This is a genomic window from Xanthomonas sp. NCPPB 2922, from assembly GCF_041520885.1.
GTDB lineage: Bacteria > Pseudomonadota > Gammaproteobacteria > Xanthomonadales > Xanthomonadaceae > Xanthomonas > Xanthomonas campestris.
Genome location: NZ_JBGOFY010000002.1, coordinates 228119 through 343194, shown reverse-complemented (window position 1 = coordinate 343194; position 115076 = coordinate 228119). Strand labels below are relative to the sequence as shown.

Annotated in this window: 104 protein-coding genes and 3 other RNA genes (1 of these 107 cut by a window edge); 48 read left to right on the top strand and 59 right to left on the bottom strand. The window is 63.5% G+C overall.

The window, feature by feature from the left end:
- The 5 genes from ACD584_RS04100 to ACD584_RS04080 form a co-directional block, all read left to right on the top strand.
- Positions 1–59, top strand: partial view of a leucyl aminopeptidase gene (locus ACD584_RS04100; RefSeq protein ID WP_076036439.1) — the end only. It extends 1423 nt beyond the left edge of the window; only the last 59 of its 1482 coding nucleotides appear in the window; its start codon lies beyond the left edge, outside the window; the stop codon is at positions 57–59.
- A gap of 114 nt (positions 60–173) precedes the next feature.
- Positions 174–599 carry a DNA polymerase III subunit chi gene (locus ACD584_RS04095; protein ID WP_005995970.1) on the top strand — a complete coding sequence of 142 codons (426 nt, stop codon included), beginning with the start codon at positions 174–176 and terminating at the stop codon, positions 597–599.
- 9 nt (positions 600–608) lie between these two features.
- Positions 609–1841 carry an AAA family ATPase gene (locus ACD584_RS04090; protein WP_014506588.1) on the top strand — a complete coding sequence of 411 codons (1233 nt, stop codon included), beginning with the start codon at positions 609–611 and terminating at the stop codon, positions 1839–1841.
- Positions 1842–1843: 2 nt separating this feature from the next.
- Positions 1844–2509 carry a hypothetical protein gene (locus ACD584_RS04085; protein WP_043921595.1) on the top strand — a complete coding sequence of 222 codons (666 nt, stop codon included), beginning with the start codon at positions 1844–1846 and terminating at the stop codon, positions 2507–2509.
- A gap of 114 nt (positions 2510–2623) precedes the next feature.
- Positions 2624–5557, top strand: a complete 2934-nt coding sequence (locus ACD584_RS04080; protein ID WP_076036440.1) for a valine--tRNA ligase — start codon at positions 2624–2626, stop codon at positions 5555–5557.
- Positions 5558–5698: 141 nt separating this feature from the next.
- Here ACD584_RS04080 and ACD584_RS04075 read toward each other — a convergent pair whose 3' ends face one another.
- From ACD584_RS04075 to pssA, 5 genes are all read right to left on the bottom strand, one after another.
- Entirely contained in the window at positions 5699–5938 is a 240-nt protein-coding gene (locus ACD584_RS04075; protein ID WP_228437964.1) for a hypothetical protein, read from the bottom strand.
- Positions 5939–6134: 196 nt separating this feature from the next.
- Positions 6135–7268, bottom strand: coding sequence for a polysaccharide lyase family 1 protein (locus ACD584_RS04070; protein ID WP_076036441.1), 1134 nt, complete (start codon positions 7266–7268; stop codon positions 6135–6137).
- 701 nt (positions 7269–7969) lie between these two features.
- Positions 7970–8452 (bottom strand): ribosomal protein S18-alanine N-acetyltransferase, encoded by a 483-nt coding sequence (gene rimI, locus ACD584_RS04065; RefSeq protein ID WP_042596436.1) that lies wholly within the window; start codon positions 8450–8452, stop codon positions 7970–7972.
- Entirely contained in the window at positions 8449–8916 is a 468-nt protein-coding gene (locus ACD584_RS04060; RefSeq protein ID WP_076036442.1) for an alanine acetyltransferase, read from the bottom strand. The genes rimI and ACD584_RS04060 overlap by 4 nt, the downstream gene beginning before the upstream one ends.
- On the bottom strand, positions 8913–9686 hold the full coding sequence (gene pssA, locus ACD584_RS04055; RefSeq protein ID WP_042596438.1) for a CDP-diacylglycerol--serine O-phosphatidyltransferase: 774 nt from the start codon (positions 9684–9686) through the stop codon (positions 8913–8915). The genes ACD584_RS04060 and pssA overlap by 4 nt, the downstream gene beginning before the upstream one ends.
- A 135-nt stretch (positions 9687–9821) precedes the next feature.
- Here pssA and ACD584_RS04050 point away from each other — a divergent pair, with 135 nt between their 5' ends.
- The 3 genes from ACD584_RS04050 to ACD584_RS04040 all read left to right on the top strand — a co-directional run bounded on the left by ACD584_RS04050 (position 9822) and on the right by ACD584_RS04040 (position 12774).
- Positions 9822–10220 (top strand): DUF4124 domain-containing protein, encoded by a 399-nt coding sequence (locus ACD584_RS04050; RefSeq protein ID WP_040941817.1) that lies wholly within the window; start codon positions 9822–9824, stop codon positions 10218–10220.
- A gap of 113 nt (positions 10221–10333) precedes the next feature.
- Positions 10334–12028: a proline--tRNA ligase gene (locus tag ACD584_RS04045; RefSeq protein ID WP_076036443.1), complete on the top strand. Its 1695-nt coding sequence runs from the start codon at positions 10334–10336 to the stop codon at positions 12026–12028.
- Between the two features lie 278 nt (positions 12029–12306).
- A complete protein-coding gene (locus tag ACD584_RS04040; protein WP_011035880.1) occupies positions 12307–12774 on the top strand; it encodes an H-NS family nucleoid-associated regulatory protein in 468 nt (155 codons plus the stop codon).
- A gap of 62 nt (positions 12775–12836) precedes the next feature.
- Here the strand turns inward: ACD584_RS04040 and ACD584_RS04035 are convergent, their stop codons facing one another.
- Complete coding sequence (locus tag ACD584_RS04035; protein WP_016945119.1) at positions 12837–14096, bottom strand: threonine/serine exporter ThrE family protein; 1260 nt, start codon at positions 14094–14096, stop codon at positions 12837–12839.
- A gap of 165 nt (positions 14097–14261) precedes the next feature.
- Here ACD584_RS04035 and ACD584_RS04030 point away from each other — a divergent pair, with 165 nt between their 5' ends.
- The 4 genes from ACD584_RS04030 to ACD584_RS04015 all read left to right on the top strand — a co-directional run bounded on the left by ACD584_RS04030 (position 14262) and on the right by ACD584_RS04015 (position 17863).
- Positions 14262–15374 carry an ABC transporter permease gene (locus ACD584_RS04030; protein WP_012439264.1) on the top strand — a complete coding sequence of 371 codons (1113 nt, stop codon included), beginning with the start codon at positions 14262–14264 and terminating at the stop codon, positions 15372–15374.
- Positions 15375–15456: 82 nt separating this feature from the next.
- Positions 15457–16293: an ABC transporter ATP-binding protein gene (locus ACD584_RS04025; protein ID WP_076036444.1), complete on the top strand. Its 837-nt coding sequence runs from the start codon at positions 15457–15459 to the stop codon at positions 16291–16293.
- Between the two features lie 2 nt (positions 16294–16295).
- The gene (locus ACD584_RS04020) at positions 16296–17222 is read left to right on the top strand and encodes an MlaD family protein (RefSeq protein ID WP_011035876.1); all 927 of its coding nucleotides are present in this window, start codon (positions 16296–16298) and stop codon (positions 17220–17222) included.
- Positions 17219–17863, top strand: a complete 645-nt coding sequence (locus tag ACD584_RS04015; RefSeq protein WP_076036445.1) for an ABC-type transport auxiliary lipoprotein family protein — start codon at positions 17219–17221, stop codon at positions 17861–17863. Before ACD584_RS04020 ends, ACD584_RS04015 begins: the two co-directional genes overlap by 4 nt.
- Before the next feature lie 12 nt (positions 17864–17875).
- Here ACD584_RS04015 and ACD584_RS04010 read toward each other — a convergent pair.
- Together ACD584_RS04010 and ACD584_RS04005 are read right to left on the bottom strand one after the other, a co-directional pair.
- Positions 17876–17951, bottom strand: a non-coding RNA gene (locus ACD584_RS04010) — sX9 sRNA.
- Between the two features lie 455 nt (positions 17952–18406).
- The gene (locus ACD584_RS04005) at positions 18407–19006 is read right to left on the bottom strand and encodes an alpha-ketoglutarate-dependent dioxygenase AlkB (RefSeq protein ID WP_175611580.1); all 600 of its coding nucleotides are present in this window, start codon (positions 19004–19006) and stop codon (positions 18407–18409) included.
- A 125-nt stretch (positions 19007–19131) separates the two neighbouring features.
- On the opposite strand from ACD584_RS04005, the gene ACD584_RS04000 reads away from it, so the two are divergent.
- Both ACD584_RS04000 and ACD584_RS03995 read left to right on the top strand, forming a co-directional pair.
- Entirely contained in the window at positions 19132–20781 is a 1650-nt protein-coding gene (locus ACD584_RS04000) for an electron transfer flavoprotein-ubiquinone oxidoreductase (RefSeq protein WP_076036447.1), read from the top strand.
- A complete protein-coding gene (locus tag ACD584_RS03995) occupies positions 20778–22865 on the top strand; it encodes a glycoside hydrolase family 99-like domain-containing protein (RefSeq protein ID WP_076036448.1) in 2088 nt (695 codons plus the stop codon). Before ACD584_RS04000 ends, ACD584_RS03995 begins: the two co-directional genes overlap by 4 nt.
- Before the next feature lie 29 nt (positions 22866–22894).
- Here ACD584_RS03995 and ACD584_RS03990 read toward each other — a convergent pair whose 3' ends face one another.
- Together ACD584_RS03990 and ACD584_RS03985 are read right to left on the bottom strand one after the other, a co-directional pair.
- Complete coding sequence (locus ACD584_RS03990; protein ID WP_012439272.1) at positions 22895–23536, bottom strand: succinyl-CoA--3-ketoacid CoA transferase subunit B; 642 nt, start codon at positions 23534–23536, stop codon at positions 22895–22897.
- Positions 23536–24264, bottom strand: coding sequence for a succinyl-CoA--3-ketoacid CoA transferase subunit A (locus ACD584_RS03985; RefSeq protein ID WP_012439273.1), 729 nt, complete (start codon positions 24262–24264; stop codon positions 23536–23538). The genes ACD584_RS03990 and ACD584_RS03985 overlap by 1 nt, the downstream gene beginning before the upstream one ends.
- A gap of 134 nt (positions 24265–24398) precedes the next feature.
- On the opposite strand from ACD584_RS03985, the gene ACD584_RS03980 reads away from it, so the two are divergent.
- Positions 24399–25745, top strand: a complete 1347-nt coding sequence (locus ACD584_RS03980) for a phosphohexose mutase (RefSeq protein WP_014506571.1) — start codon at positions 24399–24401, stop codon at positions 25743–25745.
- A 45-nt stretch (positions 25746–25790) separates the two neighbouring features.
- On the top strand, positions 25791–27194 hold the full coding sequence (locus ACD584_RS03975) for a mannose-1-phosphate guanylyltransferase/mannose-6-phosphate isomerase (protein ID WP_012439275.1): 1404 nt from the start codon (positions 25791–25793) through the stop codon (positions 27192–27194).
- Positions 27195–27315: 121 nt separating this feature from the next.
- Here ACD584_RS03975 and rfbD read toward each other — a convergent pair whose 3' ends face one another.
- The 4 genes from rfbD to rfbB all read right to left on the bottom strand — a co-directional run bounded on the left by rfbD (position 27316) and on the right by rfbB (position 30781).
- The gene (gene rfbD / locus ACD584_RS03970) at positions 27316–28224 is read right to left on the bottom strand and encodes a dTDP-4-dehydrorhamnose reductase (protein ID WP_076036449.1); all 909 of its coding nucleotides are present in this window, start codon (positions 28222–28224) and stop codon (positions 27316–27318) included.
- The gene (gene rfbC, locus ACD584_RS03965) at positions 28221–28778 is read right to left on the bottom strand and encodes a dTDP-4-dehydrorhamnose 3,5-epimerase (RefSeq protein WP_011035866.1); all 558 of its coding nucleotides are present in this window, start codon (positions 28776–28778) and stop codon (positions 28221–28223) included. The genes rfbD and rfbC overlap by 4 nt, the downstream gene beginning before the upstream one ends.
- A complete protein-coding gene (gene rfbA, locus ACD584_RS03960) occupies positions 28775–29662 on the bottom strand; it encodes a glucose-1-phosphate thymidylyltransferase RfbA (protein ID WP_012439277.1) in 888 nt (295 codons plus the stop codon). The genes rfbC and rfbA overlap by 4 nt, the downstream gene beginning before the upstream one ends.
- Before the next feature lie 63 nt (positions 29663–29725).
- The gene (rfbB, locus tag ACD584_RS03955) at positions 29726–30781 is read right to left on the bottom strand and encodes a dTDP-glucose 4,6-dehydratase (protein WP_012439278.1); all 1056 of its coding nucleotides are present in this window, start codon (positions 30779–30781) and stop codon (positions 29726–29728) included.
- Between the two features lie 228 nt (positions 30782–31009).
- On the opposite strand from rfbB, the gene ACD584_RS03950 reads away from it, so the two are divergent.
- The 8 genes from ACD584_RS03950 to ACD584_RS03915 all read left to right on the top strand — a co-directional run bounded on the left by ACD584_RS03950 (position 31010) and on the right by ACD584_RS03915 (position 38912).
- Complete coding sequence (locus ACD584_RS03950; RefSeq protein ID WP_070691773.1) at positions 31010–31756, top strand: electron transfer flavoprotein subunit beta/FixA family protein; 747 nt, start codon at positions 31010–31012, stop codon at positions 31754–31756.
- A complete protein-coding gene (locus ACD584_RS03945; protein ID WP_076036450.1) occupies positions 31756–32700 on the top strand; it encodes an electron transfer flavoprotein subunit alpha/FixB family protein in 945 nt (314 codons plus the stop codon). Before ACD584_RS03950 ends, ACD584_RS03945 begins: the two co-directional genes overlap by 1 nt.
- Before the next feature lie 59 nt (positions 32701–32759).
- Complete coding sequence (locus ACD584_RS03940; protein WP_076036451.1) at positions 32760–33107, top strand: hypothetical protein; 348 nt, start codon at positions 32760–32762, stop codon at positions 33105–33107.
- A 48-nt stretch (positions 33108–33155) separates the two neighbouring features.
- Positions 33156–34259, top strand: a complete 1104-nt coding sequence (locus ACD584_RS03935; protein ID WP_011035860.1) for a DegT/DnrJ/EryC1/StrS aminotransferase family protein — start codon at positions 33156–33158, stop codon at positions 34257–34259.
- Positions 34244–35215, top strand: coding sequence for a glycosyltransferase family 2 protein (locus ACD584_RS03930; RefSeq protein WP_070691767.1), 972 nt, complete (start codon positions 34244–34246; stop codon positions 35213–35215). The genes ACD584_RS03935 and ACD584_RS03930 overlap by 16 nt, the downstream gene beginning before the upstream one ends.
- On the top strand, positions 35212–36141 hold the full coding sequence (locus ACD584_RS03925) for a WxcM-like domain-containing protein (protein ID WP_019237976.1): 930 nt from the start codon (positions 35212–35214) through the stop codon (positions 36139–36141). The genes ACD584_RS03930 and ACD584_RS03925 overlap by 4 nt, the downstream gene beginning before the upstream one ends.
- Positions 36128–36565, top strand: a complete 438-nt coding sequence (locus ACD584_RS03920) for a GtrA family protein (RefSeq protein ID WP_076036452.1) — start codon at positions 36128–36130, stop codon at positions 36563–36565. The genes ACD584_RS03925 and ACD584_RS03920 overlap by 14 nt, the downstream gene beginning before the upstream one ends.
- 94 nt (positions 36566–36659) lie before the next feature.
- On the top strand, positions 36660–38912 hold the full coding sequence (locus ACD584_RS03915) for a sugar translocase (protein ID WP_076036453.1): 2253 nt from the start codon (positions 36660–36662) through the stop codon (positions 38910–38912).
- A 184-nt stretch (positions 38913–39096) separates the two neighbouring features.
- Here the strand turns inward: ACD584_RS03915 and ACD584_RS03910 are convergent, their stop codons facing one another.
- From ACD584_RS03910 to ACD584_RS03845, 14 genes are all read right to left on the bottom strand, one after another.
- Positions 39097–40035 (bottom strand): NAD-dependent epimerase/dehydratase family protein, encoded by a 939-nt coding sequence (locus tag ACD584_RS03910; RefSeq protein WP_076036454.1) that lies wholly within the window; start codon positions 40033–40035, stop codon positions 39097–39099.
- On the bottom strand, positions 40019–41053 hold the full coding sequence (gene gmd, locus ACD584_RS03905) for a GDP-mannose 4,6-dehydratase (RefSeq protein WP_011270014.1): 1035 nt from the start codon (positions 41051–41053) through the stop codon (positions 40019–40021). The genes ACD584_RS03910 and gmd overlap by 17 nt, the downstream gene beginning before the upstream one ends.
- An 81-nt stretch (positions 41054–41134) precedes the next feature.
- Positions 41135–41734 (bottom strand): hypothetical protein, encoded by a 600-nt coding sequence (locus tag ACD584_RS03900; protein ID WP_019237979.1) that lies wholly within the window; start codon positions 41732–41734, stop codon positions 41135–41137.
- Between the two features lie 35 nt (positions 41735–41769).
- Positions 41770–43512, bottom strand: coding sequence for a glycosyltransferase (locus ACD584_RS03895; RefSeq protein ID WP_076036455.1), 1743 nt, complete (start codon positions 43510–43512; stop codon positions 41770–41772).
- 20 nt (positions 43513–43532) lie between these two features.
- Positions 43533–44612 carry a glycosyltransferase family 4 protein gene (locus ACD584_RS03890; protein ID WP_011035847.1) on the bottom strand — a complete coding sequence of 360 codons (1080 nt, stop codon included), beginning with the start codon at positions 44610–44612 and terminating at the stop codon, positions 43533–43535.
- Positions 44613–44646: 34 nt separating this feature from the next.
- Entirely contained in the window at positions 44647–47151 is a 2505-nt protein-coding gene (locus tag ACD584_RS03885) for a methyltransferase domain-containing protein (RefSeq protein ID WP_076036456.1), read from the bottom strand.
- A gap of 40 nt (positions 47152–47191) precedes the next feature.
- Positions 47192–48478 (bottom strand): ABC transporter ATP-binding protein, encoded by a 1287-nt coding sequence (locus tag ACD584_RS03880; RefSeq protein WP_011035845.1) that lies wholly within the window; start codon positions 48476–48478, stop codon positions 47192–47194.
- A complete protein-coding gene (locus ACD584_RS03875) occupies positions 48475–49260 on the bottom strand; it encodes an ABC transporter permease (protein WP_043877938.1) in 786 nt (261 codons plus the stop codon). Before ACD584_RS03875 ends, ACD584_RS03880 begins: the two co-directional genes overlap by 4 nt.
- Positions 49261–49343: 83 nt before the next feature.
- Positions 49344–50729, bottom strand: a complete 1386-nt coding sequence (locus ACD584_RS03870) for a glycosyltransferase family 4 protein (protein ID WP_014506552.1) — start codon at positions 50727–50729, stop codon at positions 49344–49346.
- Entirely contained in the window at positions 50726–51925 is a 1200-nt protein-coding gene (locus ACD584_RS03865) for a cystathionine gamma-synthase (protein WP_076036457.1), read from the bottom strand. The genes ACD584_RS03870 and ACD584_RS03865 overlap by 4 nt, the downstream gene beginning before the upstream one ends.
- Before the next feature lie 93 nt (positions 51926–52018).
- A complete protein-coding gene (locus tag ACD584_RS03860; RefSeq protein ID WP_011035841.1) occupies positions 52019–53389 on the bottom strand; it encodes a pyridoxal-phosphate dependent enzyme in 1371 nt (456 codons plus the stop codon).
- Positions 53390–53620: 231 nt separating this feature from the next.
- A complete protein-coding gene (locus tag ACD584_RS03855) occupies positions 53621–53839 on the bottom strand; it encodes a YdcH family protein (protein ID WP_019237985.1) in 219 nt (72 codons plus the stop codon).
- Between the two features lie 341 nt (positions 53840–54180).
- Positions 54181–55071: a hypothetical protein gene (locus ACD584_RS03850; RefSeq protein WP_076036459.1), complete on the bottom strand. Its 891-nt coding sequence runs from the start codon at positions 55069–55071 to the stop codon at positions 54181–54183.
- Positions 55068–55451 (bottom strand): DUF4398 domain-containing protein, encoded by a 384-nt coding sequence (locus ACD584_RS03845; protein ID WP_011035838.1) that lies wholly within the window; start codon positions 55449–55451, stop codon positions 55068–55070. The genes ACD584_RS03850 and ACD584_RS03845 overlap by 4 nt, the downstream gene beginning before the upstream one ends.
- Before the next feature lie 98 nt (positions 55452–55549).
- Here ACD584_RS03845 and ACD584_RS03840 point away from each other — a divergent pair, with 98 nt between their 5' ends.
- Entirely contained in the window at positions 55550–56683 is a 1134-nt protein-coding gene (locus ACD584_RS03840) for a PilT/PilU family type 4a pilus ATPase (RefSeq protein ID WP_012439300.1), read from the top strand.
- A 517-nt stretch (positions 56684–57200) separates the two neighbouring features.
- On the opposite strand, the gene maiA is transcribed toward ACD584_RS03840, so the two are convergent.
- Positions 57201–57863: a maleylacetoacetate isomerase gene (gene maiA / locus ACD584_RS03835; protein WP_076036460.1), complete on the bottom strand. Its 663-nt coding sequence runs from the start codon at positions 57861–57863 to the stop codon at positions 57201–57203.
- 43 nt (positions 57864–57906) lie between these two features.
- Complete coding sequence (locus ACD584_RS03830) at positions 57907–58896, bottom strand: fumarylacetoacetate hydrolase family protein (protein ID WP_076036461.1); 990 nt, start codon at positions 58894–58896, stop codon at positions 57907–57909.
- 379 nt (positions 58897–59275) lie between these two features.
- Between ACD584_RS03830 and ACD584_RS03825 the strand changes: the two genes are divergently transcribed.
- The 3 genes from ACD584_RS03825 to ACD584_RS03815 all read left to right on the top strand — a co-directional run bounded on the left by ACD584_RS03825 (position 59276) and on the right by ACD584_RS03815 (position 61659).
- Entirely contained in the window at positions 59276–60664 is a 1389-nt protein-coding gene (locus tag ACD584_RS03825; protein WP_011035834.1) for a DEAD/DEAH box helicase, read from the top strand.
- 116 nt (positions 60665–60780) lie between these two features.
- A complete protein-coding gene (queD, locus tag ACD584_RS03820; protein ID WP_008576903.1) occupies positions 60781–61134 on the top strand; it encodes a 6-carboxytetrahydropterin synthase QueD in 354 nt (117 codons plus the stop codon).
- A 189-nt stretch (positions 61135–61323) separates the two neighbouring features.
- Positions 61324–61659, top strand: coding sequence for a phasin family protein (locus ACD584_RS03815; protein ID WP_076036462.1), 336 nt, complete (start codon positions 61324–61326; stop codon positions 61657–61659).
- A 152-nt stretch (positions 61660–61811) separates the two neighbouring features.
- On the opposite strand, the gene bioD is transcribed toward ACD584_RS03815, so the two are convergent.
- Positions 61812–62486 (bottom strand): dethiobiotin synthase, encoded by a 675-nt coding sequence (bioD, locus tag ACD584_RS03810; protein WP_070691739.1) that lies wholly within the window; start codon positions 62484–62486, stop codon positions 61812–61814.
- 271 nt (positions 62487–62757) lie between these two features.
- Between bioD and ACD584_RS03805 the strand changes: the two genes are divergently transcribed.
- Positions 62758–63240 (top strand): GAF domain-containing protein, encoded by a 483-nt coding sequence (locus ACD584_RS03805; protein ID WP_019237988.1) that lies wholly within the window; start codon positions 62758–62760, stop codon positions 63238–63240.
- On the top strand, positions 63237–63629 hold the full coding sequence (locus ACD584_RS03800) for a TfoX/Sxy family protein (protein WP_011035830.1): 393 nt from the start codon (positions 63237–63239) through the stop codon (positions 63627–63629). The genes ACD584_RS03805 and ACD584_RS03800 overlap by 4 nt, the downstream gene beginning before the upstream one ends.
- A gap of 347 nt (positions 63630–63976) precedes the next feature.
- On the opposite strand, the gene ACD584_RS03795 is transcribed toward ACD584_RS03800, so the two are convergent.
- Both ACD584_RS03795 and dinB read right to left on the bottom strand, forming a co-directional pair.
- Positions 63977–64627 carry a phosphoglycolate phosphatase gene (locus tag ACD584_RS03795; RefSeq protein WP_076036463.1) on the bottom strand — a complete coding sequence of 217 codons (651 nt, stop codon included), beginning with the start codon at positions 64625–64627 and terminating at the stop codon, positions 63977–63979.
- A gap of 136 nt (positions 64628–64763) precedes the next feature.
- The gene (dinB, locus tag ACD584_RS03790) at positions 64764–65843 is read right to left on the bottom strand and encodes a DNA polymerase IV (RefSeq protein ID WP_042596505.1); all 1080 of its coding nucleotides are present in this window, start codon (positions 65841–65843) and stop codon (positions 64764–64766) included.
- Positions 65844–66049: 206 nt separating this feature from the next.
- Here dinB and fabA point away from each other — a divergent pair, with 206 nt between their 5' ends.
- Both fabA and fabB read left to right on the top strand, forming a co-directional pair.
- Positions 66050–66565 (top strand): 3-hydroxyacyl-[acyl-carrier-protein] dehydratase FabA, encoded by a 516-nt coding sequence (fabA, locus tag ACD584_RS03785; protein WP_076036464.1) that lies wholly within the window; start codon positions 66050–66052, stop codon positions 66563–66565.
- The gene (fabB, locus tag ACD584_RS03780; RefSeq protein ID WP_070691733.1) at positions 66565–67773 is read left to right on the top strand and encodes a beta-ketoacyl-ACP synthase I; all 1209 of its coding nucleotides are present in this window, start codon (positions 66565–66567) and stop codon (positions 67771–67773) included. The genes fabA and fabB overlap by 1 nt, the downstream gene beginning before the upstream one ends.
- 623 nt (positions 67774–68396) lie before the next feature.
- On the opposite strand, the gene ACD584_RS03775 is transcribed toward fabB, so the two are convergent.
- The gene (locus ACD584_RS03775; protein WP_076036465.1) at positions 68397–70421 is read right to left on the bottom strand and encodes a M3 family metallopeptidase; all 2025 of its coding nucleotides are present in this window, start codon (positions 70419–70421) and stop codon (positions 68397–68399) included.
- 182 nt (positions 70422–70603) lie between these two features.
- Positions 70604–71707 carry a PLP-dependent cysteine synthase family protein gene (locus ACD584_RS03770; RefSeq protein WP_011035824.1) on the bottom strand — a complete coding sequence of 368 codons (1104 nt, stop codon included), beginning with the start codon at positions 71705–71707 and terminating at the stop codon, positions 70604–70606.
- Positions 71708–71836: 129 nt separating this feature from the next.
- Here ACD584_RS03770 and ACD584_RS03765 point away from each other — a divergent pair, with 129 nt between their 5' ends.
- The 6 genes from ACD584_RS03765 (at position 71837) to ACD584_RS03740 (ending at position 79720) form a co-directional block, all read left to right on the top strand.
- Positions 71837–72259 (top strand): CopL family metal-binding regulatory protein, encoded by a 423-nt coding sequence (locus tag ACD584_RS03765; RefSeq protein WP_076036466.1) that lies wholly within the window; start codon positions 71837–71839, stop codon positions 72257–72259.
- A 97-nt stretch (positions 72260–72356) separates the two neighbouring features.
- A complete protein-coding gene (locus ACD584_RS03760) occupies positions 72357–74165 on the top strand; it encodes a copper resistance system multicopper oxidase (RefSeq protein ID WP_076036467.1) in 1809 nt (602 codons plus the stop codon).
- 329 nt (positions 74166–74494) lie between these two features.
- The gene (locus tag ACD584_RS03755) at positions 74495–75616 is read left to right on the top strand and encodes a copper resistance protein B (RefSeq protein ID WP_309545413.1); all 1122 of its coding nucleotides are present in this window, start codon (positions 74495–74497) and stop codon (positions 75614–75616) included.
- 500 nt (positions 75617–76116) lie between these two features.
- Positions 76117–76641, top strand: coding sequence for a lactoylglutathione lyase (gene gloA, locus ACD584_RS03750; RefSeq protein WP_076036469.1), 525 nt, complete (start codon positions 76117–76119; stop codon positions 76639–76641).
- Between the two features lie 342 nt (positions 76642–76983).
- Entirely contained in the window at positions 76984–77742 is a 759-nt protein-coding gene (locus ACD584_RS03745) for a hypothetical protein (protein ID WP_076036470.1), read from the top strand.
- A 106-nt stretch (positions 77743–77848) separates the two neighbouring features.
- Positions 77849–79720: an XVIPCD domain-containing protein gene (locus ACD584_RS03740; protein ID WP_116923709.1), complete on the top strand. Its 1872-nt coding sequence runs from the start codon at positions 77849–77851 to the stop codon at positions 79718–79720.
- Between the two features lie 72 nt (positions 79721–79792).
- Here the strand turns inward: ACD584_RS03740 and ACD584_RS03735 are convergent.
- From ACD584_RS03735 to glmS, 4 genes are all read right to left on the bottom strand, one after another.
- Positions 79793–79867: non-coding RNA, sX9 sRNA (locus ACD584_RS03735), on the bottom strand.
- A gap of 212 nt (positions 79868–80079) precedes the next feature.
- Positions 80080–81234 carry a hypothetical protein gene (locus tag ACD584_RS03730; protein WP_076036471.1) on the bottom strand — a complete coding sequence of 385 codons (1155 nt, stop codon included), beginning with the start codon at positions 81232–81234 and terminating at the stop codon, positions 80080–80082.
- Positions 81235–81465: 231 nt separating this feature from the next.
- On the bottom strand, positions 81466–81939 hold the full coding sequence (locus ACD584_RS03725) for a hypothetical protein (RefSeq protein ID WP_162275446.1): 474 nt from the start codon (positions 81937–81939) through the stop codon (positions 81466–81468).
- Positions 81940–82273: 334 nt separating this feature from the next.
- The gene (gene glmS, locus ACD584_RS03720; RefSeq protein WP_076036473.1) at positions 82274–84103 is read right to left on the bottom strand and encodes a glutamine--fructose-6-phosphate transaminase (isomerizing); all 1830 of its coding nucleotides are present in this window, start codon (positions 84101–84103) and stop codon (positions 82274–82276) included.
- A 203-nt stretch (positions 84104–84306) separates the two neighbouring features.
- On the opposite strand from glmS, the gene ACD584_RS03715 reads away from it, so the two are divergent.
- From ACD584_RS03715 to ACD584_RS03685, 7 genes are all read left to right on the top strand, one after another.
- Positions 84307–85578: an efflux RND transporter periplasmic adaptor subunit gene (locus tag ACD584_RS03715; protein ID WP_076036474.1), complete on the top strand. Its 1272-nt coding sequence runs from the start codon at positions 84307–84309 to the stop codon at positions 85576–85578.
- Positions 85579–85618: 40 nt separating this feature from the next.
- Entirely contained in the window at positions 85619–86338 is a 720-nt protein-coding gene (locus ACD584_RS03710) for an ABC transporter ATP-binding protein (protein ID WP_076036475.1), read from the top strand.
- A gap of 10 nt (positions 86339–86348) precedes the next feature.
- Positions 86349–87641, top strand: a complete 1293-nt coding sequence (locus ACD584_RS03705) for an ABC transporter permease (RefSeq protein ID WP_076036476.1) — start codon at positions 86349–86351, stop codon at positions 87639–87641.
- Positions 87642–87704: 63 nt separating this feature from the next.
- Complete coding sequence (locus ACD584_RS03700; protein ID WP_076036477.1) at positions 87705–88913, top strand: ABC transporter permease; 1209 nt, start codon at positions 87705–87707, stop codon at positions 88911–88913.
- 119 nt (positions 88914–89032) lie between these two features.
- Positions 89033–89503 (top strand): PDZ domain-containing protein, encoded by a 471-nt coding sequence (locus ACD584_RS03695; protein ID WP_228437966.1) that lies wholly within the window; start codon positions 89033–89035, stop codon positions 89501–89503.
- A gap of 171 nt (positions 89504–89674) precedes the next feature.
- Positions 89675–91018: a sigma-54 dependent transcriptional regulator gene (locus ACD584_RS03690; RefSeq protein WP_014506516.1), complete on the top strand. Its 1344-nt coding sequence runs from the start codon at positions 89675–89677 to the stop codon at positions 91016–91018.
- Positions 91019–91022: 4 nt separating this feature from the next.
- Positions 91023–92375, top strand: a complete 1353-nt coding sequence (locus ACD584_RS03685; protein WP_076036478.1) for a PAS domain-containing sensor histidine kinase — start codon at positions 91023–91025, stop codon at positions 92373–92375.
- A 4-nt stretch (positions 92376–92379) separates the two neighbouring features.
- Here the strand turns inward: ACD584_RS03685 and ACD584_RS03680 are convergent.
- The 3 genes from ACD584_RS03680 to glmU form a co-directional block, all read right to left on the bottom strand.
- Positions 92380–92454, bottom strand: a non-coding RNA gene (locus ACD584_RS03680) — sX9 sRNA.
- Between the two features lie 175 nt (positions 92455–92629).
- The gene (locus ACD584_RS03675) at positions 92630–93601 is read right to left on the bottom strand and encodes a right-handed parallel beta-helix repeat-containing protein (protein WP_175611581.1); all 972 of its coding nucleotides are present in this window, start codon (positions 93599–93601) and stop codon (positions 92630–92632) included.
- Positions 93602–93697: 96 nt separating this feature from the next.
- The gene (gene glmU, locus ACD584_RS03670; RefSeq protein ID WP_068573765.1) at positions 93698–95062 is read right to left on the bottom strand and encodes a bifunctional UDP-N-acetylglucosamine diphosphorylase/glucosamine-1-phosphate N-acetyltransferase GlmU; all 1365 of its coding nucleotides are present in this window, start codon (positions 95060–95062) and stop codon (positions 93698–93700) included.
- Between the two features lie 148 nt (positions 95063–95210).
- On the opposite strand from glmU, the gene ACD584_RS03665 reads away from it, so the two are divergent.
- Positions 95211–95594 carry a GtrA family protein gene (locus tag ACD584_RS03665; RefSeq protein WP_012439314.1) on the top strand — a complete coding sequence of 128 codons (384 nt, stop codon included), beginning with the start codon at positions 95211–95213 and terminating at the stop codon, positions 95592–95594.
- Between the two features lie 489 nt (positions 95595–96083).
- On the opposite strand, the gene ACD584_RS03660 is transcribed toward ACD584_RS03665, so the two are convergent.
- The 10 genes from ACD584_RS03660 to ACD584_RS03615 form a co-directional block, all read right to left on the bottom strand.
- Entirely contained in the window at positions 96084–96653 is a 570-nt protein-coding gene (locus ACD584_RS03660; protein WP_068573813.1) for a chorismate mutase, read from the bottom strand.
- Between the two features lie 183 nt (positions 96654–96836).
- A complete protein-coding gene (locus ACD584_RS03655) occupies positions 96837–97259 on the bottom strand; it encodes a F0F1 ATP synthase subunit epsilon (RefSeq protein ID WP_011035802.1) in 423 nt (140 codons plus the stop codon).
- Positions 97260–97425: 166 nt separating this feature from the next.
- The gene (gene atpD / locus ACD584_RS03650; RefSeq protein WP_011035801.1) at positions 97426–98832 is read right to left on the bottom strand and encodes a F0F1 ATP synthase subunit beta; all 1407 of its coding nucleotides are present in this window, start codon (positions 98830–98832) and stop codon (positions 97426–97428) included.
- 122 nt (positions 98833–98954) lie between these two features.
- Positions 98955–99818, bottom strand: a complete 864-nt coding sequence (gene atpG, locus ACD584_RS03645; RefSeq protein WP_011035800.1) for a F0F1 ATP synthase subunit gamma — start codon at positions 99816–99818, stop codon at positions 98955–98957.
- A 112-nt stretch (positions 99819–99930) separates the two neighbouring features.
- Positions 99931–101478 carry a F0F1 ATP synthase subunit alpha gene (gene atpA / locus ACD584_RS03640; protein ID WP_011035799.1) on the bottom strand — a complete coding sequence of 516 codons (1548 nt, stop codon included), beginning with the start codon at positions 101476–101478 and terminating at the stop codon, positions 99931–99933.
- 47 nt (positions 101479–101525) lie between these two features.
- Complete coding sequence (locus tag ACD584_RS03635; RefSeq protein ID WP_076036480.1) at positions 101526–102053, bottom strand: F0F1 ATP synthase subunit delta; 528 nt, start codon at positions 102051–102053, stop codon at positions 101526–101528.
- 3 nt (positions 102054–102056) lie between these two features.
- On the bottom strand, positions 102057–102527 hold the full coding sequence (locus tag ACD584_RS03630) for a F0F1 ATP synthase subunit B (RefSeq protein ID WP_011035797.1): 471 nt from the start codon (positions 102525–102527) through the stop codon (positions 102057–102059).
- Positions 102528–102639: 112 nt separating this feature from the next.
- The gene (atpE, locus tag ACD584_RS03625) at positions 102640–102942 is read right to left on the bottom strand and encodes a F0F1 ATP synthase subunit C (protein ID WP_002814105.1); all 303 of its coding nucleotides are present in this window, start codon (positions 102940–102942) and stop codon (positions 102640–102642) included.
- Between the two features lie 73 nt (positions 102943–103015).
- Positions 103016–103816 (bottom strand): F0F1 ATP synthase subunit A, encoded by an 801-nt coding sequence (atpB, locus tag ACD584_RS03620; RefSeq protein WP_011035796.1) that lies wholly within the window; start codon positions 103814–103816, stop codon positions 103016–103018.
- Between the two features lie 25 nt (positions 103817–103841).
- Positions 103842–104207 carry a hypothetical protein gene (locus ACD584_RS03615; protein ID WP_011035795.1) on the bottom strand — a complete coding sequence of 122 codons (366 nt, stop codon included), beginning with the start codon at positions 104205–104207 and terminating at the stop codon, positions 103842–103844.
- Between the two features lie 516 nt (positions 104208–104723).
- Between ACD584_RS03615 and ACD584_RS03610 the strand changes: the two genes are divergently transcribed.
- Positions 104724–105536 (top strand): hypothetical protein, encoded by an 813-nt coding sequence (locus ACD584_RS03610; protein ID WP_012439318.1) that lies wholly within the window; start codon positions 104724–104726, stop codon positions 105534–105536.
- A 391-nt stretch (positions 105537–105927) separates the two neighbouring features.
- Here the strand turns inward: ACD584_RS03610 and ACD584_RS03605 are convergent, their stop codons facing one another.
- The 6 genes from ACD584_RS03605 to ACD584_RS03580 all read right to left on the bottom strand — a co-directional run bounded on the left by ACD584_RS03605 (position 105928) and on the right by ACD584_RS03580 (position 113399).
- Positions 105928–107190, bottom strand: a complete 1263-nt coding sequence (locus ACD584_RS03605) for an amidohydrolase family protein (protein WP_076036481.1) — start codon at positions 107188–107190, stop codon at positions 105928–105930.
- 386 nt (positions 107191–107576) lie between these two features.
- Positions 107577–109412 (bottom strand): dihydrolipoyl dehydrogenase, encoded by a 1836-nt coding sequence (lpdA, locus tag ACD584_RS03600; RefSeq protein WP_076036482.1) that lies wholly within the window; start codon positions 109410–109412, stop codon positions 107577–107579.
- Positions 109413–109428: 16 nt separating this feature from the next.
- A complete protein-coding gene (locus ACD584_RS03595) occupies positions 109429–110076 on the bottom strand; it encodes a hypothetical protein (RefSeq protein ID WP_076036483.1) in 648 nt (215 codons plus the stop codon).
- Entirely contained in the window at positions 110073–111839 is a 1767-nt protein-coding gene (gene aceF, locus ACD584_RS03590; protein ID WP_076036484.1) for a dihydrolipoyllysine-residue acetyltransferase, read from the bottom strand. Before aceF ends, ACD584_RS03595 begins: the two co-directional genes overlap by 4 nt.
- Positions 111840–111965: 126 nt before the next feature.
- Entirely contained in the window at positions 111966–112724 is a 759-nt protein-coding gene (locus tag ACD584_RS03585) for a YggN family protein (protein WP_070691697.1), read from the bottom strand.
- Between the two features lie 156 nt (positions 112725–112880).
- Positions 112881–113399 carry a DNA-deoxyinosine glycosylase gene (locus ACD584_RS03580; RefSeq protein ID WP_044474938.1) on the bottom strand — a complete coding sequence of 173 codons (519 nt, stop codon included), beginning with the start codon at positions 113397–113399 and terminating at the stop codon, positions 112881–112883.
- A gap of 185 nt (positions 113400–113584) precedes the next feature.
- Here ACD584_RS03580 and ACD584_RS03575 point away from each other — a divergent pair, with 185 nt between their 5' ends.
- A complete protein-coding gene (locus ACD584_RS03575) occupies positions 113585–114262 on the top strand; it encodes an OmpW family protein (protein ID WP_076036485.1) in 678 nt (225 codons plus the stop codon).
- A 95-nt stretch (positions 114263–114357) separates the two neighbouring features.
- On the opposite strand, the gene ACD584_RS03570 is transcribed toward ACD584_RS03575, so the two are convergent.
- The gene (locus ACD584_RS03570; protein WP_076036486.1) at positions 114358–114915 is read right to left on the bottom strand and encodes a DUF1453 family protein; all 558 of its coding nucleotides are present in this window, start codon (positions 114913–114915) and stop codon (positions 114358–114360) included.
- Between the last annotated feature and the right edge of the window lie 161 nt (positions 114916–115076).

Below are 115076 nucleotides of genomic sequence, written 5' to 3'. Positions count from 1 at the left end.
GCCGCCCGGTCGGCCTGCTGACCCAGTGGTTGCTGGACCGCGCCGAAGGTGGGAATTGAAAATCGGGAATAGGGAATCGTGAAAGCCCTTTCCTTTCAGGCACCGCCGCGACCTTCGAGGTCGCGGCGGTGCCGTGACCATTCCCAATTCTCCTCTCCCGATTCCCTGCCCTGATGCCCCGTGCCGACTTTTACCTGATCGCCAAACCGCGCTTCCTCGACGAACCGCTGCGGCTGGTCTGCGAGCTGGCGCGCAAGGCCAACGATGCCAACCTGTCCACGCTGATCCTGGCGCGCGATGCCGCACAGGCCGAGGCGCTGGATGACCTGTTGTGGGCGTTCGACGACGAAGCCTATGTGCCGCACCAGATCGCCGGCACCGATGAGGAAGACGAACTGGCGCCGGTGCTGATCGCAACGCCCGAGTTCGCCGCGCCCTCGCGCCCGCTGGTGATCAACCTGCGCGACGACCCGTACCTGGGCGCCTGCGACCGCGTGCTGGAAGTGGTGCCCGCCGACCCCGCCGCCCGCGAACCGCTGCGCGAACGCTGGAAGCAGTACAAGGCCCTGGGCCTGGAACTCACGAAATACGACATGTAGGGGAAGGATATGGCATTAATCGAAGGCTTTCGTGTCCGCAACTATCGCGCGCTGCGCGATATCACGCTTGGACGCCTATCTGCTGAACAGCAGGGTGATCCGCTGACTCCTTTCACCGTTGTCATCGGCAAGAACGGTGTCGGAAAAAGCACGCTATTCGATGCCTTCGGCTTTGTCGCCGACTGCTTATCGAAGGACGTGGAATCGGCCTGCGACGATAAACAACGCGGAGGCTTTGAGCGCATGCGCTCCTTGGGAACTGAGGAATCCATACGGTTCGATATCTATTACCGAGAAGCCAAGGGCGAACGCCCCATCACCTACGAGCTGGCCATCAATCTGGACAGCAGCGGGCGACCATTCGTCGAGTCAGAGGTTCTCAAGCAACGTCGCAAAGGACAGAAACACGGCCGCCCCTACCCATTCTTACGCCTGCATCACGGCGTTGGAAAGGTATGGGCTGGCGAAGAAGCGGTGGAAACATCCAGCGGCGAAGAAGATCGCGCTCAAGAGGATGTGGAGCTCACTGATTTGCGCCAGTTGGGAATTGCAACTCTTGGCACATTGAAAGAGCATCCGCGCATCAAGCGTTTCCGCGACTTCCTGAAAGGCTGGTATCTCTCCTATTTCCACCCGGACTCTGCACGCTCCATACCTTCGGCCGGGGCTCAGCGACATCTCGATGTGCATGGCGAAAACATCGGAAACGTCGTTCAATATATGGAACGCGAACATAAAGAACGTTTCAAAACAATCCTTGACCGTATCGCGGCAAAAATTCCTGGCGTGCACAGCATCAGAACAACTGTGACGCAAGACAAACGCGTGCTTCTTCAATTCAACGATGGTGCCTTCAACGATCCCTTCTATGCTGGCCAGATGTCGGATGGAACGCTGAAAATATTTGCATACCTGCTCTTGATGGAAGATCCTGAACCACCACCATTTATCTGCATCGAGGAGCCCGAGAACGGTCTTTACCATCGATTACTCGATTCACTTGCGAGTGAACTGCGAAGCCATGCCACGGGAAAGAAGAACGCCCCACAGATCTTCGTCACCACCCACCAGCCCTATTTCGTAGATGCACTTTCAACCAAGGAAGTCTGGATACTCGAGAAAGGAAAAAATGGATTTTCCACCATTTGCCGGGCGTCCGATATCGATTTGGTGCGTAATCTCGTAGAAGAAGGATTGCCCCTCGGTGGACTTTGGTATGGCGACTACTTGGATACAAAATAAGTATGCATATTGAAGTCCTTGTGGAAGACAGTTCTGGCGCCAAGGTGGTGAGCATGCTGCTGCCAGCCGTCATCGGGCTCCATGGAGAACCGCATACGTGGCGCATCCACCCCTACAAAGGAATCGGACGACTACCAGCCGGCCTTTCGACTACTGCAGACCCTGCGAAGCGCGCATTATTGAACCAGCTTCCCAGACTCCTCAGCGGGTACGGCAGGACGCAAGGCGTAGACGCAGTAGTTGTTGTCTTAGATAGTGATCGACGCGACTGCGCTACTTTCCTGGCCGATTTGAAAGCCGTGCTGCAGCGGTGCAATCCGGCGCCGAAGACTCTTTTTCGCCTCGCGATCGAGGAAATGGAATCCTGGTTCCTGGGTGACAAGCCAGCTGTGCTCGCTGCCTATCCAAAAGCAAGAAAAGAAATACTTTCGGGCTACCAGCAGGACAGCATCTGTGGAACCTGGGAGCTATTGGCGGACGCAGTTCACCCTGGCGGATCTGCAGCCATCATGAAAGCTGGCTGGCCGCTACCTGGCGAGGTCAAGCATGCATGGGCCGACCATATCTGCCCCAAGATGGATGTAGAGCTCAATCAGTCTCCAAGCTTCTGTAAGTTTCGCGATGGACTGCGTAAGCTGACACAAGCTTATGGCGCAATGAATCACTGACAGATTTTCCAATTACGTTACTTCCCATCTCTGAAAAAACGAAAAAAACTGCATTCTGGTGCTAACTAGCGCCGCTTCGATCATTCAAATTTCCAGTCTCCTTTTGATTCCACCATGACACAACTCGCCTCCAGCTACGACCCCTCTTCCTTCGAATCGCGCTTGTACGCTCAGTGGGAGGCTGCCGGTTATTTCGTGCCGTCCGGCGATGGTGAGCCTTACACCGTGTTGCTGCCGCCGCCGAACGTGACCGGCACGCTGCACATGGGGCATGCGTTCCAGCAGACCTTGATGGATGCGCTGGTGCGTTACCACCGCATGCGCGGCTACGACACCTTGTGGCAGGTGGGCACCGACCATGCCGGCATCGCCACGGAAATGGTGGTCTCGCGCAACCTCGCACTGGAAGGCAAGGGCGAAACGCGCGACACGCTGGGGCGTGAGGGCTTCATCGCCAAGGTGTGGGAATGGAAGGCGCAATCCGGCGACACCATCGAGCGCCAGATGCGCCGGCTGGGCACCTCCAGCGATTGGTCGCGCAGCACCTTCACCATGGACCCACAGCCCTCGGCCGCGGTCACCGAGGCGTTCGTGCGCTGGTACGAACAGGGCCTGATCTACCGCGGCCAACGCCTGGTCAACTGGGACCCGGTGCTGAAGACCGCCATCTCCGATCTGGAAGTGGAAAACGTCGAAGAAGACGGCTTTTTGTGGTCGATCCGCTACCCGCTCGCCGACGGTGTGACCTACGAACACGTCGAGCACGATGCCGATGGCGTCGAGACCCTGCGCGAAACCCGCGATTACCTGGTGGTCGCCACCACGCGCCCGGAAACCATGCTCGGCGATACCGCGGTGATGGTGCATCCGGACGATGCGCGCTACGCCACGCTGCATGCCGCACAGATCGTGCTGCCGCTGACCGGCCGTCTGGTGCCGGTGATCACCGACGATTACGTGGACCGCGCGTTCGGCACCGGGGTGGTCAAGGTCACGCCGGCGCATGACTTCAACGATTACCAGGTGGGTGTGCGGCATGACTTGCCGCTGATCAACCTGTTCACCGTCACCGCCGCCATCAACGACAACGCACCGGAGCGCTACCGCGGTCTGGATCGTTACGATGCGCGCAAGCTGGTGCTGTCCGAGCTGGAAGACCTCGGGCTGTTGGTGGAAACCAAACCCCACAAGCTGCAGGTGCCGCGCGGCGACCGTACCGGCCAGGTGATCGAGCCGTATCTCACCGACCAGTGGTTCGTGAAGATGGATGCGCTGGCCAAGCGCGGCCTGAAGCTGGTGGAAAGCGGCCAGGTCAAGTTCGTGCCGCCGAACTGGATCAACACCTATCGCCACTGGATGGAAAACATCCAGGATTGGTGCATCAGCCGTCAGCTGTGGTGGGGCCATCGCATTCCGGCGTGGTTCGACGAGGCGGGCAAGTGCTATGTCGGCCACGATGAACGTTCGGCATACAAGAAGTATCTTGAATCCAACGACTCTCTTCCCAAAGAAGTGCAGTCTGCGCTGCTTACATGCATCAGCATTATCCGCACCGCTGACTTCCACTCGGCGATTCAGGAACAAATCCCGGCTCAATTCCGCCTCACCCAGGACAGCGACGTGCTGGAAACCTGGTTCTCCTCGCAGCTGTGGCCGTTCTCCACATTGGGCTGGCCGGATGCGCAGGCGATGGATGAGCGCGGTTTCGCGCGCTACCTGCCGTCGTCGGTGCTGGTCACCGGGTTCGACATCATCTTCTTCTGGGTGGCGCGCATGATCATGGCCACCGACAGCTTCACCGGCCAGGTGCCGTTCCGCGATGTCTACATCACCGGCCTGATCCGCGACGCGCAGGGCCAGAAGATGTCCAAGTCCAAGGGCAACGTGCTCGACCCGCTGGACATCATCGACGGCATCAGCATTGAAGATTTGGTGGCCAAGCGCACCAGCGGCCTGATGCAGCCACGCATGGCCGAAAAAATCGAAAAGGCCACACGCAAGGAATTCCCGGACGGCATCATCGCCCACGGCGCCGACGCGCTGCGCTTCACCATTGCCGCACTCGCCACGCATGGCCGCGACATCAAGTTCGATCTGGGCCGCGCCGAGGGTTACAAGAATTTCTGCAACAAGCTGTGGAATGCCACACGCTTCGTACTGATGAACACCGAGGGCGCGCAGTTCAGCGGCGTACCGCAGCCGCAGACCGAAACCGAACGGTGGATCCTGGCGCGCCTGGACGCGGTGGCCGCCGAAGCGCAGGTGCATTACGCCAACTACCGATTCGACCTGCTCGCGCAAACGCTGTACGAATTCGCCTGGAATGCGTTCTGCGATTGGTTTGTCGAACTCGCCAAGCCTGCGCTCAACGGCGCGGTGCAGGACGCCGCCGACAGCACCCGCCACACGCTGCTCTATGTGCTGGAAGCGCTACTGCGGCTGCTGCATCCGCTCACCCCGTTCGTGACCGAAGAACTGTGGCAGCAGGTGGCGCCGCGCCTGGGCATCACCGGCGACACGATCTCGCTGCAAGCCTTTCCGCAGCGTGGCGATGTCGACACCAGCGGTTACGCCGGTGCAGAAGCCGATATCGAATGGCTCAAGGCGATGGTCTCGGCACTGCGCCGCGTGCGCAGCGAATTGAACGTGCCGCCATCCAAACAGGTGCGCCTGTGGCTGCAGGCCGGCAGCAGCGACGACCGTGCGCGCGTGGCACGTTTCGCCTCGCAGCTGGCGTTCCTGCTGAAGCTGGAAGCCATCGACTGGCTGGCCGCCGGCCAGGAGGCTCCGCCGGCCGCCGCTGCTATCGTGGGCGAGCTCACCTTGCTGGTGCCGCTGGAAGGCCTGGTCGACATGGATGCCGAACGCACCCGCCTGGACAAGGAGATCAAGCGCGTGGAGAGCGAGATCGGCAAGTGCAACGGCAAGCTCGGCAACGCCACCTTCGTGCAGAACGCACCAGCGGCGGTGGTCGAGCAGGAACGCGCACGCTTGAACGACTGGACCACCCAGCTGACCGGTCTGCGCGAGCAGCGCGCCAAGCTCTGAAGCACGACGCCTGCGCCACATGGCGCAGGCGTTTGATGCATGCACTGTCCGCAGCCATTCGGCTGCGGCACTTACCGGCTAAGAGCAGCAATCAAAACGACTGCGCAGGCGCCAGGCGGACGCGACGTTTTGTTAGCCGCTCTAAGGTCCTCCGGCGCCCCTATACGCCAGCACCGCCGCAGCCACGGCCGTGCTCGGCAACCGACTGTACGCATCACGCTGCTTCCAACCGATCGCGGTAGTGAGCATGCACACCATCGGCGCGCCGTTGATCTGCTCCACGCGATCGAGATGGGTGCGGCCGCCGATGCCCTGCACTCCATCCTTGCAATCACGGGTCCCGCCGATCCGGAACACGTGGCGCTCCGACAACAGCGCCAACTGAATCGCCAGGCCGTGCGCGTCGTTAAACGAGAATCCAGATCCGCCTTGTCACCCACGCTGCGCGGCCTGCCACGCAAACCATCAGCACAGCAAACACGCCATTGCACACAACGCACAACGCCTGCATCGCTGCAGGCGTTGTGTGCTGCGTTCGCACCGCTGCATGACGCAGCGGTGCAGGATGCGCTCGGCGTTACAGCTTGCCGGCGCCAGCCTTGGCCTTGACGTCCGCTGCCACCTTGTTGGCCGGCAGGATGTTGTAGGTATACGGCGGCTTCCAGCCAATGTTGCTGTTCCAGCTGCAGGTCAGTGCCTTGCCGTTGATCAACGAGCCCTGATCGCGGTACACGCTGCCCTTGTAGTCGCCGGCAATCTTGGTGCAGCTGCTCACGCCGCTGATGTCGAAGGCATTGTTCTCGGAGAATATCTTCGATTCCTTGCCCACGCCATGCGCATGCGAGAACGGGTACACCTTATTGCTGGTGCTGCCGAGGTGGTAGTTGTTGTACAGATGCACCTGGCCGAAGCGTACACGCGGCGCACGTGCGGCAATGTCCTGGAACAAGGTGTTGTGGATGGTGACCTTGAGCTTGCCGGAGTCGGTGCTCGATGCACTGTCGCTGGAGCCGATCAGGCTGTTCTTCTCGTGCAGCTTGAACACCGAATACGAAATGGTCACGTAGTTGGCGCCCTTCTTGACGTCCATCGCACCATCGTGATGCTGCTTGGGGCGGCCGTTGGCGGTGCCGTTCTGATCGTCGGTACGGCGGCCATCGGTGAAGGTCACATGGTCCACCCAGACGTTGCTGGCGCCTTCCACGGTCAACCCGTCGTACTCGGAGTTCCAGTTGCCCGCGCTGCCATCGTCCGGATCCCAGACCGGCTGCGGATCCCACGGATTTTCGATGGTGATGTTGCGGATGATGACGTCATTTGCCTTGACGTACATGTAGCCTTCGCGGATTTCCGCGTTGCTGGTGATGCCGATCAAGGTGGTCTTGGTGGGAATGTCCAGACGCGCGCGGCTCTTCATGTCGGCCGTGGTGCTATAGGCCTTGCCTTCGCTGACGTCGATCACGCCGCTGATCTTGATGATGCGTCCGTTGCTGCCAACACTGGCTTTCAACGCAGCTTTCAGCTCGGCAGCGTTCTTGACCGTGTAGATATTGGCGGCCGCGGCTTTGGAGCCGCCCTTGGTGCCACCGTTCTGCGTAGCCCAGCCTGTCGTGGCAACTTCCAGTGCAGGATCGGCGCTGGCAACGCCAATCACCAGCAACGACCCGACAAACAGCGACGCGGCGGCCGCCGTTGAGAATTTCGGCTTCATCTTGATGTCTCCCTCGGATAAGTTCGACGCACCGCGCAGCGGCACATCGCTCGACTAGAGCGCTCGGAACATACTTTTCATCTGTGTACTTTTCAGTTTCCGCGACACGGATACTAGGAGCATCGCAATCGGTTGTATCTAGGCGATGTGTCGATGTGCACGCGCAGTCACGCAAACGCTTGCGGGACATTCAAGAGAAGACAAAACGCGATGACGCAGACATGCAGAGACAGCAGCGAGGACACTGCAATGCAACATGACGTGCAGCGCGTGGTGGCGTGCAGCAGCGCAAGCACGATGTGTGATCGCGCATGTGAGATGGCACATCAAGCAGAGCGATCAGGGCACATCACTGAGCGCTGGAGACCGGTACAAACACAGCAACACGCGTTGCCGATGACGTGCACTTCCGTGCGATGTGCAGCGCAGCGAATGATCATGCGCACACATGTCCAATCCCGCGGCGTATCAATCAGCGCGTGCGTCGCCATGATGAGCTGACCTACCGCGTGCACGTTGCGACCGCAACGTCAGCTGTGACGCATGCACACACGCATGCCGTGCAAGCGCGTACACCTGCATGCACGTTCGATGACGGTGCCGAGCGTCAACGCACACGTGCCCGCCACGTAACCACGCGGCCAACTTTCAATCAGTCAGTCATACCAGGGCGTCGCAAAGCCTGCGCGCCACACGATCGGTCAGGAGATGCCTTCGAAGAACAACTCGATCGCCATCACCAGGGCATCTTCGCGCCCAGTGTGTGCGGGGTAGTAGCGCGGACGTCGCCCGATCTCGTTGAACCCTTCGGAGTGGTACAAGGCAATCGCCGACGGATTGGACGGGCGCACTTCCAGAAACGCGCGCCGCGCGCCGCGGTCGCAGGCCGCCTTGATCAGCGCGCGCAGCAACACACGGCCGTGTCCTTGCGACTGTGCTTCCGGTGCAATGCAGACGTTGAGCACATGCGCCTCGTCGGCAGCAATGCTGATCACGCCGTAGCCAATGATCTGCCCGGCCTGCTCCATCACCCAGCCCGGATACCCCGCCTGCAGGCAATCGCGAAAAATGCTGCGCGTCCACGGAAACGGATACGCGCGGCGCTCTATGTCCATGACCGCGTCCAGGTCGCTCTCACGCATGGCGCGCAGGGCAGTGGGCATCGGCGCGTTCATGGCGCTCACGCCGGGCCCTGGCGCCGGCGCAGGGCGCGCAGCTGCGGCCACAGCGCGCGCTTGGCGGCCGGGTTGCCGCGCAATTCGGCCAGCGGCCACGAGGCCATCAAGGCCTGGGTCTGGGGGTCACCGGGATTGCAGCCGGATGCACGCAACAAGGCAATCTGCAATCTGTCGGGCATGCCCACACGGCCACGCCGCGGTGCGGCAGGCGCGGACGGACGAACGCTGACATCGACAGGTGGTTCGGACGGCGCAGCCGGTGCGCTGCGGCGTGGGGCAGGTGCTGCGCTGGGCGCAGGCGCGGCGTGTTGCGGGCGCGCCGGTTCACGCGCCGGAGCCGGCGCCTCGGCCACGGCAGGCGCCGGCTCGGCCTCCACCGTGTCACGGTCCAGATAGACGGTGTGCCCCATCGCCTGCAGGCAACTCACCTGCAGGTCCGACCACACCGGCGCGACGGCCATCTCGCTCATGGCAGCTCGGGCGTCCTGCGTCCGCGCCGCCACAGCCACATCACCGGGCCGGACAAGGCGTACAGCACACCGATCACCAGCAGCGAACGTGCCGGGTCGATGACCAGCAGCGCGATGACCACCGCCGCGATCGCCAGCGCCAGGAACGGCACCCGATCCGCACGCGGGCCGCGTTCGCCGCCCTTGAAGCTCCAGAACCGGATCCGGCTGACCATCAGCAACGCCGACACCACCGTGACACCCAGCGCCACATAGCGCAGCTGCTCGCCATCCAGGCCCAGGCTGTCGTCGGCGAAGGCCCACACGAAGGACATCATCAAGCCGGCCGCGGCCGGGCTGGCCAGGCCGATGAACCAGCGCTTGTCGACCACACCGACCTGGGTATTGAAGCGCGCCAGCCGCAGGGCGGCGCAGGCCGCATACAGAAACGCCGCCGACCAGCCGACCCGGCCCATCACGCTGCTGTCGAACTTCAGCGCCGACAGCGACCAGTGATACATCACCAGCGCCGGCGCCATGCCGAAGCTGACCAGGTCGGCCAGCGAGTCGTACTGCACGCCGAATTCGCTGCTGGTGTTGGTCAGGCGCGCCACGCGGCCGTCCAGCCCGTCCATCACCGCGGCCACGAACACCGCCATGCTGGCCTGCACGAACTGGCCGTTGGCGGCAGCAATGATGGCGTAGAAGCCGGAGAACAACCCGGCGGTGGTGAACAGGTTCGGCAGCAGGTAGATCGTGCGCGAACGCGGGGGCGGTCTCATTTCATCCATCCGGCAAGTGTAGGGCCTGAGGTCCGTCCGGCGGTAGCGCGGCCCGGCCTGATGCGCCCTGCCGGCCCATCGATCACTTGCCACGGCGGTCGCTGAATGCTGCAATCGCCGCGGGAATCATCTAGGGGAAGCCTCATGCACCTGTCGTCCGGGCTCTGCGCCCTGTTGATGCTGGTCAGCGCCGCCGCCGGCGCCACCGATCTATACAAGTGGAAGGACGCCAAGGGCGTGACCCACTACACCGAGACCCCGCCCCCGACCGGCCAGCGCTACGAGTCGCGCCGGATCGACGCGCGCAGCGGCACCGCCGCCATCGCCGCCCCGGAAACGGCCGCGCCCGAATCGGCCGACTGCCTCACCGCACGCCGCAATCTGGAGCTGCTCAGCGGCAAGGGCGAAGTGACCATGGGCGCCGGCGACGGCAAGCCTGGCACCCCGCTGGACCCGGAAGCGCGCGCCGCGCAGCGCAATCTGGCCGAGGCCGCCGCCAAGGCCTATTGCAAGCCGGCACCGGCCGGCGGCCCCAGCACCTGAGCCCTGCGCACCGGCCACGCGCCGGTGCACGCAACGCGCCGCCGGGGCATCGCCGATGACCTGCAGGGCACGACACTGGCAAACTATCGGCTTTCCGCCTCAAGCGAAGCCCGATGCGTCTTTCCCAGTTCCACCTGCACACCACCAAGGAAACCCCGGCCGACGCCGAGCTGGTCAGCCACCGTCTGATGCTGCGCGCGGGCATGATCCGCAAGCTGGCCTCCGGGCTGTACACCTGGTCGCCGCTGGGCTTGCGCGTGCTGCGCAAGGTCGAGGCCATCGTGCGCGAGGAAATGAACCGCGCCGGGGCGGTGGAAGTGCTGTTCCCCACCATCCAGCCGCGCGAGCTGTGGGACGCAACCGGCCGCTGGGAAAAGTTCGGCGGGCAATTGCTGAAGATCAAGGACCGCAAGGAACAGGAGTTCTGCTACACCCCGACCGCCGAAGAAGCCGCGGCCGAGTTCGCGCGCCAGGAAATCAACAGCTACAAGCAGCTGCCGCTGAATTTCTACCAGATCCAGACCAAGTTCCGCGATGAAATCCGCCCGCGTTTCGGCGTGATGCGTGCACGCGAGTTCCTGATGAAGGACGCCTATTCGTTCCATCTCACCGATGCGGACATGGCGCGCGAGTACGACAACATGCGGGCCGCCTATATCCGCATCTTCACCCGGCTGGGGCTGGAGTTCCGCGCGGTGCAGGCCGACTCCGGGGCAATCGGCGGCGATGCCTCGCAGGAATTCCATGTCATCGCCGAATCGGGCGAGGACTCGCTGGCGTTCTCCACCGGCTCGGACTACGCGGCCAATGTGGAAACCGCCAGCGCCGCCCTGCCCGCACCGCGACCGGCTGCCGGCGAGACCCTGCAGCGCGTGGACACACCCACCCAGAAGACCTGCGAAGACGTGGCCCAGTTGCTGGGCCTGCCGCTGCAGCGCACGGTGAAGTCGATCGCGGTGATGACCACCGCCGGCTTCGTGCTGGTGCTGGTGCGTGGCGATCACGCCGTCAACGAGATCAAGCTGGCCAAGGTCGCCGGCATGGCCGACTACCGGCTGGCCAATGAAAGCGAGATCCGTGAGCACCTGGGCAGCGAGCCCGGCTTCCTGGGCCCGGTGCAGCCGGCCCAGCCGATTCGCATCATTGCCGATCGCGACGTCGCGGCCATGGCCGATTTCGTGGTCGGTGCCAACGCGGTGGGCGTGCACCTGACCGGGGTCAACTGGGGCCGCGACCTGCCCGAACCGGAGACCGTGGCCGACGTGCGCAATGTCGTGGACGGCGACCGGGCCAGCGACGGCGGCGAGCTGCGCCTGACCCGCGGCATCGAAGTGGGCCATGTGTTCCAGCTCGGCAGCAAATACGCCGAAGCGCTGCAGGCCACCGTGCTGGATGAAAACGGCAAGGCTGCGGTGATGAAGATGGGCTGCTACGGCATCGGCATCTCGCGCATCGTGGCGGCGGCAATCGAACAGAACCACGACGACGCCGGCATTGTCTGGCCCGCGCCGATGGCGCCGTGGAAGGTGGTGGTGTGCGTGATCAACCCCAAGCAGGACGCGCAGGTGGCTGCTGCGGCCGGTGACTTGCTGGAGGAATTGATCGCCGCCGGCATCGAGGCGGCGCTGGACGATCGCGGCCTGCGACCGGGCGCCATGTTTGCCGATATGGAACTGCTGGGCGTTCCGCACCGCGTGGTGGTGTCCGAGCGTGGATTGGCGGCCGGGACTTTTGAATATCGCGCCCGCACCGCCGAATCGGCAGAAAACCTGGATAAGGCCGGGTTATTCTCCCGGCTTGGGAACTGATCAAACCCGGGCAATATCCTCCCGCTGGATGAACACATTGCGCCGAAGTAATTCGGCGCATTTGTCATATGGGTTTTCTGTCATTATGATGGCCGGCGCTGCCACGGAATGGCATTCCGAGAGCAACTAACAAAGCGTGACGTGCGGTTTGGGATGGTGCGCAGGATTTCGAATGGACGCGCTCCAGAGAAAACCGATGGCAGGCCGCGCCTGCCATTCGAATATGTCGCCGTTTTGTTAGTTGCTCTTAATTTCCCTCTCAATTTTCCGGAGTAGTGATGTCGATCGATCTCACCGGCCTGTCGGCCAAGCAGTTGGGCGCACTGATCAAGAATGCAAAGAAGCAGCAGACGGTGGTCGCCAAGCGCGCGCCGATTGCCAAGGTGCGGACCCAGTTGACCCGCGCCGCGAAAGCCCAGGGTTATTCCATTGAAGAATTGTTCGGCGCCGCCGCCAGTGCTGGCCCGGGCCGTCCGGCCGCCGCCGGCAAGCCGGGTCCGCGTGCCGGACGCAAGCTGGGCAAGGTTGCACCGAAATACCGCAATCCCGCCAATGCCCAGGAAACCTGGACCGGCCGCGGCAAGCAGCCGCGCTGGCTGGCTGAATTGACCGCTGCCGGCAAGAAGGTCGAAGACTTCCTGATCAAGAAGGACGGCGGCGCAAAGCCGGCAAAGAAGGCCACCGCCAAGAAGGCCACGCGCAAAACCGCCACCAAGCGCGCGACCAAGAAAGCCAAGGCTGCGTGATTCAAGGCCAATAAAAAACGCCGGCACTGCCGGCGTTTTTTATTGGGCGCCGTTCGGGCCTGTCATAAATTCTTGCGGGCCGGGATCAGCAGATTGCCAAACAGCAATCCGGCCACCAAAGCCATCACGATATTGGTGACCGCCAATAGTGCAGCTTGGCCGACGGTGACATCCTGCTGCTGCACCAGGGTCAAAAACCCGCGCAAACTGGTGCTACCGGGCACCAGCATGATGATGCCCGGCAACCGGATCAGCGCACCGGGTTTTTGCACCACGCGTCCAAACAGATTGCCGGCGGCGGTCAATGCCATCGCCGAGGCGAACACGCCGGCCGGCCCACCCCAGGCATGCCCGGCATAACGCGCAATGACATACCCGGACATGGCCGCCGCCATGATCCACAGATAATCGCGGCGATTGGCCTTGAACAGCACCGCGAACGCATACGCGGCCACCAGCAGCGAGGCCCATTCCACCCAGCCGGCCTGTGGGCGCACCGCGGCGGCCTGCGGGTTCAAGCCCACCAACTGGGTCAACGTCACCGCAATCACCGCGCCCACGGTGAGCTTGAGCACGGTGGTGACCGCACCGGCCAGGCGCGCCGTGCCCGACACCCAATGCTGGCTGGCCAACTCGTTGAACGCATTGGTCAGCGACATACCCGGCAGCAGCACCACCAGCGAGGCAATGATCACCGTATTGAGATTGAGCGGGCCGACCAGCGAGGCCACCAGCGCAGCGACCACGCCGGCCAGCAGCCCGGCCAGTGCTTCGCCGGCCTCCTTGGTGGCCGGGCGCTTGTCGGTGTACTGGGTGAGCAGCCCGATCGACATGCCGATCATCCCGGCGGTGGCGATGTCCAGCCACGGCAGCTTCCACAGCCCGGCCACACCGGCCGCGGCCAGGCCGAACGCCAGCACCTGCAGGGCCTTGCCGCGCCGGTCCGTCTCGCGGTCCAAACGGCGCAGGGCCGTGTGGCCCTGGGCAATGCTCATGCGCCCGTTGGCGACGCTGTCGGCCACGTAGTCGGCGACGCTGAGTTTGTAGAGGTCGTTCTCGCCCGGCGCCAGGCGGATCACGCGGGTGATGTCACTGGAGCCGATCGACTTGGTCGGGTCGCTGAAGCTCAGGATGATGCCGGTGGGATTGGACCAGGGCTCGCAATCCAGCCCCAGTTTCTGCGACAGGCCGATCACCGCCGCCTCGAGCCGCTGCGCGGTGGTGCCATAGGAATGCAGGCGCCCGGCGATTTCCGACACGAAGGCGACACGTTGCGCGTAGGTTGCGCCGGCGGACGATGGAACAACGGTGGCAGCAGACATGCGTGGCGGGTCGGATCGAAGCGGCGCCTGGGCGAGGACGCCAGTGTATGCGCAGCACGCCTGGCACGTGGTCGCCATCGCCGGTCGCTGTCGCCGTGCGCGCAGCTACTCCCCATCATTCGCTCACGCCAGCCACTGTATGCTGACGCCACGGACAGGCCGCCCATGATCAAACCGCAACCGCCACGCATCGAACAAGACTCGCAGGACCATGCCGAGGTACGCCTCGCCGGCAGCTGGGTCCTGGCCACCGCCCTGCCCCAGGCCGAGCTGCTGCAAGCCGTTCCCGACGGGGTGCGCCGCATCGACGCGCGTGGCATCGGGCAACTGGATTCGGCCGGGGTACTGCAGCTGCTGCGCTTTGCCAGCCGCATGGGCCTGAAAGAAGACGCCATCGATTTCCGCGACGAACACCAGGCACTGGTGTGCACCATCGAGGAACTCAACGACGAGCGCCCCAAGCCCAAGCGCGATTACGGCTTTGTCGCCGCACTGGATCGCCTGGGCCGCACCACCCACGGCGTGGGCCAGGGCATTCTGGAGCTCAACAGCTTCCTGGGCGAAAACCTGGTCAAAATCGGGCGACTGATCCACGAGCCGCGCCGCTTCCGGCTCACCTCCACCGTGCACCACATGGAACAGGTGGGGCTGGATGCGGTGCCGCTGGTGGTGCTGCTGTCGTACCTGGTGGGCGCGGTGATCGCGTTTTTGGGCTCGACGATCCTGCGCGACTTCGGCGCGGAGATCTATGTGGTGGAACTGGTGTCGATCGCGTTCCTGCGCGAATTTGCCGTACTACTCACCGCTATTGTCCTGGCCGGCCGCACCGCCAGCGCGTTTACCGCGCAGATCGGCGCGATGAAATCGCGCGAGGAAGTGGATGCCATCCGCACCCTGGGCCTGGACCCGATCGATCTGCTGGTGATCCCGCGCCTGCTGGCGCTGATCTTCACCCTGCCCTTGCTGACCTTCATCGCGATGATCGCCGGCCTGGCCGGTGGCGTCACCGTGGGCGCGTTCGATCTGGATATCCCGCCGCAGATGTATCTGGCGCGCATGCACGACACCATCCAGCTGCGGCATTTTCTGGTAGGGCTGTCGAAAGCGCCGCTGTTTGCGCTGGTGATCGGCCTGATCGGCTGCCTGGAAGGCTTGAAGGTGAGCGGCACCGCGCAGTCGGTGGGCGAACGCACCACTTCTTCGGTGGTGCAGACGATTTCCTTGGTCATCATCCTCGACGCGATTGCGGCGTTGTGGTTCATGAAGATGGGGTGGTGATGAGGCCGAGATTCGACATTGGGGATTCGGAATTCGTTCAAAGCATAAGCGCGGGAGTCTCCGCACTCGCGAGAGGCCTACTGTGACCAATCCCGAATCCCAAATCACTACTCCCGAACCCGAAACCGACGACGACCAGCTGGCGATCTCGGTGCGCGGGCTGACCAACCGGTTCGGTAGTCAGGTCGTCCACGAAGAGCTCGACCTGGACGTGCGCCGCGGCGAGATCCTGGGCGTGGTCGGCGGCTCGGGCACCGGCAAGTCGGTGTTGATGCGCAGCATCCTGGGCCTGCGCGAACCCGATGCCGGCAGCATCCAGGTACTGGGCGCGGATGCGCGCTCGGGCCGTTTTGTCGATCGCCAGCACATTACCCGCAACACCGGCGTGCTGTTCCAGGACGGCGCGCTGTTTTCGTCGATGACCGTCGGTGAGAACGTGCAGGTGCCGCTGAAGGAGCATCACGGCGAATTCCCCGAGCGCTGGTATTTCGAACTGGCGCTGTTGAAGATCAAGCTGGCCGGTTTGCCCGCCGACGCGCTGGACAAGCTGCCCTCGCAATTGTCCGGCGGCATGCGCAAGCGCGCCGGCCTGGCACGGGCACTGGCACTGGACCCGCCGCTGCTGTTCCTGGACGAGCCCACTGCTGGCCTGGATCCGATCGGCGCGGCCGCCTTCGACCGGCTGATCCGCACATTGCAGCAGGCCCTGGGCCTGACCGTGTTCCTGATCACCCACGACCTGGATACGCTGTACGCCATCTGCGACCGCATCGCGGTGCTGGCCGATCGCAAGGTGATCGCCAACGCCCCGCTGGCAGAGATCGAACAGGTCGATCACCCCTGGATCCAGGAATATTTTCACGGCCCCCGTGCGCGTGCCGCGCGCCAGGCCAAGACCGCCTCCACCGAGACCGCCTGAGCATGGAAACCAAAGCCAATTACGTCCTGATCGGCGCCTTCACCATCGTGGCCGGCCTGGCCCTGCTGCTGTTCGGGCTGTGGGCCGCCAAATACTCCTCCGACCGCACCTGGCAGCAATACCGGGTGGTGTTCCGCGAGGCGGTGACCGGCCTGTCGGTCGGAAGCCCGGTGCAGTACAACGGCATCGCAGTGGGCTCGATCACCGAACTGACGCTGGCGCCGAACGACCCGCGCCAGGTCGTGGCGCATGTGCGGGTGAACTCCACCACGCCGATCAAAAGCGACACCCGCGCCAAGCTGGCCATCACCAGCCTGACCGGCCCGTCGATCATCCAGCTCTCCGGCGGCACGCCCGAAGCGCCGTCGCTGACCACCATCGACAAGAGCGATGCGCCGATCATCCAGACCACGCCGTCGGCACTGCAGAACATCACCGACACCGCCAACCGCATCGTCGAGCGCATGGACCAGATGCTCTCGGACAAGAACGTGGCCAGCATCACCGCCACGCTGCAGAACCTGGAAAAGATCAGCGGCGGCATCGCCGATCGCGACGAAGGCATGCAGGCGCTGATCGTCAGCGCGCGCGACGCCGCGCGCAATCTGGACACCACCCTGACCACCACCAACGGCACCATCAAACGGCTGGACCAGAACCTGGTGCAGCAGCTGCCCGGCATCCTGGAAAAACTCGACGCGACCCTGGTCAAGCTGGATTCGGCCGCCGGCAACGCCGACAACATCCTTGGCGAGAACCGCGCGGCCATCAATAGTTTTGCCAATGACGGCCTAGGCCAGCTGGGCCCCACGCTCACCGAGTTGCGCGGCCTGATCCGCGATCTGCGCCGGGTCAGCGACAAACTGGACAACAACCCTGCGCGCTACCTGCTCGGCCGCGACGCACCCAAGGAGTTCGAACCGAAATGACTGCCATGCGCCTGTTGCGTCCCCTGCTGTGCGTCTCGTTGCTGGCGCTGGGCGGCTGCTCGGTCCTGACCGGTGGCGACCAGAAGCCGGCCACGATCTACGCCCCCACCGTGCGCGTCACGCCAAATCCAGCGTGGCCGCAGGTGAGCTGGCAGCTCTCGGTGGCCAAGCCCAGCGCCGCGCGTATCATCGACAGCCCGCGCATCAATGTGCGCCCGACCCCCGGCGAATTGCAGGTCTATCACGGCGCCGGCTGGGCGCAACCGGCCACCGACATGCTGGAAGACAGCGTGGTGCGCGCGTTCGAAGACTCCGGCAAGATCGCCGCGGTTGCGCGCATCGGCGCCGGGATCCGCTCGGACTACAAACTGGCGATCGACGTGCGCCGCTTCGAGTCCGACTATGCCGGCCAGTCGCTGCCGGCTGCCACCATCGAGCTCAACGCCAAGCTGCTGCATTCCTCCGATCAGCGCGTGGTGGCATCGCGTACGTTCACCGTGGCCCGCCCCTCGAGCAGCACCGACACCGCTGCGGTCGCGGCCGCGTTCGAGCAGGCCCTGACCCAGGTCACCACCGAGCTGGTGGGTTGGACCTTGATCACCGGTCAGCAGGACAGCCAGACCTTGCCGCGTGCGTTGTAAGCGCAAGCGAGCAGCCAGAAAAACGTAGCCAGCGGTCGCCAGGTGGACACGGACGGCGCGCAGGAGCCGGAGCATACGAGTGGTACATGCCGATTCCGAGTACCGGCCGCGCCCGCCTGGGGCTGCCGCAAAGCGGCTGATCTGCTGCATGACTGCGGGGGCCCTTGCCTTCCCACCATCGCGGGACACGCTGCAAGTACGTCCTAGTAAGCTCTTGCGCGGCATCCATGCCGCGTAAGGTCCCGCGACGGTGGGCGGGCAAGGACCCGTCGAGATGGTCGGTGTGCATGGCTTTCAGTAAAACAGCCAGCAAACTGTCTGGTGCGGTGTCCTCGCCGCTTGCGGGACCGTGTGGCGGCATGGATGCCGCCACCGAGCCCCCAGGGACGGGTTGACGGCGTGTCCCGCAAGCGGTGAGGACACTGCGCCCTTGAGCGACCCAGCGTTTGACCTGGCTTCTGACTGCATCCAACAAGATGCAGCCAACGAAACCACTGCGCTCACCGCCAGGCGACCGCTCGCGACGTTTTGTTAGCCGCTCTTTTATCGCTGGGACGCGCACACCGCAATCTGGCGAAAGGTCAGATTGATGCGCTCGCCGACCGGTTTTACGGTGCGCGGCAAGGCATGTTTGTAATGGCGCTGGGTATCGCCGCCCATCAGCAACAAGTCGCCATGGCCGAGTTCCAGGGTCTGCTTCAACGCCGCATCGTGCCGATGCTTGAAGGCGAACCGCCGCGCCGCGCCCAGGCTTAGCGATGCGATCACCGGTTGCGCGCCCAGCTCCGGCTCGTCATCGCTATGCCAGCCCATCGCGTCGGCTCCGCTGCGGTAGCGGTTGACCAGCACGCTGTTGAACGGGGAGCCGGTCTCATCCTGCAGACGCGTACGCACTGGCTGTAGCGCCTCCAGCCAAGGCTGCGGCGCAAACTGCGTGCCCGAGTAGCGATAGCTGGCATCCGCATCGCCGATCCAGCTGCTCAGACGCGGTGAATCCACCACCCGCCCGAACATGCGGATGCGATGGACCTCCCACTGCACCTGGTCCAGCAGCGCCTGCATCAGCGCATCGGCGTGCGCGGCCTGCAACCAGCCGCGACACCAGTGGACCTGAGCTCCTGGCAGTGCAATGCGTATGTTCATGCGCAAACGCTAGCATGCGCGTGTCCGGGCGCACCGGCAGCGGCGGATGAATCAACGCGATTTGCCGCCATCACATGCAATCCCGGAAAATGCACCCCAGCCATCGAGCCAACGGGAGCGGAGCAATGTCGGAAGCGGGAATCGGCGCGCAAGCGTCAGAGACGGTCGAGCGCGACGTGATGGAGTACGACGTCGTCACCGTCGGTGCCGGTCCGGCCGGGCTGTCGTTCGCGATCCGGCTCAAACAGCTCAACCCCGCGTTGAGCGTGTGCGTGATCGAAAAGTCCAGCACCATCGGCGCGCACATCCTCTCCGGCGCGGTGATCGAACCCGGCCCGCTGGATGCCTTGCTGCCGGGCTGGCGCGATCACCCGCCGCCGATCTGCTTGGCCGCCACCCAAGACGAATTCTGGTTTCTCAGCAAGGACAGCGCGCGCAAATTCCCGGTGGTGCCCCCAGGCATGCGCAACCATGGCAACTTCATCGTCAGCCTGGGCGCCATGTGCGCCTGGCTCGCCCCGCAGGCCGAAGCCCTAGGCGTGGAGATCTACCCCGGCTTTGCCGCCGCCGAAACCCTGCACGACGACAGCGGCCAGGTGGTGGGCGTACGCATCGGCGATATGGGCGTGGCCAAGGATGGGTCGCACAAGCCCGGCTACACCGCCGGTATCGACATCCGCGCCAAGGTCACCGTGCTGGCCGAAGGCGCGCGTGGCCATCTCACCAAGCGCCTGCTCAAGCGCTTCGACCTGACTGCCGATGTCGACCCGCAGGGCTATTCGATCGGCATCAAGGAACTGTGGCAGGTGCCCGAGGGCCGCGTCAGCCCCGGCAAGATCGTGCACACGCTCGGCTGGCCGGCCGACAACCGCACCTATGGCGGCAGCTTCCTGTATCACCTGGACAACAACCAGATCGCGCTGGGCTACGTCAGCGGGCTGGACTACAGCGACCCCAACTACCAGCCGTGGGAGGCTTTCCAGCAATGGAAGAACCACGCGCTGATCAAGCCCCTGCTGGAAGGCGGCAGCATCCTGTCGGCCGGCGCGCGCGCCATCGTCACCGGCGGCTGGCAATCGCTGCCCAAGGTGGAAATGCCGGGTGCGCTGTTGATCGGCGACACCGCCGGCCTGCTCAACGTGCCCAAGATCAAGGGCACCCATCAGGCGATCCGCAGCGGCATGCTGGCCGCCGAGCACCTGGTGCAATCGCAGCTAGCCCCACAGGGCTTCGACGCCAAGCTGCGCGCCTCCGATGCCATGGCCGAACTCAAGCAGGTGCGCAACATCAAGCCCGGCTTCAAGAAGGGACTGTGGCTGGGCATGCTCAATGCCGCCTGGGAAACCGCGCTAAAAGGCGCCTCGCCGTGGACACTGAAAAACAAGCCGGACTGGTCGGCCATGCACAAACTCGGCGAGTACGAACAGCCCAAACGCGACTACGTCCAGCGCGAGCTCGCCCCACGCGACCGGCTGCAGGCGGTCTACTTCGCCGCCACCGAACACGACGAAGACCAACCGGTGCATCTGCAGGTGCTTGACACCAGCATCTGCGCCACCCGCTGCGTGGAGGAATACAACAACCCCTGCACCCGCTTCTGCCCGGCCAACGTCTACGAAATGGTCGCAGACACTACCAGCCCCTCAGGCAAGCGCCTGCAAATCAACGCCGCCAACTGCGTGCATTGCAAGACCTGCGACATCAAGGACCCCTACGAAATCATCAATTGGGTCACCCCGGAGGGTGGTTCGGGGCCGAACTACCAGAATCTGTGAGCACACTCGATCGCTCGATCCAGGCACGCGCGCGCGCCCACTTATTTGGGCTGCTGCGCGCTGGGTTTCGTGTCATCCCTTTAAGCGATGCAACACGCGACCGGTGGCGTAGCTGGTTTCTGGACCGACATGCCGATTGGGTACCCGAGCCTGTACGTGGCCGCGCAAACCATGCGATTTCGCGGCGCCCCACAGCACGTAGTGATGAAGCGGCGATTGGCCATGTGGCTTATCGCACGACTGCATTACCCGAAACGCTTCCGGCAACCTTGGTTGCGTTCTATCTGCCGCAATTTCATCCTATCCCGGAAAACGATGCATGGTGGGGCAAGGGTTTCACCGAATGGCGCAATGTCTCCCGCACTCTTCCGCAATTTGAGGGACATCAACAGCCCAGACTGCCTGCTGACCTCGGCTTCTACGATCTTCGCACTCCTGATGTCATGCGCGAGCAGGCTCGACTGGCACAGGAGTACGGTCTAGGCGCATTTTGCTTCTATTTCTATTGGTTCGCCGGCAAGACCTTGCTGGAAATGCCGATCAACCAATGGCACGCAGACACCTCGATCACGTTGCCGTTCTGCCTTTGCTGGGCGAACGAGAAATGGGCGCGGCGCTGGGATGGCCGTGGTCACGATGTTTTGATCGATCAGGCTCACAGTGCGGACGACGATCTGGCCTTTATCGCCCACGTCGCAAGGTATATGCGCAATCCTAAATATCTGCGCGTGGGTGACCGCCCCTTGTTGCTGGTTTATCGGCCACATTTACTGCCCGAGCCTGTGCAGACCGCAGCACGCTGGCGCAATTGGTGCCGCGACAATGGCATCGGTGAAATTCATCTTGCCTATGTCCAAGGCTTCGAACGTCCGGATCCGCGCGACATCGGATTTGATGCGGCAGTTGAATTTCCTCCCAATATGAGTACGCCACCTTCGGTCACTGCAAGACAGCGATTGGTGAATCCGGACTTCAGTGGCGACGTGCTCGACTGGAGAGAACTTGCGCGCGACATGGAACAGCGACCGCTACGCGATTACACGCTGTATCCAGGTGTCAACCCGGGCTGGGACAACGAACCGCGCCGTTCGGGGAAAGGACGCATCTATCTGCATGCATCACCGCGTCGCTACCGTGATTGGCTCGCGCGCACCGTGCAACATCGCCTCGCCAATGCGCCGTCCGCGCACCGCATGGTGTTCATCAATGCATGGAACGAGTGGGCTGAGGGTGCAGTACTCGAACCGGATGCGCGCTTGGGATACGCATGGCTGGATGCAACACGACAGGCACTGACGCGTGCACACGATGTCGCCACCGAGATATGTTCGCCAAGCGCATGCGTGGTCTTGCACGCCTGGTATCTCGATGTACTGGACGAGATGCTCGACGCAATTGTGGAGTGCGGAACTCCGCTGCGCATCATCATCACGACCGACCTCACGAAGGTCATCGAAGTCACTAAGTGCATACAGCGCCGCGGCATCCAGGCCGAGGTGGAAGGCTTTGAAAATCGTGGCCGCGACATCCTGCCTTTCCTACACGTGGCCAATCGGCTACTCGATGAGAACGTGCAGCTGGTTTTGAAGCTGCATACCAAGAAATCGACCCATCGCGATGACGGAAATGCATGGCGGGGCGAGATGCTCACCGCATTGCTAGGGCCGCAGCGGGTCGATGCGATCGTGAACGCGTTCTCTACCGATCCGCTTGTCGGTCTCGCGGCACCTGAAGATCATCTATTACCGGTGACCGAATTTATCGGCGGCAATGCTGACGCACTGGATTATCTTACTGTTCGCACAGGCTCGGATGCGCCGGACACAAATAGCTTGTTTGCTTCCGGCAGCATGTTCTGGGCAAGGCTTGAGGCGCTACGCCCATTGCTGGACGCGCATCTTCATGCGAGCGAATTTGAAAGCGAACAGGGACAGATCGATGGCACCCTTGCGCATGCGATCGAGCGCTTCGTCGGTCTTGCAGTGACCCATTCGGGGCATCGCGTCACCACGGTCGAACAAACACTGGGCATCACCAAAACACCATCCGCCCAACCTTACCGATATGCACGCAAGGCGCCTTGACGGCGCCCTGCGAATTGCAGCGTAAACATCTAGCCTCTTGTTTGTACGACGAACGCAACACCGGTTTTGGCGCGTAGCTCCTCCAACCCAACGCCCTCTGCAGCCTCCACCAGCACCAGCCCGCCATCGGTCACATCAAACACGGCCAGGTCGGTGATGATGCGATCGACCACGCCCACGCCGGTCAGCGGCAGGTCGCATTGCGGCAGGATCTTGTGCGTGCCGTCCTTGGCCACGTGTTCCATCAGCACGACCACGCGCTTGACGCCGGCCACCAGGTCCATCGCGCCGCCCATGCCCTTGACCATCTTGCCGGGCACCATCCAGTTGGCGAGGTCGCCGCGGTCGGTGACCTGCATCGCGCCGAGGATCGCCAGGTCGATGTGTCCACCGCGGATCATGGCGAACGAATCGTGGCTGCCGAAATAGCTGGCACCTGCGCGCGCGGTCACGGTCTGTTTGCCGGCATTGATGAGATCCGCGTCCACTTCGTCTTCGCCGGGAAACGGGCCGATGCCGAGCAGGCCGTTTTCCGATTGCAGCCACACGTCCACGCCGTCGGGAATGTGGTTGGCCACCAGCGTGGGCAGGCCGATGCCCAGGTTGACGTAGGCGCCGTCGGTGAGTTCGCGCGCGGCGCGTGCCGCCATCTGATCGCGGGTCCAGGCCATTACTTGTCTCCCTGGCGCACGGTGCGCTGTTCGATGCGTTTTTCCGGTGTGGCGTTGAGTACCAGGCGGTCAACATAAATGCCGGGCAGATGCACCTGATCCGGATCGATCGCACCGAGCTCGACAATCTCCTCCACCTCGGCGATGCAGATTCGCCCGGCCATGGCACAGGCCGGATTGAAATTGCGCGCCGTCTTGCGGAATACCAGGTTGCCGGCGGTGTCGGCGCGCCACGCCTTGATCAGCGCAACGTCGGCCTGTAACGCGGTTTCCAGCACGTAATGCTTGCCATCGAACTCACGCGTTTCCTTGCCGTCGGCCACGATGGTGCCGTAGCCGGTGGCAGTGTAGAACGCGGGAATGCCCGCACCGCCCGCACGCAGGCGCTCGGCCAGCGTGCCCTGCGGATTGAATTCCAGCTCGAGTTCGCCGGCCAGATATTGGCGTTCGAATTCCTTGTTCTCGCCCACGTAGGACGAAATCATCTTGCGGATCTGGCGGGTCGCCAGCAGTTGCCCCAGGCCGAAGCCATCCACGCCTGCATTGTTGGAAATCACCGTCAGGCCGCTCACTGCGCTGTCGCGCAGCGCAGTGATCAAGGCTTCCGGAATGCCGCACAGCCCGAAGCCGCCAACTGCCAGCGTTTGTCCATCGGCCACCACGCCGGCCAGCGCCGCCTTGGCATCGGCATAGCGCTTGGCGCCCGCCCCCCTTGCAACTTGGTTCATCACCGCCCTCACCTCGCTGATGCGAAGCGGGCATTCTAGCCGCTGACTGTTCCCTGTCCTCGGTCGCAATTCCGCCACACCCAAGACACGGCGCAGCCGCTAAACTCGGCTGTCCCCCACCCGAGGAATTGCCCATGACGCTACCCGCCTTCAAGGCCTACGATATTCGCGGCCGCGTGCCGGATGAACTCAACGAGGACTTGGCCCGCCGCATCGGCGTGGCACTGGCGGCGCAGCTGGATCAAGGGCCCGTGGTCCTGGGCCACGATGTGCGCCTGGCGAGCCCGGCACTGCAGGAAGCCCTGTCTGCCGGCCTGCGTGCCAGCGGCCGCGAGGTGATCGACATCGGCCTGTGTGGCACCGAGGAGGTCTATTTCCAGACCGATCACCTCAAGGCCGCCGGCGGCGTGATGGTCACCGCCAGCCACAACCCGATGGACTACAACGGCATGAAGCTGGTGCGTGAGCAGGCGCGGCCGATCAGCTCCGATACCGGCCTGTTCGCCATCCGCGACACGGTCGCGGCCGATACTGCCGCCGCAGGCGAGCCCACCGCTGCCGAGCACAGCCGCACCGACAAGACCGCGTATCTGGAGCACCTGCTCAGCTACGTGGACCGCAGCACGCTCAAGCCGCTCAAGCTGGTGGTCAACGCCGGCAACGGCGGCGCCGGCCTGATCGTCGACCTGCTGGCACCGCATCTGCCATTCGAATTCGTGCGCGTCTTCCACGAGCCCGATGGCAACTTCCCCAACGGCATCCCCAACCCGCTGCTGCCGGAAAACCGCGACGCCACCGCCAAGGCGGTCAAGGAACACGGCGCCGACTTCGGGATTGCCTGGGATGGCGACTTCGATCGTTGCTTCTTCTTCGATCACACTGGCCGCTTCATCGAGGGCTATTACCTGGTCGGCCTGCTGGCGCAAGCCATCCTGGCCAAGCAGCCCGGCGGCAAGGTCGTGCACGACCCGCGCCTGACCTGGAACACGGTGGAGATGGTGGAAGACGCCGGCGGCATTCCGGTGCTGTGCAAGAGTGGCCACGCCTTCATCAAGGAAAAGATGCGCAGCGAGAACGCCGTCTATGGTGGCGAAATGAGCGCGCACCATTACTTCCGCGAATTCGCCTACGCCGACTCGGGCATGATTCCGTGGCTGCTGATCGCCGAGCTGGTCTCGCAATCGGGCCGTTCGCTGGCGGACCTGGTCGAAGCGCGCATGCAGAAGTTCCCCTGCAGCGGCGAGATCAACTTCAAGGTCGACGACGCCAAGGCTGCGGTCGCACGCGTCATGGCGCATTACGGTGATCAGTCACCGGAGCTGGATTACACCGACGGCATCAGCGCCGACTTCGGGCAATGGCGCTTCAACCTGCGCAGCTCCAACACCGAGCCGCTGCTGCGTCTGAACGTGGAAACGCGCGGCGATGCTGCACTGCTGGAGACGCGTACGCAGGAAATTTCCAACCTGTTACGCGGCTGATTTACCATCTTCCCCCACTTTGACGCACTGGAGTTTCCCCCGCTCATGAGCGATGTCCTTCCGATCATTCTTTCCGGCGGCTCCGGCACACGCCTGTGGCCGCTGTCGCGCGAGACCTACCCCAAGCAGTTCCTGCCGCTGGTCGGCGAGCACAGCATGCTGCAGGCCACCTGGCTGCGCTCCGCTCCGGTGGCGGCGCACGCACCCATCGTGGTGGCCAACGAAGAGCACCGCTTCATGGCGGCCGAGCAGTTGCAGCAGCTGGGCGTGAAGCCATCGGCCATCCTGCTCGAGCCCAAGGGCCGCAACACCGCCCCGGCGATTGCGGTTGCCGCACTGGAAGCCACCCGCAACGGCGGCGATCCGCTGCTGCTGGTGCTGCCGTCCGATCATGTGATTCGTGACGAGGCCGCCTTCCAGGCTGCCGTGACCGTCGCTGCAGCTGCCGCAGAACAGGGCAAGCTGGTCACCTTCGGCATCAAGCCGACCGCGCCCGAGACAGGCTATGGCTACATCAAGGCCGGTGCCGGCACCGGCGCCACTGCGGTCGAGCGCTTCGTCGAGAAGCCCGATCTGGCCACTGCACAGGGCTATCTGGCCAGCGGCGAGTACTACTGGAACAGCGGCATGTTCCTGTTCCGCGCCTCGCGCTACCTCGAAGAACTGCGCAAATTCCAGCCCGCCATCGCCGATGCGTGCCAGAAAGCCTGGGAAGGCGGCAAGCGCGACGCCGACTTCACTCGTCTGGACAAGGATGCGTTCGCCTCCAGCCCGTCGGATTCGATCGACTATGCGGTGATGGAAAAGACTGCCGATGCGGTCGTGGTGCCGCTGGATGCCGGTTGGAACGATGTCGGTTCATGGTCGTCGCTGCTGGACGTCTCCGAGCAGGATGGTCAGGGCAACGCGCACCACGGCGATGTCATCCAGCTGGACTGCAAGAACACCTACGCGTACGGCTCGCGCCTGATCGCCATGGTCGGCCTGGAAAATGTGGTGGTGGTGGAAACCGACGACGCCGTACTGGTCGGCCACCGCGACCGCATCCAGGAGGTCAAGGAAGTGGTCAGCCAGATCAAGTCGGCCGGCCGCTCGGAGGCGACCTGGCACCGCAAGGTCTATCGTCCGTGGGGCGCCTACGATTCGATCGACATGGGCCAGCGTTTTCAGGTCAAGCGCATCACCGTCAAGCCGGGCGCCACGCTCAGCTTGCAGATGCATCACCACCGCGCCGAGCATTGGATCGTGGTGAGCGGCACCGCCGAGGTCACCCGTGGCGACGAAGTTCTGCTGCTGACCGAGAACCAGAGTACCTACATCCCGCTGGGCGTCACCCATCGCCTGAAGAACCCGGGCAAATTGCCGCTGGAACTGATCGAAGTGCAGTCCGGCAGCTATCTGGGCGAAGACGATATCGTGCGCTTTGAGGATACCTACGGGCGTACCTGATCGGTCGTTTGCAGGTTTATGCAACACAAAAGCAAACAGCCGGGGATTCCCGGCTGTTTGCTTTTGCGGCTCTCATTTCGTCGGCAGGTAGCGTGGTTGCCACCGATCTGAGCCGCGACTTTTACTGTCTGGCAGCGGCGACTTCGGCAATCACGCGCTGCAAGCCAAGTCGCCATTCCGGCAGCACGATGTCGAAATCGCGCTGCAGTTTCTCGATCGACAACCGCGAATACGCCGGCCGCTTCGCAGGGGTCGGATAGTCTGCGGTGGTGATCGGTACCACGCGCGGCGCACGCGGCAGCAGTCCTGCGCTCACAGCCTCTTCGAAGATCGCCTCGGCAAAGCCATGCCAGCTGGTCTGCCCTGCAGCAGTGAGATGCCAGGTACCCGATGTTTCGGCGGTGCGTTGCCGAAGCAACTGTGCAGTGATATCGGCGATCAACGCCGCCGGCGTCGGCGTTCCGATCTGATCGGCCACCACGCGTAGCTCGTCGCGCTCGGCGCCGACACGCAACATGGTGCGCAGGAAATTCGCGCCGTGCGATGCGTACACCCATGCCGTACGCAGGATCAGATGCTGCGCGCCGGAAGCACGGATGGCGTTCTCACCAGCGAGCTTGGTTTCGCCATACACGCCTAGCGGCGAGGTTTGGGCATCCTCAAGATAGGGGGCGGTGTCCTGGCCGTCGAAGACGTAATCGGTCGAGTAATGCACCAGCGGCACGTCACGGGCGGCACACCATGCCGCAATGGTCAAAGGTGCCTGCGCATTCGCCCGCATCGCGCTGACGCGATCCTGCTCGGCGCGATCCACTGCCGTGTAGGCCGCAGCATTGACGACAAGCGACGGGCCAATCCGGTCCAGCAAGGCTGGCAAAGTTTCCGGTGCGTCGAAGTCTGCGGTCTCGCACGCGCTACCATCAGGCAATCGGCCACTGCGTGTCGTCGCCTGCACCGCGCCATCGGCAGCCAATGCGCGTAGCAGTTCCGCCCCTACCTGCCCGTTCGCACCGAACACCAGCGTGGTCACGGCCTATACACCGGCAAACGATCGACTGGCACCTCATCCAGGAACGGCGCCTTGGCATCCTTGGCGGACAGCGACGGATCGCTGACCGGCCAATCGATCCCGATCGCCGCATCGTCCCAACGCACGCCTGCATCCGCTTCCTTGACGTACACATCGGTGCACAGATAGCTGAACAATGCTTTCTCTGAAAGTACTGCGAAACCATGTGCAAAGCCTTCAGGTATCCAGACTTGGCGTCGATTTTCTGCGCTCAGTAAAACAGCGGTCCAACGCCCGAAGTGGGGAGACCCAGCGCGGATATCCACCGCGACATCGTACACCTCGCCTTCAAGCACGCTCACCAATTTGCCCTGCGGTCGAGGCCACTGATAGTGCAGACCACGTAGCACGCCCCTGGCGGACGTGGAGACGTTACTTTGCACAAAACTCGTCGGCAGGCCGTGCTGCCCAAAGCGCTCCGCATTCCATGTTTCGAAGAACTGACCGCGCTCATCACCGAAGACCGCAGGCTCGATGACGACGCAGCCGGGCAACGTCGTTTCGATCACTTTCAATGGACAGCCCCACGCTTGGCTAATGCAGTCAAATACTTGCCATAGTCATTCTTCAACAACGGCGCCGCCAGACGCTCCAGCTGCTCGGCATCGATCCAGCCTTGACCGAATGCAATCTCCTCCGGACAGCACACCTGCAAGCCCTGTCGCATCTGGATGGTCTCGATGAAATTCGCCGCTTCGTGCAAAGACTGATGCGTGCCGGTATCCAGCCACGCATACCCGCGACCCAGCGGCTCCAGATGCAAGTCGCCAGCATCGAGATAGCAACGATTGAGATCGGTGATTTCCAGCTCGCCGCGCGGCGACGGCTTCAAGGCAGCCGCATAATCGCTGGCCTTGCCATCATAGAAATACAAACCGGTGACCGCATAGTTGGAGCGTGGCTTTTCCGGCTTTTCGGCAATGTCGATGACCTTGCCGTGCTGATCGAATTCGGCAACACCGTAGCGCTCCGGATCGTTGACCCAGTAGCCGAACACCGTTGCACCCTGCTCGCGCGCGTCGGCGCGGCGCAAGGTATCGGTCAAACCGTGGCCATGGAAAATATTATCGCCCAGTACCAGGCAACTCGGCTTGCCGCCTACGAAGTCGCGTCCGATCAGATAGGCCTGCGCCAACCCGTCCGGGCTGGGTTGCACGGCGTACTGGATATTGACGCCCCACTGCGCGCCATCGCCCAACAGCGACTGGAACAGCGCCTGCTCGTGCGGCGTGTTGATGATCAAGATGTCCCGGATACCCGCGAGCATCAGCACGCTCAGCGGGTAGTAGATCATCGGCTTGTCGTACACCGGCAGCAGCTGTTTGCTGACGCCCTTGGTGATGGGGTACAGGCGGGTGCCGGAGCCGCCCGCCAGGATGATGCCTTTACGTTGTGTCATCACAGATATTCCTTTAGGGCAGCCTGCACCAAAACGCGCGGGCTCGTGCCGGGGGTGCGCGCGTTAAACCGTTGCGCCGATGCGTTCCAGTCGATAGCTACCATCCAGCACGCCTTGGACCCAGGTTTGGTTGGTCAGATACCAGTCCACCGTCAATGCGATGCCCTGCTCGAAGGTGTACGCCGGCTCCCAGCCCAGCTCGTCCTTCAACTTGGAGGCATCGATCGCATACCGACGATCGTGCCCGGGGCGGTCGGTGACGTAGGCGATCTGGCTCTCACGCGGCTTGCCATCTTCGCGCGGGCGATGCTGATCCAGCAGCGCGCAGATCGCCTGCACGACCTCGATGTTCTGCCGCTCCGAATTGCCGCCCACGTTGTAAGTCTCGCCGACCCGGCCCTTGGCCAGCACGGTGCGGATCGCCTCGCAGTGGTCGCTGACGAACAACCAGTCGCGCACCTGCTTGCCATCGCCATAGACCGGCAGCGGCTCGCCAGCCAGCGCCTTGGCAATGACCAACGGAATGAGTTTTTCGGGGAAGTGATACGGACCGTAGTTGTTCGAGCAGTTGGTGGTCAGCACCGGCAGCCCGTAGGTGTGGTGAAACGCGCGCACCAGATGATCCGATGCCGCCTTGGACGCCGAGTACGGCGAATTGGGCGCATACGGCGTGGTTTCGGTGAACTTGCCGGTCTCACCGAGCGTGCCATAGACCTCGTCGGTGGACACATGCAGGAAGCGGAAGGCATCACGGCGCGTGTCCGGCAGTGCTTTCCAATAGTCGCGCACTGCCTCAAGCAGGGCCAAAGTGCCGACCACATTGGTCTGGATGAAGGCGCCAGGGCCTTCGATCGAGCGATCGACATGGCTTTCGGCTGCAAAGTTCAGCACCGCGTCCGGCTGATGTTCCTGCAGCAGGCGAGTCACAAGCGCTCCATCACCGATGTCGCCCTTGACGAAGATATGGTCGGCATTGCCTTCCAGCGACGCCAGCGTATTCAGATTGCCCGCATAAGTGAGCGCGTCCAGATTGACCACGCGGATCCCGCGAGAGACCGCCTCCAGAACAAAATTTCCGCCGATGAAGCCGGCCCCGCCGGTTACTAGCCAAGTCGCCACTATCTACCCTCCTGGTCGCGCGCACCCGCGCTGCATTTTCAAGCCACACAGGATATATGGTCCAGGCAAGACCGAGCTTAAGCATCGCCCACATCGCTGCGTCCGACCGCCGCAGCGCAGCACCCATACGCCATCGCATGGTGCGCCCTGCCCGGTTAGAATAACCGCACTCCCGAGCCTGCCGCCGCGGCCGGGCCTTCCCGCAATAGCTGAAGGATCTCGTACACGATGAAAATCCTCGTCGCCTACAAGCGCGTGGTGGACTACAACGTCCGCATTCAGGTCAAGCCGGATGGCTCCGGTGTGGTGACCGACGGTGTCAAGCTCTCGCCGAACCCGTTCGACGAAATCGCCCTGGAAGAGGCGTTGCGCCTGCGCGACGCCGGCATCGCCACCGAGGTGGTGGTCGCCACCCTGGCCCCGGCCGACGCGGCCGCGCACCTGCGCAACGGCCTGGCCATGGGCGCCAACCGCGCCATCCACGTGGTGACCGACGCGGCGATTCAACCGTTGACCGCCGCCCGCACCCTGCTCAAGCTGGTCGAGAAGGAACAGCCGGACCTGGTCATCCTGGGCAAGCAGGCGATCGACGACGACGCCAACCAGACCGGTCAGATGCTCGCCACGTTGTGGGGCCGCCCGCAGGCGACCTTCGCCGGCAAGCTGGTGGTTGCCGAGGGCAAGGCTACAGTGACGCGCGAAGTCGACGCCGGCCTGGAAACGCTGGAAGTAGCCCTGCCAGCGGTGATCACCACCGACCTGCGCCTGAACGAGCCGCGTTTCATCAAGCTGCCGGACATCATGAAGGCCAAGAGCAAGCCGCTGGAAACGCTGGCCTTTGCAGACCTGGCCGTTGACTCCCACAACAGTCTGACCACCACGCACTACGCAGCGCCGGCCAAGCGCAGCCGCGGCGTGATGGTGAAGGATGCCGCCGAACTGGTGGCCGCACTCAAGCAGAAGGGATTGTTGTAATGGCCAAGATCCTCGTCGTCGCCGAACATCTCAACGGCAAGCTCAACGCCGCCACGGCCAAGACCCTCAGCGCAGCGCTGGCGGTGTCTGCCGGGTCCATCGACATCGTCGTGCTGGCGGCCGATCCTGCCGCCGTTGCCGCGCAGGCCACGCAGTTGGCGGGCGTCGCACGCGTGCTGACGGTGGCCAACCCCGCCAACGAACATGCCATCGCGCAGGTGCTGGGGCCGCAGATCGCCCAGCTTGCCGGCCAGGGCTATACGCACGTGTTCGGCCCCTCCACCACCTTCGGCAAGGACCTGATGCCGGTCGTGGCGGCGTTGCTGGGCGTGAACCAGATCTCCGACCTGATGTCGGTCGAAGATGCCTACACCTTCAAGCGCCCGATCTACGCCGGCAACGCGATCATCACAGTGAAAGCGCCGGCCGACCAGATCGTGGTGGCAACCGTGCGAAGCGCCTCGTGGCCGGAAGCGGCCGGCGGCGGAAGCGCGGCGGTCGAGGCGGTCAATGTCGATGCCACACTCCCGACCCACACCCGTTTCATCGGCCTGGCCGCGGGCAGCTCCGACCGCCCCGACCTGCAGAGCGCCAAGCGCGTGGTCTCCGGCGGCCGCGGCGTCGGCTCGACCGAGAACTTCCAGCACATCTACAGCCTGGCCGACAAACTCGGCGCGGCCGTGGGCGCCTCGCGCGCCGCGGTGGACGCCGGTTACGTGCCCAATGAGCTGCAGGTCGGCCAGACCGGCAAGATCATCGCGCCAGAGCTCTATGTGGCGATCGGCATCAGCGGCGCGATCCAGCATCTGACCGGCATCAAGGACGCCGGCACGATCGTTGCGATCAACAAGGACCCGGAGTCGCCGATCTTCGAGATTGCCGATATCGGGTTGGTTGGGGATTTGTTCTCGCTGCTTCCGGAGCTGGAACAGGCGTTGAACTGAGCCCGGGGCAAGCACACCGCGTACTCTTCCCGACTACGCGGTTTTCTTGAAGAATCCAGATGCGGTCGACCGGCAGTGGCGCACAAATGATCCGTCCTGGCAGAACGTGTCGCTATAATTTCAGACCGATCTACAATGCCTTCTTTGACTCCCTCCCTGTGCCTCTGACCGCTTTGTGGAGAAACCGGATCTGGCGACAGCTGAGACCTTCACCGCTTCGGAAAGGGACTTCTGGAACAGCGGCGTACTTTCGTTCATGGGCGTTGCGCGACCCGCAGGGTCTCACGCGCAGCTTGAAGAATCCGGACAACGTTCCGCCAGAACTGTTCGAAATTCAATCCGGTAGCTACCTGGAGCCAGACGATATCGTCTGGTTCAAAGATCAGTACAACCGTGCCCCACACTAGGCGGCACGTCATTCCAACTTCCACATCTACTCAAACTCTGCGGATCCCATGGACGCTCTGATTCCTGTCAACTCGCTTTCCCGCCACATCGCTCCCTTGCAGGACAAGCTGTCCCAGATCGCCGGCGACATCATCGCCAGCGGCTACTACGTCCTCGGCCCGAACGTGAAGGCCTTCGAGCAGGAGTTCGCCGGCTACTGTGGCGCCCGCCACTGCGTCAGCGTCGCCAACGGCACCGACGCCCTGGAACTCTCGCTGAAGGCACTGGGCATTGGCCAGGGCGATCGGGTCGCCGTGGTGGCCAATGCCGCCATGTACGGCACCAGCGCCGTTCTGGCCTGTGGTGCGGCGCCGATCTTCGTTGATACCGGTGCAGGCACGGGATTGATGTCCGTCGCCGCACTGGAGGCTGCGCTCGCGGGCAAGACCACGCCCAAGGCCGTGATCGTGACCCATCTGTACGGTCAGTTGGCCGAGATCGAGGCCATCGTCGCGCTCTGCCACGCACGCGGCATCAAGGTGGTGGAAGATTGCGCACAGGCGCATGGCGCAGAGCGCAATGGCCGACGCGCCGGCAGCTTCGGCGATATTGCCTCTTTCAGTTTCTACCCGACCAAGAATCTGGGCGCACTGGGCGATGGCGGCGCGATCGTGACCGGCGATGATGCCCTGGCCACCCGTGCAGCACAGCTTCGCCAGTACGGATGGACGGCCAAGTACACCAACAGCCTGCGCGGCGGTCGCAACAGCCGCCTCGACGAGCTGCAGGCCGCAATGCTGCGGCATATGCTCACCTCGCTGGATGGCTGGAACCAACGCCGCCGCGACATCGCCAACCGCTACGCGCGGGGGTTGTCCAACCCGAAGATTGCATCCGCTGGCGTGGTCGGTGCCGACAATGTGGCCCATCTGTACGTCGTGCGCTGCGACCAGCGCGATGCACTGCGCGCCCACCTGCAGGCTGCCGGCGTGCAGACCGAGGTCCACTACCCGCTGTGCGATCATCGCCAGCCCTGTCATGAGGGCGCTTTTGATTCTGTGGCGCTCCCCAATACCGAGGCCGATGCGATCTGCGTGATGACGCTGCCGTGCTTCCCGGAGCTGACCGACGAAGAAGTCGACCAGGTCATCGACGCATGCAACCGTTTCTGAGCGAGGTGCAATCGCCCTCCCTGAGCCTGGTTGTCCCGATCTATCGCAATGAAGGATCGATCGACGACCTGCTGCAGGCCGTGGACTTCATCGCACGCAGCGTGGATGGGGATTTCGAAGCGGTTTTCGTCGTCGACGGCAGCCCGGATCGCAGCTACGCCTTGCTGCGCGAAAAATTGCCCGGTTGCGCATTCCGTTCGCAACTGGCAACGCTGACCCGCAACTTCGGCGCGTTTCCGGCAATCCGCACCGGGCTGCAGCTCAGCACCGGGGACCTGACTGCGGTCATGGCCGCCGATCTGCAGGAACCCCCCACGCTGGTGATCGACTTCTGGCAGCGCTATGTCAGCGAACGCTATGACGTGGCGTTCGGCGTACGCGAAGCGCGCAGCGATCCGGCTGCCTCCAAGCTGGCGTCGACACTATTCTGGGCGACCTATCGGCGGATGGTCATCAAGGACATTCCCAAGGGCGGCGTGGACATCTTCGCTGTCAGCCGTGGCTTCCTCGAACGGCTGTTGCTGTTGAACGAAGCCCACTCCAGCCTGCTCGCACAGTTGTTCTGGCTGGGCGGCAAGCGCGAATTTGTCAGTTATCAGCGGCGCGAGCGGCAGCACGGCAAGAGCGCCTGGACCTTGAGCAAGAAACTGCGGTACCTGTCCGACAGCGTCTTTGCTTTCACCGACCTGCCGGTCCGCATGCTGACGGCGCTGGGCCTGATCGCGCTGGCATTCACCGCGCTGCTCGGTGCGCTGGTGCTGGCCGCAAAGTTCTCCGGGCTCGTCGCGGTACCTGGCTATACCCTGACCATTTTGACCATTCTCTTTTTCGGCGCACTCAATTCACTGGGCCTGGGTATCGTGGGTACCTACGCCTGGCATGCGTTCGAAAATACCAAGGCACGCCCACTATCGATCATGCAGTCGGTCGAAAACTTCGAAAAGGATACTCCGTGAGTCATTTCGTGCACCCCAATGCCCTTTGCGAAAGCGACACCATCGGCGAGGGCACCCGCGTCTGGGCATTTGCCCACGTATTGCCCGGCGCCCGCCTCGGTCGCGACTGCAACATCTGCGACGGCGTCTTCATTGAATCGGACGTAGTGGTGGGCGACCGTGTGACCGTCAAGTGCGGCGTTCAACTGTGGGACGGCGTGCGCCTGGGCGACGATGTCTTCGTCGGCCCCAATGCCACCTTCACCAACGACCTGTTTCCGCGCAGCCGGGTGTATCCCGAAAAGTTCCTCGGCACCGTCGTGGAATCGGGCGCGTCGATCGGGGCCAATGCGACCATCCTGGCCGGCACCACCATCGGCAGCGGTGCGATGATTGGCGCCGGTGCAGTGGTGACGCGTTCGGTGCCGCCTAATGCGATCGTGGTTGGCAATCCCGCGCGCATCGTTGGTTATGTTTCCGATAAGGACGCAACCGGGTCGGCCCCCTCGCCCACAGGCCAGGGAATTACCGATACCGCTGTTCCTGGGGTCAAGCTTTATCGGATGCCCAGCTTTGCCGATATGCGGGGCTCTCTCTCTGTCGGTGATTTCGAGACGTTCCTTCCCTTCAATGCGAAGCGCTATTTTCTTGTTTATGGCGTTCCAACGCAGGAGACCCGTGGCGAGCACGCGCATAAGCGTTGCCATCAGTTTCTGATTTGTGTTTCCGGATCAGTCAGGGTTCTCGCTGACGACGGAACGCGGCGTATCGACGTTGAACTGAATTCACCAAGCCAGGGAATCCATCTGCCACCCATGATCTGGGGCACGCAGTACAAGTACTCCAAGGACGCAGTCTTGCTGGTCTTCGCGTCCGAGTCCTACGACACAGACGAGTACATTCGCGACTACGCCTCTTTCAAGAGTCTGGCGAATGCGGCCGAATGAGCCGCATGCAACCGAGCTCCCGGCTAAACGCCGCCGGGCTCTGGTTGCTGTAGCGTTACGTTTCCTGCTGGGCGGAGCACTGAATACGGGCGTTACCCTGGTGTTGTATTGGGTGCTGCTGCGCTTCATCCATTATCAGTGGGCGTATCTGGCGAGTTTTTGTGCCGGCATCCTGCTCAGCTATCTGATCAACACCCGATATGTCTTCCAGGCCGAACACAATTGGCTGAAGTTTGCGGCATTTCCGCTCATCTATCTCGTGACATACGCTCTGGGGGCGTTGGCGCTGAAACTCAGCGTAGGGTATCTGGGCGTGCCAGCAGTAATCGGCCCGCTGATCTCCATCGTTGTCACGCTGCCCGTTTCGTTCATTCTGAGCAAGTTGTTGTTGCAGGCCCGCAGGCCCGCCGATACTCAGGGCTGAGCTAGCCCGACGCGGCACAGGATTTAGCCCCACTGCGCACGTGCCTGCAGCACCTGATGGCACAGCGCATTTTCCTTCTTACACTGTGGAATACATGAGCACGCCACCTCCCATTACCACGCCGGCCCGCCCGCTGATCAAGGCCGAATGGCTGCCCCTGCTATTAGGCGCTGTCCTGTCCGTTGTGGCAGGCAGCGTCCTGGTCGTCGGCTGGCGGGCAGGCCTTCTGCCTGTACTGGACTACCCGCTCTCATACAGCGGCGACGCCCTGAGCAGCCTCTGGCTGACGCAGCGCGCTATGGAAGGATGGATCTTCGAGAATGCCCGGAGCGGCTTTCCCTTCGGCTCCTCCTTCCTAGATTATCCCGGTGCAGATTCCGGCAGCTTTCTGTTCTTGAAACTTGCCGGCATGCTGACCGGCAGCAGTGCCGCAGCGCTCAACCTGTTCTTCCTGCTGGGCTTTGCCGCGAACTTTCTGACGGCCTACTGGGTGATGCGCTGGCTGCGCGTCGGCCGCTCGCTGTCCTTTACCACTGCGATGCTCTTTACGCTGGCACCGTTCCATTTTCTCCGATTACAGCACATCTTCTACACCTGGTATTTCGGCATCCCGATCTACTTCATGCTTGCGATCAGAATTGCACGCGCCGACGCATCGCTGGATTTCTGGAGCGCCCGACCCGCACGCAAAATCGCGCTTGCTGCGCTGTACCTGGTCCTGAGCTGTTTCGGCGTTTACTACACGGCATTCGGCCTGATCCTGATTGGGACAGCTTGCCTCATGGCGCTGTTCCAGAAGAACTGGGCGTCCATCACCCGCCTTGCAGCACCGGTCATTTTCTTCCTCGCGCTTGGCACGCTGGCAAATGTCGCACCCAACGTGATCAACGAGCGGATCAACGGCCACAACCCGGAAGTCGCAGCCCGCGCGCCGGCAGAGTCCGAGATCTATGGCGTAAAGTTGATGCAGTTGATCTTGCCGCGGCCCGACCACAGGCTGCCGAAGCTAGCCAATGTGACGGCCAACTACATGGCCAGCACACCGTTGATCAACGAGAACACGACTGCTTCCCTGGGCCTGATCGGTTCCTTCGGTCTTGCCATCCTGGCACTGGTCGCGTTCGCGCGCCTGTCCGAGCGGCGAAATGAAGAACGCATTGCTCTACTGGCGATTCTCTCTGGCGTCCTTCTGGCATTCATGACCATCGGCGGGCTTGGCTCACTCTTTGCGCACGTTGTATCGCCCTCCATCCGAGGCTGGAACCGGGCCAGCATCTTCATCACGTTCAGCACGCTGGCTGCGGTGGCCATCGCCGTGCAGATGCTGTCCGACAAAGTGGGGCGTTGGCACCGCATGACCATCGCCTCGATCGCTGCCGCCGGCATGCTGGTCTTCGGCATCTGGGACCAGACCTCGGCTGCATGCGGCCCGTGTCAAGCCAGCGCGCGCACTGCGTACGAGCAGGACAAGCGTTTCATCCGCAGCATTGAAGCTGCCCTGCCTGTTGGTGCAGCGGTTTACCAGTTGCCCTACATGCCATTTCCGGAAGTGCCACCCAAGAATGGCTTGCACGCATATGACCTTGCAGTAGGATTCGTCCACTCCCAGCACCTGAAGTGGAGCTACGCGGGCATGAAAGGCCGCGAGGGCGACCTGTTCTATCGGAATCTGGAGACCCAGCCGGCTGCAGCACAGCTCAAGGCAATCGGTCGCTTCGGCTTCGACGCTGTCTACATCGACAAGCGCGGCTATGCCGATCAGGGAGCGCAAGTGATTGCTGAATGGACACAGGCCATTGGCGCGCCGCCAGTGATGGCTCGAGAGGATGGCGCTGTTGTGGTCTTCCGCCTGCCAGGGGGTGCCAAGCCTGCAAACGCCGATGCCGCCAAGGACACAGTGGTCACAGAGCCCGCGGCGGATACCGCCATCACGCTCCCCTCGCTACGCAGCTTGCTCGTACAAGGCTGGTCGTCCGACGAGGCATGGGGTGTCTGGTCGGAAGGCAAAAGTTCATCGCTGCGCTACCGTGTCAACCAAACGACTGTCGGCAGCACAACGGTAATTCTACGCGGCAATCCGTTTCTCGCCGGCCCCCAGCAAGCGCTGCGCATCCGTGCCACGGTCAACGGTGTTCAAGTGCTCGACACCCGCATTACTGCAGCACAAACGGTGCCGCTGGAACTACGGATTCCCGTTACAACCAGCCAGCCGGGTGAGGTGGTGCATCTGGTTCTGAACTACGAAATACCGGTCTCTCCTGCGCAGCTAGGCATGTCTGCGGATCAGCGGCTGCTTGCCTTCGGGCTGATCAGTTTTGAGATATGCAAGTCCGATTGCGGCGGATAAACCCGCCGAAAGCATGATCGCCGGTGTGTTTCCCGCTCCTATTACCTGGCACGGTTTCTCGCGACTGACGGTGCGTCACCTTTTGCGATAACGCTGAACAAGAATACCGCCACCATGCACTAATCGAGCTTCGGCTGAATTTTCCAGCCGAAGCTCGATTGCTCTCAATGCCCTTGGATTGCTCTCACTGCTCAGTGCTCGCAGCTTCAAGCATCCAGCGCAACGTATCCTCCAGCGCAAGACTCTGCCAATCGCCGATTAGCTCCTGCAATCTGGCATTGCTGCCAAGCAACTTCCTGACTTCATTCTGCCGAACGAATGCGGGATTCACCTGGACGTCGATGTCGTGGCCGGTGATTTTCGAGCAGATCCTGATGATGTCGCTCAGCGAACTGGCGACACCCGAACACACGTTGACGATCTGCCCTTCCGCAGCGGGTGCTTGCAGAAGCTTGCGATAAGCCAGCACGACCGATCTGACATCGCCAAAATCGCGCCACACTTCGGTGTTGCCCAACTCGATGGAAGTGGCGCGCGATGCAAAATGGGAAACAATCTTGGGAATCAGGAAATTGGTCGCCTGACCGACCCCCGTGTAGTTGAATGGGCGGGCAATCACCAGGGGCAGGCGCTCGTGCCACAAGCTGGCGACATATTCCATGGCGAGCTTGCTCACCGCGTAGTCGTTCGCGGGCGAAGGCGTGACCGACTCGTCGATCACGCCCTCGGTTGCATTGCCGTAGACATTGGCACTGCTCGCGATCAGCACCCTCTCTGGGCGGTGTTGGCTTGCGGCCAGCGCCTGCAGCAGGTTACGCGTGCCGAGCAGATTGACCCGATAAAAATCGTCGGCATCCCCATGACCGACAAAGGCCACTGCAGCCAGATGCACAACGTAGTCGGCTTGGGCCTGCGCAACGACGCGAGCGACGTCGGCAGCGTCACGCAGATCCATCGGCCAGAACTCGTCGGTTGCGCTTGTACCGGCACCGTCGCAACGGGTCCCAACACCGATCACGGTGCAGCCCTGCTCCTTGAGCTGCTGGGACATGTAGCGTCCGGTGAACCCGGACGCGCCACTGACCAGAACCCGCTTGCCTTTCAGCTCAGAATGAGAAGCCACGCTCGTTCCTCTTGAGATCGGCCTCGACCATCATCTGGCATAACTGCTCCAGCGTGGTTTCAGGCTTCCAGCCGAGGATACGGGTAGCCTTTTCTGGATCTCCGATCAACAGCTCCACTTCTGCAGGGCGGTGGAACTTCGGGTTGATACGCATGACCACCTTGCCGGTGGCAGTGTCCACCGCAGTTTCTTCAGCGTCCTTCCCACGGAACTCGACGTCGATGCCCGCACCCTTGAATGCCATGCTCACGAAATCACGCACAGTCTCGGTACGGTTGGTGGCAAGAACGAAGGTGTCAGGCTCGTCGGCCTGCAACATGCGCCACATTCCTTCGACATATTCGCGAGCGAAGCCCCAGTCACGCTTGGCGTCCAGGTTGCCCAATTCCATGCAGTCCAGTAGGCCTAGCTTGATCTTGGCCACCGAGTCGGTGATCTTGCGCGTCACGAATTCACGCCCACGCAATGGGCTTTCGTGATTGAACAAAATTCCGCTGCATCCAAAGATGTCGTAACTTTCGCGGTAGTTCACCGTCATCCAGTGCGCGTAAAGCTTGGCGACCCCGTAGGGGCTGCGTGGATAGAACGGCGTGCTTTCGATCTGAGGGACCGCCTGCACCTTGCCGAACATCTCAGACGTCGAAGCCTGGTAAAAGCGGATATCTCGGTTGACCTGGCGAATTGCCTCCAGCAGGTGGACCGGACCTATACCAGTGATTTGTGCCGTTGTGGTCGGCTGATCAAAAGACACACCGACAAAACTCTGAGCTGCCAGATTGTAGACCTCTGTCGCGCCGGTGCTCTCAAGCATACGGATGCTCGAGCCAAGATCGGTCAGATCGTATTCGATCAAATTAAGATTCGGGTGAGCTGCGATTCCAAGCTCTTCGATCCGCCAGAAATTGACCGAACTCGTACGGCGATACGTGCCGAACACGCGGTAACCTTTGTCCAACAACAACTGGGCGAGGTAGGCGCCATCCTGGCCGGAGATTCCGGTAATCAACGCAGTTTTCATTTCACACATTCTCTTATGTTTATGTAATATTGCGACTTCAGGTCAGCACAGGACCGGGTGATTCTCGATGTCCTGTGGAGCTCAACGCGCTGACAACGGCTTGCCGCCCGCACCGCAGAACGTCTGCTTGCCCTGATCGGCACACTTGGTGAACGGACCGTAGTCGAGGGGCTCGATCTTGAAATCGCTGAACCAGGCGACGCTTTCCTGCACCAAGCCAAATCGCAGACTCTTACCGACCACCGCCTCGGCAGGCACCTCGGCGACCACTTCCGCAGACGCACCCGCGGGGATCCCCTCGGGTGGAAGCGGAGCGCGCACAAAATCCTTTGCCGATACAACTCCGGACGCGTCTACCAGAGAGATAGCCAAGTTGACCGGCAATTTACCTTTTGAACTGATGGTGGACTTACCCGCATTGGTAACCGATACCACGGCCCTAATCACCTCACCACTATTGGCAATGACCGGATCTGAAACGATGGCGTACCGCGCCCCCACCTGCTCTTGCGTCAGGGGCATGCTCATGCCGGGCGCATCGGATGCAGATGCGGCCTTTTGCGGCGCGGCGCTCGCGGCCTGACCTGCATCTGGCGACTCGGAACAGCCGGTAAAAGTAATCGCAGTTGCAAGCGCGACGACAGTGGCCGAAGAGAGGGGGAATTTCATAAAAATTTTCATGGACGTGGACCTGGTTTGGATGAATGTGACCCGCATTACTGGGGAGCTTCTACGCGTACGAGTAGCCGGGCGGGTACAAACCCCCGACTTTTGAACCAAGAAACTGATTCCTGGACAAGGTCCACCTCCAGGACATAATCGCCCGGCGCGTCTGGCGCTTGAAGTGTGATGAGCTGCTCGCCGGAGGATGCGGGCTCAATTGCATCTTCAAGCCACTGGCGCGGCTGTTCGGGTGCCAGCGGGACATTGCTGGAGTGCCAGAAGTAACCGATATATATGCCAAACGGCATTACAGAGTGGTTCGATGGACTCAGCCACTGAACCTTGCTGTCATTGGTCAACATCAGGCGCGCGGTCAGCATGCTTGATGGCTGCACCACGCCCAGATGAGTGTCGAGCAAGGCAGCTTTTCCCTGCCACGCCTCTGGGGGCAGGGCCTCGTTATAAGGGTACGGACTGATCGCAACAGAGTTCGTTGATTTACGAGAGCCAAGTCCTCGCTCGGCCAATGCTGCCAGCGCAGAATCGACCCAACGATCCCCTCGTAGAGACGCGCGGACATCGATTCGCTGCACTTCCCCAGCCGCCGGGGATTCCAAGTCAATCCTGAGGCTGGCCAATGCACTGGCCACGCGATCTCTAAACGCAGAGAACACACGGTTGGATTTGAGTAGCCTGACATAGCGATCAGTGGCGGCGTATGGATCTAGCTCGGGGCGGCCGGCCTGATCCTTACATTCCTCTGCCCAATACGAATAGGCCGTTGAATCGAGCGCAAGCCGCTGCAACAGACTCCCCAGAACATCCGGACATTCGGGAGTGGGGGGCAATTTCCTCACACAGGACGGCAGTTCCGCATACCATGCCTGATCCGACACCACCACAGGCAGGCCCGCCTGCAACGCCTTGGACACCACTGCGGATGCTTCGCCCATCGTCGGCTGACGAAGCGCGATCATCAGGTCGGCGCGCGCGAACATATCCCGGAATTGCTCGTCGTCGATGCGGCCGTGATTGACCAATCGCACGTTCTGCAAACCCGAAAGTCGTTCAAGCTGAAGCTGTACCGCAGGCTCGACATCTCCAGCTATTTCGAGGGTAAGCGGGCGAGTCAACACGGGGTCGATCTGCAATAAGGCCTCAACGATCCAGTCGAACCTGCGATTCGCTTGCCCCCCCCCCATCACCGCAATGGTATTGAGGCAATCACGCACACGATGCCGCGCGGCGACAGGATAGAGCTGCGGAATGACCGTAACAGGCAGCCACGGAAACTCTTTTGCAACTCTCTCAGCCGCGTACCTGGAATGCACGACCACCTCAAGCGCCAACTTCGTCGCCACCTGGTGAAGTGGGTAGTGCACGACTTCGTCACGTCCCCAGATCGGAGTGCCGTATCGCAGCGCAAGCGTTGCGTTCTTCACATCCGCAGCGCAGTGCCATTGCTCCAGCACCCGCGCGTATCCATCGCTGAGAAGACCTTCGTCGCTCAGAACACCCGCCACCATATGGTGCAGCACTAGATCATGCAGATGAACAATGCCGGGCACCTGTGCCATAAGTGGAAGCATCCAACCGTGGAAGGCGGGATGATTTCCCATCTGGTACACGATCGCATCCGCTTGCCCAAGCTCATCGATCACCTGCTGCATGCCCATGCGCTCGACGTCACCGCGCACGACGGTGTGGACCTGTACGCCCCGATCGCGCAGCAGTTCCACCAGCCCGGCCGAATACTCGGCGATACCGGAATGCTCAGGAGGCAATGGCCCGACCATGGCAATGCGGAAGCGCGTGTTCAAATCTTGCCCTCCACAAGATTGCGTATCACAAGATCCCACGTAATCGAAGTACTCAGCCGGTATCCGCCGTCGGCAAGCGCGCGTAATTGCGCATCGGTTCGTGCGTAGCAATCCCCAATGCTCTGCGCTATCTCCTCTGCCGTCGGGCCGCTGATCCAGCCCCCTCCCGTGGCCTCCACAATTCTCGCCACTTCGCCACTGTCGTCGACAGTAATGACTGGCTTATGCGCCGCAAATGCCTCCAAGGTCGCAAACCCGTAATCTTCATCCACGGGAGAGTAGAAAACCGCTCTACAGTTAGCGATCAGCGCTAGCAGTTTCTCATCCTCGACAAAGCCCGTCAGCTCTACCCGATCCTCCAGACCGAGCTCGCGTACCAACGGCGCCAGGGAGAGTGCGTAATCACTCGCGCCCGTTCCCGCAATCACGACCCTAGCCTTTGGAGCATGCGCCGCTGCACGGATGAGCAGGTCGGGTCGTTTCATCGACTCTAGTCTGCCGATGCACAAGACGTAGTCGCCGTAATCACCAGATGTAATGAAAGGCGCCAGCTTAGATGGAGGGTATAGAACCTGCGACGACAGGCCGTTGAACCGTTGAAGTCGGTCGGTAACGGTCTGCGATATGGTGTAGCGCGACTCGATGTCCGACAACAATTGCGTATCCGAAGCACGCAATGAATCGCGCAGCGCGCTGTCCTGGGAGGTCAAATGAGGAAAATCAAAACGCGTCCGCTCCAGATCATAAAGAACCCTGTGCTGATGAACGAGCCAAAGCGTCTTGTTCGCATGCGAAGCAGCATACGTCGGAAACTTGGTACAGATGCATAGGTCGATCTTCTGCCCGTTGCTCTCATTTAGATCCAGTAGCCTCCACGCAAGCGTGGACGAGAGGATTTCCGTTTCCGGATACCACCGATAAGGCAGCTGTACCAATTCCGCGACAACCTGGCGTTTTTTTCCCCACAGATTGATCTGGCGGACAAGTTCTTCATTCAGGAACTCTGCTCCTCCTCTGACAAACGGTACCTGCGCACCCAGAACAATGACTCTCTTCACGGCCACAACCTCTTGCATGATATCCTTACCACAACGATTCCCTCTACCCGGATTATTTAAGCGACTTGCGAATCCGGCTACCCAATTGATCGACTGCAGCTAAGCGTTCGTCCATCGCAGCCTCTGCCGGTGTAGGTGTCACACCATCCGTATGGACAGGACTTTCAAGGCGCGCGTCTGAAACCTTGCGGATGGTCGCAGCGTCAGCATTGCCACGCTTCAGTACCCGTGTGGTGAACAGACGCAGAGGTGCCGTAACGCGCCAGGACCGACTTCCGTGGAGACTGTTGATCTGTCCCTCCAGAGCCTCCACCGCCATCTCAAGCTCACGAATGTACTCACGCGCACTTGCAGTACCGTCCATGCTACGCGAGAGATCCACCTGCAACTCCCTCAACCTATTTCTTTCCTGATCGCGCGAACTCTCAAGGCCACTGATCTGTTGCTGCTGAACGGCGACACGCGCCTCCAGCGCTGTAATCGTCGCCTGGCGCTGCTCAACGACGCTTTGGGTGTCGAGGAGATCGGACCTGGCAGCGTCACGCTCCTCGGTCAGCCGTCCCACGTCGGCAGCCAGCAACTCGGCCAACTCACGCGCACGCTGACGCTCTTCCAGCTCCTGGCCAAGTGACGCAATTCGCGTCGCGAGCGCAGCCTTGTCTGATTCCAGTTCGGCGGCCCGCGACTCCGCCAGTTCACATGCACGCTGACGCTCTTCCAGCTCCTGGCCAAAGGACGCAATTCGCGTCGCGAGCGCAGCCTTGTCTGATTCCAGTTCGGCGGCCCGCGACTCCGCCAGTTCACATGCACGCTGACGCTCTTCCAGCTCCTTGCCAAGTGACGCAATTCGCGTCGCGAGCGCAGCTTTGTCTGATTCCAGTTCTGCATTGAGCGCGGCAAGCGCTTCTTTGTCACGGTTGGACTCGATAGTCTGAGCTTCAAGTCCTTTCGCCCACGCCGCCAGCTTCTCGCTCTCCTCCTCGAGGCGCTTGTACCTTTCCTCGGCAGCGGCAACCCCCTGCTCAAACGCCTGAGTGCGCTCTTGGTCTTGCAATGTACTATCGCGAAGATGCTCAATTGCCGCCCCGCGCGCGGCAAGCTCCACCCGATGATGCTCTGTCTCAATATGCACAGCACTAAGCCGCGCATTATAGCCGAGCAGTGCTTTCTGCAGGCGCTGATAGATGGTCACCCACTCGGGGGCAGAGTGAGGGGTCGCATCTGCCTGCTGAAGACACTGTTGCAGCAAGGCGAATGTCAACGGGGACCGATTCTGACCAAAAAACCCGATGAACGCATTGCGATAACGCGCGGGCAGCGTCATGAAATCCAGAGCGGGCTCCCGGCTCGGACTGGAGGGAACAACCTTGCGCTCAAGAATCTCCTTGACCGTGATCAGGAAGGAAAGCAGAAGATCGTCGAGCCATGAGCAATCGAATGGATTGGCCGATATTGCGCCATAGTCGATCAATACAGCACGCCCTTCAGGCGCGATAAGGATATTCCAGCAGCGCACGTCGTTGTGGTACAGACCAGCACGCTCAAGCAAAACAAGTTGCGCAAGAATCTGTGCAATTATTTCATCAGCATCATAAGCGGCCCCATCATCGATCGCCTGGGAGAGAAGCCGTCCATTCATCATGGACCTTGCAATGAACAGATCCCTGGAATCGTTCAGCGATGCGATCAGGCGCGGTGCCGGGTAGCTCTCCGGTGGATTGCCCAGAAACTCCACCTCATTGACGAACTCCTGCAAATTGATCTCTGCGCGATCTCCCACGCCCAGCGTCATTTTCTTTACGAACGACTGTTCGCTGAAATAATAACGGCGCGATTGCAGATGCGTGCCGCGGCCATGCGCATGTGACTCGGATGACCAAGACGTAAAATTACCAATGGCTCCATCCACGTACCAGAAACGGCTACTGGCAAAATATAGTGGCCTTGAAACCGCCGAAAGATGTGTCTGCTGCTGTGAAAGCAGGCGCAAAAATGCATAACTGGATAGCAACTCGGCCGGGTCCTGCGACAACGATGGCGCCCAGTAGAGCGGCTCCTCACGCAGGGCGAGCTCATAAATGCCCGCGCTGGTCGTTTCTGAAAGCTTCCGACACAGCGCGGATACCTTCAGGATGCCTTTGTCGTGAATTAGATGATGGAAGACGCTCAGGCCGAGGACCAGGTCGCACTCATCGTGCTCAAGGCGATCTATCACATCTTCCACCGTGCCGTGCTCAAAGGTAGCTGCACATGCAGGGTTCTCGGCAGCCAGCGCCTTGCACACATTGACGTTGAGATCGAGAAAATCCACGCCGTGTACCGTGTGACCATCGGCTGCAAGGTTCAGAGAGAAAAACCCCTGGGCACAGCCAAGGTCGAGCACACGCAGCGGGCGGCCAAGCGCATGCTGCAGGCGCTGCGCGCATTGGCGGATCAGCACAAGCCTGTCCTCGCACCCACGCGAGCTGCCGTCGGACAGCTCCGGATGCGCAAAGATCGGCTGGTACTTCTCTGGCAGGGCTGCCACAAGCGCCCCTATATTCGGTGACTCGATCATGGCTGTTCGCTCTCTGCGTTGAGGTGAATTGCTGGCGCCTTCATGACAAGGCCTCCACGATTTCGAAATCGGCCTTCAGATCCATCATCCCCCAGAACTGCATGCCTCGGGCCACGTTCAGCACGATGGCATCGTAGCGCCGATCCAGCGGTGTCAATTCCACCAGCGGATCGCCGCTGGAGATGCCGAGCGAGATCAGATAATTGGCTTCATTGAGGTCAAGAGGCATCGTAAACTTGCAGACGATGACGTCGCCGGCTTTGGCCGCGATTCCGGTACGGCCCTCGCTGGAAAGAAAGGAATTGGTACCGTAGAGGAATAATCCCTCAAGCGTTTTCACCAGAATGCCGGGGACCACGCTATCGAAATCCTGGTCGAATGCGATCTTGACGTAGAACGCCGTCCTTGAGCCACTTTCCACGCGTGCTGGGAATTCCTGGCCGTCACTGACAACCACGTAATCCAAAATCCTTGCGCCCCCCTGACCCCAGCGGTGCTCGCCAGCGTTGTAGTAAGGCCGGGTATGAAACAAGTCTTCCGTGCCGGCGCGTAGATCCTTCGGGGTATCCTTGGCCTCGGCTTGAAGCGACGCGGGTTTCTTGCCAAACAGCTCGTCCAGATAGAGGTTGGATACCTCCCGGGACGGACCATCGGCATAGACGCCGCCATCCTTAATTAATATAGCCCGGTCGCAATGCTTGACGACGTCCCCTACGGAGTGACTCACAAGAATCAGCGTCATGCCCTTTTCCTTGAAGGACAGAATACGCTTGAAACATTTTGCCTGAAAATACACATCTCCGACCGATAATGCTTCATCGACGATCAGCACATCGGGCCGGAATGCGGTAGCGACCGCGAATGCCACGCGTACCTGCATGCCGCTGGAGTAAGTGCGCACCGGCTCATCGAAGTAATCTCCGATCTCAGCAAACTCCTGAATTTCCGGCAGTACGGCCTCGATCTGGTCCAGCGTGTAGCCCATGAGCCCGGCCGAGTGACGGGCATTTTCTCGTCCACTCAGGTCCGGGTTGAACCCCATCCCGAGCTCGAGGATCGCAGCAATGCGCCCGCGCCGGACGATACGCCCTTCAGTGGGCTGCGATGTCCCCGTGATCAGCTTGAGCAGCGTACTCTTGCCAGCGCCATTTCGCCCCATGATTCCAATCGACTCACCAGCAGTGACCGAAAAGCCGACGTTGCGCAGCACCCAATGCTCCTCCCGCGGCTTGACCTTCAGACCAAACCAGCTGGCCGCACGCAGCCACTCGCTACCCCAAACACGATAGGACTTTCCCAATCCCTCGACCGTCAGCATAGCGCTCATAGCGCATCCACCATTTCGGCACTTGCGCGGCGAAAGACGACCAGCGATACAAAACCCAGGATGGCCGTGGCAGCGGTTAGAGGCAGCAGACTCATCCAATCCGGTGCACGCCCGTAAAGAAGTACCCCCTGGTAGGCGCTGACGAGCGGGAACAGCGGGTTGAGCTTAAATAAATCCCGCGTCTGCTGCGGAAGGATATCGATGGTGTAGACGATTGGCGTCACCCAGAACATTGCCTGCAGAACGACCGGTACAACCTGCCCGATGTCGCGCACGAAGACATTGAAAATCCCGAGCAGCAGACCGATCGACATCGCGAACGCAAGCGTCAGGAGCATCAGCAGCGGCAGCCAGCCTGCCTGGGGTCCCAGGGAGTGCCCCAAAATCGCGAAAACAACAATGATCGCTAAAAATAACAGCAAGTTATTCACCATGACGGTCCCGCCCGCGATGAGCGGAAGGCATATCCGTGGAAACGCCTGCTTTTTCATCAGATTTCCGTTATCCACAAACAAGGATGCGCATTTGCCGATAGATTCTGCAAACATGCTCCAGCAAAGTGTCCCCGCCATAAGGTAGAGGGCGTAAGCAAACTTGTTGTTGACACCAGGCAACTTTGCTGCCAGGACCTCCGAGAGGATCGTTGCAAAGATCAGCACCTGCATGAGCGGATGAATGATCATCCACAAGGCGCCGAGCTTGCTGCGCAAAAAGCGCAGGCGCAGATCATTCCTGATCGATGAGAGGATGAAGTATCGGAAGGCCCATACGGACCGAATCATGTCCAACGTTGCTACCTCTGAAATAGTCACTACTTGGTAAGCGGCCGGCGTCAACATCAGGAACACGGTATGGCAGCCGCGCCTCAACTTGCCGCTAAGACATTCGCAGTCCTGAACAAAATAGCCTGGGCCGCCCTGTCTGGAGCCAGCTTCAAACCGACGTCTCTTCTTGCAGCCTCGCCAATGGCTCGCGCATATTCCGGGTCATCCGCGAGGCGACGCATGGCGTCGGCTGCCCTTGCAACTTTCGGCTCGGCCCACTGCGCGCCCTCAGATTCGGGGTATCTTCCAGCAACAGGCACCAGATCGTACGGAACAAGCACGGAGTTACTTTCGGTCATGAATTCCATATTGCCCGACCATCCGGTTGCGATAACGGGCTTGCCCAACGACATGCATTCGGCCAGACCCAAACCGAAGCCCTCGGCGCGATGCAGAGAGACATAGACATCGCAGCAACGCTGAAGCGCACGAACATGCATTTTGTCGATCACCTCATCCCGAAGCTGGATACGCGCATCTCCCACCACAAGCGCGAGAAGTTCGCGCATCTGTTCGGGATACATGTGGCCGTTACTGGACTTCAACACAAGGTGCACATCATCGCGCTTGTTCGGAAACGCTTGCTGAAAAGCGTGTACCACGGCTTGCGGATTTTTTCTGGCAGCAACCGAATGGAAATCGAAGCTAAAAAGAAAGGTGAACTTGCCAGCCGGCAGGCCAAAGTCCTCTCGCTGCAGACCGCTGTCCCGCAAGTCCGATACCGGTAGAGGCACTCGCATGATCGGTTTATCCGTCACGTGCCGAAACGCGCTTTCAATGAACTGTGACGCAACCATGATCTCGTCTACAAGCTCAATGGCGCGTAGCCAAGTACTCGGGATTACTTCCAGCTCCCAGAACCAGCAGGCAATCACGTAATGACCAGCCAGTCTGGCGCGACCAACTTGTTCGAAGGCGGCCTCCAGATAGTCAGGATTCACGAACACGATGGTGACGCGATGCGGCATGCGCTGATCGATGAAGGCATCCATACTGCGGTCCCGCCAGGAGTGGGGAAGCCCCATATCCAGGTCATACAGAGACACCGAGGCGCCCGCATTGATCAGCGCACGAGCGTACATCCTGGCACTTTCTGCCAGCCCGAACTCTCCACGGATGTAGCCAAGAATATTGATTCCTGCCGCAACCGTAGGCGTCGGAGTTGGCGGAGCATTTTGCATCTCTGCATCCAGGGATGCACGGGCCTCACCGGCCGCACGCTCCCAGGCCGACGTACGCTGGAAACGCGTCTGAATGACCGAGCGAGCGGACAGTGCGGCGGATACCCTGCCGCGCAAGCTGGTCGGAAACATCCGGTAGAAGCGCTGCAGCCATGTCTGCCGACGCACCCACGCCTGCAGATGCAGTCCAGCCAGACCGTTCCGCCAGGAGGCGACGATGCCCTGACGTTGCGAAGAATCTGTCATGGAGACTGAGACGCCTCAAGCGCACGCTCCAAATCCCCCCGCAAATCCCCCACATCCTCAACCCCCACACTCAGCCGCACCAGCGCATCGCTGATGCCTAGCTGTTCACGGCGGGCCACAGGGATCGAGGCATGGGTCATGACGGCGGGATGGTTCACCAAACTTTCCACACCACCCAACGATTCGGCAAGGGTGAACAGTTCGGTCTTTTCGCAGAAACGCTTGGCTGCCTCGAAGCCGCCCTTGAGGACGATCGAGACGATGCCGCCGAAGCCGGACATCTGCTGCTTGGCGAGTGCGTGCTGCGGGTGCGAGGCCAAGCCGGGGTAGATCACTTTTTCGATCGCCTGGTGGGTCTCCAGCCACTGCGCCAGCGCCAGGGCGTTTTCGCAGTGCGCGCGCATGCGCAGCGGCAGGGTCTTGAGCCCGCGCAGGGCCAGGAAGCTGTCGAACGGGCCTTGTACGCCGCCGATCGAGTTCTGCAGGAAGGCCATCTGTTCGGCGAGTTCGGCGTTGTCGCCGACCACGGCGATGCCGCCCACCATGTCCGAGTGGCCGTTGAGGTACTTGGTGGCCGAATGCACCACCAGGTCAACGCCCAGCTCCAGCGGGCGCTGCAGCATCGGTGAGGCGAAGGTGTTGTCCACCACCACCAGCAGGCCATGCTTGCGCGCGATCGCCGCAATGGCGCCGATGTCGACCAGCTTGAGCATCGGGTTGGTCGGGGTTTCGATCCAGACCATCTTGGTGATCGGGCGGATCGCGGCCTCGAACGCGGCCGGGTCGGTGAGGTCGACGAAACTGAAGTCCAGGCCGGCGGTGCGGCGACGCACACGCTCGAACAGGCGGAACGAGCCGCCGTACAGGTCATCGGTCGCCACCACGTGGCTGCCGGCGTCCAGCAATTCCATCACCGTGGAGGTCGCGGCCATGCCGGAGGCGAAGGCAAACCCGCGGGTGCCGCCTTCCAGCACGGCAACACAGCGCTCATAGGCAAAACGCGTGGGGTTGTGGGTCCGCGAGTACTCAAAGCCCTGATGCTCGCCCGGGCTGGACTGCGCATAGGTGGACGTCGCGTAGATCGGCGGCATCACCGCCCCGGTGCTGGGGTCCGGCGACTGTCCACCATGGATCGCCAGCGTTGCGAGCGACAGCGCGCGCTCGCCATCGTGGCTGTTTGCGGTGCGGTTGGACATGGAGGTTCCCGGAAAAAGTGGCGGATTGTAGCAAGCAGGCCTGAATGGCCCATGCCGTGCGTCTCATGCGAGCACGCACGGCGGCGGCACGCATTACTGCACGCGGCGGCGCAGGTAGTTGAGCAGGTCGATACGGGTGATCAGGCCCAGGAACTGGTTGCCGTCCATGACGATGGCGACCTGGCCGCGATCGAACACCGGCAGCAGCGCTTCGATCGGCGAGGCCACGTCCAGACGGTCGAGCTTGCTGACCATTGCAGTGGAGATCGGGTCGCGGAACCGTGCTTCGTCGCCATACACATGCAGCAGCACATCGCTCTCATCGACGATGCCGACCAGCTCGCCATTATCGATCACCGGCAACTGCGAGACGTCGTACAGCTTCATGCGCTGGTAGGCCGTGGTCAGCAGGTCCTTGGGACCCACCACCACGGTGTCGCGCTTGTTGTACGGGCGCAGGATCAGGTCACGCAGGTCGCCGTGCTGTTCGCGCTCCAGGAAGCCGTTGTCCAGCATCCAATAGTCGTTGTACATCTTCGACAGGTACTTGTTGCCGGTATCGCAGACGAACACCAGCACGCGCTTGGGCGTGGTCTGCTCGCGGCAGTACTTCAGCGCTGCGGCCAGCAGCGTGCCGGTGGACGAGCCGCCGAGAATGCCCTCCTTGGCCAGCAGCTCGCGCGCGGTGTGGAAGCTTTCCGCATCGCTGATCGAATAGGCCTTCTTCACCCGCGAGAAATCGGAGATATCCGGCAGGAAATCCTCGCCGATGCCTTCGACCAACCAGCTGCCAGACTTCTCGCTCACCGTACCCTCTTCGATGTACTGGGTCAGGATCGAGCCCACCGGGTCTGCCAGCACCAGTTCGGTCTGCGGCGAAGCAGTGGCGAAGGCGCGCGACAGGCCGGTCATGGTGCCGGAGCTGCCGCAGCCGAACACGATCGCGTCCAGCTGGCCGTCCATCTGCGCCAGGATTTCCGGCCCGGTACCGAACTCATGCGCGGCCGGGTTGTCCGGGTTGCCGAACTGGTTGATGAAGTAGGCGCCAGGGGTCTCCGAGGCGATCTTGGCGGCCAGGTCCTGGTAATACTCCGGGTGCCCCTTGGCCACGTCCGAGCGGGTCAGCACCACATCGGCGCCCATCGCCTTGAGATTGAAGATCTTCTCGCGGCTCATCTTGTCCGGCACCACCAGGATCAGGCGGTAGCCCTTCTGCTGCGCGACCAGCGCCAAGCCAAGACCTGTGTTACCGGCCGTGCCTTCCACCAGGGTGGCGCCGGGCTTCAGGTCGCCGCGCTGTTCGGCCGCTTCGATCATCGACAAGCCGATGCGGTCCTTGATCGAGCCGCCCGGATTGGATGCCTCCAGCTTGAGGAACAGTTCGCAGACACCGGTGTCCAGGCGCTGGGCCTTGACGATCGGCGTATTGCCAATCAGTTCGAGTACGGAGGAATGGATCGCCATCGGGATATCGTCGCTGCGCCGCGCGGGCTAGACCGGTCATTATCCGACGAACCGCCGGGGAATGCTCATTCAGACAGGAAGCGATTGAGCGCGCCGATGAACGCGGGTGTACATCAGCCGCGCTGCCCTGCAACGAGCGGCTGCCAGAAAAGGCGACGCGGACGGTGGCAAGCCGACGAGGAGGCCGCCACCGCCCGCGACGGTGAACTTGTTCTTAGCAGTGGGAGAGGATCAGTGCGTGAGTTGGTCGTACATCCGGGTGAGTTTCTCTTTGGCCTGCAATTTCTCGCGTTTCATCTGGCCTAAGGTCACGTCGTCGATCGGGAGCACCCCGAGTTCGGCATCCATGCATTTCTTGTTCAAGAGCTTGTGCCGTTGGTAGAGCTGCTTGAACTCGGGATCGGACTTCATCAATGCGTCGATTTCGGTCTGCGGTTGCCCTTCGAACATGGCGTTACCTCCTTCACTTAAAACAAGAACGCCCCGGCCAGCAAAGGCACGGGGCGCAGCTTTGGGATGGAAGACCAACGCGTTGCAAAGGCCGACACATGGGCGGAACCACCACCAACCATTCCACCGCGTTGCGTCGCTGCGTGCCTCTGCGTCACTGGCCCGGCCCTCCGTACTTTTCCAGGCAGCGGAGTTGCTGCCTGGAGGTACGACCCTACGCCGGTCGCGGGGGGCGTTCAAGGCCGAAACGGCTGCTTTTGCCGTTCCCCGCGTCAATCAGTGACCGCGGTTCAACCGGGCGTCATCCGCCGGTTAAAAGACCTTAACTTCAACCACTTGGCCTACGGCAGCACAACGACCTCAGCCGCACGCGACTTGCTGGCGGTGCCCTTGGTGCCACTGACCTGCAAGCGCGCGGCGGCAACGCCACCGGCGACCAGGGCATCGCGAAGCGCCTCGGCACGCTTCTTGGCCGTGGCCGCGTCGCTGTCGTAGCCGACGATGGTGACCCGGCCCTTCTTGCCGATCTGCAGGTACTCGGCCAGCGCCTTGGCCTGGCCGGAACCGGCACCGGCCAGGGCCGTCTTGCCGCCAAAGGCGTCGCTGCCGAGCGAGAACACTTCGCCGCGGCCATCGACCTTGGACGACGGCAGCTTGGCCCCGGCCACCAGTTCGGCCTCTTCGTGGGCGAGCTGCAAGGCCTTTTGCTGGGCCGCGTTGAGCTTGGCGGTCTGCTTGCCGGCCACGCTGGTCAGGGCCAGCTCGGCATCCTGGCGCGCCAGGGTTTCCTGCTCGGCCGCCTGGCGCATGCGCTCGGCTTCCTCGGCCTGGATCTGCGCCTGCACCCGCAGGCGTTCGGCCTCCTGCCGGGCGCGGGAGGCATCGCGACGGCTGGCTTCGATCAGCAAGTCGTTGCGGGTGCCTTCCAGACGGTCCAGCTCGCGCCGGGCCAGTGCGGTGCGGGCGGTGAGCTCGGCAATCTCGACCCGGCGGTCGGCCAGGAACACCAGCTCTTCGCGGTCGCGGCGCTTGGCCTCGGCCAGGGCCGCCACGGTCTGTTGCGCCTGCAGGCGCTCGTAGCGGGCCAGGTCACTGGTCTGCGGATCGTTCTGCAACACAGCCAGCCGGCGGTTGAGCGCATCGGCCTGCGGGTCGTCCTTGGCCGCCATCGCCAGCGACGGCAGCGTGGCCAGGCTCAGCACACCGATATAGAGGAAGGGACGCAGTTTCATCGGCCGCCCTCCCCGGTGTTGAGGCTGTTCTGCAGTTGCGCCACTTCCTTGCGGCGTTGCTCCAGCTGGGCGCTGACCACCGCCTCTTCGCTGCGCGCCTTGGCCAGGTCGGCATCGGCGGCGGCGCGCAGGGCGATCTGTGGCACCTGCTTGCGCTGGCGCTTGTCCAGTTGCGCCTGCTGGGCCTGCATCAGTTCCTGGCGGGCCAGATTGACCAGATCAGGGGCGTATTGGTCGGCATCGGCCTGGGTGGCGCGTTGCACGGCCTGTTCGGCGGCAGTGAGCTCCGGCGCCACCTGGGCGGCGGCGGGAGCGGAGAGAACCATGAAACAGGCGATGCCATACAGGGATCGCCGCAAGTATGCGAAGCTAGCCGTCATTAGGGGAGCCGTAGCGAGAAGTCTCGAGCACGGCCATTGTCGGAAGCCTGCGGCGGACTTGCAACGAGACGCTGCTGTTTGTTGGGGAACCATTGCGCATGGATATCGGCTACTTCCTGAAGCTGATGACCGAAAAGAATGCCTCGGACATGTTCTTGACCACCGGCGCGCCGGTGTACATCAAGATCGAAGGCAAGCTTTACCCGCTCGGCAATACGGGGTTGCCGCCGGGGATGGTCAAGAAAATCGCTTACTCATTGATGGACGAAGGCCAGGTGCCGCAGTTCGAGCGCGAGCTGGAACTCAACATGGCCATCGCTCTGTCCGACGCCGGGCGCTTCCGCGTGAACGTGTTCAAGCAGCGCGGCGAAGTGGGCATGGTCATCCGTGCCATCCGCAGCCGGATCCCGAGCATCGAGGAGCTCAACCTGCCGCAGGTGCTCAAGGACGTCATCATGACCCCGCGCGGGCTGGTGCTGGTGGTCGGTTCGACCGGCTCGGGCAAGTCGACCTCGCTGGCCTCAATGATCGACCACCGCAACAGCACCACGACCGGGCACATCCTCACCATCGAGGACCCGATCGAGTACCTGCACAAGCACAAGATGTCGATCGTGAACCAGCGCGAGGTGGGCCTGGACACGCACGCCTTCCAGAGCGCGCTGAAGAACGCGATGCGCGAGGCGCCCGACGTGATCCTGATCGGCGAGATCCTGGACGCCGAAACGATGGAAGCGGCGATCGCCTTCGCCGAAACCGGCCATCTGTGCCTGGCGACGCTGCACTCCAACAACGCCGACCAGACCATCGAGCGCATTCTCAACTTCTTCCCGGAAAGCGCGCACAAGAACGTGCTGATGAACCTGGCACTGAATCTGCGCGCAGTGGTGTCCCAGCGCCTGGTCAAGGGCCTGGACGGGCGCCGCCGCCCGGCCACCGAGGTGCTGCTCAACACGCCGATGATCCGCGACCTGCTGCGTCGCGGGCAGGTGCACGAGGTCAAGCAGGCGATGGAGGAATCGCTGGAAGAAGGCATGCAGACCTTCGACCAGTGCCTGTTCCGGATGGTCAAGACCGGCGAGATCGAGCAGGAGGAAGCGCTGCGCGCGGCCGATTCACGCGACGGCCTGGCGCTGAAATTCCGTCTTTCCGAAGGCGGCTCCGGCGAGCACGATCCGTATGCCGACTACGAGTCGGCCTCGGCGCCGAAGATCAGCCATGGGTTTATTTAGAACGACCAACAAAATGTAGCGTGCGCCTGCCTGGCTGAGCGCAGTGGTTTTATTGGTCGCATCTTGCTGGATGCAGTCAAAAGTCCTGAGCAAAACGCCTGGTCGGTCGAGGGCGCGGTGCCCTCACCGCTTGCGGGACACGCCGTGAATCCTTCCGTGGAGGCTCAGTGGCGGCATCCATGCCGCCACATGGTCCCGCGATCGGCGAGGACACCGCACCAGAAAGTCTGCTGGTTGCTTTGAGAATAGTTACGCGCAACGACCATCTTGACTGGTCCTTGCCCGCCCACCGTCGCGGGACCTGACGCGGCATGGATGCCACGTAAGCGCTTAGAAGGACGTCCTTGCAGCGTGTCCCGCGAGGGTGGGCGGGCAAGGGCACTGCAGCGCTGGCGCAGATCAGCACCCTGCAGTAGACCGGCGTGAGCATCAGCGGCCGCACGCGCATCGATCGCTCTGCGCCCCCCGCATTGCGGAAGGCTGCCCGAACGGCAGATGCGACCGGCATTCTCCGCGTCTAGACTGCCGCGTCAGGCTGCGTTTCCGGCCGTGCCGCATCGAACGCCGGCAGTGCCAGGCAGGCCTGTTCGATCCGCTGCAGCGTCGGATACGGCGCCAACTCCACGGCGAACCGGCGCGCGTTGTAGAGCTGCGGCACCAGCACGCAATCGGCCAGGCCCGGCGTGTCGCCGTGGCAGAACTGCCCGGTCTGTGCGTCGCCCGCCAGGTGGGTTTCCAGCGCTGCCAAGCCTTGCTGCATCCAGTGCGCAGTCCAGTGATGGCGCTGCGCTGGCGAGACGTCCCAGGTGTGCTCCAGGAATTGGGTAACGCGCAGGTTGTTGAGCGGGTGCACATCGCAAGCGATCACCTGTGCCAGCGCCCGCACCCGCGCACGCGCGGCGGGGCCGGTCGGCAACAGCGGCGCGCTGTCCGCAAATGCCTCGTCCAGGTATTCGAGGATGGCCAGGGACTGCGGGATCACCACCTGCCCGTGCCGCAGCGTCGGCACCAGCTCCTGCGGGTTGAGCTGCGCGTAGGCGGCAGCGTGTTGCTCGCCGCCATCACGCACCAGATGCACCGGGTGCGCGACATAGGCCAGCGCCTTCAGCTGCAGGCCGATGCGTACGCGGTAAGCGGCGCTGGAGCGCCAATACGAAAACAGCTCCAGGGGCGCGCTCATGCCTGCCCCTGCCCTGCCGCGTGCGTGAGCATCGGCATCTGGTTCATGGCAGCGGCTGGCGTTCGACGCGCTGCTCGATCGCCCCGAAGATGCTGTGGCCCTGCGCGTCCATCATCTCGATGCGCACTACATCGCCGAACGCCATGAACGGCGTGCTCGGCTTGCCATCGCGCAAGGTCTCCACCACGCGCTGCTCGGCAAAGCAGGAGGCGCCCAGGGATGTGTCCTGGTTGGCAATGGTGCCGGAGCCGACAATGGTGCCGGCCGACAGCGGCCGGGTCTTGGCGGCATGCGCAATCAGCTGGGCAAAGTCGAACTGCATGTCGTGGCCGGCCTCGGGCGCGCCAAACCAGGCGCCGTTGACGTGGGTCATCAGCGGCAGATGCACCTTGTTGTCGCGCCAGGCATCGCCCAGCTCGTCGGGGGTGACAAACACCGGCGACAGCGCCGAGCGCGGCTTGGACTGCACAAAGCCGAAGCCCTTGCCGAGCTCGGCCGGAATCAGGTTGCGCAGCGAGACATCGTTGACCAGGCCGATCAGCTGGATATGCGCAGCCGCCTGCTCAGGCGAGGCGCCCATCGGCACGTCGTCGGTGATGACCACCAATTCGGCTTCCAGATCGATGCCATGGTCTTCGCTGATCACCTTGATGGCGTCGCGCGGGCCGTAGAAGCCGGCGCTGGTGGCCTGGTACATCAGCGGATCGGTGTAGAAGCTCTCGGGCACTTCAGCGTTGCGCGCGCGGCGCACCCGCTCCACGTGTGGCAGGTAGGCGCTGCCATCGACGAACTCGTAGGCGCGCGGCAGCGGCGCGGCCAGCGCCTGCATGTCCAGCGCAAACACGCCATCGGCGCTGCCATCGTCGAGGGAGTCCGCCAGGGCGTTCAGCCGCGGCGCCACGTTGCTCCAGTCTTCCAGCGCGCGCTGCAGCGTCGGCGCGATGCCGGTAGCGCGCACCGCGCTGGTCAGGTCACGCGAGACCACGATCAAGCAGCCGTCGCGGCCGCCTTCCTTCAGGGAACCTAGCTTCATGACCGTCCTGCGGCTGTGGCTGAAGCGCCGATTGTACGACCTGCCGCGCCACGTGGTTGCAGCTGAAACAACTGACCCGTTCCCCAACCGCGATCACACAGTTTTGTGCAGCGCGCCAATCGGGCGTACACTTGCCGGGTCTGCATGCGGCCGTCCGTTTCCCTTAGGGACCGCCGGCGAGGCCAGGATCGATCGATCCGCTCGCCCGCCCCACCCGACGCCTTTCGTGGTGCCGACAAACCCATCGCTCTTTGATTGGGTTGTTCCACCATCTCGCAGCGCGGTTCACGGGAACGCTCCGAGCCTCACTTTTTTGCATCTGCAATGCGTCTGCGCTCCGGGCTCTGCCTGGTGGCGACGCTTTACTTGGAGCTTCCTGATGTCTTTTGAATCCTTGGGCCTGGCGCCCTTCCTGCTGCGCGCATTGGCCGAGCAGGGCTATGAAACCCCCACCGCCATCCAGCAGCAGGCGATCCCGCTCGTGCTGGCCGGCCATGACCTGCTGGCTGGCGCACAGACCGGTACCGGCAAGACCGCCGCGTTCGGCCTGCCGCTGCTACAGCACCTGGGCACCACCCCGCAGCCGGTCAACGGCCCGCGCAAGCCGCGCGCGCTGATCCTGACCCCCACCCGCGAGCTGGCCACCCAGGTGCACGACAGCCTGCGCGGCTACAGCAAGTACCTGCGCATTCCGAGCGCGGTGATCTACGGCGGCGTGGGCATGGGCAACCAGCTCGATGCGCTGCGTCGTGGCGTGGACCTGCTGATCGCCTGCCCGGGCCGGTTGATCGACCATATCGAGCGCCGCAGCGTGGACCTGTCCGGCATCGAAGTACTGATCCTGGACGAAGCCGACCGCATGCTCGACATGGGCTTCTTGCCGTCGATCAAGCGCATCCTGACCAAGCTGCCGCGCCAGGATCGTCAGACCCTGCTGTTCTCGGCCACGTTCGAAGAGAACATCAAGCAGCTGGCGCTGGAGTTCATGCGCAACCCGATGCAGATCCAGGTCACCCCGAGCAACACCGTGGCCGAGAGCATCACCCACCGCGTGCACCCGGTCGATGGCGCGCGCAAGCGCGACCTGCTGCTGCACCTGCTGGCGCAGGACAGCCGCGAGCAGACCCTGGTCTTCGCACGCACCAAGCACGGCAGCGACAAGCTGGCGCTGTTCCTGGAGAAGTCCGGCATCAAGACCGCGGCGATCCACGGCAACAAGAGCCAGGGCCAGCGCATGCGTGCCCTGAGCGACTTCAAGGCTGGCCGCGTGACCGTGCTGGTGGCCACCGACATCGCCGCGCGCGGCATCGATATCGACCAGCTGCCGAAGGTCATCAACTATGACCTGCCGATGGTGGCCGAGGACTACGTGCACCGCATCGGCCGCACTGGCCGTAACGGTTCGACCGGCGAGGCGATCTCGTTGGTGGCACAGGACGAAGCCAAGCTGCTGCGTCAGATCGTGCGCATGCTGGGCCGCGACGTGGAAATCCGCGACGTGCCGGGCTACGAGCCGCAGACCCCGATCCGCTGGGGCAACAGCGCCCCGGGCCGTGCCGAGCAGCCAGGTGGCGATCGCGCCCCGCGCAAGAGCCACGCCCGTCGCCCGCACGGTGACGCACCGCGCCAGGCACATGCGCATGCCGGCCCGAAGAAGCCGGGTGGCCAGCGCAGCAGCGGGCCGCGTCAGGCCACTGCCGGCGCCGGTGCCGGCCGTCGCGACGGTGGTCGTGGTGGCAGTGGCCGGCCCGCCAGCCGCGGCGCCTAACGCCCGCGACTGACGGTAACGACAAGGGCCGCGATGCGGCCCTTGTCCTGTCAGCCATTCCGACGCCGGCGATGTCCGGCCCACCCTTCCTCTGTACCCGCCTGCCGATCAACGCCATGGATATCTTCAAAGTATTTACGCTCGAGGCCGCCCACCGGCTACCCAACGTTCCGCCGGGGCATAAGTGCGCACGGCTGCATGGGCATTCGTTCCGGGTCGAGCTGCACGTCAGCGGCGAACCGGGTGCCGAGACCGGCTGGATCATGGACTTCGGCGACATCAAGGCTGCCTTCCAGCCGATCTACGACCGGCTCGATCACCACTACCTCAATGACATCGAGGGGCTTGAAAACCCCACCAGCGAACGCCTGGCCATCTGGATCTGGCAGCAGCTCAAGCCGGCCTTGCCGCAGTTGAGCGAAATCGTGGTGCACGAGACCTGCACTTCCGGCTGCCGCTATCGCGGTTGATTGGCGCAAATGGTGACCGAAGGCCGCCCTCCGAGGCGGCCTTTCTCGTTTTGAGCGCAACGCAAGCGGTTGATTGGAAACCACTTTTCAGGTCGGTTGGAAAATTTTCAGGAAACATGTTGCATCGCAACAACATCCGCGTATGCTGCAACGCAACAAACGGTCACAGCATTCCCCAAGGGGTTCGCGATGTCGGCGCAGTTCGAAAACAGCTTCACCAGTCAGTTTGCTTCTGCCGCAGCCCGTGCCAACCAGTTGGCGTTGGACACGCTGGAACAGAACGTCAACGCGACCACCAGCTTCTTCGGTGAGTTTGCGCAGGCGCGCGACCTGGGCGCCTACCAGACGCTCTGGCCGAAAGGGCTGCAACTGGCCCGCGACAACCTGGAACGTCTGGCGTCGGTCAACCAGGAAGTGGTTGGCATGGGGCTGAAGATGTCAAGCGAACTTGGGCAGTTTACCAAGCAGCAGTTCGAGACCGGCAGCGATCAGACCGGCGCGACAGGCAAGACCCGGCGCAAGTAACGGCCACAAAATTCAGCGTCTTTGCATGGGTCCCTCCCCCCATGCAATCCGGCCCGACAGATCCCTCCCTCTGTCGGGCTTTTTTATTGTCTGGTGACCGGCGCAGGCGTCGGCCGGCCCTTTCGATGCGGCCGCGCACAAGGCCGCTGCGCTCACTCCGGCAGGCAGATGTGCTGCGCCAGGCCCTCGGCCTGGGCGTTGGGGCGCCACGGAATGCGCCCCCAGCACGGCATCGCCAGGCGCTGGCCGAGCATGCGGATGTTGTCCTCGATGCGCTCCATCTGCGGGTCGATCTCGTTGGCGATCCAGCCGATGCAGCGCAGGCCATCGGCGGCGATGGCCGCGGCGGTAAGGCGCGCATGGTTGATGCAGCCCAGGCGCACGCCCACCACCAGGACCACCGGCAGCTGCAATGCGCGCACCAGATCGGCCTGATCCAGCTGCGCACTCAGCGGCGCCGCCCAGCCGCCGACCCCTTCCACCACCACCACCTCGGCCTGCGCGCGCAGCTGCGCAAAGGCCTGCTGAAGCGGCGCCAGCGACAGGGTCACGCCGACATCGGCGGCAGCCAGTTCCGGGGCCAGCGCCGCAGGCAACGCATATGGATTGAGGGTGGGGTAGTCCGGCTGCGGCTGGCTGGCGGCTTGCAGCGCCAACGCGTCTTCGTTGTGCCAACCCTGCGGGGTGGCGACGCAGCCACTGGCCACCGGCTTCATGCCCACTGCGGTGTGGCCGCGTGCACGCACCGCATGCAACAAGGCCGTGCTGGCAACGGTCTTGCCGATGCCGGTATCGGTGCCAGTGACGTAGAAGGCGGGAAACTGCATGCACCTGTTCCTGCGGCCGCGCCGCCATTGCCGGAGAGGCCGCGCAGCATACCGTGCGGGCGTTTGCTGCACGCGCCTGCGTGGCATCTGCCATGCCTTCTGAAACGAAACAATGCATGGCGGGCCGCTTGGCTGGGCGGCACATGCGGCGCGCGGCCCGGGATGGTCGTGTGCGCGGCGCGCCCCTTGGAGTCCTGCCGGCCCTGCAGCCCGCGCGCCTGCTCCGTTGCGTCGCAACGACGCTGCGGATGGCCGCTGCTAGACTTTGCGCATGTTCGCCACCTCTTCGCTGACCGGCAGCAAGCCGGAACAATATGCCCAGCTCACCGCCCAGGCCCAGGCTCTGGTGCACGGCGAGCCGGACCGGATCGCCAACGCTGCCAACCTGGCCGCGCTGATCTTCAATTCACTGCCGTCGCTCAACTGGGCAGGGTTCTATTTCTACGACGGCCGCGAATTGGTGGTGGGGCCCTTCCAGGGGCTGCCCGCCTGCGTGCGCATCCCGTTGGACAAGGGTGTGTGCGGTGCGGCCGCCAGTACCCGGCAGACTCAGCGCATCGCCGATGTGGACGCGTTTCCCGGGCATATCGCCTGTGATTCGGCGTCGCGGTCGGAGCTGGTGATGCCGCTGGTACAAGGCGACACGCTGATCGGCGTGCTCGACCTGGACAGCCCGGAACTGGACCGCTTCGACGCGGACGACCAGCGCGGACTCGAAGCCATCGCGCAGGTCTTCGTCGGCGCGTTGACGTGACCACCGAACGGCTGCGCAACATCGGCCCCAAGAGCGCGGCCTGGCTACGCCAGGTGGGCCTGCGCACCCAGCAGGACCTGCAGGCCGTGGGCGCGGTTGGCGCGTTTGTAAAAGTGCGTCGTGCCGGATTCAAGCCCAGCCTCAATCTGCTGTATTCGCTGGAAGGTGCGCTTGCCGATTGCCATTGGCAGGAAGTGCCGGAAGCGCGCCGGCATGCCTTGCTGGCCGAATACGAAGCCGCCAGCGCACTGCTGCCGGCCGCACGTGGCCGCCCGGTCGGTGGCCCGGTGGAAACCGTGCATTACGCGCGCGCCGACAGCGATGCGCTGGCAGACGATGCCACCGACGTGGCCGGGGACGACGCGCAACCCGCCACGCACGACGAGTAACGCGGCCGCACGTAGCGCATATGCGTGTGTGACGGGCCGCTAGCGCGCCGCTGCGGCCTGCAAGGTCGGCACGAGCGAAGCGCTTAACGTCTGCCCGTGGCCCAGTCCTCGAAGCGCCGCTATGAGGCTGGGACTGAGGGTGTTGCTGCACCGGCCGCACTGGTCCAGCCGCACGCCGGGCGTGGGCCTCAACCCTCGCTCGCGGACACTCTCGCGATCCGCGCATCTACACATATGCGATTCATTGCAAACTGCGTCAGCGCGCTACATGGGTCATGTACCTCGGCAAAGGACGCGTCCATTACCGCTGATTTGCCGCGTTATCCGTCACTCACCAACGCGCGTGCTCAGTGCAGCACGAGCAGCGCGCGCATGTCGTCGATCACCGCAACCGCGCCGGCATGCTCCACATCGAAGCCACGCAGATAGCCATACCGCACCATCGCCAACGGCATGCCGGCAGCCTGCGCGGCCGCGGCGTCGGTGGCCGAGTCGCCCACCATCAGGCACTGCGCGGGCGAATGCTGGAACTGCTGCGCCAGATGCAGCAAGGGCGCTGCACTGGGCTTGCGTTGCGGCAACGAATCGCCGCCGAGCACCGTCGCAAACTGCGCCGCAATGCCCAGGTGTTCGAGCAAGGGCTGGATGAAACGCGCCGGCTTGTTGGTGCATAACGCCAGCGTGGCGCCTGCGCTGCGCAACGCAGGCAAGGCCTCGGCAACGCCTGGATACAAGCGCGGGTGATGCAGCAGGCTGGCTTCGTAGTGGCGCATCATCACCGGCATTTCGGCGTCCACATCGCGGTCGCTGCCTGCTTCGCGCAACGCGGTGGCCAGCAGCGTGTGCACACCCTCGCCGATCCAGCTGCGCACGGTGGCTTCGGAAAACTGCTGCAGGCCAAGTTCCTGCAAGGTGCCGTTGAGGGCCTCGGCAATATCCGATGCGCTGTCCACCAGCGTGCCATCCAGGTCGAAGATCACCAGCGGATACGGAAACATCGCGTCGCCTTTGCGTGGGGGTGCGCGCAGTGTACGAAGCGGCTGATTCAGGACGTGTCAGTGCAGTGCTGCAATCAACGCGATGCGTGCGGGTGCGTCCGCGGCATCGGTCGTTGCCGCAGGCTGCGTCAGCGCGTTACTGCTGTGGCACCTCGCCGAACAATTCGCCCTGCACCGCCGCCTGTAGCTCGGGGTCGGCAAAACCGCTCAGGCCTACGCCGACCAGGCGGTAACGTGTCTCCGGCGGCAACTCCACGCGCCGGGTCAGCCCCAGCGCGATATCGACCAGCCCCTGCAACGACGCCGGCGGCTGCTCGGGCGTATACGAGCGGGTGAGGATGCGAAAGTTGGAGGTCTTCAGCTTGAGCACCACCGTGCGGCCGATCCGCTCGGTGCGCCGCGTCGCATGCCAGGTCTTTTCGGCCAGGCGCTGGATGTGCGGGTCCAGCGCATCGAGTGCCAGATCTTCACTGAAGGTGTCCTCGGAAGACACCGATTGCACTTCCTGGTCCGGCTCCACCGGCCGCTCGTCGATGCCGCGCGCACGCCGGTACAGGCTTTGCCCGAAACTGCCGAAATGCGCCTGCAGTTCTTCCAGTGGCCGCAAGCGCAGATCACTCACGGTGACGATGCCCAACGCCGCCAGCTTGCCATCCATGACCTTGCCCACACCAGGAATGCGGTTGACCGGCAGCGGCAGCAGGAAGGCATCTACGCGACTGGGCGCGATCACGAACTGGCCATCGGGCTTGCGCCAGTCGGAGGCGATCTTGGCCAGGAACTTGTTGGGCGCAATGCCTGCCGACGCGGTGAGCTGGGTTTCTTCGCGGATCTGGGTCCGGATGAGCTGCGCGATTTCCGTGGCCAACTGCATGCCGGTCTTGGCTTCGGTGACGTCCAGATACGCTTCGTCCAGCGATAGCGGCTCGACCAGGTCGGTGTGCCGGTGAAAGATCTCGCGCACCTGCCGCGACACCGCCTTGTAGCGTGCGAAATCCGGCGGCACGAAGACCGCATCCGGGCACAAGCGCTCGGCGCGTACGGCCGGCATCGCCGAGCGGATGCCGAAGGTGCGTGCTTCATACGAGGCAGCGCACACCACCGAGCGCGCGCCGCGCCAGGCCACCACCACCGGCTTGCCGCGCAGCGACGGATCATCACGTTGTTCCACGGACGCGTAGAACGCATCCATGTCCACGTGAACGATCTTGCGCATCAAGCCAGATTCCCCAGCATAGTCTTGCTGCGCATGATAAATCAGCCGCGTCTCATGCCTTGCGCCAGTCGTTGGCCCGCAGTTGCTGCAGTGCGCAACTGCTTGAAAACACTACGCATGCGTACGGATAAAACGTTTGATTGAACCGTACGGGCTCATGCACGCTTGCCGCCCTCGCCTTTTGCTCCTGCAGGAAACCGTTCGTGATGACTCGTCAAAATGCGTACTCGCGTGACCAATTGCTGGCCAGCGCGCGCGGGGAATTGTTCGGCCCCAACAGCGGCCGTCTGCCGAACGACCCGATGCTGATGTTCGACCGCATCACCGAGATCAACGACAACGGCGGCAGCCACGGCAAGGGCCTGATCCGCGCCGAGCTCGATATCCGTCCGGACCTGTGGTTCTTCAATTGCCACTTCATCGGCGACCCGGTGATGCCCGGCTGCCTCGGCCTGGATGCGATGTGGCAACTGACCGGCTTCTTTCTCACCTGGATCGGTGCGCCGGGCCGCGGCCGCGCGCTGGGCTGTGGCGAGGTGAAATTCACCGACCAGGTGCTGCCCACCGCAACGCTGGTGACCTACGAAATCGAGATCAGCCGGGTCATCAACCGCAAGCTGGTGATGGCACAGAGCGATGCGCGCATGTTGGTGGATGGGCGCGAGATCTACGCCGCCAAGGATCTGCGCGTGGGCATGTTCACTTCGACGGAGAATTTCTGATGCGCCGTGTTGTCGTCACCGGAATGGGCATCAATTCGTGCCTGGGCAATGACCTGGACACGGTCTCCAGCGCGCTGCGCGAAAGCCGCTCGGGCATCACCGCATTACCCGACCATGCCGAAGCGGGTCTGCGCAGCCAGGTGGGCGGCGCGGTGGACATCGACCTGGACGGATTGATTGACCGCAAGCTCAAGCGCTTCATGGGCGATGCCTCGGCCTACGCCTACCTGGCGATGCGCGATGCCATTGCCGATGCCGGCCTGTCGCCCGAGCAGGTCAGCGACCTGCGCACCGGCGTGATTGCCGGCTCCGGCGGCGGCTCCAGCCAGTGGCAGGTGGAAACGGCCGATCTGCTGCGCGCACGCGGCGTGCGCAAGGTAGGCCCGTACATGGTGCCGCGCACGATGTGTTCGGCAGTCTCGGCCTCGCTGGCCACCGCCTTCAAGATCCGCGGCCTGAGCTATTCGCTGTCGGCCGCCTGCGCGACCTCGGCGCATTGCATTGGCGCGGCTGCGGATCTGATCCGGCATGGTGCGCAGGATGTGATGTTTGCCGGCGGCGGCGAAGAACTGCACTGGACCATGAGCGTGATGTTCGATGCGATGGGCGCGTTGTCCACCGGCTTCAACGATCGCCCGGCGGTGGCCTCGCGTCCCTACGATGCGCAACGCGATGGGTTCGTCATCGGCAGCGGTGGCGGCATGCTGGTGCTGGAAGACTACGACCACGCCATCGCGCGCGGCGCCCGCATCCATGCCGAACTGCTGGGCTACGGCGTGACCTCCGATGGCGCGGACATGGTCGCGCCCAGTGGCGAGGGCGCGGTGCGCTGCATGCACATGGCGATGCAAGGGCTGGATCGCCCGATCGACTATCTCAACACGCACGGCACCTCCACCCCGCTGGGCGATGTCACCGAGCTGGGCGCGGTGCGCGAGGTGTTCGGCGACAACGTGCCACCGCTGTCCTCGACCAAGGCGTTGTCTGGTCATTCGCTGGGTGCGGCAAGCGTGCATGAGGCGATCTACAGCATGCTGATGCTGCGCGATGGCTTCATGGCCGGCTCGGCGCATATCGACGAACTCGACCCGCGCGCGGAAGGCTTCCCGATCCTGCGCGCTACACGCGAGGCGACGTTGAACACGGTGATGTCCAACAGCTTCGGCTTCGGCGGCACCAACGGCGTGCTGGTGTTCGGCCGGGTGTAATGGCGGCATGCGGACGCGCGTGATCGCGTTGTGCCGATACGCGGAGGCGGAGATGCGATCCGTGTCCGCGCGGTGCAAGGACTTGCCTGTCTTGCATCTGTGCGGGGACGTTTGGTGCAAATGCTTACACCGGGCAGCCCTGCCAGCATGCGTGTTGACGACACGCACCTGTGAGCGCAGTGAGGTGCAATCACGCTTTACCGCCCTGCGCGAAAGCGCAGGTGCAGCACCTTATTCGTCCCGCAATCGGTCGCAATCTTCCACCGCCGTCCCGACGCTGGTGGGCTGCCCATTCGACTACCTGGAAGCGCTCTGCTCAGCCGCACGCTGCCTGCTGCCGCACGCCATACGGGCCTGATCACGCTTGCGCTGCAAGCGCCTGGCCGCATCGATCTCGGCCCGCTCGCGGTTGGTCCGTTCGATATTTGCGCGTATCTCTTGCTTGACGCGCCTTGCGATGGAGGCCTCGCCGGTTTACGGCACACCCTCTCCGGCCGCAAGCACCTGCAACGCCGGTGCGCTGCCGGGTGATGCGCCATAAAACAAACCACCGCACTCCACGGCGAACGCATGCACTGCGAACGCAGCGCCTGCCAGCGACGGCAGGCGCACGCCTGGCAGGCTCAGCCCGCCATGCCGTTGTGCCGCAGCAGCGCGTCGATCTTGGGCGCGCGTCCACGGAAGGCGCGGAAGTTGTCCGCTGCGCTGCGGCTGCCACCACGCGCCAGCACTTCATGCCGGAACCGCGCGCCGGTGTCGGCCACCTGTTCGGGCGCTTCTTCGAACGCCGCGTAGGCATCAGCGCTAAGCACCTCGGCCCACTTGTAGCTGTAATACCCAGCCGCGTAGCCGCCCGCGAAAATGTGGCTGAACTGATGCGGGAAGCGATTCCACGCCGGTGGGCGATTCACTGCCACTTCGTCGCGCACGCGCTCGATCAACTCCAGCACGCTGTCCTGGGCCGGATCGAAATTGCTGTGCAATTGCATGTCGAACAACGCGAATTCCAGCTGACGCACGGTGAACATGCCGCTCTGGAAATTGCGTGCGGCCAGTAGCCGGTCGAACAGATTGCGCGGCAGCGGCTCGCCGGTTTGCACGTGCGCGGTCATCGCCTGCACACGCTCCCATTCCCAGCAGAAGTTCTCCATGAACTGGCTGGGCAGCTCCACCGCATCCCATTCCACGCCATTGATGCCGGCCACGCCAAGCTCGCCGATACGGGTGAGCAACTGATGCAGGCCGTGGCCCATTTCATGGAACAGCGTGGTGACTTCGCCATGCCGGAACGTGGCCGGCGCATCGCCGCTGCCACGGCCGAAATTGCACACCAGATACACCAGCGGCGTCTGCACGCCCTGACTGGTCTCGCGGCGATTGCGGCAGTCATCCATCCATGCACCACCGCGCTTGCCTTCGCGCGCGTACAGATCCAGATAGAACTGCCCCACCAGTGCGCCCTGCGCATCTTCCAGCCGATAGAAGCGCACGTCCGGGTGCCAGACCGGCGCGCTATCGGGTTTGACAGTCAGGCCGTACAGGCTATGGATCACATCGAACAGGCCAGCCAGCACCTTGGGCTCGGTGAAGTACTGCTTCACTTCCTGCTCGGAGAAACTGTAGCGCGCCTGCTTGAGCTTTTCGCCGGCATACGCCAGGTCCCAGGCTTCCAGCTGTTCCAGGCCAAGTTCGTCGCGCGCAAAGGCTTCCAGTTCGGCACGATCCTGTTGTGCATACGGCTTGGCGCGCACGGCCAGATCGCGCAGAAATCCCATCACTTCGTCCGGGCTCTGCGCCATCTTGGTGGCGATGGAATAGTCCGCGTAGCTGGCAAAGCCCAGCAGCTGTGCCAGCTCGGCGCGCAGGGCCAGGATGCGCTGGATGGTGGCACTGTTGTCCAGCGCGGCATCGCCGAATTCGGAGGCGCGCTCGGCATTGGCGCGGTACAACAGCGCGCGCAGTTCGCGGCTGTCGGCATCGCTCTGCACCGGCAGGTAGCACGGCATCTGCAAGGTGAATTTCCAGCCGGCAACTCCGTCCTTTTCCGCCGCCGCGCGCGCGGCGGCAACCACTTCGGACGGCAGCCCCGACAACTGGGTTTCGTCCTGCGTCACATGCGCCCACGCGTCGGTGGCGTCGAGCACGTTCTGCGAAAACCTGGCGGCCAGGCCGGACAGCTCTTCCTGGATCTGTGCAAAGCGCGCCTTGGAGGCGTCGTCCAGTTCGGCGCCGCCCAGGCGGAAATCGCGCAGCGCGTTGTCGAGTACCTTGCGCCGGGCTTCGTCGTAGTGCGCAGCTTCCGGCGAGGCGGCCAGCGCCTTGTATTGCGCGTACAGGGCCAGGTTCTGCGCCAGTGCACTGCCGAAGCGGCTGACCTTGGGCAGATTGCTGTTGTAGGCCTCGCGCAACTCGGGGGTATTCATCACTGCCTGCAGGTGGCCGACCTGGCCCCAGGCGCGCCACAGGCGCTCGGTGGCATCATCCAGCGGCACCACGAAGCTGTCCCAGCTGACCGGGCTGACCTGTTCGGCCGCCTTCACCGCTGCCTCGGCATCGGCCAGCAGCTGATCGATCGCCGGGCCCACATGGTCGGGGCGGATCGCATCGAAGGACGGCAGTCCGGAAAAGTCGAGTAGCGGGTTGGTCATGGGAGCTCCAGCAATAGGGTGGATCAGGGGGCATCGGAGGGCGCGCAGGACCGCGCGTGGCCTCGTCAGGGTGCGGCTGTTGGGTCGGTCACTATGTGTGCGTGAAGCACCGCCGATCCCGACACCGAGCGCACACACCTGGTGGCGCGCACGTTGCGACAGCAGCACCTAGCAGATGGCGCTCATTCCAGCGCAGCACAAGGCAGCGCGGGTAACGCCGCGCCGGCCACGGCCGCGGCAATGGCCGCGTCGCTGGCGTCCACGTCGATCTCGCGCGCCACATACCAGGCCGGATCGTAGTAGCTGTGCGCATAACGCTCGCCGGCATCGCACAGGATGGTGACGATGGAGCCCTGCCGGCCCTCGTCACGCATGCGCTGGGCCGCCTGCAGCACGCCGACGAAGTTGGTGCCGGTGGAGCCGCCGACACGCTTGCCCAGCGTGGCGCTCACATGCCGCATGGCCGCCAGGCTCAGGGCGTCTGGCACCTTGATCATCACATCCACGCAGCTGGCGATGAAGCTGGACTCCACCCGCGGGCGGCCGATGCCTTCGATGCGCGAGCCGCCGGTGATGGCCAGTTCCTTGGGGCACTGCCCGTCCACGGCGCGGCAATAACCGTCGAAGAACACCGACACCTCCGGGTCCGCGCACAGAATGCGGGTGTCGTGACGCCGGTAGCGCACATAGCGGCCCAGCGTGGCGCTGGTGCCGCCGGTGCCGGGGCTGCAGACAATCCACTCCGGAATGGGATGCGGTTCTTCGGAAAGCTGCTTGAAGATCGACTCGGCGATGTTGTTGTTGGCGCGCCAGTCGGTGGCGCGCTCGGCGTAGGTGAACTGGTCCATGAAGTGCCCGCCGGTCTCGCGCGCCAGCTGGTGCGAGGCGCTGTCCAGGTCGCAGGCACGTTCGACCAGATGGCAGCGCCCGCCCTGGAATGCGATGGCGGCGATCTTCTCCGGCGAGGTCGAGGCCGGCATCACCGCGATGAAGGGCACCCCGAGCAGGCGCGCGAAATAGGCCTCCGACACCGCGGTGGAGCCGCTGGAGGCCTCGATCACCGGCCGGCCTTCGCGCAGCCAGCCGTTGGCCAGCGCGTACAGGAACAGCGAGCGCGCCAGCCGGTGCTTGAGGCTGCCGGTGGGGTGGCTGGACTCGTCCTTGAAGTACAGGTCGATGCCCGGATACCCCGGCAGGTCCATCGGAATCAGGTGGGTATCGGCCGAGCGGTTGAAATCGGCTTCGATCTTCTGGATGGCGGCGGCCACCCACTGGCGCTGCGACATGGCAAGGCTGTGCTGCGAGAGAAGCGTTGATTCTACCGCCGCCGCGCATATGCCATGGGCGGCGGGTCATCCGGGCAGCCACGGCGCCGATGGTATGCTCGGTGTACCTGCCCGCTCGCCCGATTCCCCGTGCCGCATTGCCTGCTTCGCCTGCTGCTGTGCCTGTGCCTGGTTGCCAATACGGCCACTGGCGCGTGGGCGTCGGTGGGCATGGCGATGCCGGCCATGGGCTCGGCCGCGATGGGGTCGGCGGCGATGGCCGCGACAGCGCGTGGCATGCACGCGGCCGCGCCGGACGCACTGCCGTGTCATGAAGACATGGCCTCGCCCGCTGCGATGCCGCAGGCGGACACGGATCACGCGGCGCATGCAGGCAAAGGCGACTGCTGCAAATTGGGCAGCTGCGACTGCCTGCAGCACTGCAGCCTGGCCCTGCTGACGCTGCCGGCGGTGCCTGCGGCGCTGGCCGGCCGCCCCGCAATGCCGGGCGCCCTGGCCGAGGGGCGCGCCAACCCGGTGCCCGAGCAACCGGTCCGACCTCCCATCGCCTGAGCCTCGACGGCAGCAGCCGTCGTCGCCCCTGCGCGCGTGCGCAGGGCCCATTGCGATACGCGTGGCCTGCACCCTGTGGGCCTCGCCTGGAGGCTTCATGTCATTCGATCCCTTGTCCAACGGCGGGCTGGCCCGCCGCCGCTTCGTGCACGGCCTGGCGCTGGGCGGCGTTGCCGCGGCCACCGGCCTGTGGCGCAGCGAGGCACGCGCCACCCCCACCTACGCCACGCCCGCCGTCCTGCGTGGCAGCGCCGCGGCGCTGCAGATCGGCCGCATGCCGGTCAACCTCACCGGCCGCGCGCGCAGCGCCATCACCGTCAACCAGTCGCTGCCGGCGCCCACGCTGCGCTGGCGCGAGGGCGACACCGTCAGCGTGCGGGTGCGTAACGCCCTGGCCGACCAGTTCACCTCCGTGCATTGGCACGGCCTGCTGCTGCCGGCCAACATGGACGGCGTGCCCGGCATGAGTTTCGACGGCATCGCGCCGGGCCGGGAGTACCTGTACCGCTTCGCGCTGCGCCAATCCGGCACGTACTGGTATCACAGCCATTCGATGTTCCAGGAGCAGGCCGGGCTATACGGCGCGATCGTGATCGATCCGCTGGCACCACCGCCCTACCGGTTTGATCGCGAGCACGTGGTGCTGCTGTCGGACTGGACCGATCTGGACCCGGCCGCGCTGTTCCGCCGGCTCAAGCAGATGCCCAGCCACGACAACTACGCCCAGCGCACCGTGGGCGACTTCGTGCGTGATGCGCGCGAAGACGGGCTGCGCGCCACGTTGGCCGACCGCGGCATGTGGGGGCGCATGCGCATGACCCCGACCGACCTGTCCGACGTGAACGCCAACACCTATACCTACCTGCTCAACGGCGTGGCGCCGGCCGGCAACTGGACGGGGCTATTCAAGCCTGGCGAAAAGGTGCTGCTGCGTTTCATCAATGGTTCGTCGATGACGTATTTCGATCTCCGCATCCCCGGGCTGCGCATGACCGTGGTCGCCGCCGACGGCCAGTATGTGCATCCGGTCAGCGTGGACGAGTTGCGCATTGCCGCCGCCGAAACCTTCGATGTCCTCGTCGAACCCATCGGCCAGGATGCCTTTACGCTGTTCGCACAGGACATGGGCCGCACTGGCTTCGCATGCGGCACGCTGGCGGTGCGCCACGGCTTGCAGGCGCCGATTCCGGCACAGGATCCACGCGCCATCCTCACCATGCAGGACATGGGGCACGGCGATGGGATGGCGCATGGCGCTATGCATGACATGCCGGCACAGCACGGCGCATCGCCGGCGGATCCGCATGCGGGCCACCCCGTGCAGCACGATCCATCTGCGCACGCCATGCAACAGCACGGCCACGCCAGCGCGCCCTCGCGCGCGCCACACCACCCCGCCAGCGAAGACAACAACCCGCTGATCGACATGCGCAGCAATGCCAGCGCACCGCGGCTGGACGACCCCGGCATTGGTTTGCGCAACAACGGCCGCCGCGTGCTCTGTTACGGCTATCTGCACAGCCTGTTCGACGACCCGGACGGCCGCGCACCGGGCCGCGAAATCGAGTTACACCTGACCGGCCATATGGAAAAGTTTGCCTGGTCCTTCGACGGCATCGCCTTCGCCTCGGCCGAGCCTTTGCGGCTGCAGTACGGCGAGCGGCTACGCATCGTGCTGGTCAACGACACCATGATGCAGCACCCCATCCACCTGCACGGCATGTGGAGCGATCTGGAAGATGCCGATGGCAACTTCCAGGTGCGCAAACACACCATCGACATGCCGCCCGGCACACGCCGCAGCTACCGCGTACGCGCCGATGCGCTGGGCCGCTGGGCCTACCACTGCCATCTGCTTTACCACATGGAAGCGGGCATGATGCGCGAAGTGCGGGTGGAGGCATGAACGCCATGCAGACCCGTCATGTTCTATTGGTCGCCGTCATCGCCAGCGCGACCGCAACTGCGCAAGATCATGCGCATCACCAGATGCATGCTGCAACAGCGGTGCAGGTGGACAGTGTGCAGGCGATGGAGATGCCTGAGCTCAAGCGTATGGATGATGTGGATGAAGCTGCAGTGGGAGCTGCTGCATCCGCGCCCACTTCAGTCTCTGGTGCTGCTGCGGCGTCGACATCAGCGTCTTCTCTGCAGGCGGCCACGCAGGCCGCGCCGCCAGTGGAAATGGATCACGTGCACATGCAGCACACAGAGCAGGCCGCGAATGTGCACGACATGCAGCATTCCGATGACGCGGCGGCAGTGCATGCACACGCCGCAGCGCCTGCAACCGATGCCGCTTCGACAGTGGACTCGGCACATCAAACGCAACCGCACGTGCACGGTGCCGGCGGCACACAGCCACACGCCACGCCAGCTACGCAGACGCAGACAATGGACAACGCCGGCAGGCAGCACCACGCCATGCACGACATGCCGCACGCCGATCCAGCAGACTCGGCACACACAACGCAAGAGCACGCCCACAGTGCCGACGGCACGCCGCCACACGCCACGCCAGCGACGCAGACAATGGACCACGCCGGCATGCAGCATCACGACATGCACGACATGTTGCACGCTGATCCAGCATCCACCGCACAGCAAGCAGCACATCAACACACCGCGCCGGCCGCAACCACATCGCCACGCGAGCCGATCCCTACTCCCACCGCAGACGACATTGCCGCGGCCTTTGCACCGCTGCGCAGTCATGCGATGCATGGAGCAGGCATCAATCACTACGTGTTGCTCGACCGACTGGAAGCCTCCGACAACCACACCGGCAGCGGCCAGGACTGGGAAGCGCGCGCCTGGCTCGGCGGTGACATCGACCGGCTGTGGCTGCGCAGCGAAGGCGAGCGCCGGCGCGGCCAAACCCACGACGCCTCGTTGGAAGCCTTCTACGGCCATGCCATCTCGCCGTGGTGGGATGTCCTGCTCGGCGCGCGCCAGGATCTCGCGCCCGGCCAGCGGCAGAGCTGGGCCGCCATCGGTGTGCAGGGGCTGGCCCCGTACAAGTTCGAAACCGAAGCCACGCTCTATCTGGGCAGCGGCGGCCGCGCGGCGTTTCGGCTGGAAGCCGAGTACGACGTGCTGCTCACCAATCGCCTGATCCTGCAGCCGCGCGTGGAAGCGGACGTCGCACTCACCGACGATGACCGGCGTGGCATCGGCAGCGGGCTGGAAGAGGTCGAAGCGGGCCTGCGGCTGCGCTACGAGATCACCCGCAAATTCGCGCCGTATATCGGCTGGGTGCACAGCCGCCGTTTCGGCGATAGCGCACAACGTGCCGACGGTGATGACACTCCCGCCCGCGAATCGCGCTTCGTCGCCGGCGTGCGGGTGTGGTTCTAGCCGGCGCTGCGGAGGGGCCGGCATGTCTGGCCCCAAAAACATTGGCAGGGCAGTCATGGGCGGCCGCTTCCGTCTGTCGCCCTCATGGCCAGCCTCTGCTTGGCTTTGGCTTTGGCTTTGGCTTTGGCTTTGGCGTTGGCTTTGGCTTTGGCTTTGGCTTTGGCTCCGGCTCCGGCTCCGGCTCTGGTTCTAGCTCTGTCTCTCTGGCTCTGTCTCCAGCTCTCTGGCTCTGGCTTTGGCTTTTGGCCCTGCGCTTGCTGTGGTTTTGGCGGTGGCTGTGCCCGTAGGTATGGGTGTGGGTGTGTAGCTTCGAATTTGGATCCGGCTTTGGGCCGCACGTGACTGTGGCCTCGGTCTCTACCTGCCTGTGCCCTTAGCTTCTGCCGAAAATCCAGCGCGCAGCTGGCAATGAAAACAGACATCCCCGCCACTGCCTGCCCGGTACCATGACAGTCACTGCAGCACCGCTGCCCTCCCCCCATCCCTCTCAGGAGAGCCCCATGCCCTTGACCGACCTGCAACACGTTCCCGGCGCCACCGCCGCACCGGCAGACACCCAGGGATTCGTGTTCAACCACACCATGCTGCGCGTCAAGGACGCCCCGCGTTCGCTGGACTTCTACACCCGCGTACTCGGCTTCCGCCTGCTCGATGCCCGCGACTTCCCCGACGCAAAATTCAGCCTGTATTTCCTCGCGCTGCTGCCCGAAGGCACTGCAGTGCCCGACGATGACGCCGCACGCCGCCTGTGGATGGCCGGCATCCCCGGCGTGCTCGAGCTCACCCACAACCACGGCACCGAAACCCAGGACGGTGCGGTCTACCACAACGGCAACAGCGACCCACGCGGCTTCGGCCACATCTGCATCTCGGTGCCGGACATCCACGCCGCCTGCGCACGCTTCGACAGCCTCGGCGTGCCGTACCAGAAACGCCTGGAAGACGGCCGCATGAAGCACCTGGCCTTCATCAAGGACCCGGATGGCTACTGGGTGGAGATCATCTCGAACACGCCGCTGGCATAAGCGCGCAGGCGTTTTGCCGGCGGTTGTCCTGTCGCTGGCAGTGATCGGTTGCAGACATGCCACACCGCACGGTTGCAGACGTTGAAACAAGTGGCAGGAAAGGCCCTGTCCAGCCGCCGCGCCGGGCATGGTTCGGTGGCTGGACAGGCAGCCGGGCTGGAGTAGACTTTCCGCGCCCTCCGCAATGGATGCACCCCAATGCTCGTCAGGAAGATCCCGCTGATCCTCGCGCTAGCAACGATCGCCGCATGCAAGCCGGCGCCACCGGATGCCGCGGCTTCAAAGGCGACTCCCCCCGCAGCCAGTACCGCCACAAAACCTTCAGATAAGGATGCTTCTCCCATGCAGGACGCAACCCAGGGATCCGCCCAGCAACTACAGCCGCCCCGTCCGGACAGCGTGCTGTACTTCATCAGCAATGTGGATGGCGACGGCGCCCTTTCCTACGAGGTGACCAACGGCAGCTGGATTAATTACTGGTACGGCTTTCAGTTCGAACTTGGCGGCACACGTTATTACACCGGCTTCGCATGGGAAACGCCCGAGCTCTTCGGTGCAGAGCGCGAGAACCACTATCCCGCGCCGGGCACCAAGGTGACCTTGGCACACGCCACCTTCGTCACCAGCGAACCGGGTAGCAAGTCGCCATGGAAGCTTCTTGGCGCAGAGCCCTATATCGGCGAATTCGGTGGAATGGAACAAGGCAACACCGTCGACACGACACGTAAGCCACAGACATTTGTCACCGACGACGGCCGACTAGTCCTGACCGTGCCGACGTGGAGCCTGCAGTCGGGCGTACGGATCCTTTCCTATGAGGCACTCGTGTTCAACCCGAAGGAAACCGATGACGTCAACGACAAGCATTGGACGTATATCGGCAATATCCCGGCCGGGGAGGACAACAGTGCAAATTGCGGCGAGGATGCGCCTGGGAAGATTCCTTGCGTCAAGAACAGCAGCACGCTTGCGTTTGTCCAGCAACAAGGCCTGCCAGCACTACGGGTAACTGTTTCGGCTGACCCGCCGACGAGCGGGGGTGACGAGACGGTTGAATACCGCTACGATGCGGCCCAGAAATCGTATTTGCCGGCCCCTTAATACAGAACCAAAGGAATTGGTTCGGGCGGCGTACCGCTGCAGCCACGTGGCTGCAGCACTCAATCAAGGACCTTGAGCGATGCCGACGAACTACTCACGAGCCCAAGTGCTCGACATCATCGAACGCGAAGCAACCGAGCGGAATATTCCGCTTGACGACTTCATGCGCTTTGCCCACGTAGAGACTGGCGGCAACTTCGACGAGTTGGCCAGCCGCGGCGCCGGTGGTGCGAAAGGGTTATTTCAGTTCACTCCCCCGACCGCCGAGCAATACGGCATCACCGGACGCGAGCTGGATGCAGTGGTCAATACCGACGCCGCAGCGCGGCTGTACCTGGATAACCGGACGAGCCTGGTTGACCGGCACGAACGCGATGGCCGGCCGTATCTGTCGGGCAAACCGGCGCCTGACGGCCTGGACATGTACATGGCCCATCAGCAGGGCGCTGGCGGTTACCGCTCTCTTCAGACCGCAATCGCCACTGGATCTTTCGGGCTTGAGAGCACGCGCGCCAACATCCTCAACAATGTCGGCGAAAAAGAACTGAAGTCACTGACGGGTGTCGATTCGGCGACGTTCCGGCGCATGTCGGACAAGGACATGGCACAGACGTTCGTGCAGTACTGGGATACGAAGATGGACCGTATCCGTATCCCTGAAAAAGGTATTGAGCCCATTTCGGCCACGCAGCAGACACCGTCGCAATCTGCGCCATCGCCGTCCGCACCTGCCCAACCGGAAAAGGCTGCAGCGCATGGCATCGCGCTCCACGCCGCCTATGACCTCACCAATAAATACGACCACGTCAAGTACGGCCTGGGTGCAAAAGATCCGGACAAGGGCAAGGTCGATTGTTCTGGCTGGGTGGTCGAGATGCAGAACGCGACCATGGGTGAAATCAACGAGGGCGCCGGCAAGGTCATCTTCACCAAAGACGAAAAGTTCAGCCCTGGTTTCGATAGTGCATCAGAACTGCTGCGCAAGGCCGAACAACGCTCTGGGGTCCTGATCCAAGGCAAAGACGTCACTGCCCATAACCTCAAAGAGGGCATGATCATTGGCGAGGACAATGGCCCCCAGAGTTGGGACAAGGGGCGCTACAAGGGCATTGACCACATCACCATGGTGGTGCGCGACCCCAAGGATGGCGAACTCAAGATCAGCCAGTCGCGTGGTAGTGAAGGCGTCGAGCTCAGCTCGCTGGATGCCTATCTTGAACGCAAGCACGCCAAGGGCGTCAAGCTCTATGCCAGCGACCCGCTATTCGAGGCGCGCGAGTTGCTGCAGGACCGCAGTCAGAGCAAGCAGCAGTCTCACGACGGCAACACGCATAAACCGGCGCATGCGCAAACGGCTGCAGAAACATCCGGCTTGCTGCGCGAGAAGGCGCATGGCGCGGAGGTTCTGAAGTTGCAACAGACCTTGCAGCAGTTGGGCTACAAGGACGCAAAGGGCAATGAGCTCAACGCCGACGGCGCCTACGGCCAGCGAACGGGTGAGGCGGTCAAGGCGTTTCAGCGTGCACACGGACTGCAGGAAGATGGCGTCGTTGGCGGCGATACGCTCAAGGCACTGAAGCAGGCCGAGAAAACGCCATTGCTGTCGGAAAAAACCAACCCCGATAATCCGTTGTACAACCAGGCCGTGAGCAAGCTGGAACAGTTGGGTCCGACTGCATTCACCGACCGTCGCGCATTGGAAAATGCGGCTGGCTCATTGGCCTTCGAAGCCAAGGTCAGCGGCCTGCAGCGCATCGACGCGGTGATGCAGAGCAAGGACGGCAGTGGACTGTTCGCGGTACAGGGTCAGCCAAGCGACCCCGCGCACCAGCGGATCTACACGGATAAGGCAGCCGCTGCAGAGCGCCCATTAGAACAAAGCAGCAACGCGGTTCGCCAGGAAGCACAATCCCTGCAAACCCTGCAGGTACAGGACCAGCAAGAACAACAGCGTACTCAGTCACGCGCGGCTGTTTAATAGCTCTGTTCTTGATTGTGCAAAACAGAATGGGCGTGGGCCGAATAGGCTTACGCCCATTTTGCTAAGAGCGGCTAACAAAACGTAGCGAGCAGTCGTCAGGTGGGTGCGGACGGCGCGGAGGAACCGGAGTGTACCGGCGTACATGAGGATTCCGAGCACCGGCCGCGCCCGCCTGACGGCTGCGCAGTAGTTTTGATAGCTGCTCTAAGTGGCGCAACTACAAAGCCCTGCGCTCTAGTCGGTGGTGTGGAAGCGCCTAGATGAACCGCGCGACCGCTCGCCGAGCCAGCCACGCCCTGTAGCCTGCCTATGGCGCGTTCTGCGGTGGATACGCACGATTCCGATTACTACGTTGGCTAGTTCGACGCCGCAACCGTCGCGGTGTCCGGAAACCATTGCGGCAGGCGTTCGGCGAACTTGGCCGCGCACTCGTCGGCGTAGGCTTGCGCGGTCTGTTTGACCAAGGCGTAGTTGTCGGCCTCCCACTCCTCCAATGAGGCGGTGCGCGGGGTCGGTTGGCAGTTCAGGTTCACCGGGCTGGCCTTGCGCTTGAGCAAGCCGCTGCGTTCGCCACCGATGCTCACGGCATAACGCAGCTCATAAGGCGACTTTTCGTCGCCCAGGCTCTGATAGACCAGCAGCCAGTCGGACATCACGACCTGCAGCGGAAACGGTTCGACCGGAATGGCCGCCGGATGCCCGGTGAAATAACGCTTCAGATGCGTGTTGACGGCATCGCGCTGCAGAACATAGCCCGGGTTGCCGATGTCCTTGATCTTTTCGCCTTTGAGCTGGCTTTTATTGAATATGGACGCACCGGCTCCGCCATATTTCAGGGTCAACAGATTGGTGGCAATTTGCACGCCCACCAGTGCGCCAGTATGCCCACGCCGCACCACGCGCAACATCTCGTCGCCGTTGGGTTGGCCGTTGGAACCTACGCTCAGCTGCGCATGCAACGGCAGTTGCAGGGCCCAGTCTGCCGAGGGCGCCAACGCCATCTCGGTATCGGGCAGCGCGGCGCCAGCCGTCTGGCCTTCTGCCGCAGCGACAACCAACGTACCGGCAGTGGCTGCCGCGGCGTAGGCGGTTGCCTGCGAAAAATCGCCCGCCGCAAAGGCGGGCACCACTGCGGTGGCATCTGCATTGCGCGCAGGCGTACAGAACGTGCCGGCGGCGCGCATCTGCGCTTCATGGAAGGTGATGCCGTTGATCTGATGCACGTCGGCCGACTGCCCATACTGCTCGACCAGCTTGGCGATCACCGCATCGGTGACCGGTTGCTGCGCACACACCTTGGCGGCGGCCAGACGCGACCAGGCGAACTGCAACGCCGGATCCCAGCCCATGGCATCTTCGCCGGTGAATCCATGGTCGTAGTGATACGCGTAGATGGCCGGATCGATCTCCTGCAGCGTCATCCCGCCCTGACCGGCATAGCCTGGCGGAATGTCCTGCGCCACGGCGGTACCAGCGAGCGCACACAGCAGTGCGGCAATCAACACGTTCATGAGAGTCCTTTCCACGGGAATGAGGGCCGCACTGCGCGCCCCCACGCAGTGCGGCAAGACAGCACCGCACATCTGTGCGGCGGTCGATGGCACAGGATTGATCCGTTGAAGACAACGTGACGTCGCCCGGCGGATCAAGTCTGCAGGGATAGTGTGGGCCGGCGCGGGGCGTTTGGCAGTCAGGGCCGTCCCCACGCCGCTGTCGGGACGTCCCCTGGCGGGCGTGATGGATCAGGCGTGCAGAATGCCGTGTGCACCTTCCTGCCAGGCACGTGGCGACCGCAACGCGGCCAGTGTGCGTACCAGCTCGCGATAGCTGCCGGCCAGTTGCGCGAACAGACTGGCATCGCTGCAGCGCGTGTCGGCCACCTCCGCATAGGCGCCACGCCCCAGCTCGATGAAGTAGTCCACGTTCAAGCGCCGCCGCTGCGCCACGCCGGGAAACAGGCCGGCAATCAGCAGACAGCCGTCGCCGACATCGCGTAATGCGTCCGCCCGCACGCTGCCCGATTGTGACTGCGCATGCAGCCAGGCCAGCGCCTGAGTGCGCGACACCAGGTGCGCATCACGCTGGAAGCGCAGCAAGACAAACACCAGATAGTGCTCGCGCCATTCGTCCAGCGGCTGTGCGATGCGCTGCCCTGCCTCACGTACCAGCGCCTGCCACAGTTCGGCCGGCGCGCCCTGCTTGAAAGACTCGTGCATGTGTCCTCCTGCGTGGTGTGACCCTCGCAGAGACGAAAGCATATTCCGGGCCAAACTGTTGGCAGAGCGGCTGTGCGAGCGCTAATCAGTCATCTGCTGCCTCGCGTAGGAGCGGCCCTGGCCGCGAACGCTCGACCGAGAAAGCATCAGCATTATCGGTAACGCGTTCGCGGCCTAGGCCGCTCCTACGGGATGGCTGCGGCTTATGGCTTTGCTAGCGGCGGTGCGGCGCGCTCTTTGAAAAGCCATCAGCCATGCATCAATGTGGCGCCGCGTAGGAGAAAGCTGCGTGCTCACGACGCTGCTAGCAATTGTGCAGTGCGCGATTTCGGCGTTATTCCACCGTCACCGATTTGGCCAGATTCCGTGGCTTGTCCACATCGGTGCCGCGTGCCAGGGCGGTGTGATAGGCCAGCAACTGCACCGGGATGGTGTGGATCACCGGCGACAACACGCCGGCGTGGCGCGGTGTGCGGATCACATGCACGCCGTCGGACTCGCTGAAATGGCTGTCCTGATCGGCGAACACGAACAGTTCGCCCCCCCGCGCGCGCACTTCCTGCATGTTGGATTTGACCTTTTCCAGCAGACGGTCATTCGGTGCAATCACCACCACCGGCATGGTGGCATCCACCAACGCCAGCGGGCCGTGCTTCAACTCGCCGGCCGGGTAGGCTTCGGCGTGGATATAGGAGATTTCCTTGAGCTTGAGCGCGCCTTCCAGGGCGATCGGGTAATGCAGGCCGCGGCCGAGGAACAGCGCATTCTCTTTCGGGGAAAAACGCTCGGCCCAGGCCATGATCTGCGGCTCCAGGTTCAAGGCGTGCTGCACGCTACCGGGCAAGAAGCGCAGCTGCTCCAGGTAATCGGCTTCTTCGCTATCGCTGATACGGCCCTGCAGCTTGCCCAGCACCATGGTCAGCTGGAACAACACTGCCAGCTGGGTGGTGAATGCCTTGGTCGAAGCGACGCCGATCTCGGCACCGGCGCGCGTGTAGCAGACCAGCTCGCTGGCGCGCGGGATGGCGCTCTCCGGCACGTTGCAGATCGACAAGGTGTGCAGATGCCCGAGCGACTTGGCGTATTTGAGCGCTTCCATCGTGTCCAACGTTTCGCCGGACTGCGAGATGGTGACGATCAGATGCTTCGGGTTGGCGTAGGCGGCGCGGTAGCGGTATTCGCTGGCAATCTCCACGCTGCACGGCAAGCCGGCGATCGCTTCAATCCAGTAGCGCGCCGTGAGGCCAGCGTAGTAGCTGGTGCCGCAGGCCAGGATCTGCATGCCTTCGATGTCGCGCAGCACCGCATCGGCATTTGGCCCGAACAACGATGCGGGGAAGCCCTTGGCATCGATCGCCGCCTCAATGGTGTCGGCCAGCGCACGCGGCTGCTCGTGGATTTCCTTCTGCATGAAGTGGCGGAACGGGCCCAGCTCCAGCGAGGCCAAGGAGACATCGGATAAATGCAGCGGGCGCTCCACTGCCGTGTCGGTCGCATCGAACACGCGCACGCCATCGCGGCGCAATTCGGCGGTGTCGCCCTCTTCGAGAAAAATCACCTGGCGGGTGGCCTGCACAATCGCCGAGACATCGGAGGCAACGAAGTTTTCGCCCTCGCCCACGCCGATCAGCAACGGGCAACCCATGCGCGCGCAGACGAAACGCTCCGGTTCGGCCTGGCTCATCACCGCCAGCGCGTAGGCGCCAGTGAGTTCCTTCACCGTGCGCTGCAGCGCGCTGAGGAGATCGCCGGTGTCACCAAGGTGATGGTGGATGAGGTGGGCAATGACTTCGGTGTCGGTTTGCGACTCGAAGGTGTAGCCGAGCGCGCGCAGCTTTTCGCGCTGCTCCTCGTGGTTTTCGATGATGCCGTTGTGCACCAGCGCCACGCCGGCACTGATGTGCGGATGCGCATTGGCTTCGGTGACGCCGCCATGGGTGGCCCAGCGGGTATGGCCGATGCCCAGGGTCGCGCCAAACTGCTCGGCCTGCGCCGCCTGGGCCATTTCCGCCACCCGGCCAGTGCGGCGCACGCGGCGTACCTGCGTGCCGTCCAGCACCGCGATGCCGGAGGAATCATAGCCCCGGTACTCCAGACGCTTGAGCCCTTCGATGAGGACCGGAACCACGTCGCGCCCGGCGATGGCGCCCACAATGCCGCACATAGGACAACCTCTGGAGTGAAGCCGCGCATTTTAGCGTGTCCGCCGATGTCCGCTGCATGACCTCGACCGGACAGGCTGTCCGCGCCAGTGTCCGCGGACACTGCGGACACTGCGGCGCTTCCGAAAAAATAGATAAATATCAATAAGTTATAGGTTGGCACATGTTCTGCTTCAGGACACACACGCCACCGAGCAAGCCGATCATGATCCGCGACACCTCCGCACAGGACCAGGTACTCCGCACATCATCCCAGGCCGCGCCATGGCGCCGTTGGCTGTGGCCGGGCATTGCCGCGCTGGCGGTCCTCGCCGGCATCGGCTGGGCGGTGAACGCCTGGAGCGCCGGCAGCCGCTCGTTCGACGCTGCCCGCGTGCGCATCGCCACCGTGAGCCAGGGCGACCTGGTGCGCGACATTGCCGCCGACGGCCGCGTGATCGCCGCCAACAGCCCGGTGCTCTACGCCATCTCCGCCGGCACGGTGACGCTGAGCGTGGTGGCCGGCGATGTGGTCAAGCAGGGCCAGGAACTCGCGCGCATCGACAGCCCGGAGCTGCGCAGCAAGCTGGCGCAGGAACAGGCCACCCTGGCCGGCCTGGAGGCCGAGTCCAGCCGCGCCGCCCTGGATGCCACGCTCGCCCGGGCCAGCGCCAGCAAGCTCACCGACCAGGCCAAGATCGACAAGCAGGCCGCTGTGCGCGACCTGGAGCGTTACCAGCGCGGCTACGATGGCGGCGCAGTGCCGCAGGTGGAACTGGCCAAGGCACAGGACACCTTGAAGAAGACCGACATCGACCTGCAACACGCGCAGCGCGATGCCGCCTTGAAGGGCCAGGGCGCGGACCTGGATTCGCGCAACAAGCGGCTGCTGGCCGACCGCCAGCGCGCGGTGGTGGCCGAAGTACAACGCCAGGTCGATGCGCTCACGCTGCTGTCGCCGTTCGATGGCCAGGTTGGCCAGGTGCAGGCGGTGCAGCACACCCAGGTGGCCGCCAATGCGCCCATCCTCGGCGTGGTGGATCTGTCCAAGTTCGAAGTCGAGATCAAGGTGCCGGAAAGCTTTGCGCGTGAGTTGGCGATCGGCATGCCGGCCCAGCTCACCAGCGGCAGCGGCGAACCCTTCGCCGGCGCCATTTCGGCGGTCTCGCCGGAAGTGGTCAATGGTGAAGTCACCGCGCGCATCCGCTTCACCGACAAGCAACCGCCCGGCCTGCGTCAGAGCCAGCGCATGAGCGCGCGGGTGGTGATCGACACGCGGCGCAATGTGCTCAAGGTCGAGCGCGGTCCCTTCGTCGAACAATCCGGTGGCAGCTACGCCTATGTGATGGAAGGCAGCACTGCCGCGCGCCGCCCGGTGAAGCTGGGCGTCAGCAGCCTGGGCGAAGTGCAGGTGCTCTCCGGCCTGCAGGCAGGCGACCGCGTGGTGGTTTCCGGCGCCGACAACTTCGGCGACGCCCCGCGCGTCACCGTGCACTGACTCGCACTTTCCTCTTTCTCTTCGCACAAGGATTTCGGCAATGCTCAAGATGCAATCGGTCTCCAAGGTCTTCCGCACCGAACAGGTGGAAACACATGCGCTGCGCTCGCTCGACCTGTATGTGCGCGAAGGCGAATTCGTCGCCGTCACCGGGCCGTCGGGTTCGGGCAAGACCACCTTCCTCAACCTGGCCGGGCTGCTGGAAACCTTCACCAGCGGGCAGTACCTGCTCGACGGTGAGGATGTGAGCCATCTCTCCGACGATGCGCGCTCGCGCCTGCGCAACCAGAAGATCGGCTTCATCTTTCAGGGCTTCAACCTGATTCCCGACCTCAACCTGTTCGATAACGTCGATGTGCCACTGCGCTATCGCGGCATGGCCGCCGCCGAGCGCAAGCAGCGCATCGAAGAAGCGCTGACCAAGGTCGGCCTGGGCTCGCGCCTGAAGCATTACCCCACCGAACTGTCGGGTGGCCAGCAGCAGCGCGCCGCGATCGCACGCGCACTGGCCGGCAGCCCGCGCCTGCTGCTTGCCGACGAACCCACCGGCAACCTCGACTCGCAGATGGCACGCGGAGTGATGGAGTTACTGGAAGAAATCAACAGCCAGGGCACCACCATCGTGATGGTCACCCACGACCCGGAACTGGCCGCACGCGCTCAGCGCAACGTACACATCGTCGATGGCCAGGCCACGGATCTGGAACGCAATCCCAGCCTGATGCGTGCGCCTGCTGTCGCATCCACCCTGGTTGACTGAGGAGCACGGCATGTTCGGCTATTACTTCAATCTCGCGGTGCGCAGCTTCCGCCGCAACAAGGTGCTTACCGCACTGATGGTGCTCGCCATCGCGCTGGGCATCGGCGCCAGCATGACCACGTTGACGGTGTTCTACATTCTGTCTGGCGATCCGATCCCCGGAAAAAGTGGCGTGCTGTTCCATCCCCAACTGGATGCGCGCTCATTGGGCTATCAAGACGACGACGCACTGAATCAATTGACGCGGTTTGATGCCGAGGCATTGCTCCGGGAGAAGCGTGGTGATCAGCAGGCGCTGATGAGCGCCGGCACCGTTCCCTTGGAGCCGGAGAACAAATCGTTGCGCCCAATGATGCTGGACACACGGTACACATCCGTTGATTTCTTTTCGATGTTCAACGTGCCGTTTCTCTATGGCGGCGCTTGGACAACCAATGACGATGGCAGCCGTGCGCGGGTCGTGGTGCTGTCGGAGGCGCTCAACAAGAAGTTGTTCAATGGCGAGAACAGCGTCGGCCGCACGGTCAACGTCAACCGCAACATCATGCGGGTGGTAGGCGTTATTCGCGATTGGCGCTTGACGCCGGCGTTCTACAACTTGGGCGGCAGAGCCTACGACAAGCCCGAGCAGCTCTTGCTGCCCTTCAGCACCGCGATGGAGCTGAAGCTTTCAAGCAGTGGTCAGCGTTCGTGCTGGGGCGAGAGCATTTCACCGGAAGACATCAATGCCGCTTGCTCCTGGGTTGAATACTGGGTGCAGCTGGATAGCCCGCAAAAGGTCACGGCCTACCGCCAGTACCTTGAAAACTATTCGGATCAGCAACGTCGTGCTGGGCGCTACGAGCAGCCGACCAACGTCCAGTTGCGTAGTGTGATGGAGTGGCTGGACTTCCAGAAGGTGGTTCCCAGCGATGTCCGTCTACAGACATGGTTGGCCTTCGGATTTCTGTTGGTGTGCCTGGTCAATACGGTTGGCCTGCTGCTCGCCAAGTTCATGCGCCGCAGTGGAGAGATCGGTGTGCGACGGGCACTGGGCGCAACAAAGCGCAGCATCTTCGCGCAGTCGTTGGTCGAGGCCGGAACGATCGGTTTGGCCGGCGGCATCCTGGGGCTGGGCCTCGCCATGCTGGGCCTGTGGGGCGTGCGTCAACAACCCGCTGAATATGCGGATCTGGCAAAGCTTGACCCGGTGATGCTGCTGGCGACATTTGCGCTTGCGCTCTTGGCGAGCGTCGTGGCCGGGATGCTCCCCGCATGGCGCGCTTGCAGCATACCTCCTGCCATTCAACTCAAAGCGCAGTGAGCTGATCTTTCGAACAGCGCGGCTATCTCGCAGCGTTCGCCAGCCCCCATCAAGGACTCTTTCATGGAAATCCGCCCCATCCTGTCCACCCTGCAGCGTCACAAGACGGCTGCTGCGTTGATCGTGCTCGAAGTGGCCCTCAGCTGCGCCATCATCTCCAATGCGCTGTTCCTGATCGGCGATCGCCTGGAACGGACACAACGCCCCAGCGGGCTGGCAGAGAATGAACTGGTGACGCTCACCATCAGCGGCATCGGACGCGACGAAGATGCGCGTGCACTCACCGATACGGACTTGGCTGCGCTGCGTCGTATTCCCGGCGTCAAATATGCCTCCAGCGTCAGCCAGATTCCTTATGGTGACAGCATGTGGGTCAGCGGCCTCAAACTGACGGCTGACCAGAAAAACTCAACGATCGACGTCAACGACTACACCGGCGACAGTCAGACCCTGGACACGATGGGCTTGACATTGATACAGGGGCGCCGTTTCACGGAAGGCGAATTCACCTGGTCGGATGACAAGACGGCCATCATCCCAAGCGCCATCCTGACCAAAAGCGCGGCCGACAAGCTGTTCCCAGGCCAATCCGCATTGGGGAAATCGATCTATCGCGACGCGACGCCCATCAAGATCGTCGGCATCGTGGAGCATCTGGCGCGTGTCAACAACTATGGTGGCGCGGCCGTTTACGACGATTCGATGCTGACCCCGGTCAAGACGACCTACAAGGACGGCGGCCGCTACCTGCTACGCACCGATCCGGCGCGTCGTGACGAGGTCCTGCGTCAGGCAGTAGCCGCACTGGAGAAAAACAGCGCAAGCCGCATCATCGAAAATCCGAAAGCGTTCGAGGTGATGCGTCGAAATTTCTATCGCCAGGATCGCTCCATGGCCTGGCTGCTGGTCACCATGAGCATCGCGCTACTGATCGTCACCGCGCTCGGCATCGTCGGCCTGGCCAGCTTCTGGGTGCAGCAACGGACCAAGCAGATCGGCATCCGCCGTGCGCTGGGTGCCACGCGCGGGCAGATCCTGCGCTATTTCCAGGTCGAGAATTTCCTGCTCGCCTCGATCGGCATCGTGCTTGGCATGCTCATGGCGTACTCGATCAATCTGTGGCTGATGGCCCGCTACGAGCTGCCACGCCTGCCGTTGATCTATTTGCCGATCGGGGCAGCGACCCTGTGGGCACTTGGCCAGATCGCGGTGTTCTGGCCGGCACGCCGCGCGGCTGCGGTACCCCCGGCCGTCGCCACGCGCAGCGCCTGAGGCATTCCATGAGCCGTTGCCTCAAGCAGATCCGCAGGTGTGGCCGGAACCCCTCGCTGCAGGCGTTCCAGCCACAGATCCCTGCGACTGCATTTCTCAATTCGATGGATAGGATCCCTATGCGCCCTCTCGCCTGTTCCGTTCTCGCAGTCAGCGCGCTCGCAATAGGGACCGCGGCAGGTGCGCTGCATGCCGGCAGCGGCACGCCGATGCGCGCCGCCACGCAGACTGCTGGCGACCAACACGATCATCAGGTGTTGCGCGTCGATAACCACCAACTGCGCTGGCAACACAACGCACAGACGCTGGTCCTGACCAGCGCCGCCGCTGGCCTGCTGGTCGCCGATGCAAGCAACACGCTGCCGCTGCAACTGCGCAAGGGCGACCGTCTGCGTTCGGCCAATGGCCAGGGCATCGCTAGCGTGAAGGATCTACTGCGCGCCTTGCGCGCCGCAGCAGGCACACCGGTCACCGTGGAGGTGGTACGCGAGCAGGCGCCGCTGACGCTGCACTGGGCCCCGTCACTGTATGCCCCGTTGCTGCCGCCCGCGCCACCGCCGCCCCCCTCGCCACCACGACCCGCACGGTAGCCCGTCTTGGTCGCACGCGAGACATTCCACCGGCTCTCTGGCGGCGCACGCATCACTCAGGATGCTCTGCCCTGCGGCCCCAGCCGACATGCCGCCATGGCATGCGGCAAGGCCGGCTGGCGCCGTATGCTGCGATCATTGACGCGTACTACTTCCCTCCAAGAGACCGCGATGCCGCAGATCCTGATCATCGATGACAACAGCGCGGTCGCCATGGCGCTGGAGGTCCTGTTCTCGCTGCATGACATCGAATCGCGGCATGCGCATGCGCCGCAGGCAGGGCTGGACTTGCTGGAAGAGCAGCAATTCGACCTGGTCATCCAGGACATGAACTTCACCGCCGACACCACCTCCGGTGAGGAGGGCGAAGCGCTGTTTGCACAGATCCGCCAGCGCCACCCCGACCTGCCGGTAATCCTGCTCACCGCCTGGACGCACCTGGGCAGTGCGGTCGGCCTGGTCAAGGCCGGTGCGGCCGACTACATCGCCAAGCCCTGGGACGACACCAAGCTGCTGACTACGGTCAACAACCTGCTGGAACTGTCCGAAACCCGCCGCGAGCTGGAGCGCCGTCGCAACCGCGAACGCCGTGGCCGCGAACAGCTGGCCGAGCGCTACGATCTGCGCGGCGCGGTGTTTGCCGACCCCGCCAGCGAACGCGCAATCGCCCTGGCCTGCCAGGTCGCGCGATCGGATTTGCCGGTGCTGATCACCGGGCCCAACGGCAGCGGCAAGGAAAAGATCGCCGAGATCATCCAGGCCAATTCCGCGGTGAAGCGCGGGCCATTCGTCGCGCTGAACTGCGGCGCGCTGCCGGGCGAGTTGATCGAAGCCGAACTGTTCGGCGCCGAGGCCGGTGCCTACACCGGTGCCAACAAGGCACGCGAGGGCAAGTTCGAAGCTGCCGACGGCGGCACGCTGTTCCTGGACGAAATCGGCAACCTGCCGCTGGCCGGGCAGATGAAGTTGCTGCGCGTGCTGGAAACCGGCCGCTACGAGCGTCTGGGCTCCAATCGCGAGCGGCACGCCAAGGTGCGCGTCATCAGCGCAACCAACGCAGACCTGCCGGCGATGATCCGTGATGGCAGCTTTCGCGAAGACCTGTACTACCGCCTCAACACCGTCGAGATCGCCTTGCCCGCACTGGCCGAACGGCCAGGCGATATCGCCCCGCTGGCCGAGCATTTCCTGGCGGGCGAGACCCTGCTCTCGCCGCAAGCGCGCGATGCACTGCAACGCCACAGCTGGCCGGGCAACGTGCGCGAATTGCGTAATGTGCTGCAACGCGCGACGTTGCTGGCGCAGGGCGTGCGCATCGAGGCCACCGATCTCAACCTGCCGCGCAGTGCCGCTGCACGTCCAGCCCCGCTGCCCGGTGGCGAGCCGGATCGCGCACGCATCGAACAGGCCTTGGCGCGCGCGCAAGGCGTGATCGCGCAGGCTGCGGCCGATCTGGGCTTGAGCCGGCAGGCGCTGTACCGGCGCATGGACCGTTACGGCATCAGCCAGGACTAGGCCGATGCCGTCGCGCTCCTTCACCTTCTCGCTGTTTCTGCGCCTGCTCCCGGTGCTGGTGCTGGCTGCCGCCTTGCCCTGGGCCATTGCCTACTGGCTGGACCGTGGCTGGCAAGTGGCCGCCGTGTCGGCCGTGGTGGTGGTGCTGACGATGTGGTGGAGCCTGCAGCGCGCCACCGCGCCGATGCGCTCGCTGTTCCGCGCCCTGGCCGGCACCACCAGCAGCTACCGCGATGGCGAATACAACTTCGGTGTGTACTGGCGCGGCAATGACGAGCTGGCGCAGTTGGTACAGGCCCATGCCGAACTGGGCGAGGTCCTGCGTGCGCAGCGGCGCGATCTGGTGCAGCGCGAACTGATGCTGGACACCATGTTGCAGAACACGCCGGTGGCCATGTTGCTGGTGGTGCCTGGCGGCGATGGCCTGCGCCGCATCGGGTTTTCCAACAACGCGGCGCGCAAGTTGCTGCATGGCGGCCGCAAGCTCGAGGGGCAGCATCTGGACGACGTGCTGGAGCGCATGCCCAACGAACTACGCGACGCGCTGGCACGTGGTGGCGACTGTCTGTTCGCCGTGCGCGAAGACGGCGACGATGAAGACGACGAGCAGATCTATCACCTGTCGCGCCGCGCCTTCCATTTGAACGGCCGTGGCCACGAACTGCTGCTGATCCGCACCCTCACCACCGAACTGCGGCGCCAGGAAGTGCAGACCTGGAAGAAGGTGATCCGGGTGATCAGCCACGAATTGAACAACTCGCTCGCGCCGATCGCCTCGCTGGCGCACTCCGGCGCCGAGCTGCTGCGCCGTGAGCGCACCGATCGGCTGGGCACCGTGTTCGAGACCATCGAAGAACGCGCGCGCCACCTGGAGGGCTTCATTCGCGGCTATGCGCGCTTTGCCAAACTGCCGCAGCCACAGTTGCAGACCATCGAATGGGCGCCATTTCTGGAGCGCCTGCGGCAGCAGATTCCGTTCCAGCTGGAGGGCACGCCTGTCGATGTCTCCAGCCGCATCGATGCCGCACAGATCGAACAGGCGCTGCTCAACCTGCTGAAGAACGCACACGAGGCCTGCAGTGAGGCGCAGCCGCCCAACAGCGAGGTGGCGGTGCGCGTCACCCGCTTGCCGCAGTGGCTGCGCATCGAAGTGCTGGACCGCGGCAACGGCATGAACGAGGCCGTATTGCACAACGCACTGATGCCGTTCTATTCGACCAAGCGCAACGGCACCGGCCTGGGCCTGGCGCTGACGCGCGAGATTGCCGAAGCGCATGGTGGCCGTATTTCACTGCACAACCGCGAGCACGGCGGCCTGTGCGTGACTCTGTTGTTGCCGCTGGATCCGGGCAGCTAAGAGCGGCTAACAAAACGTAGCGAGCAGTCGTCAGGTGGATGCGGACGGCGCGGAGGAACCGGAGTGTACCGGCGTACATGAGGATTCCGAGCACCGGCCGCGCCCGCCTGACGGCTGCGCAGTCGTTTTGATAGCTGCTCTAAGCGCCAAGGCCACTGCATGCCGTGTTGAGGTGTTACGCGAGCAGCCGGCAGTTGCACGTGGTGCAGTCGCGCGCAGCTGGATCATCCCCTGCAATCAACGTCGCAGCGCGTTCAATCATCGCGCAGCGTTGCCCGCGCTTCGATGCGCGGCCGCTGCAAGGGGCCGCAGGCATCATCGGCGCCAGTGGTGCGCGTTGGGGCAACCGGCCCCTGATATCCCTGCCCGACGGTATTGCCAATGAACTGCCCGCCCTGCGACGGGCATTCGCCATCGGTTTTGAACCAGTCGGAGAACGCCGCGTACTTGCCGGCCCTGATGAAGCGGTTGCCCTGCACTAGCGTGGCATCCGAGCGGTCGCGGGTGCGAATCGCATCTCCGCTGATGTCGGTAAAGCTGTTGTCCTCGATGCGATTGCCCGAAGAGCTGCGCGCCAGATACAACGCATGGACATAGCTCGCCGTCTGGGCAGCGTTCTCCACGGCACTGAAGTGATTGTGCTCGATCCGGTTGTTGCGCGAGTTCTGCAGCCGGATCGCCGCAAACGCGTAGGCCGCTTCAGGACTGCTGCCGTACATGCCGCCAATCCGTTCGAAGCGCATATCGCGGATCACATTGTCGCTGTTGCCATCGGCGCTGCGCTTGCTGCTGCCCAGATCCAGCGCCATCCAGTCATTGCGGATCGTCAGGCCGGCGAACGTCACACGGGTCGGCGCGTCCTTGCCGCCTCGCAAGGTGAACCAGGTCGCCGCACCGCGCCCGTCGAACACCGGTGACGTCGCGCTGTCGGGTGCGGCGATGAAGCGTAGCGGCGCGCCGGTGATGACGTGCCATTGCACCGACTGCCGCTCATAGGTTCCCGCAGCGATGATCACATCTACCGCCGTAGCCGGCCGCTGCGCGATCAATCGCTGTTGTACGGCAGCGAGACTGCGCAGCGCGGTGGCGGCGCTGGTGCCGGCCGCCATGTCATCGCCGTTAGGGGCGAGATACAGCCGGTAGACCGGTGCGGCTGCTGCATGTGGCGCGACACCCGCAAGTGCCAGCCACACCATCAACCACGCAATGGAGGGTCGCATGCGCAAGCAGCAGCTCCTCAGTTTGTCGGCGTGCTGCATCGCGTCCGCAACGCATGTGTCGTGCCGGAAACGCACAGCCCACTTTCGCTGGAACACAGGCACTTATTTCTTCTTGGGCCGCTCCCAGCCTTCAATCACGGTCTGACGTGGCCGCGCCACACTGAGCTGGTGGGGTGGCGCATCGCGGGTGATCACCGAGCCGGCGCCAATCGTGGCCCCTGTGCCGATCTCGATCGGCGCCACCAACGCACTATTGGAACCGACAAAAGCGCCGTCGCCGATCGTGGTCTGCGACTTGTTCACCCCGTCGTAGTTGCAGGTGATGGTGCCGGCGCCGATGTTGACCTTGCTGCCGATCACCGCATCCCCCAGGTAGGTCAGATGATTGGCCTTGCTGCCGGCGCCCATTACCACCTTCTTGGTTTCGACGAAGTTGCCGATATGCACGCCATCGGCGAGCACGGTGCCCGGGCGCAACCGCGCAAACGGCCCGATCTGCACCGCGCCTTCGGTCACCACACCCTCCAGGTCGCAGTGCGCACGCACCTGGGTGCCGGCGGCCAGCTGCACATCGCGCAGACGCACGAACGGGCCGATCACCACGCCATCGCCCAGGGTCACCTCGCCTTCGAGGATCACGTCGATATCAAGCTGCACATCGTGTCCCACCTGCACGCGGCCGCGCTGCTCCACGCGCGCCGGGTCGGCCATGCGCACGCCCTGCAGGCACAGCGCACGGGCGGCGCGTAGCTGCCAGGCCCGCTCCAGCTGGGCAAGCTGCCACGGGTCGTTTGCGCCTTCCACGTCCTGCGGGTCGGCTACCTGCACCATGTCGGCAGGCGTGTAGTCGGCCGCGGCGCTGGCGAACACGTCGGTGAGATAGAACTCGCCCTGTGCGTTGTCGTTGGACAGCCCACCCAGCCAACGCCGCAAGGCGGTGGATTCGGCGGTGAGAATGCCGGTATTGATGGTGCGGATGCGGCGCTGCTCGTCATCGGCGTCCTTCTGCTCGACGATTGCCGCAACCTTGCCTTCCGGGTTGCGCACGATGCGCCCGTAGCCGGTGGGGTTGGCCAGGTCCGCCACCAGCACCGCGATGCGGCCCGGCGCGTGCAGCAGCTCACGCAGGCTCTCGCTGCGGATCAGCGGCACATCGCCGTACAGCACCAGCACGGTCGCTGCGTCCGGCACTGCATGCAGCGCCTGCTGCACCGCATGCCCGGTGCCCAGCTGCTGGCGCTGTTCGGCCCACTGCAGATCGGGCTGGTCGGCGAATGCGGCCTGCACCTGCGCGCCGCCATGTCCATGCACCACGTGGATGGCCGCCGGCTGCAGTTCCCGTGCGGTGGCGATCACATGCGTCAGCATCGGCTGGCCGGCCAGCGGCTGCAGCACCTTGGGCAGCGCCGAGCGCATGCGCTTGCCCTCGCCAGCGGCCAGGATCACGACGTGCAGAGGCAGGGTCATTGCAGGGTTCCATCGCAAAAGATGGCTTGAATTCTAGTCGCTGGCTGCCGCGCGCGTCGTGACCATCGCGGCTGCAACAGTTACTGATGACAGATTTTTAAGCGCCGCTGCCGTTAGGATGAGCGCCCCTCTCGACCTCCCCCAGCACATGAGCCTGTTCCGCCAAGGCGGCCAGTTCGCGATGATCGGCGCCCTGCAATTGGCCGTGGACTGCGGCATTTTCATTGCGTGCACGGCCGCCGGCATGCCGGCAGTGCCCGCCAATCTGCTCGGGCGCATCAGTGGCGCCACGCTGGGGTTCTGGCTCAACGGACGCTTCACCTTCGCCCAGCAGGGCGATGCACGGCTGGGCTGGCAGCGCTTCGCGCGCTTTGCGGTGATGTGGCTGGCGTTGACGGTGATCAGCACCTGGCTGCTCTCGGCCACCGTGGATCTGGTCGGCCTGCGCCAAGCGTGGCTGGCCAAGCCGCTGGTGGAAGGCGGGCTTGCGATCGTGTCGTTCTTCGTTGGCCGGCATGTGGTTTATCGCTGATTGCTGCGGGCGCAGACTGCGCGATCATGGTGCTATTCCGAGACGCCAGGCAGAAGCGCCGGCACGGCTGGCATGCGAACAGATCGACCGGCGTGATTGGCAGCGTACGTCGCTTGATTGGAGCGTCCCCCTCCTAAGGGGACGTCGCCTTAGTGACGTCTCGCTTGAGGGAACGGCGCCTTCGTGACGTCTCGCTTGAGGGAACGGCGCCTTCGTGACGTCTCGCTTGCACGCGGTTTGATGATCCGGCCGATTAAGAGCAGCCAACAACACGACTCTGCAGCTGCCATGCGGGTACGGCCGGTGCTCGAAATCTTCATGTACCCGCACATGCCGGTTGATCCGCGCCGTCCACAATCACCTGACAATTAGTCGTAACGTTTAACCGCTCTCGTGCACGTCAAGCGACGCGCAGCAACGGCTCGTTCACCGCATCAGTCATGGGCGTGAGATCGCACACACAATCGCACACCACACGCCTCAGCCAGATCAACGGCAGAAATCGCCCAGACCGCGAACCAGCGCGGCGCGGTGCACCGCATCCAGTTGCCATTGCGCGGAATACTGCGCCGCCGCCCGCGCCGTGCTGGCCGGGCAGTTGGGCGCTGCGCGTGCAGCTGCGGCTTCGGCCAGGGCATCGAGCAGTTCGCCTTGCAACGCATCCAGCCGCACACGCAAGGTCGGCAGGTCTGGCCGCGCGGTGTCCGGCGCACGGCCGCGCTCATGCCATCGGTTCAGCAGCGCGTACTGCACCGATTTGTTGGCCTCGATCTGCGCGCCGAAGAACCGCGCTGCATCGTCGGGGTCCAGCCCATGCGCCGGCGCCTGATCGCGCACGTTCTGCAGCACTGCCGCTTCGCGTGCCTGATCCAGCACTGGCTTACCGCTGTCCCATTTACTCAACGCCACCGCGTCGCCAATCGCGTTGCGCTCGACGATCTTGTCCAGCAACGGCGCGAGGGGTGGCTGGCTGCGCGCCGGCAACGCACAGCCCAGCAACACCACGGCAAGCGCGCCGGTCAGCGCGCAACCACGTAGGCCATCGGTCAGGCGGGTCATGGGGGTTGCCTCGTTGAAGGTGAAGGGCATCGCGCTATCGCAGCATCGCCGGTAGCAGTGCGACCCGGGCCGGCAGTGTGCCGCCTGGTTGTGTCCAACGATGCCGACCACCGCAGGCACATCGCCAAAAACGAAAACGCCGGCACAAGGCCGGCGTTTTCGCGTGGTGCGCTGTCTCGCAACTCAATGCTTGAGCGTGCGACGCAGCCGCTCCAGTGCCTGCAACTGCACCGTGGCTTCGGCCAGCTGGCGCTGCGCCTGTTCCACGTCCACCGTATCGCCACGGTTGGCGAGCAGACGCTCGGCTTCTTCCTTGGCCTTGCGCACAGCCGCTTCGTCGATGTCCTGCGCGCGGATGGCGGTATCGACCAGCACGGTCACCACCTGCGGCTGCACCTCGAGGATGCCGCCGGAGATTGCAAAGTCCAGCTGCTCGCCGCTGGCGGTGGTCACCACCACCTTGCCTGGCTTGAGACGGGTGATCAGCGGGGCGTGCTTGGGCGCGATGCCCAGTTCGCCCAGTTCCCCGGTCGCCACGACCAGGGTCGCCTCACCGCGGAAGATCTCCTGCTCGGCGCTGACGATGTCGCAACGGATAGTGCTCATGGTGCCTCACTGTGTGAGGCGGGAATCGGGAATCGGGAGTGGGGAATCGGAAGAGCGGCATGCTGCGCGCGTTTCCATTCCTCTCAATTCCGATTCACCGATGCACCGCCTTTACGATTCCCGATTCCCGATTCCCGATTCCAGCCGCGCAGCGGCTGGGATCGCATCAGGCCTTGGCGCTCATCTTGTTGGCCTTTTCGACCGCTTCTTCGATGCTGCCGACCATGTAGAACGCCTGCTCCGGCAGGTGGTCGTATTCGCCGTCGCAGATCGCCTTGAAGCCGCGGATCGTGTCCTTCAGCGAGACGTACTTGCCCGGCGAGCCGGTGAACACTTCGGCCACGTGGAACGGCTGGCTGAAAAAGCGCTCGATCTTGCGCGCGCGCGACACCGACTGCTTGTCTTCTTCGCTCAGCTCGTCCATGCCCAGGATCGCGATGATGTCCTTCAGTTCCTTGTACTTCTGCAAGGTCTGCTGGACGCGCTGGGCGGTGTCGTAATGCTCGTGGCCGATCACCAGCGGGTCCATCTGGCGGCTGGTGGAGTCCAGAGGATCCACGGCCGGGTAGATACCCAGCGAGGCGATGTTACGGCTCAGCGTGACGGTCGAGTCCAAGTGGGCGAAGGTGGTCGCCGGCGACGGGTCGGTCAGGTCGTCCGCGGGCACGTACACGGCCTGGATCGAGGTGATCGAACCACTCTTGGTCGAGGTGATGCGCTCCTGCAACACGCCCATTTCCTCGGCCAGGGTCGGCTGGTAACCCACCGCCGACGGCATGCGGCCGAGCAGCGCGGACACTTCGGTACCGGCCAGCGTGTAGCGGTAAATGTTGTCCACGAACAACAGCACGTCCTTGCCCTTGCCGTTCTCGTCCTTCTCGTCGCGGAAGTACTCGGCCATGGTCAGGCCGGTCAATGCAACGCGCAGACGGTTGCCCGGCGGCTCGTTCATCTGGCCGTACACCATCGCGACCTTGTCCAGGACGTTGGAGTCCTTCATCTCATGGTAGAAGTCGTTGCCCTCACGGGTACGCTCACCCACGCCGGCGAACACGGACAGACCCGAGTGCGCCTTGGCGATGTTGTTGATGAGTTCCATCATGTTGACCGTCTTGCCGACGCCGGCGCCGCCGAACAGGCCGACCTTGCCGCCCTTGGCGAACGGGCACATCAGGTCGATCACCTTGATGCCGGTTTCCAGCAGTTCGGTGCTGGACGACTGGTCTTCGTACGACGGCGCAGCGCGGTGGATTTCCCAATGGTCCGAGGCCTGCACGTCGCCGGCTTCGTCGATCGGGCGACCCAGCACGTCCATGATGCGGCCCAGCGTCCCGGCGCCAACCGGCACCGAAATCGCACGCTCGGTGTTGGTGGCCAGCAGGTTGCGCTTCAATCCGTCGGTGGAGCCGAGCGCAATCGTGCGCACGACGCCGTCGCCGAGCTGCTGCTGCACTTCCAGGGTGATGGCGGTGCCTTCGACCTTCAGCGCGTGATAGACCTTCGGCACTTCATTGCGCTGGAATTCGACGTCGACGACCGCGCCGATGATCTGAACGATCTTGCCCTGACTCATTTGGATAACTCCACTAATGTCTGTTCGATTCTGGTGTCGGGATTGGGGAAACGGGATTCGGGAATGGGAAGATCAAGCGCTGCTGCCTCGACCATTCCCGATTCTCCATTCCCTATTCCCGGCTATACGGCTGCCGCGCCGCTGACGATTTCCGAAATTTCCTGGGTGATCGCCGCCTGGCGCGCCTTGTTGTAGACCAGTTGCAAGGTGCCGATCATCTTGTTGGCGTTGTCGCTGGCGGCCTTCATGGCCACCATGCGCGCGGCGTGCTCGGAGGCCACGTTTTCCAGCACGGCCTGGTACACCAGCGACTCGATGTAGCGCGTCATCACGTGCTCCAGCACGGTGGCGGCATCGGGTTCGTACAGGTAGTCCCAGTCGTGATGCGCCACCTTGTGCTCGGCGGCCGGAAGCGGCAGCAACTGCTCGAAGCTGGCCTTCTGCGTCATGGTGTTCACGAAGCGGTTGTAGACCAGATACACGCGGTCCACCTTGCCCTCGGTGAAGGCATCCAGCATCACCTTGATCACGCCCACCAACTGCTCGATGTGCGGGCTGTCGCCTAGATGCGTGACGCTACCGACCATGTTGACCTTGATCCGGCGGAAGAACGCCGAGGCCTTCTGACCGATGGTGACCACGTCGATCTCGGCACCCTTGTCCTGCCACGGGCGCACTTCGCCCAGCATCTTGCGGAACAGGTTGTTGTTCAGACCGCCGGCCAGGCCGCGGTCGGAAGAGATCACGATGTAGCCGACCCGCTTGACCTGCTCACGCTCCACCAGGAACGGATGCTGGTAGTCGGTGCTGGCCTGCGCCAGATGCCCGATCACCTGCTTCATGGCCTGCGCGTAGGGACGCGAGGTCTTCATGCGTTCCTGCGCCTTGCGGATCTTGGAGGCCGAGACCATTTCGAGCGCGCGCGTCACCTTGCGGGTGTTCTGCACGCTCTTGATCTTGGTTTTGATTTCGCGTCCGCCTGCCATACTCGCTCGCTTCGCTCACTTAGTGGGAATGGGGAATCGTGAGTGGGGAATTGGCACAGCCAACCCGCTTTGACGATTCCCGATTCTCTATTCCCGATTCCCGCAGCTGGACTTACCAGCTGCCCGTGGTCTTGAACTCTTCGATGCCCTTCTTGAACGCGGCTTCGATGTCGTTGTCCCAACCGCCGGTGGTGTTGATCTTGGAGACCAGCTCACCCTGGGTGTTGGCGAAGTGCGCGTGCAGGCCTTCTTCGAACGCCAGCAGCTTGTTGACCGGCACTTCATCGAGGTAACCCTCGTTGACGGCATAGATCGACAGCGCCTGGTTGGCGATGGACATCGGCGCGTACTGCTTCTGCTTCATCAGCTCGGTGACGCGCTGACCGCGCTCCAGCTGCTTGCGGGTAGCTTCGTCCAGATCCGAGGCAAACTGCGCGAACGCCGCCAGCTCACGGTACTGCGCCAGCGAGATACGGATGCCGCCGGACAGCTTCTTGATGATCTTGGTCTGGGCCGCACCACCGACGCGCGACACCGAGATACCGGCGTTCACGGCCGGACGGATACCGGCGTTGAACAGGTCGGTTTCCAGGAAGATCTGGCCGTCGGTGATCGAGATCACGTTGGTCGGCACGAACGCGGAGACGTCGCCGGCCTGCGTTTCGATGATCGGCAGCGCCGTCAGCGAACCGGTCTTGCCGGTCACCGCACCGTTGGTGAACTTCTCAACGTACTCCTCGGACACGCGCGCAGCGCGCTCGAGCAGACGGCTATGCAGATAGAACACGTCGCCCGGATAGGCTTCGCGGCCCGGCGGGCGCTTGAGCAGCAGCGAGATCTGGCGGTAGGCCACGGCCTGCTTGGACAGATCGTCGTACACGATCAGCGCGTCTTCGCCGCGGTCCATGAAGTATTCGCCCATGGTGCAGCCAGCGTAGGGGCTGATGTACTGCATCGCGGCCGATTCGGACGCGGTCGCCGCCACCACCACGGTGTGCGCCAGCGCGCCGTTTTCTTCGAGCTTGCGCACGATGTTGGCAACGGTCGAGGCCTTCTGGCCGATCGCCACGTACACGCACTTGATGCCGGTGCCCTTCTGGTTGATCACCGCATCGATCGCCAGCGCGGTCTTGCCGGTCTGGCGGTCGCCGATCACCAGCTCGCGCTGGCCACGGCCGATCGGGATCATCGCATCGACCGACTTGTAACCGGTCTGCACCGGCTGGTCGACCGACTTGCGCCAGATCACGCCCGGGGCCACACGCTCCACCGGTGCGGTCTGGGTGGCGCCCAGCGGGCCCTTGCCGTCGATCGGCTCGCCCAGTGCGTTGACCACGCGGCCCAGCAGCTCAGGGCCGACCGGCACTTCCAGGATGCGGCCGGTGGTCTTGGCCACGTCGCCTTCGCGCAGGTTCTCGTAATCGCCCAGCACCACCGCGCCTACCGAATCGCGCTCCAGGTTCAGCGCCAGGGCGAAGGTGTTGTTCGGCAGTTCGATCATTTCGCCCTGCATCACGTCGGCCAGGCCGAAGATGCGCACGATGCCGTCGGACACGCTGGTCACGGAGCCTTCGTTGCGCGACTCGGCGGACAGCTTGACCGCCTCGATGCGGGTCTTGATCAGGTCGCTGATTTCGGAGGGGTTGAGCGTGGTTGCCATCGTTCAGTCCTAGGTGCCGGCCGCGAGGGCCATGCGTTTATGTGAATTCAGTGGGCGAGCGAGTTCTGCAGGCGCGCAAGCTTGCCCTTCAGCGAGCCGTCGATGACCATCGCGCCGGTGTCGATCACCGCGCCGCCGATCAGCGAAGCGTCTACCGCGGTGGTGACATCCACCTCGCGGCCGAAGCGCTTCTTCAGCGCGGCAGTGATCGTGGCCAGCTCGGCCGGGCTCATGTCGGTGGCCGAGGTCACCGTCGCTTTCACGACGTGCTCGGCTTCGGCACGCAACTGCTCGTACAACCCTGCAATTTCCGGCAGCAGGGCCAGCCGTTGTGCATCGGCCAACAGGCCGAGAAAACGCTGATAGTCCGCTTCGGCAGCCGGCGGCGCCAGCAGCGTCACCGCCTGATTCTGGTGCAGCGCCGGATTCAGCAACAGCGCAGCCACGCGCGGATCGCCGGCGACCTGCGCCGAGAACGCAAGTGCATCGGACCAGGGCGCGAACTTGCCGCCCTCACGCGCAATCGCGAATGCGGCACGGGCGTAGGGACGGGCAAGTGTGAGGGCCTGGCTCATCGATCAGATCTCCGCTGCCAGTTCGTCGAGCAGTGCCTTGTGGGCAGTGGCATCGATTTCGCGCTTGAGCAGCTTTTCGGCACCGCTGACAGCCAGCGACGACACCTGACGGCGCAGTTCCTCGCGGGCACGGGTGGCCGATGCGTCGATTTCGGCCTGGGCCAGATCCTTCTGACGGTTGGCTTCGGCAATCGCTTCGAGCTTGGCCGCTTCGATGATCTGATTGGCGCGCGCGTGGGCCTGGTCGATGATCTCGTTGGCCTTGGTGCGTGCGTCCTTCAGCGCCTCGTTGACCTTCTCCTGCGCCTGCGCCAGATCCTTCTGGCTCCGGTCGGCCGCAGCCAGACCTTCAGCAATCTTTTGCTGACGCTCTTCGATCGCCTTCAACAGCGGCGGCCAGATTTTGGTCGCGACGATCCAGATCAGACCGGCGAAGGCCAGCGCCTGGGCAAAGATGGTAAGGGTGATGTCCATGGGTCGCTCAATCGCTCTTTAGGGGTGAAAGCGCCACCGCATGGCGACGCTTTCCGACCTTCATCCGCGGACGCAACCACCATGGCTGCGTCCACATCCTGCTACCGCTGGATCAGCCGGCAGCCTGCGACAGACGCTCGATGAACACCTGGGCCAGCGGGTTGGCGAAGGCGAACAGCAGGCCGACAGCGACGCTGATGATGAACGCGGCGTCGATCAACCCGGCGGTGATGAACATGCGGACCTGCAGCACCGGGATCAGTTCCGGCTGGCGAGCGGCAGATTCCAGGAACTTGCCAGCCATGATGGCCAGACCGAGGCCGGCACCCAGCGCGGCCAGGCCGATCATGATGCCGACGGCGAGGACGGTGGAGCTCTGGACTTGGGCGAGGTTGGTCAGGACGGCGAGGTACATGGTGATCTCCGAACGAAAGTTTCTAAGGGTGATGGATGAATCGGGATAAAGCGGATGAAGGGTGAAACGAAACTCAGTGACTGTCTTCCGCAAGGCTCAGGTACACGATCGACAGCATCATGAAAATGAAGGCCTGTAGCGGAATCACCAACAGGTGGAACAGCATCCAGCCGAGGCCGAATACGCCGCCGGCAACCATGCCGGCGATGCCCGCACCGCCCAGCACCCAGATCAGCAGGAAGACGATCTCGCCGCCGAACATGTTGCCGAACAGTCGCATCGCCAGCGAAATCGGCTTGCTCAGCCACTCGACGATGTTCAGGAGCAGGTTGAACGGCATCATCCACTTGCCGAACGGCGCCGTGAGGAATTCCTTGGTCATGCCGCCCACGCCCTTGGAGCGCAGCGAGAAGACGATCATCAGGAAGAACACGCTGATCGACATGCCCAAGGTGGCATTGACGTCGGCGGTGGGGACCGGCTTCCAGGCGTGGATGCCAGCCCAGCCCAGCGGGATGGCGATGAAGTCGGCCGGGATCATCTTGATGAGATTCATCAACAGGATCCAGAAGAAGATCGTGATCGCGATCGGAGTCACCAGCTTGCTGGTGCCGTGATAGGTGTCCTTGGCCTGGCGATCGACAAATTCCAGGCAGATCTCGACAAACGCCTGCCACTTGCCCGGCACGCCGGCAGTGGCATTGCGCGTGGCCATCCAGAATGCGAAGACCATCACCAGGCCCATCAACACAGCCATGACCAGGGTGTCGACGTGAATGGTCCAGAACGTGCCGCCGCCATCCCGCACCGGATAAACCAGGTTCTGCAGGTGGTGCTGGATATAGGAGGTAGGTGTTGCTGCCTCGCCCGCCATGTGTCCGGAGCCCTTTAAGTTCGAATCAACGCCTGGCCAGAGCCAGAACCTGAAAAATCAGCCCGATGGCGATACCCGCCAACAAGGCCAGAGGAGGCAGCCGCCACAGGGCAAAGCCCAGCGCCAGCGCCACGAAAACCAACACCCACTTCAGCACCATCGCCAGAATCAGACGGACCATGGCAATGCCCGCCGCCTGGATGCCGCCCCCCAGCGCCGTCCGCGCCGCCACCCAGCCGCCCAACACCGTCGCAAACCCGGTCAATGCCAGACCGGCAGAGTAACGGGGCCCCATCAGCAGCAACCCCAGACTGGTTATAGCTACAGCGGCAAGCGGATATACCGCAGCGCGCAGCATCAACCGCCGACCCGCGTCAACGGAGTTCAGCACTACGGGTACCTTGCGTGTGGATGGGTGGGAAGCGCAGATGCGCCTCGTCGAGCCGCGAAAGTATAGCAATTGGACAAATTGCGAGACAACCGGGAGAAGTCATGAACTTATTGCGACGCACCATGCCGGTGCCACGCAACGGGAGGAACTTTGCCACAAACCGGCTGTCAGAACCTGCGAGGCCTGCACATCCTCGTCGAAAGGTTCCACTGCAGGCTGCGTCTAGGAGCCCTGGGAGACCGGGGCTCCTGCTTTTATGACGCATTTTGTCGCACCCCCACTTTCCCACCTCCGGTCCAATCCGCCGACCTCCGCGGCGGTGTGACAGCGCTCAGACACCACAATGGTGCGTATTGACCCGGATGTCGCGGGACAGACAAAGCGGACCGTTTTGTCCGATTGCTAGGAAGTTCTTCACTTCGGTACCACAACGCTTTCACTTTTGGTGGACGCGCTTTTACCGATAGTGCGCGCCACAGGCCCGATCGCCTGCCTTCCAAGAATACGGAGCTCCCCATGAAACACCTGCTCGCACTGGCCATCCCGTGCGTTTTGGCCGCTGCCTATGCCGCGCCTGCCCACGCCGAAGATACCGATGATCGCTTCCAGATCCGTCTTGGCGCGATGAACATCGATAACGACAACACCCTGCGTGGCAACACCGTGGTGGCTGGCAACGAAATCTCCCTGGACCAGGATTTCGATTTCGGTGGCAAGGAGTGGGAGCCGCGCATCGATGGCGTGTTCCGCATGAGCACCCGCCAGCGCTTGATCTTTGACTACTTCAAGTACGACAAGGATCGCCGCGAGACCCTGGGCGAAGACGTCAGTGCCGGTGGCTTCACCGTGCCGAGCGGCAGCTTCATCAAGGGCGAGCTCAAGTACCAGGTGGCCAGCCTGGTGTACGACTACTCGGTCGTCGACAGTCCGGAATTCAGCCTGGGCCTGCAGATCGGCGCCGAATACGCCAAGGTCGAGGCCAACGCCTACGCCGACCTGGGTGACGTGTTCACCGGCGACGTGCTCGACGAGAGCGAAGACGGCGTGGCACCGGTGGTGGGTATCCGCTTCACCGCACGTCCGAGCGAGCATTGGCTGTTCAACGTGCAGGGCCAGTACCTCAACACCAGCTGGGGCGATTTTGGCGACTACTCGGGCGACCTGAGCCGCGCCAATGCGATGGCCGAATACCGCTTCACCAAGAACTTCGGCATCTTCGCCGGCTACGACTGGTTCAAGCTCGACGTCGACCAGCGCGGCAGCGATGGCCTGATCGGCCTGAAGCAGGAGTTCAAGGGCCCGGTTGCAGGCGTGACGTTCGCGTTCTGATCTGCGCTGCACCCGTGTGACGCAACGCCCCGCCTTGTGCGGGGCGTTGTCGTTTTGGTGTCTGCATCTGCGTCTGCGCGCTACTCCAAGCGCTGCGTGCAGCATGCGCAATGCGCGACTGCTGCGTAAACCAGGGATGCGCATATGCGCGCCTCACCGCATACCCCCTGCTTGCCTGCCGCCTGCTTGATGACGTGATCGCAGCGCTACCACTAGCGGCTACCTGGGTATCCAGACTGATGGAAACCCGCACCACTGCACGTGCCACACACTGCGCGTGCTGCGCGATAGATCGATGCTCGCGGGCAGAGCATCACGCGCTCATGCACTACACCGCACTGCCGCACTGCACTGCCCCGTAACACCGCAGCGCAGCATCAGTTGCAACGCTTCAATCGGCGACGCGTTCGCCGCCCTTGATCACGCTCTCCACCTGCATCAGCACACTCACGTCCTGCAGCGGATCGCCGCTTACCGCGATCAGATCGGCATGGCGCCCCGGCGCGATGGCGCCGACGTCGGTACTGCGCCCCAATGCATCGGCGGCGTCTACGGTGGCGGCGCGAATCGCCTCCAGCGGGGTCATGCCCCACTCCACCATCTTGGCGAACTGGCGCGCGTTGTCGCCGTTGGGATACACGCCGGCATCGCTACCGAACACCAGCCGCACGCCGGCCGCATGCGCAGCACGAAAGGTCTCGCGTTGCTTGCGCCCGATCTGGCGCTCCTTCTCCAGCGACTCGGCAAACAAACCGTTCTTTTCGCCCTCGGCCAGGATGTAGTCGTCGTTGTAGATATCCATCGAAAACCAGGTGCCGTGCGCCTTGGCCAGCTTGAAGGATTCGGCATCGGCCAGGCTGGCGTGCTCGATGGTGTCGGCACCGGCACGGATCGCATCGTTGATGCCGGCGGTGCCATGCGCATGCACGGCGACCTTCAAGCCCAGGCGATGCGCCTCGTCCACCAGCGCGCGCATTTCCTCCAGGCTGTATTGCTGCCCGCCAACGCTGTCGGTCTTGGACAGCACGCCGCCGGTACCGCAGAACTTGATCACTTCTGCGCCGTACTTGCGCAGCGTGCGCACCGCGGCGCGGATCGCGTCCGGGCCATCGGCGACTCCGGGGCCGCTGACCTTGACCGAGGGCGGGAATTCGGTGGCATCGCAGTGGCCGCCGGTGGCGCCGATGCCATAGGTGGCCGGCACGATCCGCGGGCCAGGCACGGTGCCGCGCTCGATCGCCTGCTTGAGCGCGACATCGTCATAGTTGAGCGAGCCGACATTACGCACCGTGGTGAACCCTGCGCGAAGCGTCTTGGCGGCATTGGCCACGCCCACCACGGTCCAGAAATTGTCGGTGTATTCCAGGCCCTTGTAGCCGCCCAACGTGGGATCCACGGTGAGATGCACATGCATGTCGATCAGCCCGGGCAACAGCGTGCGCTCGCCCAGGTCGATGCGCTGCGCCTGTGGTGGCAGCGGGTCGCCCTGGCGACCGACACGCGTGATACGGCCGGCGACGACGTCGATCTGCGGGCGCTCCACATAGCGTCCTGTCTGCACATCCAGCAGGCGGGCGGCGGTGATGACGGTGGTCTGGGCGTGCGCGCTCAGCGACGTGCACGCGCAACCTGCGGCGACCAGCAACGCTGACATCCTTACCTTGACCATCCGTTGTCTCCCCAGACGCGAACCCGGTGTCCGCGGCTCGATGGTGCAAGCGCGCTGCCTGGCGTGCAAGCTGCGCTGCGGGGTCATGTTGGTGGTTGCAGCATCGCGGTTGCAGTAGCGTCGCACGATGCTGCGGTGATGGAGCCACATTCGCGCACGCAGTGGCGCCAGCGCGTGGCAGCACGCGCCACTGCTCGCGCAGGATGGGCAGGACGCGCCCAACGCTGCCCTTGCCGATACCGGCGCACATCACGCGTGCGCTGGCATCCGCCGTGGAGTCGACCTTCGAATCGGTTACGCGCAGGTATGCCTGCCTAACGACAAACGCCCCGCAATGCGGGGCGCTGTCAGCACACAAGACGCGGTGCGGCTTACTTCTTCTTGGGAATGTACAGATCGGTGATGGTGCCGTCGTACACCTCGGCCGCCATGCCGACCGACTCGCTCAGGGTCGGGTGCGCATGGATGGTGTGGCCGATGTCTTCGGCTTCGGCGCCCATCTCGATGGCCAGGCCGATTTCGGCAAGCAGATCACCGGCATGCACGCCGACGATCGCACCACCAATGATGCGGTGAGTCTCTTCGTCGAAGATCAGCTTGGTGAAGCCTTCGGTGCGGCCGATGCCGATCGCACGGCCGCTGGCGGCCCACGGGAACTTGGCCACGCCCACCTTCAAGCCCTTGGCCTTGGCCTCGGTTTCGGTGACGCCCACCCAGGCGATTTCCGGGTTGGTATAGGCAACCGACGGAATCACCCGCGCCACCCATTCCTTCTTCTCGCCGGCAGCCACTTCGGCGGCCAGCTTGCCCTCGTGGGTGGCCTTGTGCGCCAGCATCGGGTTACCGACGATGTCGCCGATGGCAAAGATGTGCGGCACGTTGGTGCGCATCTGCCGGTCCACCGGGATAAAGCCGCGTTCGGTGACGGTGACGCCGGCCTTTTCAGCGCCGATCTTCTTGCCGTTGGGCGAGCGACCCACCGCGACCAGCACGCGATCGAAGGCGGTCGCCTGCAGACCAGGCTTTTCGCCTTCGGTGGCCGCTTCGAACGACACCGTGATGCCCTTGGCATCGGCGCTGACGTCGGTGGCCTTGGTCTTGAGATGGACCTCCACGCCCTGCTTCTTCAGGCGGTCGGCCAGCGGCTTGACCAGGTCCTTGTCGGCGCCCGGCATCAGCTGGTCCATGAACTCCACCACGGTGACCTTGCTGCCCAGCGCGCTGTACACCGTGGCCATTTCCAGGCCGATGATGCCGCCGCCGACCACCAGCAGGGTCTTGGGAATGTCGTGCAGTTCCAGCGCGTCGGTGGAGTCCATCACGCGCTTGTCGTCCCACGGGAAGTTGGGGAGCTTCACTGCCTGCGAACCGGCCGCGATGATGCAGTGCTCGAAGCGCAGCAGCTGGGTCTTGCCGTCGTCGCCGACGATCTCCAGCTCGTTGGGCGACACGAACGACGCCACACCGGTGACGGTGCGCACCTTGCGCTGCTTGGCCATGCTGGCCAGCCCGCCGGTGAGCTTGCCGACCACTTTTTCCTTGTACTCGCGCAGCTTGTCCAGGGTGATCTTGGGCTGGCCGAAGTCCACGCCGAAGTCGCCGGCGTGGGCCACTTCATCGATCACCGCGGCGGCGTGCAGCAGCGCCTTGGACGGGATGCAGCCGACGTTGAGGCAGACGCCGCCCAGGCTGGCGTAGCGCTCGATCAATACCGTGTCCAGGCCGAGGTCGGCGGCACGGAACGCGGCGGTATAGCCGCCAGGGCCGGCGCCGAGCACCACCATCTTGCATTCGATATCGGCGGCCTTGCCGCTGGCCAGCGCCGGCTTGGGCGCGGCCGGTTCGGCCGGGGCGCGGTGCGACGGGGTCACCGGCGGCTTGCTGCCGGGTGCGGCGGCCGCGGGGGCCGCAGCAGGCGCAGCGACCTTGGTCTCGGCCTTCGGCGCGGCGGGTGCGGCAGCGGCCTCGCCTTCGGTCTCCAGCAGCAGTACCACTGCGCCTTCGGACAGGTTGTCGCCAATCTTGACCTTGAGTTCCTTCACCACACCGGCGGCCGAGGACGGCACCTCCAGCGTGGCCTTGTCCGACTCCAGCGTCACCAGGCCCTGGTCCTTGACCACGCTATCGCCAACGGCGACCAGCACTTCGATGACGGGGACATCGCTGTAATCGCCGATGTCCGGAACCTTGATTTCAATGACCGCCATTTGCTTCTCCTGTGGCTTAACCGGCGGTGCCGGCAAGCGTCTGCTGGAGTTCATCCAGCGACGATTCGATTTGGGTCCAGCGCTTGTCGCGCTTCTTTTCCTTGCCTTCGCTGGCTTCGATCAGCAGCGCGGCCTGCTGCAACAGCAACTCGCCAACGCCGCAGCTCGGGCGCGTGCCGCTGTAGCGCACGCCATCGACCAGGAACGACAGCACTTCGCCTTCGGTAACCGGTGCGGTCTGGCCGCTCGGTGCGAGCTGGGTCAGTGCCGTGGTCCAGCTGCCGACCAGGCGTTGCGCCAGCGCCGCCGGGATCGGGATCTCGACGGTTTCAGGGGTCTGTTCGGTGCGGAACTGCACCGCGCCGCGGTCGGTCTGGCTGACCCAGCTGTAGACCTGCTCGTCGGCACGGCTGAAGCGCACCGTCCAGTCGCTGCCGGACTTGCCCGGCACCAGCGCGATGCCGCTTTCGACACCACGCGTGGGCAGGGTCAGCAACGACAGCATCGGCTTGGCGCCGCCATCCAGCAGCGTGGTCACCGCGCTGCCGTAGTTGCCCACCGCCGGCGGCCAGCCGCGGCCCAGCGTGCTGGCGCACTCACGTGCGGCCGCAGACGACCACGGCAGCACACCCAGCAAGGCGAGCGTCAGCAGCGCTGCTCTCACAGCAGGACGCGTCGCATGTCGGCGAGCACCTGGCTGAGATAGGTGGTGAAGCGCGCGGCAAGCGCGCCGTCGATGACGCGGTGGTCGTAGCTCAACGACAACGGCAGCATCAGCTTCGGTGCGAAGTCCTTGCCGTTCCAGACCGGCTGCATCGCCGACTTGGACACGCCCAGGATCGCCACTTCCGGTGCATTGATGATCGGCGTGAACGCGGTACCGCCAATGCCGCCGAGCGAGCTGATCGAGAAGCAGCCACCGCTCATGTCGGCCGGGCCCAGCTTGCCGTCGCGCGCCTTCTTGGCCAGCTCGCCACTTTCCTGCGCGATCTGCAGCACGCCCTTCTTGTCGACGTCGCGGATCACCGGCACGACCAGGCCGTTCGGCGTGTCAGCGGCAAAGCCGATGTTGATGTACTTCTTCAGCGTGAGGTTTTCGCCGGCCGCATCGAGCGAGGCGTTGAACTCGGGAAACTTCTTCAATGCCGCGGCGCTGGCCTTGATGAGGAAGGCGAGCATGGTCAGCTTGATGCCAGCCTTCTCGTTTTCCTTGTTCAGCGCCACGCGCAGGGCTTCGAGGTCGGTGATGTCGGCCGATTCGAACTGGGTGACGTGCGGAATCATGGCCCAGTTGCGCGCCAGGTTCGCACCGGAAATCTTCTTGATGCGCGACAGCGGCTGGGTTTCGGTTTCGCCGAACTTGCTGAAGTCCACCTTCGGCCAGGCCAGCAGGTTCAGGCCGTTGCCACCACCGGCCGGTGCGGCACCGGCTGCGGCAGGCGCGCCGCCGCTGAGTGCGGCCTTGACGAAGCGCTGTACGTCTTCACGGGTGATCCGGCCGCCCTTCTCGCTGCCCTTGATCTGGTTCAGATCCACGCCCAGCTCGCGCGCGAACACGCGCACCACCGGGCTGGCATACGGCACCTTGGACGGCAGCACGCTGTCGGCATCGAAGGTCACCGGCGGGCTGCTCGGGGTGCCGGACGCTGCCTGGGCCGGCTGCGATGCCGCGGTGGAACGGGCCGACTGCACCTGCGCGATCTCGCGCTGGGCCAGCTTGTCCGGCTCGGCCGGGACGGCGACCGGCTCGACCTTGCCGGCGGTTTCAGCGGTGTCGGTGGTGGGCTTGGCCGGGGACTGCGCCGCACCGGCGCCGCCATCGCTGGCAGCGATGATCGCCACCAGATCGCCCTGCGACAGGCTGTCGCCGACCTTGACCTTGAGTTCCTTGATCACGCCGGCCACCGACGAGGGCACTTCCATCGTGGCCTTGTCCGATTCCAGCGTGACCAGGCTCTGGTCCTTGGCGACGGTGTCGCCCACCGCCACCAGCACTTCGATCACCGGCACGCCGCTGTAGTCGCCGATGTCCGGCACACGGGCCTCGACCTGACCGCCGTCGGACGATGCGGCAGGCGCGGCCGGCTCGGCCTTGGCAGCCTGCGCAGGTGCGGCAGCAGGTGCAGCCTTGGCGGGCGCAGCGGCAGGCGCTGGCGCCGCAGCCGTCTCGGCACCGGCATCGGCATCGGCTACTTCGATCAGCGCGACCAGCGCGCCCTGCGACAGGCTGTCACCGACCTTGACCTTGATCTCCTTGACCACGCCGGCCACCGACGAGGGCACTTCCATCGTGGCCTTGTCCGATTCCAGCGTGACCAGGCTCTGGTCCTTGCTGACCGTATCGCCGACCGACACCAGCACTTCGATCACCGGGACATCGCTGTAGTCACCGATATCGGGGACAAGTGCTTCCTTGATTTCGGCCATACGGGAACTCCGGCAACAGAATGGGGAAACCCCTATTGTGGCCGGCCGGGAGCCGCAGCGCCAACCATTGCCGCGGAAAAAATCGCACGCGTGGCGGGATGCAGCGTCCGCGCAGGGGCTGCACGCTTACTTGGCAGGGCGTCGATCCACCTGCAACAGCTGCAACGGCGCGCCTGACGGCAGACGATACGCCAGCGCATTGTCCAATGCGTCCAGCGCCTCCATCCGCGTGCACAACTGCTGCGCACGCGGCCGCAGCGCGCGCGCCTGCGGCTCGACCAGCCGCTCGATGCGCTGCTCCAGGCCGTCGAGCGAGCGCAGCTGCGTACCGTTGCCGGTCATCGCCGCCTGCACCGTGCTGGCCACTACATCGCCGATCAGTTGCGGCAGCATCTCCGCCACCAGCGTGCCGATTTCATCGTCGATATCCACCGGCGTCAGCTGGCTTTTGCCGAAGCTCTGCTTCAGGCGCAGGTCGACCTTGTCGCGCACGCTGGCCAGCTGCGTCCGGGTGGCCGACGGATCCCGGCTGAAGCCGGCCGCCACTTCGCCGAGCGCGGTGATGGCGATATCGGCCGCCTCGCGCCCGACCTCCTGCGCCAGCGGCACCACGGCGCGGGTCTGCTGTTCGAACTGGACCAGACGGTTGCGATCGTCGTCGCTCAACGTCACCCAGCGGTCGTCGACGAAAAGCGCGCCCTGGCGCATGACCAGCCGCTGCGGCGTGCCGCTGTCGCGGATCAGGATCAGGCTGCGCGGATTGAGCGTGAGGTCGTAGTCCGTGTTGACCTCGCAGTGCAGCTCATCGGCACTGGCCACACCACCGGCCGCGGCCAGGCAGGCACCCAGTGCGATGGCGAACGTGGTCCGGTATGTGATTGCCATGCAGTCTCTCCCTATGTGCTGTGGCCGATGATGCGCAGCGCGCCGCCGCTGCGCGTGTGCCTAAGGCAGGCATGACTTCTGGCGGCGGGATGGTGCTGCATGCGCGGTGCAAACGCGCTGAGAACGTCCGCGTGAGCGATATGCCACGCCTTCCAGCTAGCGCAGCGCATCGCGCACGGGCTGCCACGCCGCGCACAACCGCGGCAGCGACCACGCAGCATTGGCCGGGCTGGTCGAGGGCACGGCCTGCACCGGTAGGCGCGTCAGCGGCGGCGACAACGCCGGTTGCACGTGGCGGCGCCACGCCTGCGCGGCGGCACTGCCGTTGCACACCACAAGGCGCAGCTGCGGCAGCGTGGCCAACCGCTCGGGCAGCGGATTCACCACGATGCTGCCCGGCACGATCGCCGCATCCAGGCTGCCGCGGCGTGCGCATTCGCCGATCACATCCCAGAGCCCGACACCGCGCTCGGCCAGTTGCTGCAGACGTGCGTCATACGGCGCGTCTGCATCGATGCCGAGCAATTGCTGCATCACCGGCCAGAAGCGATTGCGTGGATGTGCATAGTAGGCATGCGCATGCAATGAAGCGCTGCCGGGCATCGATCCCAGCACCAGTACACGGCAATCCGCGGCAATTTCTGCGGGCAATCCACGCAACAGCGGTGTTTGCATCGTCACGGCGAACGCATCTGCGTGAATGCACTTTCAGCGTTAAATCCAGCAATCACGGTCTTCTCGGGAAAGTTCCTGAACAAACGAAATTTTAGCGAGCCGCAGGTGGGCGTGGATTCAGATTTTCAGGAATAGCTTTGGCGCGGCCCACTCCAAGGGCCTAACAATAAGACGAGGAGACCCTCATGCGTTCCATTTCCATCCTGAGCCTGGCTGCTGTATCCGCACTTGCGATTGCACCGTCCGCGTTCGCGCAGGAGGCCACCTACACCGGTGACACCTCTTCGACCGCCATGTCCAGCAGCAGCGACACTGCATCCGGCAAGCATTGGGCCGTGGTCGGCGGCGTTGCGCTGATCAAGCCGAAGAACGACCCGGCTCCTGGCCTGGACGTCGACGGCGGCCCGGCGCCGACCCTGAGCGCCAGCTACTACATCAATGACAACTGGGCCGTTGAACTGTGGGGCGCAGCCGACAAGTTCAACCACCGCGTCAACGCCGATGGCGTGGGCAAGGTGGGCACCGTCGAGCAGCAGCCGATCGCCATCAGCGGCCAGTACCACTTCGGCCAGGCCGATAACGTGTTCCGTCCGTTCGTGGGCGTGGGCTACTACGAGTCGAACTTCAGCAACGAGAAGATCGACGCAGCCTCCACCACCGGTCAGCACGTGGGCCTGGATACCGCCAAGGGCGTGATCGGCACCGTGGGCGTGGACATGAACATCAACTTCACCTGGTTCGCACGCGCTGATGCCCGTTACATGCGTTCGCGTCCGGAACTGCGTGTGGGTGGTGCCGGTACCGGCAGCGAGCTGGAACTGGATCCGTGGACCGTCGGCTTCGGCGTCGGCGCTCGCTTCTAAGCGCAACGCCCAGGCAACACGCGGGTGTATGAAAAAACGGGCCTTCGGGCCCGTTTTTTTTTGCGCTCACGGATGCTGCGATCGCGCAATGCGATTCAGCGCCAATAGACGCTGCCACGCAGGCGGGCGCTGCGCCAGCGCCACCACAACAAGGTGGCATACGCCAACGCATAACCCAGCAACACACCGGCCGCGCCAAGCAGGCTGGCGTGGCTGAGCCAGCCTTCCACCGGCCACGGCACGCCTTGCCAGGTACTGCGCCAGCCCTGCACCAGGCCGGCAACGATTCGCACCAGGACCAAGCCGGTCAGCGCGAGCACCAGCCACAGGTTGGGCCGGTAGAACAGGCCCTGCGTGGTGCGTTCGAAGCAGGTCAGGCGCAGCGCCACCACTCCCAACACCAGCCCGCAGGCCCAGCCAAATGCGGCATGGCTGATCGCCCCCGGCCAGAACGCTGCGGCAATCAGCGTGAACACCACGAACAGCACGCTGGAGACCGCCGCCGAGACCAGGTTGATCAGCAACAGCCAGCCGCGTGCCTGCCGGCGGGCGGTGCCGACGCGGAAGCGCTGCAGCAACGACAGCGGGAACAGCACCGCGAACACCGCCAGGGCGATGATCACGGCTAATGGAATGGCAAGCAGGAGGGGCATCAGGAGAGTATCGGTAGCGCAGTGTGAGGAAGGGTGTCGGCTGGTTTGCGAACCGCCAGGTGCAATGGAACCCGATGCGGAGTGTGGTGCGTGTCGACATGCGCGTGCGGCAGGTCAGTCACAGATGGCGCAGCCGCTGCGGGCTGCGCCGATCAGCGTGT

What these genes read in the sequence shown, in the direction of transcription:
- ACD584_RS04095 (WP_005995970.1), top strand. Translation starts at nt 174, where the DNA reads ATGCCCCGTGCCGACTTTTACCTGATCGCCAAACCGCGCTTCCTCGAC.
- ACD584_RS04090 (WP_014506588.1), top strand. Translation starts at nt 609, where the DNA reads ATGGCATTAATCGAAGGCTTTCGTGTCCGCAACTATCGCGCGCTGCGC.
- ACD584_RS04085 (WP_043921595.1), top strand. Translation starts at nt 1,844, where the DNA reads ATGCATATTGAAGTCCTTGTGGAAGACAGTTCTGGCGCCAAGGTGGTG.
- ACD584_RS04080 (WP_076036440.1), top strand. Translation starts at nt 2,624, where the DNA reads ATGACACAACTCGCCTCCAGCTACGACCCCTCTTCCTTCGAATCGCGC.
- ACD584_RS04070 (WP_076036441.1), bottom strand. Translation starts at nt 7,268, where the DNA reads ATGAAGCCGAAATTCTCAACGGCGGCCGCCGCGTCGCTGTTTGTCGGG.
- ACD584_RS04060 (WP_076036442.1), bottom strand. Translation starts at nt 8,916, where the DNA reads ATGAGCGAGATGGCCGTCGCGCCGGTGTGGTCGGACCTGCAGGTGAGT.
- pssA (WP_042596438.1), bottom strand. Translation starts at nt 9,686, where the DNA reads ATGGATGAAATGAGACCGCCCCCGCGTTCGCGCACGATCTACCTGCTG.
- ACD584_RS04050 (WP_040941817.1), top strand. Translation starts at nt 9,822, where the DNA reads ATGCACCTGTCGTCCGGGCTCTGCGCCCTGTTGATGCTGGTCAGCGCC.
- ACD584_RS04045 (WP_076036443.1), top strand. Translation starts at nt 10,334, where the DNA reads ATGCGTCTTTCCCAGTTCCACCTGCACACCACCAAGGAAACCCCGGCC.
- ACD584_RS04040 (WP_011035880.1), top strand. Translation starts at nt 12,307, where the DNA reads ATGTCGATCGATCTCACCGGCCTGTCGGCCAAGCAGTTGGGCGCACTG.
- ACD584_RS04035 (WP_016945119.1), bottom strand. Translation starts at nt 14,096, where the DNA reads ATGTCTGCTGCCACCGTTGTTCCATCGTCCGCCGGCGCAACCTACGCG.
- ACD584_RS04030 (WP_012439264.1), top strand. Translation starts at nt 14,262, where the DNA reads ATGATCAAACCGCAACCGCCACGCATCGAACAAGACTCGCAGGACCAT.
- ACD584_RS04020 (WP_011035876.1), top strand. Translation starts at nt 16,296, where the DNA reads ATGGAAACCAAAGCCAATTACGTCCTGATCGGCGCCTTCACCATCGTG.
- ACD584_RS04015 (WP_076036445.1), top strand. Translation starts at nt 17,219, where the DNA reads ATGACTGCCATGCGCCTGTTGCGTCCCCTGCTGTGCGTCTCGTTGCTG.
- ACD584_RS04005 (WP_175611580.1), bottom strand. Translation starts at nt 19,006, where the DNA reads ATGAACATACGCATTGCACTGCCAGGAGCTCAGGTCCACTGGTGTCGC.
- ACD584_RS04000 (WP_076036447.1), top strand. Translation starts at nt 19,132, where the DNA reads ATGTCGGAAGCGGGAATCGGCGCGCAAGCGTCAGAGACGGTCGAGCGC.
- ACD584_RS03990 (WP_012439272.1), bottom strand. Translation starts at nt 23,536, where the DNA reads ATGGCCTGGACCCGCGATCAGATGGCGGCACGCGCCGCGCGCGAACTC.
- ACD584_RS03985 (WP_012439273.1), bottom strand. Translation starts at nt 24,264, where the DNA reads ATGAACCAAGTTGCAAGGGGGGCGGGCGCCAAGCGCTATGCCGATGCC.
- ACD584_RS03980 (WP_014506571.1), top strand. Translation starts at nt 24,399, where the DNA reads ATGACGCTACCCGCCTTCAAGGCCTACGATATTCGCGGCCGCGTGCCG.
- ACD584_RS03975 (WP_012439275.1), top strand. Translation starts at nt 25,791, where the DNA reads ATGAGCGATGTCCTTCCGATCATTCTTTCCGGCGGCTCCGGCACACGC.
- rfbA (WP_012439277.1), bottom strand. Translation starts at nt 29,662, where the DNA reads ATGACACAACGTAAAGGCATCATCCTGGCGGGCGGCTCCGGCACCCGC.
- ACD584_RS03950 (WP_070691773.1), top strand. Translation starts at nt 31,010, where the DNA reads ATGAAAATCCTCGTCGCCTACAAGCGCGTGGTGGACTACAACGTCCGC.
- ACD584_RS03945 (WP_076036450.1), top strand. Translation starts at nt 31,756, where the DNA reads ATGGCCAAGATCCTCGTCGTCGCCGAACATCTCAACGGCAAGCTCAAC.
- ACD584_RS03940 (WP_076036451.1), top strand. Translation starts at nt 32,760, where the DNA reads ATGCGGTCGACCGGCAGTGGCGCACAAATGATCCGTCCTGGCAGAACG.
- ACD584_RS03935 (WP_011035860.1), top strand. Translation starts at nt 33,156, where the DNA reads ATGGACGCTCTGATTCCTGTCAACTCGCTTTCCCGCCACATCGCTCCC.
- ACD584_RS03930 (WP_070691767.1), top strand. Translation starts at nt 34,244, where the DNA reads ATGCAACCGTTTCTGAGCGAGGTGCAATCGCCCTCCCTGAGCCTGGTT.
- ACD584_RS03920 (WP_076036452.1), top strand. Translation starts at nt 36,128, where the DNA reads ATGCGGCCGAATGAGCCGCATGCAACCGAGCTCCCGGCTAAACGCCGC.
- ACD584_RS03915 (WP_076036453.1), top strand. Translation starts at nt 36,660, where the DNA reads ATGAGCACGCCACCTCCCATTACCACGCCGGCCCGCCCGCTGATCAAG.
- gmd (WP_011270014.1), bottom strand. Translation starts at nt 41,053, where the DNA reads ATGAAAACTGCGTTGATTACCGGAATCTCCGGCCAGGATGGCGCCTAC.
- ACD584_RS03900 (WP_019237979.1), bottom strand. Translation starts at nt 41,734, where the DNA reads ATGAAAATTTTTATGAAATTCCCCCTCTCTTCGGCCACTGTCGTCGCG.
- ACD584_RS03895 (WP_076036455.1), bottom strand. Translation starts at nt 43,512, where the DNA reads ATGGTCGGGCCATTGCCTCCTGAGCATTCCGGTATCGCCGAGTATTCG.
- ACD584_RS03890 (WP_011035847.1), bottom strand. Translation starts at nt 44,612, where the DNA reads ATGCAAGAGGTTGTGGCCGTGAAGAGAGTCATTGTTCTGGGTGCGCAG.
- ACD584_RS03885 (WP_076036456.1), bottom strand. Translation starts at nt 47,151, where the DNA reads ATGATCGAGTCACCGAATATAGGGGCGCTTGTGGCAGCCCTGCCAGAG.
- ACD584_RS03880 (WP_011035845.1), bottom strand. Translation starts at nt 48,478, where the DNA reads ATGAGCGCTATGCTGACGGTCGAGGGATTGGGAAAGTCCTATCGTGTT.
- ACD584_RS03875 (WP_043877938.1), bottom strand. Translation starts at nt 49,260, where the DNA reads ATGATTCGGTCCGTATGGGCCTTCCGATACTTCATCCTCTCATCGATC.
- ACD584_RS03870 (WP_014506552.1), bottom strand. Translation starts at nt 50,729, where the DNA reads ATGACAGATTCTTCGCAACGTCAGGGCATCGTCGCCTCCTGGCGGAAC.
- ACD584_RS03865 (WP_076036457.1), bottom strand. Translation starts at nt 51,925, where the DNA reads ATGTCCAACCGCACCGCAAACAGCCACGATGGCGAGCGCGCGCTGTCG.
- ACD584_RS03860 (WP_011035841.1), bottom strand. Translation starts at nt 53,389, where the DNA reads ATGGCGATCCATTCCTCCGTACTCGAACTGATTGGCAATACGCCGATC.
- ACD584_RS03855 (WP_019237985.1), bottom strand. Translation starts at nt 53,839, where the DNA reads ATGTTCGAAGGGCAACCGCAGACCGAAATCGACGCATTGATGAAGTCC.
- ACD584_RS03850 (WP_076036459.1), bottom strand. Translation starts at nt 55,071, where the DNA reads ATGAAACTGCGTCCCTTCCTCTATATCGGTGTGCTGAGCCTGGCCACG.
- ACD584_RS03845 (WP_011035838.1), bottom strand. Translation starts at nt 55,451, where the DNA reads ATGACGGCTAGCTTCGCATACTTGCGGCGATCCCTGTATGGCATCGCC.
- ACD584_RS03840 (WP_012439300.1), top strand. Translation starts at nt 55,550, where the DNA reads ATGGATATCGGCTACTTCCTGAAGCTGATGACCGAAAAGAATGCCTCG.
- maiA (WP_076036460.1), bottom strand. Translation starts at nt 57,863, where the DNA reads ATGAGCGCGCCCCTGGAGCTGTTTTCGTATTGGCGCTCCAGCGCCGCT.
- ACD584_RS03830 (WP_076036461.1), bottom strand. Translation starts at nt 58,896, where the DNA reads ATGAAGCTAGGTTCCCTGAAGGAAGGCGGCCGCGACGGCTGCTTGATC.
- ACD584_RS03825 (WP_011035834.1), top strand. Translation starts at nt 59,276, where the DNA reads ATGTCTTTTGAATCCTTGGGCCTGGCGCCCTTCCTGCTGCGCGCATTG.
- queD (WP_008576903.1), top strand. Translation starts at nt 60,781, where the DNA reads ATGGATATCTTCAAAGTATTTACGCTCGAGGCCGCCCACCGGCTACCC.
- ACD584_RS03815 (WP_076036462.1), top strand. Translation starts at nt 61,324, where the DNA reads ATGTCGGCGCAGTTCGAAAACAGCTTCACCAGTCAGTTTGCTTCTGCC.
- bioD (WP_070691739.1), bottom strand. Translation starts at nt 62,486, where the DNA reads ATGCAGTTTCCCGCCTTCTACGTCACTGGCACCGATACCGGCATCGGC.
- ACD584_RS03805 (WP_019237988.1), top strand. Translation starts at nt 62,758, where the DNA reads ATGTTCGCCACCTCTTCGCTGACCGGCAGCAAGCCGGAACAATATGCC.
- ACD584_RS03795 (WP_076036463.1), bottom strand. Translation starts at nt 64,627, where the DNA reads ATGTTTCCGTATCCGCTGGTGATCTTCGACCTGGATGGCACGCTGGTG.
- dinB (WP_042596505.1), bottom strand. Translation starts at nt 65,843, where the DNA reads ATGCGCAAGATCGTTCACGTGGACATGGATGCGTTCTACGCGTCCGTG.
- fabA (WP_076036464.1), top strand. Translation starts at nt 66,050, where the DNA reads ATGACTCGTCAAAATGCGTACTCGCGTGACCAATTGCTGGCCAGCGCG.
- fabB (WP_070691733.1), top strand. Translation starts at nt 66,565, where the DNA reads ATGCGCCGTGTTGTCGTCACCGGAATGGGCATCAATTCGTGCCTGGGC.
- ACD584_RS03775 (WP_076036465.1), bottom strand. Translation starts at nt 70,421, where the DNA reads ATGACCAACCCGCTACTCGACTTTTCCGGACTGCCGTCCTTCGATGCG.
- ACD584_RS03770 (WP_011035824.1), bottom strand. Translation starts at nt 71,707, where the DNA reads ATGTCGCAGCGCCAGTGGGTGGCCGCCGCCATCCAGAAGATCGAAGCC.
- ACD584_RS03760 (WP_076036467.1), top strand. Translation starts at nt 72,357, where the DNA reads ATGTCATTCGATCCCTTGTCCAACGGCGGGCTGGCCCGCCGCCGCTTC.
- ACD584_RS03755 (WP_309545413.1), top strand. Translation starts at nt 74,495, where the DNA reads ATGCAGCATTCCGATGACGCGGCGGCAGTGCATGCACACGCCGCAGCG.
- gloA (WP_076036469.1), top strand. Translation starts at nt 76,117, where the DNA reads ATGCCCTTGACCGACCTGCAACACGTTCCCGGCGCCACCGCCGCACCG.
- ACD584_RS03745 (WP_076036470.1), top strand. Translation starts at nt 76,984, where the DNA reads ATGCAGGACGCAACCCAGGGATCCGCCCAGCAACTACAGCCGCCCCGT.
- ACD584_RS03730 (WP_076036471.1), bottom strand. Translation starts at nt 81,234, where the DNA reads ATGAACGTGTTGATTGCCGCACTGCTGTGTGCGCTCGCTGGTACCGCC.
- ACD584_RS03725 (WP_162275446.1), bottom strand. Translation starts at nt 81,939, where the DNA reads ATGCACGAGTCTTTCAAGCAGGGCGCGCCGGCCGAACTGTGGCAGGCG.
- glmS (WP_076036473.1), bottom strand. Translation starts at nt 84,103, where the DNA reads ATGTGCGGCATTGTGGGCGCCATCGCCGGGCGCGACGTGGTTCCGGTC.
- ACD584_RS03715 (WP_076036474.1), top strand. Translation starts at nt 84,307, where the DNA reads ATGATCCGCGACACCTCCGCACAGGACCAGGTACTCCGCACATCATCC.
- ACD584_RS03710 (WP_076036475.1), top strand. Translation starts at nt 85,619, where the DNA reads ATGCTCAAGATGCAATCGGTCTCCAAGGTCTTCCGCACCGAACAGGTG.
- ACD584_RS03705 (WP_076036476.1), top strand. Translation starts at nt 86,349, where the DNA reads ATGTTCGGCTATTACTTCAATCTCGCGGTGCGCAGCTTCCGCCGCAAC.
- ACD584_RS03700 (WP_076036477.1), top strand. Translation starts at nt 87,705, where the DNA reads ATGGAAATCCGCCCCATCCTGTCCACCCTGCAGCGTCACAAGACGGCT.
- ACD584_RS03695 (WP_228437966.1), top strand. Translation starts at nt 89,033, where the DNA reads ATGCGCCCTCTCGCCTGTTCCGTTCTCGCAGTCAGCGCGCTCGCAATA.
- ACD584_RS03690 (WP_014506516.1), top strand. Translation starts at nt 89,675, where the DNA reads ATGCCGCAGATCCTGATCATCGATGACAACAGCGCGGTCGCCATGGCG.
- ACD584_RS03685 (WP_076036478.1), top strand. Translation starts at nt 91,023, where the DNA reads ATGCCGTCGCGCTCCTTCACCTTCTCGCTGTTTCTGCGCCTGCTCCCG.
- glmU (WP_068573765.1), bottom strand. Translation starts at nt 95,062, where the DNA reads ATGACCCTGCCTCTGCACGTCGTGATCCTGGCCGCTGGCGAGGGCAAG.
- ACD584_RS03665 (WP_012439314.1), top strand. Translation starts at nt 95,211, where the DNA reads ATGAGCCTGTTCCGCCAAGGCGGCCAGTTCGCGATGATCGGCGCCCTG.
- ACD584_RS03660 (WP_068573813.1), bottom strand. Translation starts at nt 96,653, where the DNA reads ATGACCCGCCTGACCGATGGCCTACGTGGTTGCGCGCTGACCGGCGCG.
- ACD584_RS03655 (WP_011035802.1), bottom strand. Translation starts at nt 97,259, where the DNA reads ATGAGCACTATCCGTTGCGACATCGTCAGCGCCGAGCAGGAGATCTTC.
- atpD (WP_011035801.1), bottom strand. Translation starts at nt 98,832, where the DNA reads ATGAGTCAGGGCAAGATCGTTCAGATCATCGGCGCGGTCGTCGACGTC.
- atpG (WP_011035800.1), bottom strand. Translation starts at nt 99,818, where the DNA reads ATGGCAGGCGGACGCGAAATCAAAACCAAGATCAAGAGCGTGCAGAAC.
- atpA (WP_011035799.1), bottom strand. Translation starts at nt 101,478, where the DNA reads ATGGCAACCACGCTCAACCCCTCCGAAATCAGCGACCTGATCAAGACC.
- ACD584_RS03635 (WP_076036480.1), bottom strand. Translation starts at nt 102,053, where the DNA reads ATGAGCCAGGCCCTCACACTTGCCCGTCCCTACGCCCGTGCCGCATTC.
- ACD584_RS03630 (WP_011035797.1), bottom strand. Translation starts at nt 102,527, where the DNA reads ATGGACATCACCCTTACCATCTTTGCCCAGGCGCTGGCCTTCGCCGGT.
- atpE (WP_002814105.1), bottom strand. Translation starts at nt 102,942, where the DNA reads ATGTACCTCGCCGTCCTGACCAACCTCGCCCAAGTCCAGAGCTCCACC.
- atpB (WP_011035796.1), bottom strand. Translation starts at nt 103,816, where the DNA reads ATGGCGGGCGAGGCAGCAACACCTACCTCCTATATCCAGCACCACCTG.
- ACD584_RS03610 (WP_012439318.1), top strand. Translation starts at nt 104,724, where the DNA reads ATGAAACACCTGCTCGCACTGGCCATCCCGTGCGTTTTGGCCGCTGCC.
- ACD584_RS03605 (WP_076036481.1), bottom strand. Translation starts at nt 107,190, where the DNA reads ATGTCAGCGTTGCTGGTCGCCGCAGGTTGCGCGTGCACGTCGCTGAGC.
- lpdA (WP_076036482.1), bottom strand. Translation starts at nt 109,412, where the DNA reads ATGGCGGTCATTGAAATCAAGGTTCCGGACATCGGCGATTACAGCGAT.
- aceF (WP_076036484.1), bottom strand. Translation starts at nt 111,839, where the DNA reads ATGGCCGAAATCAAGGAAGCACTTGTCCCCGATATCGGTGACTACAGC.
- ACD584_RS03585 (WP_070691697.1), bottom strand. Translation starts at nt 112,724, where the DNA reads ATGGCAATCACATACCGGACCACGTTCGCCATCGCACTGGGTGCCTGC.
- ACD584_RS03580 (WP_044474938.1), bottom strand. Translation starts at nt 113,399, where the DNA reads ATGCAAACACCGCTGTTGCGTGGATTGCCCGCAGAAATTGCCGCGGAT.
- ACD584_RS03575 (WP_076036485.1), top strand. Translation starts at nt 113,585, where the DNA reads ATGCGTTCCATTTCCATCCTGAGCCTGGCTGCTGTATCCGCACTTGCG.
- ACD584_RS03570 (WP_076036486.1), bottom strand. Translation starts at nt 114,915, where the DNA reads ATGCCCCTCCTGCTTGCCATTCCATTAGCCGTGATCATCGCCCTGGCG.